The organism is Microbacterium sp. NPDC089695 (assembly GCF_044749085.1).
GTDB lineage: Bacteria > Actinomycetota > Actinomycetes > Actinomycetales > Microbacteriaceae > Microbacterium.
Window position 1 is genome coordinate 1,171,003 of the sequence record NZ_JBIVHG010000001.1, and the last position, 111,589, is coordinate 1,282,591.

109 protein-coding genes (2 of these 109 running past the window's edge) are annotated in these 111,589 nt (G+C 69.7%); 58 read left to right on the forward strand and 51 right to left on the reverse strand.

The window, feature by feature from the left end; translation table 11 throughout:
- Positions 1–97: the 3' portion of an ArsR/SmtB family transcription factor gene (locus tag ACIPYT_RS05780; protein ID WP_401071527.1), read on the forward strand. 209 nt of this gene lie to the left of the window's left edge; only the last 97 of its 306 coding nucleotides appear in the window; its start codon lies off the left edge, out of view; it ends in the stop codon at positions 95–97.
- A 164-nt stretch (positions 98–261) separates the two neighbouring features.
- On the forward strand, positions 262–1,620 hold the full coding sequence (locus tag ACIPYT_RS05785; protein ID WP_401071528.1) for a DUF222 domain-containing protein: 1,359 nt from the start codon (positions 262–264) through the stop codon (positions 1,618–1,620).
- 82 nt (positions 1,621–1,702) lie between these two features.
- Here the strand turns inward: ACIPYT_RS05785 and ACIPYT_RS05790 are convergent, their stop codons facing one another.
- Together ACIPYT_RS05790 and ACIPYT_RS05795 are read right to left on the reverse strand one after the other, a co-directional pair.
- A complete protein-coding gene (locus ACIPYT_RS05790) occupies positions 1,703–2,485 on the reverse strand; it encodes an SDR family NAD(P)-dependent oxidoreductase (protein ID WP_401071529.1) in 783 nt (260 codons plus the stop codon).
- A 1-nt stretch (position 2,486) separates the two neighbouring features.
- The gene (locus tag ACIPYT_RS05795; RefSeq protein ID WP_401074748.1) at positions 2,487–2,759 is read right to left on the reverse strand and encodes a helix-turn-helix domain-containing protein; all 273 of its coding nucleotides are present in this window, start codon (positions 2,757–2,759) and stop codon (positions 2,487–2,489) included.
- A gap of 61 nt (positions 2,760–2,820) precedes the next feature.
- Between ACIPYT_RS05795 and map the strand changes: the two genes are divergently transcribed.
- Positions 2,821–3,591: a type I methionyl aminopeptidase gene (gene map / locus ACIPYT_RS05800; RefSeq protein WP_401071530.1), complete on the forward strand. Its 771-nt coding sequence runs from the start codon at positions 2,821–2,823 to the stop codon at positions 3,589–3,591.
- Between the two features lie 185 nt (positions 3,592–3,776).
- On the opposite strand, the gene ACIPYT_RS05805 is transcribed toward map, so the two are convergent.
- From ACIPYT_RS05805 to ACIPYT_RS05815, 3 genes are all read right to left on the reverse strand, one after another.
- A complete protein-coding gene (locus ACIPYT_RS05805; protein WP_401071531.1) occupies positions 3,777–5,345 on the reverse strand; it encodes a glycosyltransferase family 2 protein in 1,569 nt (522 codons plus the stop codon).
- 246 nt (positions 5,346–5,591) lie between these two features.
- Positions 5,592–6,776, reverse strand: coding sequence for an RNA polymerase sigma factor (locus ACIPYT_RS05810; protein WP_401071532.1), 1,185 nt, complete (start codon positions 6,774–6,776; stop codon positions 5,592–5,594).
- Positions 6,773–7,150 (reverse strand): YciI family protein, encoded by a 378-nt coding sequence (locus ACIPYT_RS05815; RefSeq protein WP_401071533.1) that lies wholly within the window; start codon positions 7,148–7,150, stop codon positions 6,773–6,775. Before ACIPYT_RS05815 ends, ACIPYT_RS05810 begins: the two co-directional genes overlap by 4 nt.
- Before the next feature lie 179 nt (positions 7,151–7,329).
- Between ACIPYT_RS05815 and ACIPYT_RS05820 the strand changes: the two genes are divergently transcribed.
- The 3 genes from ACIPYT_RS05820 to ACIPYT_RS05830 are packed head-to-tail and all read left to right on the forward strand — an operon-like array spanning position 7,330 to position 11,699.
- Complete coding sequence (locus tag ACIPYT_RS05820; protein WP_401071534.1) at positions 7,330–7,959, forward strand: PadR family transcriptional regulator; 630 nt, start codon at positions 7,330–7,332, stop codon at positions 7,957–7,959.
- 23 nt (positions 7,960–7,982) lie between these two features.
- Positions 7,983–9,668 (forward strand): ABC1 kinase family protein, encoded by a 1,686-nt coding sequence (locus ACIPYT_RS05825; protein ID WP_401071535.1) that lies wholly within the window; start codon positions 7,983–7,985, stop codon positions 9,666–9,668.
- A 45-nt stretch (positions 9,669–9,713) separates the two neighbouring features.
- Positions 9,714–11,699, forward strand: coding sequence for a BCCT family transporter (locus ACIPYT_RS05830; protein WP_401071536.1), 1,986 nt, complete (start codon positions 9,714–9,716; stop codon positions 11,697–11,699).
- Positions 11,700–11,776: 77 nt separating this feature from the next.
- Here the strand turns inward: ACIPYT_RS05830 and ACIPYT_RS05835 are convergent, their stop codons facing one another.
- The gene (locus tag ACIPYT_RS05835; RefSeq protein WP_401071537.1) at positions 11,777–13,342 is read right to left on the reverse strand and encodes an SDR family oxidoreductase; all 1,566 of its coding nucleotides are present in this window, start codon (positions 13,340–13,342) and stop codon (positions 11,777–11,779) included.
- Between the two features lie 300 nt (positions 13,343–13,642).
- Here ACIPYT_RS05835 and ACIPYT_RS05840 point away from each other — a divergent pair, with 300 nt between their 5' ends.
- Positions 13,643–15,205, forward strand: a complete 1,563-nt coding sequence (locus ACIPYT_RS05840; RefSeq protein ID WP_401071538.1) for an MFS transporter — start codon at positions 13,643–13,645, stop codon at positions 15,203–15,205.
- Between the two features lie 13 nt (positions 15,206–15,218).
- Here the strand turns inward: ACIPYT_RS05840 and ACIPYT_RS05845 are convergent, their stop codons facing one another.
- Positions 15,219–15,773, reverse strand: a complete 555-nt coding sequence (locus ACIPYT_RS05845) for a MarR family winged helix-turn-helix transcriptional regulator (RefSeq protein ID WP_401074751.1) — start codon at positions 15,771–15,773, stop codon at positions 15,219–15,221.
- On the reverse strand, positions 15,773–16,015 hold the full coding sequence (locus ACIPYT_RS05850) for a hypothetical protein (RefSeq protein ID WP_401071539.1): 243 nt from the start codon (positions 16,013–16,015) through the stop codon (positions 15,773–15,775). Before ACIPYT_RS05850 ends, ACIPYT_RS05845 begins: the two co-directional genes overlap by 1 nt.
- Before the next feature lie 123 nt (positions 16,016–16,138).
- Between ACIPYT_RS05850 and ACIPYT_RS05855 the strand changes: the two genes are divergently transcribed.
- The 9 genes from ACIPYT_RS05855 to ACIPYT_RS05895 all read left to right on the forward strand — a co-directional run bounded on the left by ACIPYT_RS05855 (position 16,139) and on the right by ACIPYT_RS05895 (position 23,266).
- Complete coding sequence (locus ACIPYT_RS05855; RefSeq protein ID WP_401071540.1) at positions 16,139–16,582, forward strand: MarR family winged helix-turn-helix transcriptional regulator; 444 nt, start codon at positions 16,139–16,141, stop codon at positions 16,580–16,582.
- Between the two features lie 96 nt (positions 16,583–16,678).
- Positions 16,679–17,005: a hypothetical protein gene (locus ACIPYT_RS05860; protein WP_401071541.1), complete on the forward strand. Its 327-nt coding sequence runs from the start codon at positions 16,679–16,681 to the stop codon at positions 17,003–17,005.
- Between the two features lie 114 nt (positions 17,006–17,119).
- The gene (locus tag ACIPYT_RS05865) at positions 17,120–18,343 is read left to right on the forward strand and encodes an MFS transporter (protein WP_401071542.1); all 1,224 of its coding nucleotides are present in this window, start codon (positions 17,120–17,122) and stop codon (positions 18,341–18,343) included.
- A 92-nt stretch (positions 18,344–18,435) separates the two neighbouring features.
- A complete protein-coding gene (locus tag ACIPYT_RS05870) occupies positions 18,436–18,915 on the forward strand; it encodes an SRPBCC domain-containing protein (RefSeq protein ID WP_401071544.1) in 480 nt (159 codons plus the stop codon).
- On the forward strand, positions 18,912–19,226 hold the full coding sequence (locus tag ACIPYT_RS05875) for an ArsR/SmtB family transcription factor (RefSeq protein WP_401071546.1): 315 nt from the start codon (positions 18,912–18,914) through the stop codon (positions 19,224–19,226). Before ACIPYT_RS05870 ends, ACIPYT_RS05875 begins: the two co-directional genes overlap by 4 nt.
- A gap of 177 nt (positions 19,227–19,403) precedes the next feature.
- Positions 19,404–20,711 (forward strand): ABC transporter substrate-binding protein, encoded by a 1,308-nt coding sequence (locus ACIPYT_RS05880; RefSeq protein WP_401071548.1) that lies wholly within the window; start codon positions 19,404–19,406, stop codon positions 20,709–20,711.
- 71 nt (positions 20,712–20,782) lie between these two features.
- Positions 20,783–21,655 (forward strand): carbohydrate ABC transporter permease, encoded by an 873-nt coding sequence (locus ACIPYT_RS05885; protein WP_401071550.1) that lies wholly within the window; start codon positions 20,783–20,785, stop codon positions 21,653–21,655.
- Positions 21,652–22,545, forward strand: coding sequence for a carbohydrate ABC transporter permease (locus tag ACIPYT_RS05890; RefSeq protein ID WP_401071552.1), 894 nt, complete (start codon positions 21,652–21,654; stop codon positions 22,543–22,545). Before ACIPYT_RS05885 ends, ACIPYT_RS05890 begins: the two co-directional genes overlap by 4 nt.
- A 1-nt stretch (position 22,546) precedes the next feature.
- Positions 22,547–23,266 carry an alpha/beta fold hydrolase gene (locus ACIPYT_RS05895; RefSeq protein ID WP_401071554.1) on the forward strand — a complete coding sequence of 240 codons (720 nt, stop codon included), beginning with the start codon at positions 22,547–22,549 and terminating at the stop codon, positions 23,264–23,266.
- A gap of 139 nt (positions 23,267–23,405) precedes the next feature.
- On the opposite strand, the gene ACIPYT_RS05900 is transcribed toward ACIPYT_RS05895, so the two are convergent.
- Genes ACIPYT_RS05900 through hisD (ACIPYT_RS05910) form a run of 3 tightly spaced genes read right to left on the reverse strand, consistent with a single transcriptional unit; the run spans position 23,406 to position 26,229 of the window.
- Complete coding sequence (locus ACIPYT_RS05900) at positions 23,406–24,146, reverse strand: HpcH/HpaI aldolase/citrate lyase family protein (RefSeq protein WP_401071556.1); 741 nt, start codon at positions 24,144–24,146, stop codon at positions 23,406–23,408.
- Positions 24,143–24,901: an SDR family NAD(P)-dependent oxidoreductase gene (locus tag ACIPYT_RS05905; protein ID WP_401071558.1), complete on the reverse strand. Its 759-nt coding sequence runs from the start codon at positions 24,899–24,901 to the stop codon at positions 24,143–24,145. Before ACIPYT_RS05905 ends, ACIPYT_RS05900 begins: the two co-directional genes overlap by 4 nt.
- Complete coding sequence (gene hisD / locus ACIPYT_RS05910) at positions 24,898–26,229, reverse strand: histidinol dehydrogenase (RefSeq protein WP_401071560.1); 1,332 nt, start codon at positions 26,227–26,229, stop codon at positions 24,898–24,900. Before hisD (ACIPYT_RS05910) ends, ACIPYT_RS05905 begins: the two co-directional genes overlap by 4 nt.
- Positions 26,230–26,328: 99 nt before the next feature.
- On the opposite strand from hisD (ACIPYT_RS05910), the gene ACIPYT_RS05915 reads away from it, so the two are divergent.
- The 3 genes from ACIPYT_RS05915 to ACIPYT_RS05925 all read left to right on the forward strand — a co-directional run bounded on the left by ACIPYT_RS05915 (position 26,329) and on the right by ACIPYT_RS05925 (position 29,714).
- Positions 26,329–27,330, forward strand: coding sequence for a LacI family DNA-binding transcriptional regulator (locus tag ACIPYT_RS05915; protein WP_401071562.1), 1,002 nt, complete (start codon positions 26,329–26,331; stop codon positions 27,328–27,330).
- A 202-nt stretch (positions 27,331–27,532) separates the two neighbouring features.
- Entirely contained in the window at positions 27,533–28,513 is a 981-nt protein-coding gene (locus ACIPYT_RS05920) for an ester cyclase (protein WP_401071564.1), read from the forward strand.
- A gap of 31 nt (positions 28,514–28,544) precedes the next feature.
- On the forward strand, positions 28,545–29,714 hold the full coding sequence (locus ACIPYT_RS05925) for a cupin domain-containing protein (RefSeq protein ID WP_401071566.1): 1,170 nt from the start codon (positions 28,545–28,547) through the stop codon (positions 29,712–29,714).
- Between the two features lie 187 nt (positions 29,715–29,901).
- Here ACIPYT_RS05925 and ACIPYT_RS05930 read toward each other — a convergent pair whose 3' ends face one another.
- On the reverse strand, positions 29,902–30,828 hold the full coding sequence (locus ACIPYT_RS05930) for a LysR family transcriptional regulator (protein WP_401071568.1): 927 nt from the start codon (positions 30,826–30,828) through the stop codon (positions 29,902–29,904).
- Positions 30,829–30,905: 77 nt separating this feature from the next.
- On the opposite strand from ACIPYT_RS05930, the gene hisD (ACIPYT_RS05935) reads away from it, so the two are divergent.
- The 4 genes from hisD (ACIPYT_RS05935) (at position 30,906) to ACIPYT_RS05950 (ending at position 35,206) form a co-directional block, all read left to right on the forward strand.
- The gene (gene hisD / locus ACIPYT_RS05935; protein WP_401071570.1) at positions 30,906–32,222 is read left to right on the forward strand and encodes a histidinol dehydrogenase; all 1,317 of its coding nucleotides are present in this window, start codon (positions 30,906–30,908) and stop codon (positions 32,220–32,222) included.
- 633 nt (positions 32,223–32,855) lie between these two features.
- On the forward strand, positions 32,856–33,566 hold the full coding sequence (locus ACIPYT_RS05940; RefSeq protein WP_401071572.1) for a flavodoxin family protein: 711 nt from the start codon (positions 32,856–32,858) through the stop codon (positions 33,564–33,566).
- Between the two features lie 16 nt (positions 33,567–33,582).
- A complete protein-coding gene (locus tag ACIPYT_RS05945) occupies positions 33,583–34,524 on the forward strand; it encodes a DUF5996 family protein (RefSeq protein WP_401071574.1) in 942 nt (313 codons plus the stop codon).
- A 31-nt stretch (positions 34,525–34,555) separates the two neighbouring features.
- Entirely contained in the window at positions 34,556–35,206 is a 651-nt protein-coding gene (locus ACIPYT_RS05950; RefSeq protein WP_401071576.1) for an RraA family protein, read from the forward strand.
- Between the two features lie 29 nt (positions 35,207–35,235).
- Here the strand turns inward: ACIPYT_RS05950 and ACIPYT_RS05955 are convergent, their stop codons facing one another.
- The gene (locus tag ACIPYT_RS05955) at positions 35,236–35,883 is read right to left on the reverse strand and encodes a hypothetical protein (RefSeq protein WP_401071578.1); all 648 of its coding nucleotides are present in this window, start codon (positions 35,881–35,883) and stop codon (positions 35,236–35,238) included.
- A 101-nt stretch (positions 35,884–35,984) separates the two neighbouring features.
- The gene (locus ACIPYT_RS05960; RefSeq protein ID WP_401071580.1) at positions 35,985–36,737 is read right to left on the reverse strand and encodes a MerR family transcriptional regulator; all 753 of its coding nucleotides are present in this window, start codon (positions 36,735–36,737) and stop codon (positions 35,985–35,987) included.
- A gap of 217 nt (positions 36,738–36,954) precedes the next feature.
- Here ACIPYT_RS05960 and ACIPYT_RS05965 point away from each other — a divergent pair, with 217 nt between their 5' ends.
- Positions 36,955–37,191 carry a hypothetical protein gene (locus ACIPYT_RS05965; RefSeq protein WP_401071582.1) on the forward strand — a complete coding sequence of 79 codons (237 nt, stop codon included), beginning with the start codon at positions 36,955–36,957 and terminating at the stop codon, positions 37,189–37,191.
- 95 nt (positions 37,192–37,286) lie between these two features.
- On the opposite strand, the gene ACIPYT_RS05970 is transcribed toward ACIPYT_RS05965, so the two are convergent.
- Positions 37,287–37,928, reverse strand: coding sequence for a PIN domain-containing protein (locus ACIPYT_RS05970; RefSeq protein WP_401071584.1), 642 nt, complete (start codon positions 37,926–37,928; stop codon positions 37,287–37,289).
- 36 nt (positions 37,929–37,964) lie between these two features.
- A complete protein-coding gene (locus ACIPYT_RS05975) occupies positions 37,965–38,474 on the reverse strand; it encodes an excisionase family DNA-binding protein (protein ID WP_401071586.1) in 510 nt (169 codons plus the stop codon).
- 338 nt (positions 38,475–38,812) lie between these two features.
- Here ACIPYT_RS05975 and ACIPYT_RS05980 point away from each other — a divergent pair, with 338 nt between their 5' ends.
- Positions 38,813–41,602: an ATP-binding protein gene (locus ACIPYT_RS05980; RefSeq protein WP_401071588.1), complete on the forward strand. Its 2,790-nt coding sequence runs from the start codon at positions 38,813–38,815 to the stop codon at positions 41,600–41,602.
- 27 nt (positions 41,603–41,629) lie between these two features.
- On the opposite strand, the gene ACIPYT_RS05985 is transcribed toward ACIPYT_RS05980, so the two are convergent.
- Positions 41,630–42,376 (reverse strand): MerR family transcriptional regulator, encoded by a 747-nt coding sequence (locus tag ACIPYT_RS05985; protein WP_401071590.1) that lies wholly within the window; start codon positions 42,374–42,376, stop codon positions 41,630–41,632.
- A 172-nt stretch (positions 42,377–42,548) separates the two neighbouring features.
- Here ACIPYT_RS05985 and ACIPYT_RS05990 point away from each other — a divergent pair, with 172 nt between their 5' ends.
- Entirely contained in the window at positions 42,549–44,144 is a 1,596-nt protein-coding gene (locus tag ACIPYT_RS05990; protein ID WP_401071592.1) for an alpha/beta fold hydrolase, read from the forward strand.
- A gap of 48 nt (positions 44,145–44,192) precedes the next feature.
- Here ACIPYT_RS05990 and ACIPYT_RS05995 read toward each other — a convergent pair whose 3' ends face one another.
- From ACIPYT_RS05995 to ACIPYT_RS06015, 5 genes are read right to left on the reverse strand one after another with little or no spacing between them, the layout of a single operon-like run.
- On the reverse strand, positions 44,193–44,810 hold the full coding sequence (locus ACIPYT_RS05995) for a DNA-binding response regulator (RefSeq protein ID WP_401071594.1): 618 nt from the start codon (positions 44,808–44,810) through the stop codon (positions 44,193–44,195).
- Positions 44,807–45,958 carry a sensor histidine kinase gene (locus ACIPYT_RS06000; protein ID WP_401071596.1) on the reverse strand — a complete coding sequence of 384 codons (1,152 nt, stop codon included), beginning with the start codon at positions 45,956–45,958 and terminating at the stop codon, positions 44,807–44,809. Before ACIPYT_RS06000 ends, ACIPYT_RS05995 begins: the two co-directional genes overlap by 4 nt.
- On the reverse strand, positions 45,955–46,197 hold the full coding sequence (locus tag ACIPYT_RS06005; protein WP_401071598.1) for a hypothetical protein: 243 nt from the start codon (positions 46,195–46,197) through the stop codon (positions 45,955–45,957). Before ACIPYT_RS06005 ends, ACIPYT_RS06000 begins: the two co-directional genes overlap by 4 nt.
- 47 nt (positions 46,198–46,244) lie before the next feature.
- A complete protein-coding gene (bla, locus tag ACIPYT_RS06010; protein WP_401071600.1) occupies positions 46,245–47,183 on the reverse strand; it encodes a class A beta-lactamase in 939 nt (312 codons plus the stop codon).
- A complete protein-coding gene (locus ACIPYT_RS06015; protein WP_401071602.1) occupies positions 47,180–48,964 on the reverse strand; it encodes an alpha/beta fold hydrolase in 1,785 nt (594 codons plus the stop codon). Before ACIPYT_RS06015 ends, bla begins: the two co-directional genes overlap by 4 nt.
- 267 nt (positions 48,965–49,231) lie before the next feature.
- Here ACIPYT_RS06015 and ACIPYT_RS06020 point away from each other — a divergent pair, with 267 nt between their 5' ends.
- Genes ACIPYT_RS06020 through ACIPYT_RS06030 form a run of 3 tightly spaced genes read left to right on the forward strand, consistent with a single transcriptional unit; the run spans position 49,232 to position 51,392 of the window.
- Positions 49,232–49,975, forward strand: coding sequence for a MerR family transcriptional regulator (locus tag ACIPYT_RS06020; RefSeq protein WP_401071604.1), 744 nt, complete (start codon positions 49,232–49,234; stop codon positions 49,973–49,975).
- A gap of 45 nt (positions 49,976–50,020) precedes the next feature.
- Entirely contained in the window at positions 50,021–50,413 is a 393-nt protein-coding gene (locus ACIPYT_RS06025) for an ArsR/SmtB family transcription factor (RefSeq protein ID WP_401071606.1), read from the forward strand.
- Between the two features lies 1 nt (position 50,414).
- Positions 50,415–51,392: an SRPBCC domain-containing protein gene (locus ACIPYT_RS06030; RefSeq protein ID WP_401071608.1), complete on the forward strand. Its 978-nt coding sequence runs from the start codon at positions 50,415–50,417 to the stop codon at positions 51,390–51,392.
- 79 nt (positions 51,393–51,471) lie between these two features.
- On the opposite strand, the gene ACIPYT_RS06035 is transcribed toward ACIPYT_RS06030, so the two are convergent.
- From ACIPYT_RS06035 to ACIPYT_RS06060, 6 genes are all read right to left on the reverse strand, one after another.
- Positions 51,472–51,906, reverse strand: a complete 435-nt coding sequence (locus ACIPYT_RS06035) for a hypothetical protein (RefSeq protein ID WP_401071611.1) — start codon at positions 51,904–51,906, stop codon at positions 51,472–51,474.
- Positions 51,907–51,947: 41 nt separating this feature from the next.
- Complete coding sequence (locus ACIPYT_RS06040) at positions 51,948–52,799, reverse strand: ribonuclease H (RefSeq protein WP_401071613.1); 852 nt, start codon at positions 52,797–52,799, stop codon at positions 51,948–51,950.
- A 160-nt stretch (positions 52,800–52,959) separates the two neighbouring features.
- Complete coding sequence (locus ACIPYT_RS06045) at positions 52,960–53,193, reverse strand: hypothetical protein (RefSeq protein ID WP_401071614.1); 234 nt, start codon at positions 53,191–53,193, stop codon at positions 52,960–52,962.
- Positions 53,194–53,262: 69 nt separating this feature from the next.
- On the reverse strand, positions 53,263–53,598 hold the full coding sequence (locus ACIPYT_RS06050) for a hypothetical protein (protein ID WP_401071616.1): 336 nt from the start codon (positions 53,596–53,598) through the stop codon (positions 53,263–53,265).
- Positions 53,599–53,725: 127 nt separating this feature from the next.
- Positions 53,726–54,040 carry a protealysin inhibitor emfourin gene (locus ACIPYT_RS06055; protein ID WP_401071618.1) on the reverse strand — a complete coding sequence of 105 codons (315 nt, stop codon included), beginning with the start codon at positions 54,038–54,040 and terminating at the stop codon, positions 53,726–53,728.
- Positions 54,015–55,079 carry a M4 family metallopeptidase gene (locus ACIPYT_RS06060; RefSeq protein ID WP_401071620.1) on the reverse strand — a complete coding sequence of 355 codons (1,065 nt, stop codon included), beginning with the start codon at positions 55,077–55,079 and terminating at the stop codon, positions 54,015–54,017. The genes ACIPYT_RS06055 and ACIPYT_RS06060 overlap by 26 nt, the downstream gene beginning before the upstream one ends.
- A 237-nt stretch (positions 55,080–55,316) precedes the next feature.
- Here ACIPYT_RS06060 and ACIPYT_RS06065 point away from each other — a divergent pair, with 237 nt between their 5' ends.
- Entirely contained in the window at positions 55,317–56,522 is a 1,206-nt protein-coding gene (locus ACIPYT_RS06065) for a hypothetical protein (protein WP_401071622.1), read from the forward strand.
- A gap of 87 nt (positions 56,523–56,609) precedes the next feature.
- Positions 56,610–57,821 (forward strand): hypothetical protein, encoded by a 1,212-nt coding sequence (locus ACIPYT_RS06070; RefSeq protein ID WP_401071624.1) that lies wholly within the window; start codon positions 56,610–56,612, stop codon positions 57,819–57,821.
- A 95-nt stretch (positions 57,822–57,916) separates the two neighbouring features.
- Here ACIPYT_RS06070 and ACIPYT_RS06075 read toward each other — a convergent pair whose 3' ends face one another.
- Positions 57,917–58,360 (reverse strand): hypothetical protein, encoded by a 444-nt coding sequence (locus tag ACIPYT_RS06075; RefSeq protein ID WP_401071626.1) that lies wholly within the window; start codon positions 58,358–58,360, stop codon positions 57,917–57,919.
- Between the two features lie 34 nt (positions 58,361–58,394).
- Here ACIPYT_RS06075 and ACIPYT_RS06080 point away from each other — a divergent pair, with 34 nt between their 5' ends.
- Positions 58,395–59,954, forward strand: coding sequence for an SDR family NAD(P)-dependent oxidoreductase (locus ACIPYT_RS06080; RefSeq protein ID WP_401074754.1), 1,560 nt, complete (start codon positions 58,395–58,397; stop codon positions 59,952–59,954).
- 212 nt (positions 59,955–60,166) lie between these two features.
- Here ACIPYT_RS06080 and ACIPYT_RS06085 read toward each other — a convergent pair whose 3' ends face one another.
- Positions 60,167–60,505 carry a winged helix-turn-helix transcriptional regulator gene (locus tag ACIPYT_RS06085; protein ID WP_401071628.1) on the reverse strand — a complete coding sequence of 113 codons (339 nt, stop codon included), beginning with the start codon at positions 60,503–60,505 and terminating at the stop codon, positions 60,167–60,169.
- A gap of 78 nt (positions 60,506–60,583) precedes the next feature.
- Here ACIPYT_RS06085 and ACIPYT_RS06090 point away from each other — a divergent pair, with 78 nt between their 5' ends.
- Positions 60,584–61,237, forward strand: coding sequence for an FMN-dependent NADH-azoreductase (locus tag ACIPYT_RS06090; RefSeq protein WP_401071630.1), 654 nt, complete (start codon positions 60,584–60,586; stop codon positions 61,235–61,237).
- A 181-nt stretch (positions 61,238–61,418) separates the two neighbouring features.
- Here ACIPYT_RS06090 and ACIPYT_RS06095 read toward each other — a convergent pair whose 3' ends face one another.
- On the reverse strand, positions 61,419–62,501 hold the full coding sequence (locus tag ACIPYT_RS06095; RefSeq protein ID WP_401071632.1) for a sensor histidine kinase: 1,083 nt from the start codon (positions 62,499–62,501) through the stop codon (positions 61,419–61,421).
- Between the two features lie 10 nt (positions 62,502–62,511).
- Positions 62,512–63,201 (reverse strand): response regulator transcription factor, encoded by a 690-nt coding sequence (locus ACIPYT_RS06100; protein WP_401071634.1) that lies wholly within the window; start codon positions 63,199–63,201, stop codon positions 62,512–62,514.
- 103 nt (positions 63,202–63,304) lie between these two features.
- On the opposite strand from ACIPYT_RS06100, the gene ACIPYT_RS06105 reads away from it, so the two are divergent.
- Genes ACIPYT_RS06105 through ACIPYT_RS06120 form a run of 4 tightly spaced genes read left to right on the forward strand, consistent with a single transcriptional unit; the run spans position 63,305 to position 67,165 of the window.
- The gene (locus ACIPYT_RS06105) at positions 63,305–63,904 is read left to right on the forward strand and encodes a M15 family metallopeptidase (RefSeq protein ID WP_401071636.1); all 600 of its coding nucleotides are present in this window, start codon (positions 63,305–63,307) and stop codon (positions 63,902–63,904) included.
- A complete protein-coding gene (gene alr, locus ACIPYT_RS06110; RefSeq protein ID WP_401071638.1) occupies positions 63,901–65,142 on the forward strand; it encodes an alanine racemase in 1,242 nt (413 codons plus the stop codon). Before ACIPYT_RS06105 ends, alr begins: the two co-directional genes overlap by 4 nt.
- Complete coding sequence (locus ACIPYT_RS06115; RefSeq protein ID WP_401071640.1) at positions 65,139–66,113, forward strand: D-alanine--D-alanine ligase; 975 nt, start codon at positions 65,139–65,141, stop codon at positions 66,111–66,113. Before alr ends, ACIPYT_RS06115 begins: the two co-directional genes overlap by 4 nt.
- A complete protein-coding gene (locus ACIPYT_RS06120; protein ID WP_401071642.1) occupies positions 66,110–67,165 on the forward strand; it encodes an acyltransferase family protein in 1,056 nt (351 codons plus the stop codon). The genes ACIPYT_RS06115 and ACIPYT_RS06120 overlap by 4 nt, the downstream gene beginning before the upstream one ends.
- Here ACIPYT_RS06120 and ACIPYT_RS06125 read toward each other — a convergent pair.
- Together ACIPYT_RS06125 and deoD are read right to left on the reverse strand one after the other, a co-directional pair.
- Positions 67,137–69,641 (reverse strand): DEAD/DEAH box helicase, encoded by a 2,505-nt coding sequence (locus ACIPYT_RS06125; RefSeq protein WP_401071644.1) that lies wholly within the window; start codon positions 69,639–69,641, stop codon positions 67,137–67,139. The two genes, ACIPYT_RS06120 and ACIPYT_RS06125, sit on opposite strands and share 29 nt — an antisense overlap.
- Positions 69,642–69,765: 124 nt before the next feature.
- Positions 69,766–70,479, reverse strand: coding sequence for a purine-nucleoside phosphorylase (gene deoD / locus ACIPYT_RS06130; protein ID WP_401071646.1), 714 nt, complete (start codon positions 70,477–70,479; stop codon positions 69,766–69,768).
- Between the two features lie 375 nt (positions 70,480–70,854).
- On the opposite strand from deoD, the gene ACIPYT_RS06135 reads away from it, so the two are divergent.
- Entirely contained in the window at positions 70,855–74,157 is a 3,303-nt protein-coding gene (locus ACIPYT_RS06135; protein ID WP_401071648.1) for a hypothetical protein, read from the forward strand.
- Positions 74,158–74,219: 62 nt separating this feature from the next.
- Here ACIPYT_RS06135 and ACIPYT_RS06140 read toward each other — a convergent pair whose 3' ends face one another.
- Together ACIPYT_RS06140 and ACIPYT_RS06145 are read right to left on the reverse strand one after the other, a co-directional pair.
- Positions 74,220–74,888 (reverse strand): DNA alkylation repair protein, encoded by a 669-nt coding sequence (locus ACIPYT_RS06140; protein ID WP_401071650.1) that lies wholly within the window; start codon positions 74,886–74,888, stop codon positions 74,220–74,222.
- A gap of 21 nt (positions 74,889–74,909) precedes the next feature.
- Positions 74,910–75,944: an aromatic acid exporter family protein gene (locus tag ACIPYT_RS06145; protein WP_401071652.1), complete on the reverse strand. Its 1,035-nt coding sequence runs from the start codon at positions 75,942–75,944 to the stop codon at positions 74,910–74,912.
- A 117-nt stretch (positions 75,945–76,061) separates the two neighbouring features.
- Here ACIPYT_RS06145 and ACIPYT_RS06150 point away from each other — a divergent pair, with 117 nt between their 5' ends.
- The 8 genes from ACIPYT_RS06150 (at position 76,062) to ACIPYT_RS06185 (ending at position 84,613) form a co-directional block, all read left to right on the forward strand.
- Positions 76,062–76,295, forward strand: a complete 234-nt coding sequence (locus tag ACIPYT_RS06150) for a hypothetical protein (RefSeq protein ID WP_401071654.1) — start codon at positions 76,062–76,064, stop codon at positions 76,293–76,295.
- A gap of 68 nt (positions 76,296–76,363) precedes the next feature.
- Positions 76,364–79,249, forward strand: a complete 2,886-nt coding sequence (locus ACIPYT_RS06155) for an AAA family ATPase (protein ID WP_401071656.1) — start codon at positions 76,364–76,366, stop codon at positions 79,247–79,249.
- 75 nt (positions 79,250–79,324) lie between these two features.
- Entirely contained in the window at positions 79,325–79,528 is a 204-nt protein-coding gene (locus ACIPYT_RS06160; protein WP_050723174.1) for a cold-shock protein, read from the forward strand.
- A 168-nt stretch (positions 79,529–79,696) separates the two neighbouring features.
- Positions 79,697–80,725, forward strand: a complete 1,029-nt coding sequence (locus ACIPYT_RS06165) for an iron-siderophore ABC transporter substrate-binding protein (RefSeq protein WP_401071658.1) — start codon at positions 79,697–79,699, stop codon at positions 80,723–80,725.
- A gap of 31 nt (positions 80,726–80,756) precedes the next feature.
- Complete coding sequence (locus ACIPYT_RS06170) at positions 80,757–81,800, forward strand: FecCD family ABC transporter permease (RefSeq protein WP_401071660.1); 1,044 nt, start codon at positions 80,757–80,759, stop codon at positions 81,798–81,800.
- A gap of 5 nt (positions 81,801–81,805) precedes the next feature.
- Positions 81,806–82,867 (forward strand): FecCD family ABC transporter permease, encoded by a 1,062-nt coding sequence (locus tag ACIPYT_RS06175; protein WP_401071662.1) that lies wholly within the window; start codon positions 81,806–81,808, stop codon positions 82,865–82,867.
- Positions 82,864–83,664: an ABC transporter ATP-binding protein gene (locus tag ACIPYT_RS06180; protein WP_401071664.1), complete on the forward strand. Its 801-nt coding sequence runs from the start codon at positions 82,864–82,866 to the stop codon at positions 83,662–83,664. Before ACIPYT_RS06175 ends, ACIPYT_RS06180 begins: the two co-directional genes overlap by 4 nt.
- A complete protein-coding gene (locus tag ACIPYT_RS06185) occupies positions 83,654–84,613 on the forward strand; it encodes a siderophore-interacting protein (RefSeq protein ID WP_401071666.1) in 960 nt (319 codons plus the stop codon). The genes ACIPYT_RS06180 and ACIPYT_RS06185 overlap by 11 nt, the downstream gene beginning before the upstream one ends.
- Before the next feature lie 151 nt (positions 84,614–84,764).
- Here the strand turns inward: ACIPYT_RS06185 and ACIPYT_RS06190 are convergent, their stop codons facing one another.
- Entirely contained in the window at positions 84,765–85,607 is an 843-nt protein-coding gene (locus ACIPYT_RS06190; RefSeq protein ID WP_401071668.1) for an alpha/beta fold hydrolase, read from the reverse strand.
- Between the two features lie 95 nt (positions 85,608–85,702).
- Here ACIPYT_RS06190 and ACIPYT_RS06195 point away from each other — a divergent pair, with 95 nt between their 5' ends.
- Entirely contained in the window at positions 85,703–86,275 is a 573-nt protein-coding gene (locus ACIPYT_RS06195; RefSeq protein ID WP_401071670.1) for a TetR/AcrR family transcriptional regulator, read from the forward strand.
- A 163-nt stretch (positions 86,276–86,438) separates the two neighbouring features.
- Positions 86,439–87,236, forward strand: a complete 798-nt coding sequence (locus ACIPYT_RS06200; protein ID WP_401071672.1) for a tryptophan-rich sensory protein — start codon at positions 86,439–86,441, stop codon at positions 87,234–87,236.
- Between the two features lie 157 nt (positions 87,237–87,393).
- Here ACIPYT_RS06200 and ACIPYT_RS06205 read toward each other — a convergent pair whose 3' ends face one another.
- The 6 genes from ACIPYT_RS06205 to ACIPYT_RS06230 form a co-directional block, all read right to left on the reverse strand.
- On the reverse strand, positions 87,394–88,065 hold the full coding sequence (locus ACIPYT_RS06205; protein WP_401071674.1) for a response regulator: 672 nt from the start codon (positions 88,063–88,065) through the stop codon (positions 87,394–87,396).
- Positions 88,062–90,578 (reverse strand): ATP-binding protein, encoded by a 2,517-nt coding sequence (locus ACIPYT_RS06210; RefSeq protein ID WP_401071676.1) that lies wholly within the window; start codon positions 90,576–90,578, stop codon positions 88,062–88,064. Before ACIPYT_RS06210 ends, ACIPYT_RS06205 begins: the two co-directional genes overlap by 4 nt.
- Positions 90,575–91,174, reverse strand: coding sequence for a potassium-transporting ATPase subunit KdpC (gene kdpC / locus ACIPYT_RS06215; RefSeq protein ID WP_401071678.1), 600 nt, complete (start codon positions 91,172–91,174; stop codon positions 90,575–90,577). The genes ACIPYT_RS06210 and kdpC overlap by 4 nt, the downstream gene beginning before the upstream one ends.
- Positions 91,175–91,445: 271 nt before the next feature.
- A complete protein-coding gene (gene kdpB / locus ACIPYT_RS06220; RefSeq protein WP_401071680.1) occupies positions 91,446–93,716 on the reverse strand; it encodes a potassium-transporting ATPase subunit KdpB in 2,271 nt (756 codons plus the stop codon).
- A gap of 2 nt (positions 93,717–93,718) precedes the next feature.
- On the reverse strand, positions 93,719–95,395 hold the full coding sequence (kdpA, locus tag ACIPYT_RS06225; RefSeq protein ID WP_401071682.1) for a potassium-transporting ATPase subunit KdpA: 1,677 nt from the start codon (positions 95,393–95,395) through the stop codon (positions 93,719–93,721).
- Positions 95,395–95,484 (reverse strand): potassium-transporting ATPase subunit F, encoded by a 90-nt coding sequence (locus tag ACIPYT_RS06230; protein WP_401071684.1) that lies wholly within the window; start codon positions 95,482–95,484, stop codon positions 95,395–95,397. The genes kdpA and ACIPYT_RS06230 overlap by 1 nt, the downstream gene beginning before the upstream one ends.
- 446 nt (positions 95,485–95,930) lie before the next feature.
- Between ACIPYT_RS06230 and ACIPYT_RS06235 the strand changes: the two genes are divergently transcribed.
- Together ACIPYT_RS06235 and ACIPYT_RS06240 are read left to right on the forward strand one after the other, a co-directional pair.
- Positions 95,931–96,209 (forward strand): hypothetical protein, encoded by a 279-nt coding sequence (locus ACIPYT_RS06235; protein WP_401071686.1) that lies wholly within the window; start codon positions 95,931–95,933, stop codon positions 96,207–96,209.
- Between the two features lie 45 nt (positions 96,210–96,254).
- Complete coding sequence (locus ACIPYT_RS06240) at positions 96,255–96,704, forward strand: hypothetical protein (protein ID WP_401071688.1); 450 nt, start codon at positions 96,255–96,257, stop codon at positions 96,702–96,704.
- 151 nt (positions 96,705–96,855) lie between these two features.
- Here the strand turns inward: ACIPYT_RS06240 and ACIPYT_RS06245 are convergent, their stop codons facing one another.
- From ACIPYT_RS06245 to ACIPYT_RS06255, 3 genes are read right to left on the reverse strand one after another with little or no spacing between them, the layout of a single operon-like run.
- The gene (locus ACIPYT_RS06245; RefSeq protein WP_401071690.1) at positions 96,856–97,452 is read right to left on the reverse strand and encodes a hypothetical protein; all 597 of its coding nucleotides are present in this window, start codon (positions 97,450–97,452) and stop codon (positions 96,856–96,858) included.
- Between the two features lie 14 nt (positions 97,453–97,466).
- Complete coding sequence (locus ACIPYT_RS06250; RefSeq protein ID WP_401071692.1) at positions 97,467–98,033, reverse strand: hypothetical protein; 567 nt, start codon at positions 98,031–98,033, stop codon at positions 97,467–97,469.
- Positions 98,033–98,545 (reverse strand): hypothetical protein, encoded by a 513-nt coding sequence (locus tag ACIPYT_RS06255; protein ID WP_401071694.1) that lies wholly within the window; start codon positions 98,543–98,545, stop codon positions 98,033–98,035. The genes ACIPYT_RS06250 and ACIPYT_RS06255 overlap by 1 nt, the downstream gene beginning before the upstream one ends.
- Before the next feature lie 2,105 nt (positions 98,546–100,650).
- Here ACIPYT_RS06255 and ACIPYT_RS06260 point away from each other — a divergent pair.
- The 3 genes from ACIPYT_RS06260 (at position 100,651) to ACIPYT_RS06270 (ending at position 103,447) form a co-directional block, all read left to right on the forward strand.
- Positions 100,651–101,829 carry an SLC13 family permease gene (locus ACIPYT_RS06260; RefSeq protein ID WP_401071696.1) on the forward strand — a complete coding sequence of 393 codons (1,179 nt, stop codon included), beginning with the start codon at positions 100,651–100,653 and terminating at the stop codon, positions 101,827–101,829.
- A gap of 210 nt (positions 101,830–102,039) precedes the next feature.
- A complete protein-coding gene (locus ACIPYT_RS06265) occupies positions 102,040–102,738 on the forward strand; it encodes a GntR family transcriptional regulator (protein ID WP_401071698.1) in 699 nt (232 codons plus the stop codon).
- Between the two features lies 1 nt (position 102,739).
- The gene (locus tag ACIPYT_RS06270; RefSeq protein ID WP_401071700.1) at positions 102,740–103,447 is read left to right on the forward strand and encodes a GntR family transcriptional regulator; all 708 of its coding nucleotides are present in this window, start codon (positions 102,740–102,742) and stop codon (positions 103,445–103,447) included.
- Here the strand turns inward: ACIPYT_RS06270 and ACIPYT_RS06275 are convergent.
- The gene (locus ACIPYT_RS06275) at positions 103,434–104,027 is read right to left on the reverse strand and encodes a GNAT family N-acetyltransferase (RefSeq protein ID WP_401071702.1); all 594 of its coding nucleotides are present in this window, start codon (positions 104,025–104,027) and stop codon (positions 103,434–103,436) included. The genes ACIPYT_RS06270 and ACIPYT_RS06275 overlap by 14 nt on opposite strands.
- 15 nt (positions 104,028–104,042) lie before the next feature.
- Positions 104,043–106,172, reverse strand: coding sequence for an APC family permease (locus ACIPYT_RS06280; RefSeq protein WP_401071704.1), 2,130 nt, complete (start codon positions 106,170–106,172; stop codon positions 104,043–104,045).
- 147 nt (positions 106,173–106,319) lie between these two features.
- On the opposite strand from ACIPYT_RS06280, the gene ACIPYT_RS06285 reads away from it, so the two are divergent.
- From ACIPYT_RS06285 to ACIPYT_RS06305, 5 genes are all read left to right on the forward strand, one after another.
- Positions 106,320–107,018 carry a GTP pyrophosphokinase family protein gene (locus ACIPYT_RS06285; RefSeq protein ID WP_401071706.1) on the forward strand — a complete coding sequence of 233 codons (699 nt, stop codon included), beginning with the start codon at positions 106,320–106,322 and terminating at the stop codon, positions 107,016–107,018.
- Positions 107,019–107,061: 43 nt separating this feature from the next.
- Positions 107,062–107,343, forward strand: a complete 282-nt coding sequence (locus tag ACIPYT_RS06290; RefSeq protein WP_401071708.1) for a hypothetical protein — start codon at positions 107,062–107,064, stop codon at positions 107,341–107,343.
- 98 nt (positions 107,344–107,441) lie between these two features.
- Positions 107,442–109,007, forward strand: coding sequence for a molybdopterin-dependent oxidoreductase (locus ACIPYT_RS06295; RefSeq protein ID WP_401071710.1), 1,566 nt, complete (start codon positions 107,442–107,444; stop codon positions 109,005–109,007).
- A gap of 38 nt (positions 109,008–109,045) precedes the next feature.
- Complete coding sequence (locus tag ACIPYT_RS06300; RefSeq protein ID WP_401071712.1) at positions 109,046–109,531, forward strand: molybdenum cofactor biosynthesis protein B; 486 nt, start codon at positions 109,046–109,048, stop codon at positions 109,529–109,531.
- Positions 109,531–109,971, forward strand: coding sequence for a molybdenum cofactor biosynthesis protein MoaE (locus ACIPYT_RS06305; protein ID WP_401071714.1), 441 nt, complete (start codon positions 109,531–109,533; stop codon positions 109,969–109,971). The genes ACIPYT_RS06300 and ACIPYT_RS06305 overlap by 1 nt, the downstream gene beginning before the upstream one ends.
- A 6-nt stretch (positions 109,972–109,977) precedes the next feature.
- On the opposite strand, the gene ACIPYT_RS06310 is transcribed toward ACIPYT_RS06305, so the two are convergent.
- The 3 genes in view from ACIPYT_RS06310 to glp are tightly spaced (each overlapping or abutting the next) and all read right to left on the reverse strand, a layout consistent with a single transcriptional unit that may run on beyond the window.
- Complete coding sequence (locus ACIPYT_RS06310) at positions 109,978–110,211, reverse strand: MoaD/ThiS family protein (RefSeq protein ID WP_401071716.1); 234 nt, start codon at positions 110,209–110,211, stop codon at positions 109,978–109,980.
- Complete coding sequence (moaC, locus tag ACIPYT_RS06315) at positions 110,208–110,687, reverse strand: cyclic pyranopterin monophosphate synthase MoaC (protein WP_401071718.1); 480 nt, start codon at positions 110,685–110,687, stop codon at positions 110,208–110,210. The genes ACIPYT_RS06310 and moaC overlap by 4 nt, the downstream gene beginning before the upstream one ends.
- A protein-coding gene (gene glp / locus ACIPYT_RS06320; RefSeq protein WP_401071720.1) for a gephyrin-like molybdotransferase Glp crosses the window boundary here: on the reverse strand, positions 110,684–111,589 show its 3' portion. The gene runs 327 nt beyond the window's last position; 906 of the gene's 1,233 nt are visible here — the last part of the coding sequence; the start codon falls outside the window, past its right edge; it ends in the stop codon at positions 110,684–110,686. Before glp ends, moaC begins: the two co-directional genes overlap by 4 nt.

Below are 111,589 nucleotides of genomic sequence, written 5' to 3' on the forward strand. Positions count from 1 at the left end.
CAACGAGCCGAACGGCAGACGGCGGATGCTGACGCTGCGCCGCGACGACCTGGATCAGCGTTTTCCGGGGCTGCTGGACTCGGTGCTGCGGGGCTGAGGGGTGGGAGCGGTCCGGCTTGCGTTCGTCGGGTCGCGGTCTCGTGGTCTCGTGGTCTCGTGGTCTCTGGGCTGCGCTCGTCGCCCTGAGCCGATATCTTGAAGTGCCGGTACTATTCGTACATATCTTCGAAACTCACGCCTCTCGCAACCTAAAATAGAGGCATGGCAACTCTGACCGCGCTGCACGAGGCGATGACCCGCCTCGACGAGGTGTGGGCGGAATGCGACGACATCCGTTCGCTCTCGCGCGCGCAGCTTCTGGCGGTCAACGGCGCCGTGGATGCGCTCAAGAGACGGCTCGATGCCGTGCACGTCGACGTCGCTGCGCGGATCGCTGAGGAGTCGCGCAGCGAGCTCGGTGCCGACAGTCTCGCGAAGCAGCAGGGGTACAGGTCATCGGCGAAGCTCATCGCCGCGAGTACGGGCATGTCGACGGGCGATGCCTCACGACTGATCAAGGTCGGCGAGGCGACGGCGCCGCGGGCCGACCTGCTCGGCGCCCCGCTGCCGGCGAAATACCCTCTCGTGCGCGCGGCGCTCGGGGCCGGGGAGGTGAGCGTGCCGAGTGCGGCGCTCATCGTGGCGCTGCTCGAGCGTTGCCGCATCGCCGTCGGGCGCGACCGCACGTCGGAGGCTGAGCAGGTGCTCGTCGAGGGCGCCCGCGGACTCAGTCTCGACGATGTTCGGCGGCTGGTGACGCGAGCCGAGGCGTGGCTCGTGCCCGACGGCGTCGAGCCACGGGCCGGCGAACAGCGCGCCCAGCGCTCGCTGACGATCTTCGAACGAGACGGGATGGTGCATCTCGATGCTCGGCTCGATGCAGAATCGGCGGCTCCGGTGGTCACGGCGATCCGCGGTTACGTCTCTGCGGCGTTCGCGGCGCGCAAGGATGCCGCTGTCCCGGATGCACCCGATGCCGACCGTCGCACGGTTCCGATGCTGCAGGCGGATGCGCTCTCCCTGTTCTGCGCGCACGTCCTCGGATGCGAAGAGCGACTGCCGCTCGGCGGAGCGACCGTCGTGGTGCGCGTCGCTCTCTCCGACCTCGAATCCGGCGGTGGAACGGCGGAGATCGACGGACTGGATCACCCCGTCGGCGTCGGGGCGGCGCGGCGGATGGCGGCCGGTGGAGGAGTCATCCCCTGCGTGCTCGGCGGTGACAGCGAGATCCTCGATTGGGGTCGAGAAAAGCGCCTCTTCACCAAGGCCCAACGGTTGGCGCTCGTCGAACGTGATGGGGGATGCGCGATGTGTGCGCTCCCGCCGCAGATGACCAAAGCCCATCACATCCGCTGGTGGAGTCGAGATCGAGGACCGACCGATCTGGGCAACGGGGTGCTGCTGTGCGAGACATGTCATCACCGGGTCCACGACAACGAATGGGAGATCTGCATCGATGGCCCCGGCGTCGACGGGCGGGTGTGGTTCGTGCCGCCGCGGTGGGTCGATCCCGACCGGACACCCAGGCTCGGAGGGCGCGCGCGATTCGATGCGGGAAGGGTGCTCGCGCGTGTCGCGTGAGTGCGCTGAGCCACTGGCTCATCGATGCTCGAGTGCCGAGTCTGTTGCACGACCGCGAATCGACGTTCGTCGGCGACCCCGCTCAGCGGAAGTAGGACGCGCCGTTCAGGTCGAGCACGGTGCCGGAGGCCCATACGGCGCCGGGACTGGTGAGGTAGGCGACGGCGTCGGCGACCTCCTCGGGCGTGCCGACGCGTGCGAACGGGCTCTGGCCGCGGATGCCGTCGCCCGCCACGCCGTCGAGCTTCGACGCCTGCCGTTCGGTCGCGATCATGCCCGGAGCCACCGACGTGACGGAGATGCCGTGCGGCGCGAGCACGAGTGCCATCGACTGACCGAACGCGTGAAGCGCCGCCTTCGTGGCTGCATACGCGGGGTGATCGGGCTCGCCTCGGAACGCACCCCTCGATCCGACGTTGACGATCGCACCACCGCTGCCCCGAGCGATCATGTGCTGCGCCACCAGCATGGTCACGTTCGATGCCCCGAGCAGATTCACCGCGACCATGTCCGACCACGCGCGTTGCCACGCGGCGAACGACACGTCATCGACCCTGTGGGCGTTCCCGGCGCTCGGCGCGACGGCCGCGTTGTTCACCAGGACGCTGATCGATCCGAGGCCCTCGATCGCCGCATCCACCACGGTCTGCGCGCCCGCCGGGTCGCCGAGGTCGCCACCGACGACGACGTGCCCCGAGCCGTCCAGCGATGCGAGCGTCCGCTCTGCGGCACCCCGGTCGCGCCCGTAGTGCACCGCCACCCGATCACCGCGACGTGCGAACGCCTGCGCGACCGCACGACCGATTCCGCGGGATGCTCCGGTGACGAGAGCGGTGCCCGGATCAGGGCGCGATTCGGCGGCCATGTCAGGAGGCGACCCGGCCGTGCGTCAGGCGCTCCGGCTCGATCTCCGACCACACCGCGTCGAGTGACAGGTGCAGCACCCCGGCGATCGCGGCGATGGTCGAGAACGCGGGGGTCGCGACGCGACCCGACTCGATCTTGCGCAGCGTCTCGGGCGAGACCCCGGCATCGAGCGCGACGCTCAGCATCGACCGATCCCCGCGTGCGCGACGCAGCAACGCGCCGAGGCGTTCCCCGCGCTCGATCTCGGCAGGGCTCAGCGGTAGACGCACCATCATGCGCCCATAGTAATACCGGGATAGTCTTACCGGGATAGTTATACCGAACGGAGCGAGCATGATCGAGATCCTCACCCCTGCCCAGATCGACCGGGCGCGCGACACCGGCGCGCTGGTCGGCGGCATCCTTCAGACGCTCGAGAAGCGCGCGGCGGTCGGCGTCAACCTGCTCGACCTCGACCGCTGGGCGAAGGAGCTGATCGCAGGTGCCGGGGCCGAGTCCTGCTACGTCGATTACGCCCCGTCGTTCGGCCGCGGACCGTTCGGGCACTACGTCTGCACCGCGGTGAACGACGCCGTGCTGCACGGGATGCCCCACGACTACCGCCTCGCCGACGGCGACCTCCTCACGCTCGACCTGGCCGTGACCCTGCGAGGCGTCGCGGCGGACGCTGCGATCAGCTTCACGGTCGGCGAGTCCGCGGCATCCGACGATGTCGCGATGATCGACGCGACCGAACGCGCCCTCGCGGCCGGCATCGCCGCGGCCCGTCCCGGTGCCCGGATCGGTGATCTCTCGCACGCGATCGGCACAGTGCTGCACGATGCCGGCTACGCGATCAACGGCGAGTTCGGCGGCCACGGCATCGGCTCGACCATGCACCAGGATCCGCACGTCGCGAACGACGGACGTCCGGGTCGCGGCTACGTGCTGCGCCCCGGGTTGCTCCTGGCGCTCGAGCCCTGGGTGATGCACGACACCGATCGGCTGGTGACCGATGCCGACGGCTGGACGCTCCGCAGTGCGACCGGATGCCGCACAGCGCACACCGAGCACACGATCGCGATCCTCGACGACGGCGCCGAGGTGCTCACACTCCCGCGGTGAGGTGAGGTGAGGTGAGGTGAGGTGAGGTGGGAGGGATGTCGACCGCGGGCGCATCTGCAGGAGTCGGGCACGGATGCAGGATCGTACGGCCGGAACAGTCCTGCAACCGTGCGTCGGTCCTGCATCCGTGCTTCAGTTCTGCAGGTGTACGCCCCGGTCGGCCACCCCCGGGTCAGCCGCCCCGGTCAGCCGCGTCGTGTGCGGCGGCGCACTCTCCGCGCCGCACGCCCGGCGAGGTCCTTGAGTCGACCGCGGGGGAACACCCTGCGCAGCTCCACGGCCCCGCCGCGCGTCGCGACCGGCGCGCACGTGCGACCCGCGAGGAACGGCGAGTGCCCGGCGCCCGCGAGCGTCGCGGTATCCGAGGTGAGGGGTACATCGAACGTCCATCCGGCGCGGCGCACCTTCGCGACGATGCGCACGCCGCGCGAGTCGTCGCCGCGGCCGAACACCCGCAGGGGGTCGAGCGCGAGCGTGGCGGTGCGGCCGTCGCGCAGTCGGGCGCTCGCGAGGACGCGCTGGTCGCCGGCGTCTCCCGTGACCAGCTCCACGCGGTCGTTGCGCAACTCGCGACCCGTTTCGAGGAGACCGGTCGGCAGGCCGTCCATCGGCACGGGAAGCGACGTCAGCCGTCCGCTCTCCCCGTCGATCACGAGCGCATCCTGCCCGTCACGGCTGATGTCGACGCGCACGCCCAGATGAAGCCCACCCCCGCGAGACCAGGAGGCCGATGTCACCGCGACCCGGCACTCGAGCTCGTGCTCGAACCGCGCGAACGCAAGCAGATCGGCACGTCGATCCGCGCGCAGCAGCGCGGCGCGGATGCGATGCGGAAACGCGAGACCGCCGTCGACGCCCGGCCCGAACCGACGGCGCGCGAGCGGCGCCACGACGTCGAGCAGGCGTTCCCGGTACGAAGCCGGATACTTCACGAACCGCTTCCCCGCGAGACGCTTCAGGATCTTCCCGCGGAACCAGTGCCGCAGCAGGCGGTCGCGCAGCGGACCCGGCTGCGTGTACTCGTCGACGAGGTCGAGCACGGCTTCGAGGTGCGGATAGTACGACTCGGGATCGATGCGCGCCGAGCTCGCGCTGCCGGGCTGCTTGACCCACGCGTAGCAGGGCGTGCTCGCGAGGATCGAGATGCGCGAAGCCTCGAAGTACGCGCGCATCACGAACAGGTGATCCTCCAGGCGCACCTTGCCGTCGGGGAACCGCACCCTCTTCTCGCGCAGGAACGCCGTGCGGAACATCTTGTGCGGCGTCAGCATCTCGAGCAGGGGGTCGCGCCCGAGCCGGGCATCCGGCACATCCCGGCGGTAGATGCGGGTGGGGAGCGCCCGGCCGATGCCGACCTCCTTGCCGACGAGCACATCCGCGCCGTGCTGGTCCGCGAAGTCGCACATGCGCTCCAGCGCTTCGTCGAACAGCCAGTCGTCCTGGTCGACGAACTGCACGTAGTCGCCTCGCGCCGCGGCGACTCCCTCATTGCGCGGCGTGCCCGGCCACCCGGAGTGGGGCAGGTAGAGCACGCGTGCGTACGAGCGGGTGCGCTCGACCTCCGCCAACCGCGCGCGCGTCGCGTCGTCGGAGCCGTCGTCGCACAGCAGCAGCTCGAACCGCGCGTGATCGAGCGTCTGCCGGTCGAGCGACGCGATCAGGTCGTCGAACGAGTCGCCGGGGTTGAACACCGGGACGACCACGCTCACGCGGATGTGAGCGGGCGAGTGCGTGGGGGAGGCAGGAGTCGACATCGCAGGCAGTCAAACACCGGCGGCTATGTGCCCGCACGGGGGTTGCCATGAGTGGGCTGACGTGCAGGCGGTTCTTCGCCGCGATGCGAAGGGACATCTGCAGGACTCGGGCACGTGTGCAGGATCGAGGCACGGTTGTCGGACGGAAACGCCGGAATCGTCCTGCATCCGTGTCGAAGTCCTGCATATGGGCGGGGATGTCGGGACGGCGGGTGCCGGGGCGGATGCCGGGGCGGGTGCCGGGCGCTACGACCGGGCCCGACCCCGGAGGAACGCCGAGACCTCGGCGTCCTCCGTGAGCTCGGCGGCGCGCAGATACGCGTCCGCCGCGTTGCGCCCGGCCGCGGCGAGCAGGTCGGCCCTCGCGGCCCAGTACGGCTGGAACGCCTCAGCCTGGGCATCAGCGGGCAGAGCGGAGAGCCCCGCATCCGGTCCGTCGATGCGCCCGGTCACGACCGCCGACGCGACCCGGGCGCCCATGGTCGGTGCGACCTCCAGCAGCGCGGCGTACAGCATCCGCAATGCCGTCCAATCGGTCGCCCCGGTACGCCGACGGTCGATGTGCACCGCCTGGATCGCCGCCTCGAGCTGAAACCGTCCCGGTGCGCCGTCGGGTCGCGCTCGCCGCAGGTACGCCTCGCCCTCGGCGATCAGCTCGGCATCCCACTCTGAAGGATCCTGTTCATCGAGCGGCACGAAGCCGCCGGGGCGTCGGCGTGCGAGCGTCAGGGTCGTGAGCGCGGCGAGCCCCCACGCCTCGGCCTCGGTGTCGAGAAGGCCGGCGAGGGTGACGGCGAGGTACTGCGCCTCACCCGCGAGCGACGACCCGTCGCCCCGCCACGACAGTGCTGCGCACCCGTACACGGCCTCGAGTACGGCGGGCAGGCGCTCGGGCATCGCCGAACGATCGGGCACGGCGAACGGGATGCGTGCGTCCTTGACGCGTCGCTTCGCCCGCACGAGCCGCTGCGCCATGGCGGCAGGCGGCACCGCGAACGCGCGAGCGATCTCGGACGCCTCGAACCCGAGCACGGCCTGGAGCATGAGCGGCGTGCGTGCCGCCGGATCGATCGCCGGATGCGCGCACACGAACAGGAGTTCGAGCCGCTTGTCGCCGATCGCGAGAGGATCGTGATCGGCGAGCGGATCGGTCGCGGCGCGCACGGCGTCGTCGAGCGGTGCGGATGCTCGCACGGCCGACGACTTCCACACGTCGCGCAGACGGTTCCTGGCCACGGTCAGCAGCCATCCTTCCGGGTTGTCGGGAACGCCGACCTCGGGCCAGCGCCGAAGCGCCTCCTCGAAGGCGCCCGACAGCGAATCCTCGGCGAGGCCGATGTCGCCGCTCCGCGCGGCGAGCAGGGCGACGAGGCGCCCGTAGGAGGACCGCGCCGCGCGCTCGGCGGCGACGCGGGCCTCCTCGGCGCTCATCGGTTCGGCGTCCAGGTGCCGTCGACCGTGTGCACGGCGCCGGGGCGCACCTCGACCGCGCCCCACTGCACCGACGGCGCCTGGCGGGCGTAGCCGATCGCGGCATCCAGGTCGGGCACGTCGATCACGAACGTGCCGCCCAGTTGCTCCTTCGTGTCGGCGAACGGTCCGTCCTGCACCTGCAGGGCGCCGTCGCGCATGCGCACCGTCGTCGTCACGGTCGACGGCTGCAGGACCTCTCCGCCGACGAGCACTCCGGCGGCCTGCAGCGTCGCGGCATAACTGGCGAACGCGGCCTGGCCCTCGGCCAGCGCCTCCTCGCCCAGCTCGGCCTCGCTCATCTCGGGGTAGTGCAACAGCAGTGTGTAGCGCATCGCTCTCATCTCCTCTGTCAGCGGTCAGCGTACAGAGGGATGACGAGCGGGTGGCGGGCCGATCGACAGCATCCGCGAGACTTCTCCGAGGTTCTCCCGATTCTCACCCCGCGCCCAGGGTTAACGATATATCGTTGACTATCGCTCACCGGCTCCATCCTCAGCACTGGGAGGTCATCATGAACAACGCATTCCCCTTCGGCACCAGCGGGCAGAACGGCGACAACCCGCTCGGCGGACTCTTCGGATCGAGTGGCCTCGGCGGCCCCAACGGACCCGCGGGCGCGATCTTCGACGCCCTCGACCAACTGCGCAAGTCGTTCGACCAGCAGCGACCGAGCGGCGGCTCGCGCATGGCCCGCGGCGACGTCCGCACCGCGGTGCTCTCGTTGCTCGCCGAGCAGCCCATGCACGGCTACCAGATCATCAACGAGATCGCCGAGCGCAGCGGTGGGACGTGGAAGCCCAGCGCCGGCTCCGTCTACCCGACCCTGCAGCTGCTCGCGGACGAGGGCCTGATCGAGGCCGAGGAGCAGAACGGCCGCAAGACCTACTCGCTCACCGAGGCCGGTCGTGCCGTTGCGTCCGAGTCGACCGAGACACCCGCCCCGTGGGAGTCGAGCTCCGCCAAAGACAAGGACGGTCACCGCAACGACCCGCGATTCACCGCTCTGCCCAAGTCGGGTGTCGACCTCGCCGCTGCCGCCGCGCAGGTCGGCCGCACGGGCAGCCCCGAGCAGGTGCAGCAGGCCATCGACGTGCTCGACGAGGCCCGCCGTAGGCTGTACACGATCCTCGCTCAGGACTGAACCCCGACGAACAGAGGCCTTCGATGACGGATGCTGCGGCGCAGGGCGCCCATCGCGCCAGGTACCGCCGCATCCTGTCGTTCGCCGCGCGGGAGTTCACCATCGTCTGGTGGTTCGAGCTCGTCCTTCCGCGCCTCGGCCTCTCGCGCGTCTCCGAGCGCACGCGCACACCGCGCCTACAGCGGTTCGCGCAGCGCTTCCATGCTCTCGCCGTCGAGCTCGGCGGGCTCATGATCAAGGTCGGCCAGTTCATGTCGTCGCGCCTCGACGTGCTGCCGCCCGAGATCACCAAGGAGCTCGAGGGTCTGCAGGACGAAGTGCCTGCGGTGCCCTTCGCCGACATCCGCCGGGCGGCCGAGGCCGAACTCGGCATCCCGCTCGCCCGTGCCTACGCCTGGTTCGACGAGACGCCCGTGGCGGCGGCATCCCTCGGGCAGGCGCACCGCGCCCGTCTCTCCGAGCTCGATGCGGCCGACACCGGACTCGACGAGGTCGTGGTGAAGGTGCAGCGACCCGGCATCGACGGGATCGTCGAGACCGACCTCGCCGCCCTTCGCCGGGTGGCCCGCTGGGCGATGCGCGTGCGCCTCGTGTCCGACCGCGTCGACGCCCCTGCGCTGGTCGAGGAATTCGCGCAGACGAGCCTCGAGGAGATCGACTACCTGCACGAGGCCGCGAGCGCCGAGAGGTTCCGCGAGAACTTCGCCGACGACCCGCGGGTCGCCGCTCCGGAGATCGTGTGGGAGCGATCGACCCGCCGCGTGCTGACGCTGTCGGACGTCACGGCGATCAAGATCAACGACAAGGATGCGCTCCGCGCCGCCGGCATCGACCCCTCGGCCGTCGCCGACGCGTTCGCCGAGGTCATGTTCGACCAGGTGTTCACGCACAGCTTCGTGCACGCCGACCCGCATCCCGGGAACATCTTCGTGACGCCCGTGCCGTCGACGCCGGGCGGATTCCGCCTCACGTTCATCGACTTCGGGATGATGGCCGAGGTGCCCGACAACCTCCGCGACGGCTTGCGCACGCTGCTCATCGCGGTCGCCGGGCGCGACAGCCGCGGGCTCGTCGCCGCGGCGCAGGAGATCGGCGTACTGCTGCCCTCCGCCGACACGGCAGAGCTCGAACGCGCGCTCACCGCCCTGTTCGCCCGCTTCGGCGGCATGGGGTTCGCGGAACTCGCGCAGGTCGATCCGCGCGAGTTCATGGCCTTCGCAGACGAGTTCGGCGACATGGTGCGCTCGCTCCCGCTGCAGCTGCCCGAGAACATGCTGCTGCTGATCCGTGCGGTGTCGCTCACCTCGGGCATGTGCTCGAGCCTCGACCCCTCCTTCAACGTGTGGGATGCCGCGGAGCCGTACGCCGGACGCCTGCTGCGCGACCAGACCGGCGGGTTCATGCGCGACATGGGCACGCAGGCGATGGAGAACGCCGCCGTCACCTGGCGGCTGCCGAAGAAGATCGACGCGATCATCTCGCGAGTGGATGCCGGCACCGTGACGTTCGACACCTCGCGCCTGGAGCGTCGCCTCGACCGCCTCGAAGGCCTCGCGCGACGGATCGGCTCGGGCGTGCTGTTCGCCGCGATGCTGGTGGGCGGCGCGCTGCTCGTGCCATCGATCCCGCCGCTCGGCGTCACCCTGATCTGCGTGTCGGCGCTCCCGCTGCTGCACGCCGTGTTCGCGGGCGTCGGCCGCCGCCGCTGAGCCCGGATCCCGCCGCGGAATACCGGCATGGGAGAATCGGGAGTCATGGACACTCCTGACGAGACGCCCAGACCACGCACAGACTCCTCCAAGACGACGACCGAGACCCTGCGACAGGCCGGCAAGCAAGCCGGACGGATCGTGCGCGACATCGCGACGGTCCCGCCGCGCAGCGTGCATCCGGCTCTCGTGCCCGGCCTCTCGGTCGAGGAGACCGGACGCACGTACCGCACCGACCCGCTGGTGTTCGGCGTCGCCGCCTCGCTCACGATCGCGTTCATCGCGTGGGGCGTGTTCGCGGGCGACAACCTCGCCGGCACGACGTCCACCGTGCTCGCCTGGGTCGTCGAGTACTTCGGATTCTTCTTCACGACGATCGCCACCGTCATCCTCGTGTTCATGCTGTTCGTCGGCTTCACGCGCTACGGGCGCATCCCGCTCGGTCGCGACGACGAGGAACCCGAGTACTCGATGTTCTCGTGGATCTCGATGCTGTTCGCCGCCGGCATGGGCATCGGTCTCGTGTTCTGGGGAGCGGCCGAGCCGCTCACGTTCTTCGAGAGCCCGCCACCAGGCACGGTCGAGGCGAACACGCTCGAGGCCATGCACACCGCGCAGGCCCAGGTGCTGTACCACTGGGGGCCGCAGGCGTGGGCGTTCTACGCATTGGTCGGCGGCGCGATCGCCTACGGCGCGTTCCGCCGAGGCCGTACCCCGCTGATCTCGTCGATCTTCGCGCCGCTGCTCGGAGAGGGGCGCACGGCCGGACCCCTCGGTCGCACGATCGACATCTTCTCGATCATCGTGACGCTGTTCGGCACAGCCGCCTCGCTCGGCCTCGGCGCCCTGCAGATCGGACACGGCGTCGAGATCGTCAGCGGCATCGGCGAACTCGGCAACGGCGTGCTCATCGCGGCGATCGCCGTGCTCACCGCGTGCTTCATCGCCTCGGCCGTCTCGGGTGTGAGCAAGGGCATCCGCGCGCTGTCGAACATCAACGCGGTCGCGGCGCTGCTGCTCGCGTTCTTCGTGTTCTTCGTCGGGCCGACGCTGCTGATCCTCAACGTCATCCCCTCGGTGGCGGTGCAGTTCGTCGGCGATCTGCCCGAGATGATCGCCCGTTCGGCCTCGCAGGGCGACGAGGCGCAGATGTTCCTGTCGAGCTGGACGATCTTCTACTGGGCGTGGTGGATCTCGTGGTCGCCGTTCGTCGGCATGTTCATCGCCAAGATCTCGCGCGGTCGCACGATCCGCCAGTTCGTGTCGGTCGTGATCCTCGTCCCGGCCGCCATCTCGCTCGTGTGGTTCGCGATCTTCGGCACCACCGCGATCCAGCAGCAGATGGAGGGCGCCGGCCTCACGGTCGACCCGCCCGAGGAGGTGCTGTTCGGGGTGCTCGACAACCTCCCGTTCCCGCTGATCACCAGCATCCTGCTCATCCTGCTGATCTCGATCTTCTTCATCACCGGTGCGGATTCCGCGTCGCTCGTGATGGGCACGCTGTCGCAGCAGGGACGCCCCGATCCTTCGCGCTGGGTCGCGGTCGTCTGGGGTGTGCTGGTCGGCGTGATCGCGGCGGTGCTGCTCGTCACGGGTGAGGAGGGGAGCGGTCTGCGCTCTCTGCAGAACGTCACGATCATCGCCGCGCTGCCGTTCGCGGTGATCATGGCGTTCATGATGGTCGCGTTCATGAAGGACCTCCGGCGCGACCCCATGATCCTGCGCGAGCGCTATGCGCGCGCGGCCGTGCGGCACAGCGTCATGGCCGGTCTCGAGGAGTACGGCGACGACTTCGCCCTCGTGCCCGTCGAGTACGACCACTCCGAAGACGACCTGGCCTGGATCGACGAGGCCTCCGTCGACGACAGCCTCGCCGAGGTCTACGCGACCGCGACCGAGGCGATCGACATCGTCCCTGCGGCGGGTGCGGATGCGGATGCCGCGCCCCACGCCGACCCGACCGCCGCCCTGGCCGAGGACACGGCCGAGTCCGTCGACGAGGCCGGCGGCACCGCCCCGACCGAGCGCTGACCGCCGCCGGCGCGGGCGAAAGATCAGAAACGCCGCGGAAGGATGCTTCTCCGCGGCGTTTCTGATCTTTCGTGGAGTCAGGTGACCGGCTCCTCGGCGGCGGCGGTGATGCGCGCCGCCATGCCGGCGAAGATGAAGCCGTGGAACGGCAGCACGGCGAACCAGTACAGGCGTCCGGCGAGGCCCATCGGGAAAAACACGGCTCGCTGCTCGTAGCGCGCGCCCCCGGCATCCGGCAGGGCTCGCAGCTCGAGCCATGCCTCTCCCGGCACCTTCATCTCGGCCCGAAGACGCAGCAGCCCACCGCTCGCCTGCGACGCCTCGGTCGCCGTGCCGGGCTCCTCGACGGCCTCGACGCGCCAGAAGTCGATCGCGTCGCCGACCCGCGCGGCGTCCTTGCTGCGTCGTCCGCGCCGGAGCCCGACCCCGCCGACGACGCGGTCCATCCAGCCCCGCACAGCCCACAGGAACGGCGACGAGTACCACCCGTTCGCTCCGCCGATGCCGATGATGACGCGCCAGAGTCCCTCGACGGATGCCGTGGTCGTGAGCGAGCGTGCGTCGGTGAACACCGTGCGTCCGGCCCATTCGGGGTCGCTGGGCAGGGGGTCGCTGGGTGCTCCGGACACCTCGGAGTCCTGCCAGCTCGTCTCGATCGCATCGGCGTTCACGCGACCGAGCGCGAGGTGCACGGCCTGCCGGTACGGCGTGAGCCCGCCCTCGGGCGGCGGGATGAGGTCGTCGATCGCGCGGTCCTTGACGATGCACTCGTTCTGCAGCGAGGCCACGAGCGGACGGGCGATCGACCGCGGCACGGGCGTCACGAGGTTCACCCAGTGCGAGGCGAGCCCCGGCGTCAGCACGGGAAGCGCCGCGATCGCGCGCTGCCGCAGCCCTGCCTCGACTGCGTAGCCGTTCATCATCTGTCCGTAGCGGAGCACATCCGGTCCGCCGATGTCGACCGCCCTGTTCACGTCGTCTCCGACGCGGGCCGCTCCGAGCAGGTAGTGCAGCACGTCACGCACGGCGATCGGCTGGATGCGGTTGCGCACCCACTTCGGCGCGGGCATGTAGGGCAGCACCTCGGTCAGGTGGCGGATCATCTCGAACGACGCCGACCCCGACCCGATCACGACACCGGCCTGCAGCACGAGGGTCGGCACGCCCGACCGCAGGAAGATCTCGCCGACGTGCACGCGGGAGCGCAGGTGCGGTGAGAGTGTCACGTCGTCGGGATGCAGCCCGCCGAGATAGACGATCCGACGCACGTGCGCGCTCGCCGCGGCATCCGCCACGGTCCGCGCGGCGCGCTCGTCGCTCTCCTCGAAGCCGGCCCCGGCCGACATCGAGTGGATGAGGTAGTACACGACGTCGACGTCGCGCATGGCCTCGGCCACGGCATCCCGGTCGTCGGCGGATCCCTCGACGATCTCGCACTCGCCTCCCCACGGGAAGGATGCCGCGCGGGCGGCGTCCCGGGCGAGCACGCGCACCCGGTACCCGGCTCCGAGCAGCCGTGGTGTGAGTCGGCCCCCGATGTAGCCCGTGGCTCCGAGCACCAGCACCCGCGGTGGCGTGCCGTCGTCGCGGGGGATCGCGCGCAGGGCGTCTTCTCGTCCGGTGGGCTGGGTGAGCTCCGTCATGCCATCGAGCGTAGGCCTGACACCGGACCTTTTCACTAGGTTGGCAGATCACTAGCTCATCTAGTAACCTTCCGCTGAAGGAAGGCAAGGAAAATGTCCGGAGCAGCGAATTCCCCCGTGCGCGTCGAGAACGCTCTGCGTGCCGCGCCGTCGTTGACCTCGGATGCGGCCAGCCTCGCGCCGCTCCCCGCCAGCGAGGCCGTGGGACGTACGGTCGGTGTCGGCCGTACGTCCCTGGCCTCTGCCTTCGCTCGTGCGTGACCCGCGTCGTCGGGCCGTGAGAGAGAAGAGAGTTCCGTCATGTCCGCACCCGTGAACCACGACTCGCTCTGGCGCCGCATCGGCCGCCGTCTGGGTCTCATCAAACCCGAGGAACCGCGTCGCCTCACGGTCGACGACGTGACGATCGTCGACCGTCCCATGCTCCGACGCGCCGTCGCCGGCACCGTGGTCGGCAACCTCATGGAGTGGTACGACATCGGCGTGTACGGCTATCTGGCCGTCATCATCGGCCGCGCGTTCCTCCCCGATGCCTCGGCCGGGGCGCAGTCGCTGTTCTCGCTCGGAGTGTTCGCCGTGACCTTCGTGGCCCGCCCGCTCGGCGGCATCGTGCTCGGACAGCTCGGCGACCGCATGGGACGCCAGCGTGTGCTCGCGTTCACGCTCATCATGATGGCCGCCGCGACCTTCCTCATCGGCGTGCTCCCCGACTTCTCGGTGTGGGGCGTGTGGGCGCCGATCCTGCTCATCGTGCTCAAGCTCGCGCAGGGCTTCTCGACCGGTGGTGAGTACGCGGGGGCGACGACGTTCATCACCGAGTACGCGCCCGACAAGCGCCGCGGCTTCTACGCCTCACTGCTCGACCTCGGCTCGTACATGGGATTCGCGATCGGCGCGGCCTTCGTGTCGATCCTGCAGCTCACGCTCACGGCCGACTTCATGCAGGACTTCGCGTGGCGCATCCCGTTCCTCGTGGCGCTGCCGCTGGGCCTCATCGCGATCTACTTCCGCCTCAAGATCGAAGACACTCCGGCCTTCCAGGAGGCGCAGGATGCCGCGAAGGCGGCCGCCGACGAGGCCAAGGCATCGGTGGATGCCCCGAAGGGCGTCATCGCGCTGATCCGCGCATACTGGCGTGAGCTGCTCACCGCGTTCGTGCTCGTCGCCGCGGCCAACACGGTCGGCTACGCGCTGACGTCGTACATGCCCACCTACCTCACCGGCACGCTCGGATACGACGAGGTGCACGGCACGCTGCTCACGCTCCCGGTGCTGGTGGCGATGGCGCTCTGCATCCCGCTGACCGGCCACCTGTCCGACCGCATCGGCCGCCGCAAGGTGCTGTTCATCGGGTCGATCTCGGCGATCGTGCTCGCGATCCCCGCGTTCCTGTTCATGATGCACGGCGAGATCTGGTCGACGCTGCTCGGTCTCGTGCTGCTCGCGTTCCCCGTGACGTTCTACGTCGCGAACCTCGCCTCGTCGCTCCCTGCACTGTTCCCGACCTCGTCGCGGTACGGCGGCATGGGCATCTCGTACAACCTCGCCGTCGCGCTGTTCGCCGGTACGGCGCCGGTCGTGATGGAGGCGCTCGTGCAGATGACGGGGTCGTCGCTCGCGCCGGCGTTCTACGTGATCGGCACCTCGATCGCGGGCTTCATCGCCGTGGTGGTGCTCAAGGAGTCGGCGCGCAGACCGCTTCCGGGCGCGATGCCGAGCGTGCAGACGCCCGAGGAGGCGGTCGAGCTCGTCGAGACGCAGGACGACAACCCCGATCTCGACCTCGACGAGCTGTTCCCCGAGCGGCTCGAGAACTCCGAGGGGGACGAGCCCGCGGAGGGGGAGCAGGCCGAGAAGGTCTGAGCCGGGTGCGCGGCTACGCGCCTGCCGACCCCTCCTCGTGCGAACGGATGACGTCGCGGAGCTCCTGGTCGAGGTCGGAGGCCTCTTCGATCGCCGACGTCATGCCCGCGAGGAACCGCGTGATCACGGCGCGCTCGCGGTCGTCGAGTTCGTCGACGAGCGACAGCATCCTCCGATGCATGGCTCCGAGAGTGGCGCGCACCTCGTCGTCGCTGCTCACGGTCGGCACGACGACGCCGGCGCGGCGGTCGGTGGGATGCGGCTCGCGGCGCGCATGCCCGCCCTTCTCGAGCCTGTCGATCAGCGTGGTGGTCGACGCGGTCGAGATGTCGAGCGTGCGCGCGATGTCGATCGGTCGCACGATCCGTCCGGCCTTCTGCTCCCGAAGGAGGAACCGCAGTGCCATGAGGTCGGTCTCGTTCATCTTCATCGATGCCCGGGTGCGGGCGCGCATCGCGGTCTCGGCCGAGCGGTACCGGCGCAGCAGGTTCAGCACATCGACCGTGCTCGCGCTGTCGGTGTCCGGGTACCAATAGCCGGAGCGAGTGTAGTCGTCGGAGCGCTCCATCATGCCACCTCGTCGTCGTCGCTCATGCGGTTCTGCTGCTCGCGTTCGAGCATCTCTATCGCGCCCGATTCGACCTCCGCGGGGACGATGCGAAGGAGTCCGCCGGTGATCGCCTCGTTCTCAGCCGTGATGATCTGATCGAGCCGCCAGGTCGGCACGGCCGGGAAGCTCTCGCGCAGGCGCTCGAGAATGTCGGAATACCGGACGTATCCCGCTTCCTCGGGGGTGAATCGCTCGACCATGGGGTCCTTTCGGCAGGGTTCCATCTTCGCACCCATGACCCATGGCCGACCGCATTGAGTTTTGCTAGTCTGACTGCTTACCTGGTTGTCGAGTAGCATGGATGCAGTCAGGGGGTGACGAGAATGGCGAACGACACGCAGACCGCGACGAGGGAGATCCTCGAGGGCGTCGAGCAGTTGCGACGCTCGGAATCGCAGCTCGCCCGCCGGATGTCATCGCGGCGTGCTCCGAACGAGACGGATCGCGATGCCATGCGCTTCATCACCGAAGCTCCCGGTGATGCACCCGTGACGCCCGGCGACCTCGCCTCGCACCTGCGCATCAGCACCGCCGCGGTCACGAGTGTGCTGCGTCGCCTCCTGGAGCGAGGGCAGGTGCTCGTCGCCGCGCATCCCGATGACGCGAGGTCGAAGGTCGTGCGACCGACCCTGCGCGACATCAACGCCCCGGTCGATGACATGACGAAGCGCGTCGAAGCCCTCGCGAGCGAGTTCACTCCGGAGCAGACGGAGATCGTCGCCCGCTTCCTCCGGCGACTCGCCGAAGAGATCGACGACATCTCCTGATTCCTGGTCTGTGGGCAGGAATTCCCTTTCGTCTAGAATTTAACTAGATAATCTAGTAATCTAAATCCCAAGCGAATCTTCGGGAGGGAAGAGAACATGGGACATCTGACCTACGGGAATGCAGGGGCGCCGATCGACGTCGACGACGTGGTTCTGGCGCACGTCCGCGCGGTGACGCTCACGAAGCTGCGGCGCAACGAGTCGTTCGCACTCACGATCCCGACATCGGGCGGCGCCATCGAGACGCTCTGGATCCAGGCGGCGATCCCCCTGCGGTTCGTGCTCGACGCCGCCACGCCGGTCGATCGCGCGCTGCTGGTGAAGATGATGAACGCGGCCAGCTCCTCCGGCGGTCTCGACCTCACGCACGACGAGTTCGCCACGCTGGACGATGCCCCCGTGCTGCACGCCATGAGCGCCTGAGGCGACGCCGGAGCGAAGTGGGCTCCCGCTGATCGGGGCGCCCAGCGCACTGTCGCACGCGCAGAATGACGAGGGGCGTGCGAGTCGTCGAGCGCGACGTGTACGATCGTACGCATGACGTCCGCCGAAACGATTCGACGTGCTGCCCCCGAGCGGACCGTGCGACGCGCGCGCCTCGCTGTCTCTGCACTGTTCCTCACGAATGGGGCGCTGTTCGCGAACATCCTGCCGCGCTATCCCGAGATCAAGGCCCAGCTCGGCCTCGACAACGTCGGATACGGCGTCGCGATCGCGGCCTTCCCCGCCGGCGCCATCGCCGCCGGGCTCCTGGCGGCCGTGCTGATCCGCCGATTCGGGTCGGCGCGCATCGCCGTGATCGGCACGGTCGCCACCGGCCTCGGACTGCTGGCCGCGGCGCTCGCGCCGTCCGGCATCCTGTTCGCGGTCGCTCTGCTGCTCGGTGGTGCGTCCGATGCGATCACCGATGTCGCGCAGAACGCGCACGGCCTGAGGGTGCAGCGGCGCTACGGCCGGTCGATCATCAACTCCTTCCACGCGATCTGGTCGATCGGCGCCGTTCTCGGCGGGGGCATGGCGGCGGCCGCGATCGCCCTGCGCCTCCCGATCGGCGTGCACCTCGGCATCTCGACCGCCGTGTTCGCGGCCGTCGCGCTCACGGCGCTCGCGTTCTGCCTGCCCGGACGCGACGAAGAGGCGGATGCCGAAGCCACGGCCGAACCGGCCGAGATCGAGAAGGCCGTGCGCCGAGGCGTGGGTCCGCGCGTCGTCTTCGCCGTGATCGCGCTGACGCTCATCGCGATGGCCGGCGCGGTCGCCGAGGACGCCGGCAACTCCTGGGCGACGCTGTACCTCGGCGAGTCGCTGGGTGCGGCCGCCGCGGTCGCCCCGCTCGGTTTCATCGCGCTCGTCGGAGCGCAGTTCATCGGGCGGATGCTGGGAGACGGCATGACCGACCGCTTCGGCCAGCGCGCGGTCGCACGTGCGGGCGGACTGATCGCCGCTGCTGGCATGACGCTCGCGCTGCTGTTCCCCAGTGTGCCGGGAACCATCGCCGGGTTCGCCGCGGTCGGATTCGGCATCGCGACGCTGATCCCGGCGGCGATGCACGCGGCCGACGAACTGCCGGGACTGCGTGCGGGTGTCGGGCTCACGATCGTGTCGTGGCTGCTGCGACTCGGATTCCTCCTCTCGCCGCCCTTCGTGGGCTTCATCGCCGAGAACGAGAGTCTGCGCGCCGGCCTGATCGTCGCTCCGGCGGCTGCGCTCGTCGCCGTGCTGTTGGCCGGCGTGCTCGAGGGACGCAAGCCCCGCGGCTGATGGCCGCCGAGGAGAAGTGCAACTCAAGGGTTGCAGTCTTGGGTTCGATGTGCAATTCTGAAGTTGCACATCGAACCGAAAGGAGCACGATCATGGTCGACATCCGAGAAGACGCATCCGTCATCGATGCGGAGGCGTTCATCGTCCGCCGCAGCATCCGCATCTCCGCCTCTGTCGAGAAGGTCTGGCGCGCGGTCACCGAACCCGCGCACGTCTCGCGGTGGTTCGGCCGCCTCGAGCTCGACGGCATGGGGGTCGGCGCATCGGGCGTCATGGACTTCGGGCCCGACGACGTCGTCCCGATCCGGGTCGAGAGCGTCGACGAACCCCGACGCATCGTCTACCGTTGGAGCAACGACGACGCCCTCGGCCGCCGCCCGGCCGCGCTCGACGAGCAGACGTCCACACTCGTCGAGTTCACTCTCGCGCCCGTCGACGACGGCACGCTCCTGACCGTGGTCGAGAGCGGCTTCGACCGCACGAGCGACCCGGTCGCGAACATGGAGTACCACCGCACCGGCTGGGACGCCGAGCTCGACAAGCTCGTCGCGCTCGTGGAGTCCGAGGCGTGAGCGACACGCTGCTGCCGATGTTCGCGGCGCTGGCGGACGAGACCCGGTGGGGCATCCTCGCCGAGCTCGGCCGCGACGACGCCTCGGCCTCCGCTCTCGCCGCACGGATGCCGGTGAGCCGCCAGGCCATCGCCAAACACCTGTCCGTCCTGCAGGAGGTCGGACTCGTCGAGCCCGTGCGCGTGGGCCGTGAGGTGCGGTTCCGCGCGATCGGCGCCGAGCTCTCGGCGACGGCACGGCGTCTCGACGAGATCGGCCGGGCCTGGGACCGCCGCCTCGCCGCGATCAAGGACATCGCGGAGGGGCTGTAGCGACTGTTTCGCCGTCCCGGAACTCCGCGAGCGGGCAGGCGCGAGCCTCGTAAAATGAGAGTCGACGCCGCGCCGGCCCCGGAGTTCCGGGCCTCGACCACGTATACGTATTCAATCCGAATCAATTCCGCGAATATAGGCTTCCCTAAGTCGACTGCATACGTATACCATCGCGACATGGGACATTCACAGCACCGAGCACTGCCGGTACTCGCTCTCGCAGCCGTGGGCATCGTCGCCCTCACCAGCTGCGGCGCGGGTTCCCGCACCGACAACGCGAACTCGACGACGGTGACGTGCGACTACACGGCACCCGAAGGCAAGACGACCGTCAACGTCCTCGCCTACAACTCCTCCGCGATCGACCCGTTCACCGACACCATGGTGTCGAGCTGTTCGAACGACGACGTGACCCTGAAGCATGACCCGATCGACTTCGGCGGCCAGGTGACCAAGACCACCGCGACCCTCGCGGGAGACACCGGCACCTACGACATCATCGAGACCTACGGCTTCGTCATCCCCGGCTTCGGCGAGGAGGGCAAGCTCGTCCCCCTCAACGACCTCTGGGACAAGTACGCCGACGACTACGGTCTGGGTGACATCAGCCAGTCGATGGTCGAGGGCATGTCGTACGACGGCGACATCTACGCGGTACCGATGCAGGCGCAGATGTTCGTCATGGCATACCGCACCGACATCTTCGACGACCTCGGCCTCGAAGCCCCCACCACGTTCGACGAGATGGTCGACGCGGCAGAGGCGATCAAGGGCGCCGGCCTCATGGACTACCCGATCGCGCTGCCGTGGCTCGCCACCGCCGACGTGACCACGGGCTTCCAGGGAGCCATGAACTCGCTCGGCGCCGACTTCGTGTCCGCCGACGGCGAGGTCACGCTCGACAGCCCCGAGGGCAAGGCCGCCCTCGAGGGGATGCTGTCGCTCAAGCCGTACATGGACCCGCAGGTCACGACGTTCGACCAGCCCAAGGTGCAGCAGCAGATGTTCAACGGCACCGCGGCCATGTCGATCATGTTCTCGGGCCGCATGTTCGACCTGACGCTCGACTCCAACTCGCAGTACGCCGACTCGTTCGGCTTCGCCGGGGCGCCCAAGGTCACGGCCGACGCGGAGTACTCGTACAACCGTCTGTCGATCGACGGCTGGTCGATCCCCTTCAACACCAAGCTCGACCACGACATGCTCTTCCAGATGATGGCCTCGGCCGTCAGCGAGGACGCATCCACGGCGTCGGTGCCCGCGGCCTACCCGGCTCGCGAGGGCATGGTCACCGAGGAGAACTCCCCGTACGGCGCCGCGGCCAACGACTCGATCGCCAGTGCCATGCCGCCGATCGTGTCGCCCGTGATCGCCGACATCACCAACGAGATCCGGCCCATCCTGGTCTCGGTCCTGAACGGCCAGATCTCGGTCGACGAAGGACTCGCCCAGATGCAGGCCGCCGGCGAGAAGATCGCCGGCTGACCGACGCACCGACGTCATGACTGTGGCCTGAGCGCGAGTTCAGGCCACAGTCCGTCCAAGGGAGGACGCATATGAAGACACGCGAGTTCTGGCTGCTCTTCTTCCCGAGCCTGCTGGTGATGGGGGCGCTCCTCGTGCTCCCACTGGTGCGCACGGTGCAGTGGAGCTTCGAGCAGGTGCGCTACGGGACGCCGGGCACCTTCATCGGGCTGACCAACTTCACCGACGCCCTGACCGACCCGCGATTCCACAAGGCGGTGGCCTTCACCGTCATCGTGACGGTGGTCACCACCGTCATCCTCCTGGTGGCGGGGTACATCATCGCCACCGGCATCAACCGCATCACGACCTCGCGGCCGCTCGTGCTCGGCATCATGCTGGTGTCGTACGTGCTGCCCAACCTCGTCGGCGCCGTGGCGTTCTCCTGGCTCTTCGACGACAACTTCGGCGGTGTCGTCAACCGCCTGATCGGCTTCTTCGGGGGCACCCAGGTGCTGTGGTTCACCGATCAGGTGCCCAACGGCATCCTCGTGATCGCGAACACGGTCTGGCACATGCTCCCGTTCGCGATGCTGATCATCCTCGCCGGGCTCCAGGGCGTGCCGAACGAGCTCAAGGAAGCCGCCGTGATCGACGGCGCCAACGGCTTCCAGACGCACATCAACGTGATCATCCCGACGATCCGCGGCGTGCTGGGCTTCGTGACGCTGATCACGATCATGGATGTGCTGCGCATGTTCGACAACCTCATCCCGCTGTCGCCCCAGGCGCAGAACATCGGCAACGAGTCGATCATGCTCTACGTCTACTCGGTCGCGTTCGCCGACGGGGCGGAGAACCTCGGACTCGGCAGCGCGATCAACGTGCTCACCATCATCCTGATCCTCATCATGCTGATCCCGTTCATCCGGGGCATCTTCAAGGAAGCGAAGGCCGAACGATGAGTCTCACCTCCACCGAGCTCTCGACGAGGGCCATCGTCACGAGCGGCGCACCGAAGCGCCGCCGCCGCGGACCGCAGCGTCCGCCCGTCATCACCGGGCTCCTGCTCGCCGTGCTCTGCATCGTGATGCTGAGCCCGTTCATCTGGATGACCCTCTCGGTCACGAAGCCGACCAACGTCGCGTTCGCGAACCCGCCCGTGCTCTGGGACTACCAGCCGACGCTGCAGGCCTTCGTCGACCTGTGGCAGACCACGTACTTCGCCGACTACCTCGTCAACACGATCGTCGTGGCGGTGGTCTCGACCGTGATCGCCCTCGCGATCGGCATCCCTGCGGCGTACGCGCTGTCGAGGTTCCCGAGCTACGTGTCGGCGCTGCTGCTGGTGCTCGCGCTGATCTTCCGCGCACTGCCGCGCTTCTCGGTCGTGCTGCCGATGTACGACATCAGTCGGGCGCTCGGCATCTACGACACGACGTTCGCGCTCGCGATCGCGCTAGTCGCGATCAACCAGCCGTTCACGATCTGGCTGCTGCGCAACTTCTTCGCCGAGATCCCGCGCGAGCTCGACGAGGCCGCGATGATCGACGGCTGCACGCGCATCGGCATGCTGCGCCGCGTCATGATCCCGCTCATGGGCCCCGGCATCCTCACCGCCGGCATCTTCGTGTTCCTGTTCGCGTTCCAGGAGTACCTGACGGCCCTCGTGCTGACCGACACGTCGTCGAAGACCGTGCCGGTGTTCATCGCGACGCAACTCGGACAGACGCTGCCGATGCTGCAACAGGCCGGAGCCGCGTCGATGCTGTTGACGATCCCGGTGTTCATCATCGCGTTCATCGCACAGAAGTATCTCGTCGCGGGTCTCAGCGACGGCGCCGTCAAGGGCTGACGTGACGGCGCCGCTCGTGCTGCTGCCCGGCATGAACTGCACGGGCGACCTGTGGCGCGGCACGGGACTCGACACGGAGGACGGCGGGGCGATCCGGCCGGTGCTGGACCGCCCCGCACTCCGCGACCAGGTCGACGCGCTGCTGCGCGACCTGCCGCCGCGCGTGGTGCTCGTGGGGCACTCTCTCGGCGGGATCGTCGCGATGGCGCTCGCGATCGCCGCGCCGGAGCGGGTCGACGGGCTGTGCCTGGTCTCGACCAACGCGAAGGCCCCGACCGCGGCGCAGCGCGACGGGTGGCGGGCGTGGATCGAGCGACTGGATGACGGGGTGTCGCCGCGCGCACTGCAGGGGGAGATCCTCGAGCCGCTGCTCGGGGCCGAGGTCGCGGCCACGCGCTCCGATCTGGTCGAACGGACGCTCGGCATGGGCGACGCGACGGGGGCGGCGGTGCTGCGCGCTCAGCTGGAGCTGCAGCTCACCCGCGTCGACCTGCTGTCCCGGCTCTCGTCGCTGCGCATCCCGACGCTCGCCGTATCGGGCATCGACGACGTGATCTGCCCGCCCCGGTTCCACACCGAGATCGTGGCCGAGATCGAGGGCGCAAGGCTGGTGTCGCTCGACGCCGGTCATCTGCTGCCGGTCGAGCGCCCCCGAGAGTTCGGCGACCTCGTGCGGTCGTGGCGATCGCAGCAGCTGCGTCCGGCGGCGGTCGGCGCGTAGCCGACTGGCCACGTGCTGCTCCCGCCGCCCGCACGAAATGAAGGAGATCGCACGTTCTGCAGGGTCGGATGCCGAGAGGCATCCTTCCTATCGTGCGATCTCCTGCAGACCGTGAGGGCTGGGGCGGCCGTCGCGCGGCTCAGCGGGCGTAGGCCAGCCCCTGCAGGTGTGCCATGAGCGACGACGCGAGGTTGTAGACCACGAGGTCGGCGCCGCCGGCGAAGGCCGCGGCCGCGGCATCCTTCGTGCCGACGATGTCCATGCGCAGCGATCCCGCCCCGGCGAGTGCGGCGTGCACGGTCGCGATGGCCTCCGGCACGGGCAGGTCGTCGGGTCCGGATGCCGCGGCGAGGTCGGCCGGACCGATCATGATGCCGTCCAGGCGCGGCGTCGCGACGATCGCGTCGACCTCGGCGACCCCGCGGGGGGATTCGACCATGCCGAGCACGAGGGTGTTCTCGAGCCAGTGGTCGCGGTGCTCCGCGGGGGGCACCAGGCCGAAGCGTCCGGCTCGGCTGTAGGTCGCGAAACCGCGGGATCCGACCGGGGGATACATCGCGGCGTCGACGAGCGCCGCCGCGTCGTCTGCCGTGTCGAGGTGCGGAGCCAGGATGCCCTCGGCACCCTGGTCGAGCACGCGCAGGATCTGGCCGCGATCACCCTCGCCCACGCGCACGATCACCGGGAGCCCGTGCACCTGGGCCAGAGCGATGTGGTGGCGCAGGGCGACGAGGTCGGCGGGGCCGTGCTCGCAGTCGATCAGCACGAAGTCGAAGTCGGCGACCGCGAGCATCTCGACCAGCTCCTCCGACGGCATGCGCAGGAGCGCGCCGATGAGCTTCTCACCGGCGCGCGCCCGCAGTCGCAGCGAGCCGGTCATGCGACCATCCCCGCAGACAGGTCGATGTCCGCCCCGCACATGCCCGGCATCCCGAGCATCGCGATCACTGCGGCGCCGACCTCGGCCTCGGTGACCATGCGGCCGAGCGCCGCGCGCGACACGAACGCCTGCTCGGCCTCGTCGACACTGGATCCCGAGCGCTCGGCCTCGAGCCGGAAGTTGCGCGTCATGCGCGGACCGTCGACCGGGCCGGGGGAGAGGGAGTTGACGCGCACGCCCGCGGGCCCCACCTCGAACGCGAGCGTCGAGGTGAGCCCGATGACCGCCATCTTCGACGCGCAGTACGGCGTGCGATGAGCGAGGGGACGCTTGCCCGACACGGATGCCACGTTGATGACGTCGCCGTCGCCGCGCGCGACCATGCCCGGCAGCAGGGCCTTGCACAGCAGGAACGTGCCGCGCACGTTCACCGCGAACACCTCGTCCCAGTCATCCGCGTCGATGTCGGTCAGCGCCGCGACGGGGCCCGGGATGCCGGCGTTGTTCACGAGGATCGACACCACGGTGTCGGCCAGCGCGTCGCGGAGCGCGTCGACGGATGCCGGATCGGCGACGTCGCACGCGAGCGCCCGTGCCCGCGAGCCGAGGTCGGCGACCACGGCGTCGAGCTTGGCGGTGTCGCGGCCCACCACGACGACCTCGGCACCGGCGGCGTGCAGCGCGCGGGCGATCGCCGCGCCGAGCCCGCTGCCGCCGCCGGTCACCACGGCCGTGCGACCGGAGAGGTCGGTCATCGTGCGTCCGCGGTGGCCGCTGCGCGGCTCTCGTCGATCCAGTCGAACTGCGTGCCGGCATGACGCCAGGCGCGGGCGTCGCCCGAACGGGCGTGGCCCTCGAACAGCTCGACGCGGGCGGCGCGGCCGCACACGGCGCCGAGCTCGGCCGACGACTCGGCGTTCTGGATCTCCTGGTACGTGACGGTGCGCAGGTACTTGCCGACCCAGAGGCCGCCGGTGTACCGCGCGGCGCCGAGCGTCGGCAGCACGTGGTTGGTGCCGATGACCTTGTCGCCGTACGAGACGCAGGTGTTCTCGCCGAGGAAGAGCGCGCCGTAGTCGTGCATCTTCGTGAGCGCTTCGCGCGGCTCCTGCGTGAAGATCTGCACGTGCTCGAACGCGAAGTCGTCGGCGATCCGGTACGCCTCGTCGAGGTCGTCGGCCACGATGACCTGGCCCCAGTCGCGCCAGGCGGGGCCGGCGTAGTCGCGGGTCGGCATGCCAGGGAGGATCTTGTCGATCCAGTCGATGACCTCTTCGGCGAGCGACTGCGAGGTCGTGACGAGCACGGCGGGGGAGTCGGGGCCGTGCTCGGCCTGCGACAGGAGGTCGACCGCCGTGAAGAAGGGGTCGGCGTGCTCGTCGGCGACGATGAGGATCTCGGTGGGCCCCGCGAACAGGTCGATGCCGACCTCGCCGAACAGCTGGCGCTTGGCTTCGGCGACGTAGGCGTTGCCGGGTCCGGCGATCATGTTGACGGGCTCGATCGTGTCGGTGCCGACCGCCATGGCGGCCACGGCCTGGACGCCGCCGAGGATGTAGATCTCGTCGGCGCCGGCGAGCTTCATCGCGGCGACGGTGGCCGCGGGGATCTCGCCGCGGATCGGCGGGGTGCACGCGACGACGCGCGGGACGCCGGCGACCTTCGCGGTGATGATGGTCATGTGCGCCGATGCGGTGAGCGGGTACTTGCCGCCCGGGATGTAGGCGCCGGCCGCCTGCACCGGCACGTGCTTCTGACCGAGGAACACGCCGGGGAGCGTCTCGACCTCGATGTCGACGAGGGAGTCGCGCTGCGCCTGGGCGAACCGGCGCACCTGCGCCTGCACGAACTCGATGTCGGTGATGACCTGGGGGTCGAGCGTCGCCATGATCTTGTCGATCTCCTCGTCGGAGAGGCGATACGACTCGGGGCTCCAGTTGTCGAACTGCTCGGCGTAACGGCGGACGGCGGCGTCGCCGTTCTCGCGGATGTCTCCGATGATCGCCCTGACGCGCTCGGCGACGTCCTGCTGAGCGGTGTCCGCGAACGTCTTCGTCGGCGCGGTCTTCAGATGCAGGGGCATGGCCCTTCCTTCCTTTGCATACGTATGTGCCGATTATGACCGCGTATGCATTCCGACGCAAGGGCAGTAGTATTCCCGGGATAGAGGGGGAGGCCTGACATGGTCGTCACGAGTCGCGATGTCGCCCGGTTGGCAGGGGTGTCCCAGCCGACCGTGTCGCGTGCCCTCCGCGACGACGCACGCGTCTCGGAGGCCACCAAGCTCCGTGTGCGCGAGGCCGCCCAGTTGCTGGGCTACGTGCCGAGCGAGGCGGGCCGTGCGCTGTCGTCGGGCCGCACGCGCCGCATCGGCCTGCTGCTCACCGACCTCGACAACCAGTTCTACTCGCACATCATCGCCCCGGTGCACCGCGAGCTCGAGGCCCTGGGGTACCAGCTGATGCTGCACACCGAGACCGCCGACAACGACACGATCGTCGAGCGGCTGCTCGCCAACGGGCTCGACGGCGTGATCCTGGCGACGACGACGATCGACTCCGTGGCGCCCGTGCGCCTGCGCGATCGCGGTCTTCCGTTCGTGTACTTCAACCGCACGGGGTCGTTCGTGGGGGCGGACGCCGCGGTCGTCAACTCCGTGCCCGGCTATCGGGAGGCCGTCCGCGCGGCCGTCGCTCTCGGGCACCGACGCGTGGGCGCGGTGCTGGGGCCGAGCAACACCAGCACGGCGCAGGGGCGGGAGAACTCGCTGCGCGACGCCCTGACCGCCGAGGGGCTCACGCTCGACGAGCGAGACGTGCGCCGCACCCCCTACGGAGCGCAGGAGGGCGAGGTCGCCGCGGCCGAGCTTCTCGCCGCCTCCGACCGCCCCACCGTGCTCTTCTGCGGCAACGACGTCGTCGCCTACGGGGCGCTCAACGCCGCGCATCGGGCGGGTCTGCGGGTGCCGGAAGACCTGTCGATCATCGGCTTCGACGACCTGCCGGAGGCGGCCTGGCCGATCATCGACCTCGCCACGGTCGGCTACGACATCTCCGGCATGGCGCAGGCCGCTGCCGACCTCATCGTGCGGCGCATCGAGAACCCGGATGCTCCGCTGGAGACGGCCGGCTTCGACTCGTTCTTCGTTTCGCGCCGCACGCTGGCATCCGCGCCGACGCGCTGAGTCGTCCCGCCCGTCGCGGCATCCCGCTCCGTCCGCCCTCCCGGCGTGCGCTCCGACGTGCGCTCCGGGCCTGGGTCGTCGATGTCCACCGTGTGCGCTGGAACGTCTCTTGCGCTGGCCTGTGCATACGCATACACTGACGACAACGCGACGTGCGATCACCGATGAACCGCAGCCGCGAATCTCGAAGGAGTGGAAAAGCGTGTCTCTCGATCCGGTCGCCTACCTGCCGTACAAGGACCCCGACGACTTCATCCGTGAAGTCACAGACCTGATCTGGGTCGATCGGTCCATCAGCTTCATCGTCGACAACTACGAGCCCGACTCGATCGTGCACGGCGGTCTCGGCACCTCCACGACGCGCCAGGAGGTCATCGAGGGATCGCTCATGCGCATCTCCGCGACGCCCGACCGCGTCGGCCAGGCCGAGGACGTCATCTGGGAGGCGCGCGGCGACGACGCGTTCCTCAGCTCGCACCTCGTGCTCTCGGGCGACCTGCATTCCACCGGGGTCAGCCGCACGATCGCCAACTGCCTGTACCGCCGCGGCCGCATGGTCGAGGAGTGGGTCGTGCGCGACACGCTCGCCAGCGCGCTGCACCGCGGCCACGACGTCGACGAGCTCGCCCGCAACCAGGCCTTCCGCGGCTTCACGGGGTCGTGGCTCGAGGCGCCGCCCGCCGACCCGATCGCGAAGGGCGACTCGGGCGTCCGCCCCGACGAGTACCGCTCCGAGGTCGAGACGGTCATCGACATGATCCAGACCGTCTGGAACAGCCGCGACCTGCAGAAGGTCGAGAAGTACTTCGACCGCGACCTCGTGCTGCTCACGGTCGGCGACCGCACGATCACCCGCCCCGAGGGCTACCGTCGCGCGCTGCTGCGTCTGCTCGAGTCGTTCCCGGGCGGCCAGTTCGAGATCCGCGACATCCAGACCAACTACGACGTGCGCTACGCGGGACTCCGCGTCGCGGTGCTGTGGAAGTTCACGGGCGAGTACAACGGCGTCCCGAACTACGGTCCCCTCACGGGTGCGCCCGTCGACCTGATCGGCGTCTCGCAGTTCACGTTCCACAACGGCGCGATCGTCAAGGAGGTCCGCCTCTGGGACGACATCGCCCTGCGCGCCCAGATCGCGGGCCAGCGCGGCGACGAGCCGGTGCATTTCGCCAACATCTACTGATCATCGTCTGATCGAGAAGGAGAAGAAGATCATGAGCACTGTCATCGAGGGCCCGCACGACGTCATCGTCGACGCGTCCGAGATCGAGCGCCGGACGATCCGGCGCACCGACTGGGTGCCGTGCAACTCGGCGTTCATCGACTGCCGTACGCCGGGATCCGACCGCAAGGAGAACTACTCCTTCATCGGCGCCGGCGTCTCGCAGAACGCGAGCCAGTACGTGAACCTCGAGGTCAACCACGGGTTCAACACGGGCGCCGCCGGAATGCCGAACGGCATCTCCAACAACCTGCACCTGCACTTCACGGCCGAGGTCTTCATCAACCTCGGCGGCGAGTTCCGCCTGCGGTGGGGCGTCGACGGCAAGCAGGGCGAGTACATCAGCCACGACGGCGACATCGTCACGATCCCCACGTGGATCTTCCGCGGTTTCACGAACGAGGGGCCGGACGACGGCATCCTCTACACGGTGCTCGGTCGTGACGACAACGGCGGCATCATCTGGGGCCCGTCGGTGCTGCGCGAGGCGGAGTCGTACGGGCTGCACCTCACCGCCGACAACAAGCTGATCGACACGGTCGCGGGCGACGTGCTGCCCGACGACGTGCCGCTCATCACGCCGATGAAGCAGCACTACATCGACGAGCTCACGACGTACACGGTCGAGGACATGCGCTCGCGCGTCATCCAGCCCGGGGACCGCAAGTACTCGGCCGCGGCGCTCCTGTGCGCAGCGGTCGACGGCGGACGCGTCGAGCTCGCCACGGCGATCGGCTACGGCATGAGCGAGAACCGCCGCCAGGTGCCGAACGTCACCGAGCCGCACTCGTTCAACCTCGCCTGGGTCAAGGCCGAGGCGGGCCAGGGCGTGCTGCGTCACCGGCACGACAAGACGCAGGCGCTGCTCTTCAAGACCGGTCGCTGGGAGGTCACCCTCAACGGCGACCCGTCGACGACCGTGAACCTCGGCGCCGGCGACACGTTCTCGGTGCCCGAGGGCGCATGGCGTGAGTACCGCTGCGTCGAGGGCGATGAGACCGGTGCAGGAACTGTTCTCGTGATCAACGGCGGCGACGACCGGGTCTACCTCGAGTGGGCTCCGGAGGTTGTCGAGGCCGCAGCCGCCGCCGATTGGACCATCGACCCGAACGGCTACCTCGCGCCGCTCGGAGTGATGGTCACCGCGACCGAAGACGACTGACACACACTCCGGTCGTCGACGGTCGCGAAGCGCGAGGGGCCTCCGGGCTCCTCGCGCTTCTGCGTGTCCGGCGGACCTGTCCGCCGTGGCCCATCCGCAGGACCCGGGCACGGATGCAGGAACGTTCGGCCGATCTGGTCCTGCATCCGTGCCGTCGTCCTGCAGATGGGCACCCGGAGGGGGCACCTCAGTCGAGCGCGGTGCGACCCGCGTGCTCCGGGATGCGTTCGCGCAGCATCCGCTCGGCCAGCTCGGCGATCCGTCTGGTCGCAGGGGAGAGCAGGACGCCCTCGCGCTGCACGAGGGCGATCGTGTCGTGCATGGGCTCGGCGAACGGGAACGTGCGGATGCCGGCGGGGAACCCCTCGGACTCGGCGACCGAGCGCGAGACGATCGTGTCGGCCGTGCCCGCGACCACGAGGCTGAGCGCGGTCTCGACGTGCTCGACCTCGACCGCCGGCTCGATCGTGCGCCCCTGCAGACGCGCGCGTTCGGCGAGCTGGCGGCGCGTGGGGTCGTCCCACCCGGCGAACGCGTCGTAGAGCACGAGCTTCGCATCGGCGACCTCGTCGATCGTGACCGGTCCGCGCCTGGCCGGTCGGGTCGCCGACGCGTAGAGCACTTCGTCGCGGAAGAGCGGATGCACGTCGAGGCCGTCCTCGTCGATCGGCAGCACCAACAGCCCGGCTTCGAGCTCACCCGCCGCGATCGATCGTGCGACCAGAGCGGAGTTGATGCCGACCAGGCGCAGCCGCACGTTCGGATGCCGGTGGTGGAACGTCTCGGCGAGGTCGGCGAGGGCGTAGTAGGCGGCGTTGCGGAGCACTCCGAACGTGCAGGTGCCGCGGTCGAGGGAGGCGAGCGCCTGGATCGTGTCGATGCCGTTCTGCACCGCGCTGACCGCCTGGGCCGCGTGCGGGCGCAGCTCGAGAGCGGCCGCCGAGGGCACCAGGCGCCTGCTGCCGCGGGCGAACAGTGTGACGTCGAGTTCGCGTTCGAGGCGGGCGACGAGCTCCGACACCGACGCCTGCGTCATGTCGAGGGCGCGAGCGGCCGCGGTGAAGGATCCGTGTTCGAGAGCGGCGAGGAAGGCTGTGAGCTGGGTGATCGTCACAATGCAATGGTAAACCCGATGCATCCGTACGTATCGTCAGGCTTGTCGAATGGATGCGGCGGATCTAGCCTTCCTGCATGCGTTACTCCTCTGCAGTCCTCTCCCGCCTCGACGGCGCCTTCCACCACCTCAAGACCCCGCTGGTCGACGCCCCGGCCGCGCAGCGCGATCCGGCCGTGATCGAGACGGTCACGAACATGCTCGCCGACATCCGGGAGCGCGGCATGGACGCCGTGCTCGACTACGCGAAGAAGCTCGACAACTACCAGGGCGGCGACCTCGAGTTGACGCCCGAGCAGATCGCCTCGAGTGGCGAGCGTCTCGACCCCGACCTGCGCGCGGCGATCGAGCTCGGTGCCGCCCGCACCCAGGCGTTCGCCCGCGAGCAGCGCGCGCACCTGTCGGACTTCGAGACCGAGCTCGTGCCCGGCCTCGTGACCGGAGCCAAGTACGTGCCGGTGTCGCGCGTCGGCGCGTACCTCCCCGCCGGGCGCTTCCCCCTCACCGCGAGCGCGTTCATGACGGTCGGCGTCGCCAAGGCCGCAGGAGTCCCGACCGTGATCGCCTGCACCCCGCCGCAGCCGGACGGCGGCGCGAACGACGCCGTCGTGTACGCGGCGCACCTCTCGGGAGTCGACCGCGTGTTCGTGATCGGCGGCGTGCAGGCGCTCGCCGCCATGGCCTACGGCCTGCTCGGAGACCTCCCCGTCGACATGCTGGTCGGTGCGGGCAACGCCTTCGTGGCCGAGGCCAAGCGTCAGCTCTTCGGCACGGTCGCGATCGACCTGCTCGCGGGCCCCAGCGAGGTCGCGGTGATCTCCGACGAGACCGCCGACCCCGTGCTCGTCGCCGCCGACCTGCTCGGTCAGGCCGAGCACGGACCCAACTCCCCCGTCGCCCTCGTCACGACCTCGGAGGATCACGGCCGTGCCGTGGTCGCCGAGATCGAACGCCAGCTCTCGACGCTCGCGACAGCCGAGATCGCCGGGCCGGCGTGGCGCGACTACGGCGTGGTGACCGTCGCGAAGGATCGCGAGACGGCTGTCGCGCTCATGGACGACCTCGCTCCGGAGCACCTCGAGCTGCTCACGGCCGACGACGACTGGTACCACGCGGCACTGCGCAACTACGGCTCGATCTTCCTCGGCACGTGGAGCACGGTCGCTTACTCCGACAAGGGGATGGCCGGCACCAACCACGTGCTGCCCACGGCGGGTGGCGCCAAGCACAGCGCGGGGCTCTCGGTGTCGCGCTTCCTCAAGCCGCTGACGTACCAGCGCATCGCGCGCGAGGCCACTCCCGAGCTCGCGAACGCCGTGCAGGTCATCTCCGACTCCGAGGGCATGGCCGCGCACAGCGCCACGGCGACGCTGCGCCTGGAGCGGCTCGGCTGACCCCGGCATCCGACGTCCGACGTCCGGCATCCGGCATCCGGCGCGCCGTCGGTGCTCCACTTCGGGGGCCGACACGCCACATGACGGCCTCGACACCGATCGGGGGCCGACATCTGGCGTGTCGGCCCCCGTTCTGTCATGTCGCACGCCTACCCGTGAGATCGGTCTCGGTCGCATTTTGTTAGGACGCCTAGTAACGTGTTTTCCGTAACAAATCGGTTACGAGGAGATCATGAGCCACCCGGGGGAAAGTCAGCGCCTGTTTCCGCTGCGCGCCGCCGGGTCGCGGCGGGCGAACAGGGCTCGCCGCGGATGATGCGGCAGACGTGCGCGATCACCGTGATCCCGGGGGTGGGTCGCGGGCGTGGGCGACCGCGTGCGCGCACTCGGATGCCGCATCGGGCGGAACGAGAGAGGCCGGGGAAGCAGGGGGAGGCTCCGGCATCGCCCGCTCCGTTCATCTGAGAGGATCCGGTCGCGGCGCTGGGGTGTCGCGGCCGGGTTCTCCGGGATGTCGCCGTCTGCTGAAGCACGCAGACACCGCCGCGTGACCTGCCCTTGACCCTGTGGTCGGAACATGGGGTGCGGTAGTGCGATGACCCGGGACGCGACGAGCGGGAGTGGAGCAGCACGATGACCGACACGATGTTCGAGGGGCTGCGGGCGGTGTTCATCAACGCGACGCTGAAGCGCTCGCCGCAGCCGAGCAACACGGATGCGCTCATCCGCCTCAGCGGCGGAATCATGCGCGACCACGGCGTGCACGTCGACGAGATCAGGGCGATCGACCACGACATCGCGACCGGGGTCTGGCCCGACATGACCGAGCACGGGTGGGACGTCGACGAGTGGCCGGGGATCTTCCGCACCGTGCTCGACGCCGACATCGTCGTGCTCGCCGGGCCCATCTGGCTGGGTGACAACAGCTCGGTCATGAAGCGGGTGATCGAGCGGCTGTACGCCGGGTCGGCGCTGCTGAACGACTCCGGGCAGTACGCCTACTACGGCCGCGTCGCCGGCTGTCTCATCACCGGCAACGAAGACGGCGTCAAACACTGCGCCATGAACGTGCTCTACAGCCTGCAGCACATCGGCTTCAGCGTGCCGCCGCAGGCCGACGCGGGCTGGATCGGTGCGGCCGGCCCCGGGCCGAGCTACCTGGACCCCGGCTCGGGCGGACCGGAGAACGACTTCACGAACCGCAACACCACGTTCATGACGTACAACCTGATGCACCTCGCGGGGATGCTCAAGGCGGCCGGAGGGTTCCCCTCGTACGGCAATCGACGCAGCGAATGGGATGCCGGATGCTCGCCGCACCAGGAGAACCCCGAATACCGATGACGGCGACGGAGAGACGATGAGCACGGATGCCATGGCCACGGCCGACTGGCCGCGCCTGCGCGTGGACGACTGGACGCCCACCCGCGAGACCCTGCACATGTGGACGCAGATCGTCGGGAAGGTGCGGCTGGTCCACGCGCCGCTCGTCAACCACTGGTGGCAGGTGACGCTGTACGTCACGCCGCGCGGTCTGAGCACGGGCAGCATCCCGGTCGGGCGTCGGCTGTTCGACATCGAGTTCGACTTCGTCGACCATGTGCTCCGCGTGCGCACGAGCGACGGCGGTGCTCGCAGCATCCGTCTCGAAGCCAAGCCCGTGGCGCAGTTCCATGCCGAGGTGCTCACGGCTCTCGACGAGGTGGGAATCGTGGCGGAGATCTCGTCGGGGCCGAACGAGGTCGATCCGGCGATCCCGTTCGCCGAGGACACGACGCACTCGTCGTACGATCCGGCATCCGCGCGGCTGTTCTGGGAGCAGCTGCTGCAGGCGCATCGGGTGATCGAGGACTTCCGATGCCACTTCGTCGGCAAGGTGAGCCCGGTGCACTTCTTCTGGGGCGGGATGGATCTCGCGTGCACCCGTTTCTCGGGGCGGCCGGCCCCCGAGCATCCCGGCGGCGCGCCGAACGTGGGCGATTGGGTCATGGTCGAGGGGTATTCGCAGGAGCTCTTCAGCTGCGGATTCTGGCCGGGCGGTGGTGAGCAGGGGGCGTTCTACGCGTATGCCTACCCCGAGCCCGAGGGGTTCGCGGAGTATCCGATCGGCCCCGAGGCCGCCTACTACAGCCAGCAGAACGGGCAGTTCCTGCTGCCGTACGAAGCAGTCGCCGCGGCGGACGACCCGGATGCCGCGGTGCGGGAGTTCCTGCAGGGAGCCTACGAGGCCGCGGCCGTGCACGGCGGATGGGACCGGCAGGCGCTCGAAGACGACCCCGGCCGGTGGGATCACCGCCGGTAGCCCGGAGCACGATCGACGAGAGGATGCCACGATGACCGCACGAACCGACGACCGCGACCGCGCTGCGCTGGCGAGGGAGGTGGGGTGTGCGGCACTGGTGGACGCGATGGGGCGCATCCACGACCATCGGGCGCATCTGCTGCCGTTCACGAGTCCCGATCCGACGCGTGCGCTCTTCGGACCCGCGGCCACGATCGCGTACCTGCCGTACCGCGCCGATCTCCCGCAGACCGACTTCGCTCACCTCTTCTACCGGGCGCTCGGCACGGATCCCGAGGGGCGCGTGCTGGTGCTCTCCAGCGGCGGCTATCCCGAGGCGTCCCACGGCGGCGGCATCAAGCTCTCCCGCGGCGAGCACCAGCGGATCGCGGGGGTGCTCGCCGACGGGCGGCTTCGGGACTTCGACGAGCTGGCCGGCTACGGATTCGCGACCTGGTGCCGCGGCGAGGCGACGCGGTGGGGCGGCGGTACGGCGATGCCGTTCGCGGCTGATGTCGCGGTCGAGATCGGCGGCGTCACGGTCGTGCCCGGCGACTACATCTATGCGGACGCGTCGGGTGCGGTGGTGATCCCGGCTGCGAGCATCGACCAGGTGCTCGCCGAGGCGCGGGTCGTCGCCGACGAAGACGCGCGGGCGATCGAGCAGGTGCGCGAGGAGCGGCCGGAGCGGTTCCGCGGCTGAGGTCGGCGCGACCCGTTCCGGCCGCGCGATCACAGCGAGAGCATGAAAGCGAGCGAGTACGCCTCCCAGAGGGCTCCGATCACGAGCAGGGCCAGGGCCGGGAGCGCGAGCAGCCCGAGTTTCCGGAGCCCGCGCACATAGCCCTGGCGCCGGTTGCGGGCGTCGATCGTGCGTGGGAAGAGCCAGTACTTGCCGAGCAGGAACGCTCCGAGCAGGAACAGCACGTACGCCTGGAGCTCGATGATCACCGTGAGCGCGTGCGGGATCAGGATGATCCATCCGCCCGGCGAGGTCGGCACCAGGACGATACCGGTGTCGACGGCCCAGTACGCGAAGAACGCGAGCCCGGCGAACGGCACGACGAGCGACGGCAGCACGATCGTCAGAGCGCTGAGACGGAAGAGGTTGATGCCGAGGATGCCGAGGGCGAAGAGCGCCGGGGTCTGGACGAGCTGTCGCACGAGGTCGCCGGTGCCGTCGGCCTCGAGCCCGGCAGCCCCCGCCTCGGTGAGACCGGGGAACAGGAGGCCGAGGGCGAACCCGATGAGGACGAGCCCGTAGGCGCCCGCGTTGAGGAGCAGGTACACGCGTCTGTTCTCGCGTATGACCCGGAAGGGTCGCCGCCAGAAGGGCGTGCGCTCGGGGCGATCGGTGGATGCCTGGGTCGTTTCTGTCATGCATCCATCGCATCGGATCGCGCGTCCGGGCGGCAGTGCGCCCGCGTCACGGGATGATGTGACATCGTGTCACCTCGCGGGTGCTGATCAGGGGGCTCGCGCTAGACGCCGGCCGCGGACATGCGCCCCGCGAGTGCCGAGGAGTCGGCTTCGGGCGCCGCCGCCGAGCGCGCGATCACATCGCGCTGCGCGGGGGAGTACAGCTCGACGAGGGCCTCCGCGATCACGGCGCGCGTGACGGTCGACCTCCGTCGACGGTCGTCGTCGGCGAGCCAGGGCCGCTCGGGCGAGCGCCAGTTCGGGCGTCCGTCCGCATGCATCCGTGCGGCGAGGTCGCGGCGGGCGTCCTCTGCGGCATCCGCGGGCAGAGCCGCGAAGGCGGCCCGCAGCGGCTCGGGCTCGCTCAGGATCATGTCGCGAAGCGCTGCTCCCGCGGCGTCGTCGTGGAGGCGGGTGAGGATGTGCAGGTACGCGCGATCGGACGACGAGAGCGCCGCCGCGATCGCCTCGAAGCCGCGGGGGGTGTCGACCGGGGCGCCGACGGTGAGCAGGGTCTCGATGTCGGTGCGCGCACGGCGCAGACGGTCGATCTCGGCGGACACCTGGGCGTCGAGCTCTTCGAGCTCACCCCGGAGCACGTCCTCGTCGCCGTCGACGTCGACCCGTGCGAGAGGGACGCCGAGCTCGGCCATGCGACGCACCTGGATCAGGCGCACGAGGTGACACACGCGGTACTGCTTGTACCCGTTGCCGCGCCGCTCGGGGGCGTCGAGCAGACCCAGTGCGTGGTAGTGCCTGATGGTGTTGACGGTCGTGCCGGCCAGCTCGGCCAGCTCTCGGGTGCTCCACGTCACGTCATCATCTCCCGGCGTCGGTACTCAGGCCGGCCCCTGCCGTGCCTGCCGTGACGACAGGCTCCCATCGGCGGCGGGGTGTTCGCGTCGGTGTGTTCTACCTACATCCGGTCGAAGGACGCATAGGCCGAGCTGACGTCCACGTGCGCAGTCACCGCCAGCATCCCCTCGACGAGCCCGAGCGGGCCTGGGCAACGGCGACGCGCATAGGGGCCGTATGACTCGTCATGATGATCCACGGTCCAGCCCCCGCCGCGCGTACCGGGAGACGCTCGCCCCGCCCGCACGCGATGCCTCGCGTCGCGCCCGCCGCCGCAAGCGACAGGTCTTCGCCAGCATGTGCGCGGCGTTCACGCTCGCTGAGGTGGTGCAGCGCATTCAAGAGGCGTGGTCGCAAATCCTGCTCGTCGTCGAGGGAATCTGCGACCTGCTTGAGAAGATGCCGTGGGGGTGAGTCATAGCAGGTGGTGCAAGCTCCTGAAGCTCTGGGTGCTCTCGTGCGCTGACGCAATGGTCCCGTTGTCTAAACGCGCCTGACCACGTGGGTCGTCACTTCGTGTCGCGGATCCTCGTTGAGCTCTGCTCGAACTGGAGCCCGTGTACGTGGCTCAGAGCAATGGGCGGAGGATCTCGTCGACGTCGGTCATGCTGTAGCGGTCGCGGAGGCCGTCGAGGATCGCTGCGGGTGTCGCGTCGTGCCGTGACGCAATCGCCTGGAGCGCCTTCATGCCTGTCTGGGGGGGGGGGGGGGGGGGCGGCAACGGTATTCGCTGCGAACTCGACGGGGCTGACGGTTTCAACGTTCGCATCCTGCAGTGTGTGAGAGGTTGGGAACCCAGCGCGCCTGTCGTCGGTGACGATCGCGTCAGCTTTCCCGATGATCGCGGCGTGTGCGACATGGCCGTCGTCCGGGTCGTCGAGATCGTACGCGTACTCGCGGTCCTTCGGTGCGTTGACCGTTGAGCCGGGAAACGCCTTGCCCATCTGATCGAAAAGATGCTTGCGGTAACGATCGCTTTCTTCTCCGTCGATTCCGCGCTTCTTGTCCAGCCGTTCGAGAACGTAATCGAGCTCGAACAAGATGCCGGATCCCCACACCGGTGCGTAGGCGCGCTCAGCGGCGAGCTGCAGCAGGAAATCGCGCTGGAGACTCGGGACGAGGGCGCAGGTATCGAGGACAGCCTTGTACACCCGATGAGTGTGACACACGCATCGGGTGTACTCAGGTCATCGGGCCTTGCGCGCCTCGGTGAGGAGCGTGTCGACGTCCTCGAGGTCCACGTCGCCATAGCGGGCGGAGCTCTCTGCGATGAAGGCGTTGCGGCGACCCTGAATCTCGTCCCGGTAGGCCAGCACGTCGGAGAGGTACAGCTTGCGGCGCACGGCGCCGGGCACGTGAGCGGGGATCTCGCCTGACTCGATCAGCTGCACAACTGTGGGCCGGCTGATCCCGAGAATCTCGCCGGCCTGTTGTGTGGTGATCTCCCGATCTCTGGCGGACAGGCTCACGGACTGACCGCGGTTGAGGGCTTCGACGGCTTGCTTCAGCACGTCGTACAGCTGCTCATTGAGTTCGACGCGGTCGTGCTCACCAGCTCCGCTGAGAAAAAAACCGGCGGCCGGCGCCACCCCACGCCTCGCTTCGTGAGCCTCCATGAAGCTCAGGACTGTTGCGATGCTCGCCGCCTGCTCAGGCGCAGGAGAGACGGTTACGTCTCGTGCTCGTGCGGCGTTCATGTCTTCATCCGTTCCTCGGTTTGTCTATCGCGTTGCGATGAACTGATCTGTACAGCATATATGAGAAACGAAAGAAACGAAAGAAACGAACGAAATGAAGATGACGTAAAACCTGACCTTGATCCCGACGATGATCTCCACGTAGAACCTGACGTAGATCCCGACGTAGGCCGGCGGGTGGTTGCAGGGCTTGAGTTGGTTGCCAGTGGACTTTGCGTCGCGCTAAACCGTGCGGTTCACCAAGTCATGCGTTGATCGCTCCGCGGGAACCCGCGCTTCTCCCCGCCCTCGACCGCTACCGACCCCGCGCCCTGACTGCGAATCCTCGGTACCCTGTGGTGGGGACAGGCATCATCCCGACGGCGGGAGCGCAGACGATGAACCTGCTGGGGCGCCGCGCGGAACGCGGTGCGGTCGAGAACCTGCTCGTCGCGGCGAAAGCGGGACGCAGCGGGGTGATCGTCGTGCGCGGCGAGGCCGGTATCGGCAAGACCGCGCTGCTCGCCCACACCCGTGACCGGGCGACGGCCGAGGGGTTCCGCGTCGAGGAGTGCGTGGGCGTCGAGGCCGAGACCCCGTTCGCGTTCGCCGGACTGCATCAGCTCTGTGCCGCGCAGCTCGACCGGATCGACGCGCTACCCGCCCCGCAGCAGTCGGCGCTCGGCGTGGCGCTCGGCCTGCGCGACGGACCTCCGCCCGATCGCTTCCTCGTCGCGCTGGCGATGTTGAGCCTGCTCACGGAAGCCGCCGAGGAGCAGCCCCTGCTGGTGCTCGTCGACGACGCGCAGTGGCTCGACCAGGCATCCGTGCAGGTGCTCGCCTTCGTGGCGCGCAGGCTCACCGCCGAACGCGTCGCCGTGGTCTTCGCCGCCCGCGACGTCGAGGGCGTGCACGTCGACATGCTCGCCGGACTCGACCCCGTGCTGCACCTGACGGGCCTCGACGACGCCGATTCGCGAACGCTCCTGGCCGACGGCGTGCACACGACCCTCGACGACTCGGTGCGCACCCGCATCCTCGCCGAGGCCCGCGGCAACCCTCTCGCGCTCCTGGAGCTGCCCCGGAGCGCCCTCGCCACGGGATGGGCGGGAGGATTCGAGCTGCCCGACGCGCTCAGCGTGCCCCGCCGCGTCGAGGAGACCTTCCGTCGACGCTCGGCCGGCCTCAGCGACGGCGCCCAGATGATCCTCCTGCTCGCGGCGGCGGATCCGACCGGTGATGCGCTCCTGCTCTGGCGAGCCGTCGAGCACCTGGGGATGGACCGAGCGGATGCCGTGCCGGCCGAGGCGTCCGGTCTGCTCGAGATCAGGGGCCGCGTGCAGTTCCGGCATTCGCTCGTGCGGTCGGCGGTGTACCGCGCTGCGGCATCCGACGACCGACGCCGCGCCCACGCGGCGCTCGCCGCCGCGACCGATCCGCACCTCGACCCCGATCGACGGGCCTGGCATCGGGCGCAGTCGGTGCTCGGCACCGACGAGGACGCGGCGCAAGACCTGGAGCGCTCCGCTGCGCGCACGCTCGCCCGCGGGGGAGCGGCCGCGGCGGCCGCCTTCCTGCAGCACGCCGCAGAGCTGACGCCCTCACCGCTGCGGCGGGCGACCCGCGCGCTGGAAGCCGCGCACGCCAAGCACGACGCGGGCGAGTTCGCGGCCGCCCTCGATCTCGCGACCATCGCCGCGTCGGGGCCGCTCGACGACCTGCAGCGCGCCAGGGTGCAGCTGCTCCGGGCCCGCCTCGCCTTCCATCGCACGGAGGGAGTCGACGCGCCCGGTCTGCTCTTGGCCGCCGCCGCGACCCTCGCCCCACTCGATCCTTCCCTGTCACGCGAGACCTATCTGCACGCTCTGGATGCCGCGATGATCATCGGCGCGAGCGGGGAGACGCGCGGCGTGGCGGAGGTCGCACGCGCCGCACTCGCTGCGCCGCCCACTCCGACATCGCCCCTCCCCGCCGACCAGCTGCTCGACGCGCTCGTCGTCACGTTCACGCAGGGGTATGCCGCGGGTGCACCCCTGATGCTCGGAGCGCTCGAGGCGTTCAGAGACCACGGGTTCGACGGCGAAGCGGTCGGCGAGATGGGCAGCCGGCGCTGGATGTGGCTCGCCACCCGCAGTGCGGCCGGCTTCTACGACGCCGAGCGCGGGCGCGAACTGGCGCTGCGCAACGTGCGCCTCGCCCGGGAGCTCGGAGCGCTGACGACGCTGCCCGGAGCCTTGGCCGCGCTCGCCGGAACCTTCGTGCTGACGGGCGAGCTCGCCCTGGCGTCGGAGGCGGCGGAGGAGGGCGCGGCCATCACGGAGGCGACGGGGGCGCTGCCGCAGCCGTTCGGCGAGCTGATGGTGGCCGCGTGGTGCGGTCGGGAGGCCGAGACCCTCCGTCTGTTCACGACCCGCACCCAGACCGCGCGGGCGGAGAGCGCCGCGGTCGCGACCGCGCACTACGCCCTGGCCGTGCTGCATAACGGGCGCGGCGACTACGAGGCGGCGGCCGCGGCCGCCGAACGCGCCTGCCGCACGGACGAGACGTCGAACAGCAGCATCTCCCTGCCCGAACTGGTCGAAGCGGCCGCCCGCGCCGGCGACCGGGAACTCGCCGAGAGCGCGCTCGCCGAGCTGTGCCTGCGGGCCGAGGCGAGCGGCACCGACTGGGCACTCGGGCTCGCTGCGCGCTCGCGCGCACTCGTGCACGCCGACGACACCGCCGAGGCGCACTACCGCGATGCGCTCGAGCACCTGCGCGCCTCCGGGATCACCGGACACCTGGCACGCACCCACCTCGTGTTCGGCGAGTGGCTGCGGCGGGAGGGGCGACGTCAGGAGGCGCGCGAGCAGCTCCGCATCGCCCACGACGCGCTCGCCGCGATGGGTGCTGAGGCGTTCGCCGACCGCGCGGCCCGCGAGCTGCGCGCCACCGGCGAGACCCCGCGCAAGCGGGCCACGCAGCCGGCCACCTCGCTCACCGCGCACGAGCTCCAGATCGCACGGCTCGTGGCCACGGGGGCGACGTCGCGCGAGGTCGGCGCGCAGCTCTTCCTCAGCCCTCGCACCATCGAGGCGCACCTGCGCAGCATCTTCCGCAAGCTCGGCATCTCCTCCCGCCGTCAGTTGCGAGACCTCCCGCTGCCCTGACGGACACGCGGATGCCGGATGCGGCCGCTACGGCCGCGGGGCGTCGCCCGCGGCATCCGTCTGCGTCCCCGCGATCACCCCGGCACGGGTCAGCACGTCGAGCTGCGCGGGGTTGAAGAGCGCCGAGACGGAGTCGGCGAACGTCTCCTTGGCGATACCGGGAGTGGTGGCGAGATGCGCGACCGGATCCCTCAGCCACGGGTAGTTGCGCAGATGCCGCGTGAGCGACTCGCCGTACGACGCGGCCACCCGGGCCCGCGTCGCCTCGTCGGCATCCGCGGGCAGAGCGTCGAACTCCACTCTCGCGTCCTCCGGCTCGGTCGCGAGCAGCTCGCGCACATCAGCCATCGCATCCTGGTCGTGCAGTTGGGCGTAGATGAGGATGAGCGCGCGCTCCGACGTCGACAGCCTGCCCGCCAGGCGCTCGAACCCGGCGGGCACGTCGGCGAGCGACGCCCCTTCGAGGATCGCCCTGATCTCGGCCCTGGCGCGCTGCAGCCGCTCGATGCTCCTGCCGAGGTCGGAGTCGACCGCGTGCAGGGCGTCGCTCGAGGCGCCGCCCGCATCGCCCACGACGTCGATGCGGTCGAGGGGCACCCCGAGGTCGCGCAGCCTCCGGATCTGCAGCAGCCGCACGAGATGAGCGACCGTGTAGCGCTTGTATCCGTTGGAGCCGCGATCGGGGACCGCGAGGAGCCCTGCCCGGTGATAGTGCCGCACCGTGTTGACGGTTGTACCGGCGATGTCGGCCAGCTCTCGTGTGCTCCAGGTCATGCGGGCACCTTCTCCCCCTGGTGCGCGAGGCGACGAGGTGGGGACCGGGCCGCGGACGCGCGCGATGACCCGATCCCACACCGTGTCGTCGCCACACGGTCAATCCCTGGAGAGGCGCTCGAACCGCCGTCGAATTGACCCTGTCCCGGGCACAGGGTGTGCCCTACTGACCATGAGTCCATCGAACGAAGGCCCCGCCCGCTCCCTGAGACTGACGGCCGTCGCGGCGCTCGCGACGATCATGATGGCCGTGCTCGCCGCGTGCTCCCCCTCGGGAGGCATCCCGGCCGACGACCCGCGGAACCAGGAGATCGTCGCGCTCGACGAGTACCGCGAGCAGGAGCTCCGCTGGGAGGCGTGCGACGACTACGCCGTCAGCGCCCTGGACGAGCAGTACTTCCCCGCCGTGCCGCAGGCCGAGTGCGCGCGCCTGCGCGTGCCGCTCGACTACGCCGACCCCACCGGCGCGACCGCGTCGGTCGCGGTGGTGCGCATCCCGGCGCGCGGCGACTCCCTCGGATCGCTGTTCTACAACCCGGGCGGCCCCGGTGGCCCCGGCATCCTCGGTGCGATGGCGGCCTCGACGCTCATGCCGCAGAGCGCGGTGACCGAGAGCTTCGACCTGATCGGATTCGACCCCCGCGGCGTGGGGGCGACCACGCCGACCGCCCAGTGCGGGCTCGCCGACGGGTCGGAGGAGGGCGCCGAGCTGCTGGCGAAGGCGAGCGGTGCGTTCGTGCCGCTCACCGAGGACGACACGAAGGCGCTCGTCGACCGCTGCGCGAAGGGATCCGGCGGCGTCGCCGCGCTCGCCCAGATGGGCACCCGCACCACCGCGAAGGACATGGACATCCTGCGCGCCGCGCTCGGCGAGAAGCAGATGAACTACCTGGGACAGAGCTACGGCACCAGGCTCGGTGCGGTCTACGCCGAGGAGTTCCCCGAGAACGTGCGGGCCATGATCCTCGACGGCGCATTCGACCCGAACCTCTCGTCGCAGGATCGGCTGCTCGCCTCGTACGCCGGGTTCCAGGATGCGTTCGACGCGCTCGCGGCCGCCTGTGCCGTGCAGGCGGACTGCCCGCTCGGCACCGACCCCGCCCGCGCATCCGACGATCTGCAGGGGATCCTCCAGCCGCTCGCCGAGACGCCGTTGCAGGTCGGCGACGCCGAGCTCGACTTCCACACCGCGCTCGGCGGTGTGATCGGCGGCCTGTACTCCCCCGACGCGTGGCCCGACGTGATCGAGGGACTGCGCGAGGTGCAGCAGGGGCGCGGCGACACGCTGCTCGCACTCGCCCTGGGCATCAGCGGCCTCTCGTCGGAAGGGGCGAGCACGAACCAGATCGATGCCTCGCTCGTGATCAACTGCGTCGACGAGACGCTGCTGCGCGCCGACGACCTCGCATCGCTGCGCGACGACACCTACGAGCGGGCTCCGATCATGGACCCGGGCACGACCACCGACGACGGTCTGCGCGACAAGTGCGCCGACTTCCCGCGCACCGGCGAGCTCGACGTGCCGTACGCGCAGGACATCGAGGGCCTCGCCCCGACGCTGGTGGTGTCGCTCACGCGCGACCCGACCACTCCGCTCAGCGGCGCGGTCGCCCTGGCCGACACTCTCGGCGGCACGCTGCTGACGGTAGACGGCGACGGGCACACCGTGATCGCCCGCAGCGCGAACGCCTGCGCCGATGCGATCGCCGCCTCGTACCTGATCGACCTCGAGCTCCCCGAGGAGGGCACCACCTGCCCGGCGGAGTGACGGGAGCCGGATGCCGGCATCCTCGGGCGGTCGGGGTGCATCGGCTGGTCAGAGCCAGCCGCGCGCCCTGGCCGCCCGGGCGGCATCCTGACGTGACGTCGTGTGCGTCTTCTGCATCGCGCTCGACAGGTAGTTGCGCACCGTGCCGGGAGCCAGATGCAGCCGTGCCGCGATCTGCTTGACCGCGTAGCCCTCCTGTGTCTCGCGCAGGGCGTCGAGCTCGCGGTCGGTGAGCGGCGAGTCGTCGATCATCGAGGCTTCGAGGATCTCGTGGTCGATCCACCGGCCGCCCTCGTGCAGGCGGTGGATGACATCGCCGATGAGTTCGGGGTCGGCGGACTTGCTCATGAAGCCGCGCACGCCCGCCTTCAGCGCGCGACGCAGGACGCCGGGTCGCGCGTGTCTGGTCAGCATGAGGATCCGCTGTTCGGGCAGGTCGCGCAGGATCGCCTCGACCGCGTGCATGCCGTCGGTTTCGGGCATCTCGAGGTCGATCACGAGCACGTCCGGGCGCTCGCGGGCCACGACGGTCGCGGCCTCCGCGCCGTCGGCAGCCTCGCCGACCACCGAGATCGTGCCGTCGAGCGTCAGGAGGGCGCCCAACGTGTACCGCAGGAGCTGGTCGTCGTCGGCGAGCACCACCCGGGTGCGGTCGTCGTTCGTCATCGTCCCTCCTCGTCTGCGGAGTGCGAGGCCACCGCGTCCGCGGGCGCGAGTCGGGCGCGCACGGTGAACACGTCGCCGTCGCGGTCGATGTGCAGCTCGCCCCCGGCATCCTCGATCCGGCGTCGGAGCCGCGTGAGGCCACGCGGATGGAACTCCCCGTGCGCGTGCACGCCGTCGTTCGACACCTCGACCGCGTCGGTGCGGGCGGTGATCGTCACGACCGCCGGCTCGGCATGGCGGAGCAGGTTCGTCGTGGCTTCGCGGAGCGTGTGGGCGAGGAGCGGATGCGGTCGGGTCGCGCGGTCGAGCTCCTGCCTGACAACGACGCGGATGCCGGAGGCCTCACCGAGTGCGCGGGTGTTCTCGAGCTCGGCCGCGAGGTCGATCTCGTAGCGGGCCGCGGCGAGATCGCGGGTCGTCGTGACGGTGTCGTCGACCAGGCGGCGGATCTCGGCGAGCTCCGCGGAGGCGCGGGACGGATCGTCGTGCAGCAGGCGCTGTGCGAGGGCGGCCTTGAGCTTGATGACGTGCAGCGACTGCCCCTGGATGTCGTGCAGGTCGCCGGCGAAGCGCGCGCGCTCCTCGGAGACCGCGAGGGCCGACTCGACGTCCGTCGCGCGTTCGGCGGCACGGACGAGTTTCCACGCCAGCTCGCCGACGAAGACCACCGCGACGATGTACAGGGTCCCGACCGCGGGGATCACGATGAACCGGATCACGAGCGTGGCCGTGATCGGGTTGGCCGCGAGCGACACCGTGCCGAGCGCCGCCACCCCGAGCGCGAACAGCAGCGCGGCCGCGACGCGATGTGTGCGCACCCTCATCACGAGCAGTGCGCCGACGAGGGCGAACGGCATGAAGCTGATCGGGCTGTGCGCCATGAACGCGCCGTAGACGAACGTCGCGCCGGTGAAGAGCATGAGGAAGACGGCCTTCGGCGCGTAGCCGTCGAGGCTCCACTCCTTCAGCAGCGTGGTCGTGAAGGCGAGGGTGAGGGCGATGAACAGCGCCTCCCACCACGAGGTGGTCGTGAGGAACACGCCGATCACCGACAGCGGGGCGATCGCGAGGATCGCCGAGCCCATCACGATGCGGTGCATGCGCGGGATCGATCGTCCCGTCGCCGTGATTCCCCTGTCGATGGTCATCCCTCCTCAGCCGGATGCTGCTGTCGCAGCGCCCTGCGAACGGGCGCCTTCGCGATCATGGCGCCCACCACGAGCGCGAGGGCCACGTGCTGCAACACCGGACGATCCAGGAAGAATCCCGTTATTCCGGCAGGCAGCGTGGTGAACAGTCCGAAGTCGTAGAGCAGCCCGAGGTAGGCGAGGAAGACCGTCGCCGACAGGACGATGGTCGCGTTGAGGATCAGGTCGAGTGCCTTCATGCTCTCGATCCTTCGCGACCGACGCCTGACCCGGTAGTGACACCGTGTCACTCCGTCGGGAAGGCCTCGAACACGAGGGCTGCGGCCTCGGCGATCAGCTCGTCGACCGTTTCGGCTTCGGCGTCGTCGCTCGTCGACAGGATGGCGATCAGGATCGGCGCCCCGCCGTCCGGCGGCCACGCGATCGCGATGTCATTGCGGGTGCCGAACGCCGCGGAGCCGGTCTTGTCGCCGATCGTCCAGCCGTCAGGAGCGCCCGCGCGCACGAGCGCATCGCCGGTGGTGTTCCGCGTCAGCAGATCGACCAGGATCGCCGCCCGGTCAGGGGTCAGTGCGTCGCCGAGCGCGAGGTCTGCCAGCGACGTGGCCAGAGCCCGCGGCGTGCTCGTGTCGCGGTCGTCGCCCGGGGAGACGTCGTTCAGCTCGGGTTCGATGCGATCGACCTGCGTGGTCGTGTCGCCGATGTCGCGCAGCAGCGCTTCGAGCGCCTCCGGCCCGCCGAGGTGGCGCACGAGCAGGTTCGACGCCGCGTTGTCGCTGATGCGCACGGCCGCGTCGGCGAGCTCGAGAAGCGTCATCGATCCGCCGATGTGCTGCTCGACCACGGGCGAGTAGTCGACCACGTCGTCGGCGGTGATCTCGACGGGCGCGCTGAGCTCGGCATCCGTGGTGTTCGCGAGAACGAAGCCCGACGACAGCGCCTTCATGGTCGACGCGAACCCGAAGCGCTCGTCGGCGCGGAACTCGATCGTGGCGCCTGATCCGGTGTCGATCGCGTAGACGCCGAGCGTGCGGTCGAACTGCTCCTGCAGGGCGACGAAGCGGGCCTCGAACGCGGCGGACAGCGACGGCGCGGGGGTCGCGGACGCGGTCTCGGATGCCGGTGTCGGCGACGCGGCCGGTGCCGCGGGAGCGCACGCGGTGAGCGCGAGGAGTGCGGTGGCGGCGACCGCGGCGGTGAGCGATCGGCGGATGTCGAGGGTCATGGCGTCTCCTCCGTGGAGGTCAGCACCGCTGTCGGTGCGGGGCGGAACGGGTCGGTGAACCCGGGGTCGGTGCGGTCGCCGTCGAGCGGCGCCCACGACGAGAAGGTCTGCTGTTCGAGCGGGAGCGGCTTGGCGGCCGCGTACACCGTCTCGCCCGGGCGGTCGGCACGCCCCAGGAGGAGGTCGAGGATCGGCCGGTCGACCTCGTCGGTGCCGTAGGGGAAGACGCCGTGCACGCCCTCGTCGTCGACCGCGATCAGACTCGTGTTCGGCAGTGCGGCGCCCATGCGCTCGCCCTGCTCCCAGGGCGTCAGCGGGTCGAGCTCGCTGTGCACGACGATCGTCTCGGGGAAGCGGTCGTGCGCGTCGGGCATCCGCACGTCCGTCGGCCAGAAGACGCAGACGGGAGCCTCGTCGAACCGCTGCAGCTGCGCGCTGAAGGGTGCGGTGTCGGCCATCCGGGCACTGTACTCGTTCCAGGCATCCTCCCCCTGGGTCCACTGGCCGTCGACGCAGCGGAGCACGTCGTCGGTGCTCGAGAAGGTCGCCTCGACGATCCCGTCGGCGTTCGAGGTCGGCGCCGGGGGAGCGAACACGGCGAACTGCGCGATCATGGGCTCGGTCGCCTCCGCCGGCAGCCCGAGGGAGCGGATGACGCGCGTCGCCCGGGTGGCCGCGTCGCCGGCGGCGTCGGACTCGCCTTCGGCGATGAGCGCGACGATCACGTCGGCCACGAACGGGGAGTGCACGGGCTTGGCCTGCAGCGTCGCCGCACCCGTGGCGGCCCAGACGAGGTAGGCGGCGTCGTCCATCTCGGGCGACGAGCCGGTCGCGTCGAAGTAGCGATCCCAGATCGCCTCCGGGTCGTCGCCGAGCGCGTACACGGCGTCGTTGCGGGCGAGCCAGTTCATCATCTGCAGGCGCAGCTGACGGTCGATCGACACGTCCTGCCCCTTCCAGTTCTTCTCGTACGTCGGGCTGGTGCCGTCGATCACGGAGTCGAGCACCATCGCCTCGATGTTGTCGGCGAACAGCGTGCCGAACCACGTGCCCAGCCACGTGCCGTACGAGTAGCCGAGGAACGAGACCTTCTCGACGCCGAGCAGGTGCCGGATGAAGTCCATGTCGTACGCGACCTGCTCGGTGGTCATGGTCGCGAGGTCCGCATCCTCCGCGCAGGTCGAGCCGATCGCCCGCGCCTCGGCGGTGGGTCCGTCGTCGGGGTCGTACTCGTAGGCGCACGTGACCGTGCTCGACGTGCCGATGCCGCGCTGGTCGAAGCTGATGTAGTTTGTCGTCGGCTGCATCTCGGGAGTCCACTGCTGCATCGTCGCGCTGAACGACAGACCCGGGAACGGGCCACCGGGGTGCAGCAGCAGGGTCGTGGCGTCGGGGTCGGCCGTGTCGATGTTCTGCGTGCGGGAGATGCGCAGGTCCCAGGTCTCGCCCGCCACGGGGTCGAGCCAGTCACGCGGCACCCGGATGCTCGCGCACTCGACGTTCGAGACGTCGACGCCGGGCTGGGGATCGCCGGCTGCGAACTCGCAGGCGGCCCAGTCGACGTCCTGCATGGCGAGGTCGCCGGCGAGGGCCGCGACGTCGGGCGTGGTCGGTGCGGCGTTCGGTGCGGCGGCCGGGCTGTCGATGTTCGCGACGATCACGCCCGCGGTCGCGGCGACCGCGACGGCGGCTGCAGCGGCGACCGCCGCGATCATCCGCCGGCGGGGGCGTCGGGCGTCGGGCCCGGGGAACGGAGCCTGCGGGTCGGGATGGTCTGTCATCGGTCGTGTCCTCTCGGATGCGGATGCTCGCTGCGGGGATGCTGTGCTGCTGCGGCCCTGTGGTGCGGGAACAGTCCATCGCGTGTGGTGACGACAGGGTCAACCCGCGGAATTCCGCGGCTGTGGGCGGGGGAACGGCCGCCGTTTTGACCGTGTGCCCACAACACGGTCTTCACTGGGGGCGAGGTGCGCGTCGACCCGAGACCGCGCATCCGCGCCAGAAGGGGACATCATGCGCGCCCGAGAGATCCGCGAGCTCTGACCGTCATGGGCTGGAGCACCAGGGAGGTCGCGGAGATCGCATCCACGACGGTCAACACCGTGCGTCACTACCATCAGATCGGTCTGCTCGAGCAGCCGCGGCGGGCGATGAACGGGTACAAGAGCTACGAGGTGCGTCACCTCGTGACGCTGCTGCGCATCCGTCGGCTGCGAGAGCTCGGCGTGCCGCTCGACCAGGTCGACCACGTATCGGCCGGCGACGACGGCGCGCGCTCGACGCTCTCGGCCATCGACGCCGAGCTCGCGCTGACCATCGAGCGGCTGGAACAGGCGCAGCGGCAGATCCGCGCGATCGTCGTCGGCGACACCCGCACCGACCTGCCGCTCGGGTTCGAGGGCATCGAGGCTCGGCTCACCGCGACCGAGCGTTCGCTGCTGCTCATCTACGCGCAGGTGTACGACGACGAGGCCCTGCGCGATTTCCGCGACATGCTCGAGCACGAGCCGGAAGACGTGCGCCACGACTTCGACGCCCTCCGCGCGGATGCCGGTGAGCGCACCCGGCGCGACCTGGCGGTGCGGTACGCGGTCGCCATCGAACACGACCTGACCACCTACCCGTGGCTCCGCGATCCGCTCGCCCACCACCGCCGCAACCCGCGCATGACCTGGCGCGCCGTGGCCGAGGCGGTCGCCGCGCTCTACAACCCCGCACAGCTCGACGTGCTCGGTCGCGCCCACGCCCTCGCCCTGGCCTCGCTGGGGGAGGGTGATACGCGGGAGGCGTGAGATCCCTCTTGACACCCGCCCCACCCGGGTCTAACGTACAACCAAATGGTTGCACAACAAGAACTGAGCGAAGCGGAGGTCGACCGTGTGTTCCACGCATTGGCGACGTCGACCCGGCGCGACATCCTGCGCCGGACGATCGAGCGGGAGCAGTCCGTCTCGACCCTCGCCTCCGAATACGAGATGTCGTTCGCCGCGGTGCAGAAGCACGTGGCCGTGCTCGAAGCAGCGGACCTCATCGTCAAGCGCGCCGAGGGACGCGAGCGGCTCGTCCGCGCGAACCCCGAGATGATCGCCCGCGCCAGGGCGCTCCTCGCCCGATACGAAGAGCTGTGGCGATCGCGCATCGCCCGCCTCGACGACATCCTGGCCGAGCCCGTGCGCTCGACCGACTCCGACGACACCAGCAGCACCTCACGAACCGAAGAAGGAGACTGACATGCCTGTCACCGACATCACCACCGATGCCGACACCCTCACCATGACCGTCGTCGCGGACTTCGCGGCGCCGATCGAACGGGTCTGGAGCGCGTACAGCGACCCGCGTCAACTCGAGCGCTTCTGGGGTCCTCCCGGGTGGCCCGCCACGTTCACCGCCTGGGACCACTCCGTCGGCGGGCGCGCGAACTACACCATGAACGGCCCACGCGGCGAAGCCTCATCCGGGTCGTGGGAGTTCCTCTCGATCGAGGAGCCGACCGGCTTCACGGTGCTCGACTCGTTCTCCGACGCCGACGGCAACCCGCTCGAGGGCTTCCCCGCGCAGCGCATGACGTTCGCGTTCGAGTCGACCGTCGACGGCACCCGCATGGTGACCACGAGCCACTTCGACTCGGTCGAGGCGCTCGAACAGGTCGTCGAGATGGGGCAGAGCGAGGGCATCCGCATGGCCATGGCTCAGCTCGACGTCGTGCTGCAGGACCTCCGCGACTATGCGCAGGGCAAGGGCACCCGCGTCGACATCCTCGACGACACCCACGTGCGCATCACACGCCTCGTCGACGGACCTCGCGAGCTGGTGTGGCGCGCCCACAACGAGCCCGAGCTCATGAAGAAGTGGCTGCTCGGACCCGACGGGTGGGAGATGACCGAGTGCGTCATCGCGACGGAGGTCGGCCAGGCGTACCGCACCTCCTGGGCGCCGGTCGGCGACACCGAAGGCCAGCCCTTCGGCTTCGAGGGTGAGGCGCTCGTGATCGACGCCCCTCGTCGCTCGGTGCAGACCGAGCGCATGATCGGGATGCCCGTCGAGACGCTCAACGACCTCAACCTGTACGAGGAGGACGGCGCGACGCTCATCACGCTCTACGTCGAGTACCCCGACAAGGAGACGCGCGACATGATCCTCGCCACCGGCATGGCCGACGGCATGGAGGCGTCGTACGACCGACTCGAGCGGGAACTGCTCAGCGTCTGAATCTCACAACTCCGGAGAACCGGTCGGTTCCGTCGCGGAACCGGCCGGTTCTTCTGCGTTCCCGGTCGATTCTCCGGAGTTATGACGCCGCACCTGGTTCCTCGCGAGCCGGGCGGCAGCCGCGGCGCGGGATCCACGTCGACCACAGCGCCAGGGCGATGAGCACCGGCTGGAAGAACAGGCGCACGAACCGCGCCGTGTCGGTGTCGAGGCCGAAGGCGTCGCGGTGCTCGAGCCACTGGGCGATGTTGCCGGGGAACACCGCGACGAAGAACAGTGCCGTGGCGATGCCGACCAGGCGACGGTGTCGGCGGGCGACGAGCAGCGCGACGCCCAGCGCGACCTCGACCACGCCCGACACGACCACGACCACGTCGATGTCGAGCGGCACCCACGGTGGCACCTGTGCCCGGAACTCGGCGCGCGCGAACGTCAGATGCGCGACCCCGGTGAACACGAGGAAGGCGCCGAGGATGACGCGGCCGACCGTGCGGGCGACGTTCGTCTTCGACATGGGGCGAGTGTACGCGGGCTCTGCGTCGTCGGGTCGGCGGGTCAGATCAGGCGGCGCAGCGCCTCGTCGAGTGTGATGCCCTGCGCGCTCGCTCGGTCGGTCAGGCGCGCATGCTCCTCGGCGGTGAGTGTCAGCCGGACATCGACGGGATCGGATGCCGGGTCGTCGCCGAACCCGTCGAAGAGGTCTGCGGTCTCCGCCCACAGCGGCTCGATGTGGGGGGTGGCGGGGGACGCCGGGGCGGATGCCGGTGCGGCATCGGTCTCGACGGCATCCGCCCACGCGGACTCGTCGGGCGCGATCCATCCGTCGTCGGCGGCCTCGGATACCAGGGTCGAACCGGTATCGACGTCGGCGGACGAGCCTGCGGCCGTCGTCGACCCTGCGGCGATCGGAGCCGATCCCGCGGCGGCAGCTCCGGCATCCGTCGCGAGCGTGAAGCCCGGGCCGCGTCGCGGTTCCTGCTTCTGCTGATACGCCTTCGCGGCGGCGTTCGCGCGTTCATCGGCGGCCTCGTTCAGCGGATGTCCGGCGTGGCCCTTGACCCAGGAGAACTCGACATCGCGCCCGCGGATCGCCTCGTCGATGCCCTCGAGGAGGTCGCGGTTCAGCACGGGTCCGCCGTCGGACTTGCGCCAGCCCTTGCGCTTCCATCCCGGCATCCATTTGGTCACCGAATCGATCACGTAGCGGCTGTCGCACTCGATCAACAGCTTCTCGTCGATGCCGGCCGTCGCCCGCAGCAGTTCGAGCACAGCGCGCAACTCGCCCTGGTTGTTCGTGCCGTGCGGAGACCCGCCGGCGGCCCAGTTCGCCTCGTCGATGTACCAGGCCCACCCGTTGGGACCGGGGTTGCCCAGCGCGGAGCCGTCTGCGGCGGCGGTGATCGTCATCCCTCCACCGTAGCCGCGACGGCCGACAGACCCCGGCCGCGCACGGCGTCGGCCACGCCCTCGGGCACCGCCCCTCGGCTTTTCGCTCCTGCCTCGGCCACATTCGCGTGATCGGGCCGAGGGAAGGGCAAAAGGCCGAGCGCAGCGGCGGTGCGCGGGTTCAGTCCTCCGGCTCGGGCTCGCGGTTCTCGGTCGAGACGGCCGAGGGCGCGGGCGGGGCCACCGGGAAGACGATCGAGCTCACATCCCCGGTCGTCTCGGCGCCGAGGCCGATCGACAGCGGGTCGACGGACGGCGCGGTGCCGAGCACCTCGGACTCGCCGTGCTCGAGAGGCTCGGAGGGCAGCGCCCACTGCTTCTCTTCTTCTTCGGGTCGTTGCTGGAACAGTCCCATGCGTCCCATTGTCACCCCGCGCGCGCGGGTCGAGCGCGGATTCACACGGGATTGATCGGATGCTGTGGCTCAGTCCGATGCCGCCCGGCGGAAGGTGAAGTAACCCGAGACGGCACCGTGGTTCACCACGCCCGTTCCGGTGCTCAGCATCCGCTGCGAGGTCGTGGCGCCGGACTCGACGAACGTGTAGCCGGTGTGCTCGAGTCGCCAGCCGAGGCGCTCGACCTCGCTGAGGAAGTAGCCGACGCTCTCGTTCTGCACGTAGTCATTCGACGCCGATCCCCATGATGAAGGCTCGCCGGTCAGGCGGCTCACCTCGAGGTGCAGGTGCAGCAGCAGATCGCCGCGGGCGTGAGCGTCGCGGGCGAGGCCCAGCAGCCGCGTGGCCTCCTCGGATGTCAGCATGGTGTCCTCCGTACCGGCTCGGTTCGACTGTCTCGGCATCCAGGGTATGCCGCCGCGATGCCGGATGCCGGATGCCGGATGCCGGATGCCGCACGCCGCGTCGACGACGTTTCGAGCCTGTGCCCTGTCAGTCGGACGCCGCGCGCACGGCGTCGACGAGCGCCCGCCAGGGGCCGTCGAGGGCCGAGTCGGGCATCTCGCGTTCGCGGTGCTCGTCAGGAGTGCGCACGCGGATCACCCAGACGAACCGGTCGGCGCCGCGCCCGGCATCCGCGTCGTCGTCCCACGGGCACTCGTCGACCATGCTGATCCACTCGGGCGCATCGGCGGGGTCGGGTTCGACCTGCCACTGACGGCGGATGCCGGCGATGCCGCCCGTGCGCACGACCACGATGACGACTCTCGCGTCGCTCGCGTCAGTCGGTGCCTCGGGCTGGCTCATCTCCATAGACTCCCACGGTCGTCCACGCGCGTCGAGCGGCTGTCGCCGTGGCCTCGTCGACGGCGCCGGCGGCCGCGACCGTGGCGTCGGCGAACTCGGTGAACGTCGCGGTGCTCGACAGGCCGCCCGTGAGGGCCCGGTACCAGACGGTGCCCGCGGTCTCCCATGCCTTGCCGCCGAGATCGATCGCGAAGAGTGCGAACGCCCGGTTCGGGATGCCGGAATTGATGTGCACGCCGCCGTTGTCCTCCGTCGTGCGCACGAAGCCGCTCATGTGGTCGGGCTGCGGGTCCTTGCCGAGCTCGTCGTCGTCATAGGCCGTGCCGGGGGCGATCATCGACCGCAGCGCGTCGCCCTCGACGGCATCCGTGAAGATCTCCGCGCCGATGAGCCAGGTCGCGTCGGCCGCGCTCTGGTCGTTCAGGTACTGCTCGGTGAGAGCGCCGAACACGTCGGCGATCGACTCGTTGAGCGCGCCCGGCTGCCCCTGGTACTCGAGGTTCGCCGTGTGCTGCACGACGCCGTGCGCGAGCTCGTGCCCGATCACGGTGGTCGATGCGGTGAACCCCGTGAAGACCTCGCCGTCGCCGTCGCCGAAGACCATGCGCTGGCCGTCCCAGAACGCGTTGTCGTAGTCGACCCCGTAGTGAACGGACGCGTCGAGCGGCGCCCCGGCATCGTCGAGCGAGTTGCGGGCGAACGCCGACAGCAGCAGCTCGAACGTCGCTCCGAGCCCGTCGAAGGCCTGGTTGACCGAGGCGTCGTCGACGGGCGGGTCGTCTTCGGAGCGGACCACGGCGCCGGGCAGCGTCTGCGTGTTCGCGGCGTCGCTGATCGTGCGGTTCGGTGCGTCGGAGAGCTGCGCGACGAGGTCGCCGTTCTCGTCGATCGACAGGTCTATGCGGGCGCGGAAGGGCGGTCGCCCGGCAGTCAGCGTCTGCCGCGCGGCGGCGGCCGCACGCGGGTAACGGCCGGACTCGGCCAGGCGCGCGAGCAGGTAGGACGGGACGACTCCGGGGGATGCGACGTGGCTGCTCATGTTCCGACCCTACGCCGGGGGTCCGACGTCGCGGCGGCTCCCGAGCATCCTCTCGCCGCCATGTCGTCCCGTCTTGCGTCGAGACCCGCACCCTGTCGGGAGGAGTTCTCGCGCTCGGGAGGAGGAATCCGGAGCATTCCTCCTTCCAAGCGCGAGATCTCCTTCGCAACCCGCGCGTCCCCGCGCCACACCCCGCACCAACTTGAGATTGAGAATCGTTCTCAATAGGGTGAGGACGTGCCCCGATCCCTCACCGCGACCGCCGCGACCGCCGCCACCGCCGCCACCCTGCTCGCCGCCGCCATGCTCACCTCCTGCTCCGCACCGGCGGAGTCGACGGCGTCGCCGACCCCGAGCATCCCCGCGGCTGACGGCGTCGACGGCGGCGGCGCGGAAGAGGTCGCGGCCCCGGCATCCGCTCTCCTCGTCGCCGACGAGCGGGGAGCGATCACGATCCTCGACCTCGATGCCGACGACCGCGAGAGCATCGACGGCGACGGCGACGTGCTCGGCGAGGGGCGTTTCGCCTACCGCACGCACGAGTCCGATGGCGAGGCCCGCGTGGAGATCATCGACTCCGGCCGCTGGACCGTGCCGCACGGCGACCACTCGCACTCCTTCCTCGGTGCGGCGGGTCCGGTCGAGACGGTCGAGGGCGCGGGCAGCCCTCGCGTCACGATCGGCGACCACGCCACCGCCGTGCTGTTCTCCGACGGCCTCGCGCTCGTCGATCACGAGACCGTCGGCGACGAGGAGCCCGCGCGGATCCCGCTGGCGACCACGGCGGAGTTCGTCGTGCCCTTCGCGGGGCACCTGCTCGCCGCCACCGGATCGACGGTCGACGTGCTCGACGCCACCGGCTCCCCGACCGGAGCGGGCAGCGCATGCGTCGACCCCTTCGACGTCGACATCACCCGCGTCGGCGCGGTGATCGCGTGCGCCGACGGCGCCGTGCTCGTCACCCGCGAGGTCGGCGGGATGCTGGTCGCCGAGGCCATCCCGTACACCGAGGGCGCGCCCGCCCCCAGCGCCCTGAGAGGACGCGCCGACCGCCCTGATCTCGCCGGTGTCGCCGGCGACGGGGGAGCCTGGCTGCTCGACTCCCGAGCGCGCACCTGGACCCTGCTGCCCACGGATGCGCCCCTCGTCGCGGCGGCAGCGCTCGGCGACGACGACGGCCGCACCGTCGTGGTCGCCGACGACGGCACGATCCGCGTCCTCGGCGCTGACGGTTCCGAACTCGCCCGCACCGCACCGCTCGTATCCGCCTCGCTCGCCGACCCCGACGCCCGCGCCCGGATCACGCTGCTCGTCGACGCCGAGCACGCCTACGTCTCGGATCCGGCCTCCGGCACGATCCACGAGATCGACCACCGCGACGACGCCGTCGTCACCCGCGCGTTCACCGGCCTCGACCCCTGGCACGTCCAGCTCGTCGGCTGACGATCGACCGCGCACCCCTCACGTCGAGAGACACCCCGACGGCGCAGCCGTCACCCCGAGAGATCCACCAGAAGAAGGAGAACACCCATGTCCCGACCTGCCCACAGCCGCCTCGCCGCCGGCGCACTGGCCGCGGTCGTCGCGGTCGCGCTCGCCGGATGCGCCGGCGCCGCCCCCACGGCATCCGGAGGGTCCGCGGCCCCCGACGAACACGCGCACGAGAGCGACACCCGCATCGCGGTCACCTACGACGGCGGCGTCGCGGTGCTCGACGGCGAGACGCTCGAGACCGTCGACACGGTCGATCTCGGCGGCTTCCTGCGCGTGAACGGCGCCGGAGATCACGACGGTCACGTCTTCGTCACCGCGGCCGACGGCTTCCACGTGCTCGACACCGGGCTCGCCTCGGATGCCGTGGAGCTGACCGGCGAGGTCTTCGAGGCCGAAGCCGCGGGTCACGCGACCCCGCACGCGGGACGCACCGCGCTGTTCGACGACGGTACCGGAGAGGTGCGCGTGTTCGACACCGACGCGATCGGCACCGGAACGCTCCCCGCGTTCGACACGATCGCGTCGGAGCAGGCACATCACGGCGTCGCGATCGAGCTCTCCGACGGCACGCTGCTCTCGACGCTGGGCACTGCGGAGTCGCGCAGCGGCGTGCGGCACCTGGATGCCGGGGGCGCGGAGCTCGCGCGCAACGAGGAGTGCCCCGGCGTGCACGGCGAGGGTGCGCTGAAGGGCGAGGTCGTCGTGTTCGGATGCGAGAACGGGGCGCTCGTGTTCGACGACGGCGCGTTCACGAAGGTCGCCGCCCCCGACGCCTTCGGCCGTTCGGGCAACGCCTACGTGACCGACACGAGTGCGATCGCGGCGATGGACTACAAGACCGATCCCGACCAGGAGGGCTACCTGCTGTCGGCGCTCGCGCTCGTCGACACGGCCGCGAAGAGCATGTCGATCGTCGACCTGCCCGAGGGCATCGAGTACACCTGGCGGGGCGTCGGCCGCAGCGCGCACGACGACATCGTCGTCCTCTCCGCAGACGGCTCGCTGAACGTGCTCGACGAGTCGGGCGAGATCGTCGATTCGTGGGATGTCATCGAGCCCTGGGAGAGCCCGGCCGAGTGGCAGGAGCCGCACCCGGGGCTCCGGGTGGTCGGCGACATCGCCTACGTCACGGAGCCGGCGTCCGACCGCATCCTCGCCGTCGATCTGCACACCGGCGAGGTGACGGCCGACGTGACTCTCGACGTCACCCCGAACGAGTTCGTGGTGGTGGGGGCTGCCGGGCACTGACCCTCGCGTCGCCCACGTGACGCCTCCCGTCCGGCACCTCCCGTCGGGATCCAGCGCGGATTCCGACGGGAGGTGCCGTGTGAGTGGCCCCGGGGTCAGTCGCGCGCGATCTCGATCACGGTCGTTCGCGCGCCCCCGGATTCGTACCGCACCGGCATCCCCGGGTGCTCGAGGGAGAACCAGAAGACGCCGTCGGTCGTGTCGTAGCGCAGGCAGACGAGGTCTCCGAGTTCGGTCGTGATCGTCTCGGATGACACCCTGGTCGTCGTGGCGTCGAAGGCCGCGTGACCCTGCAGTTCGGTCCACGTCACGCGGTTCGCCGCGACGTCGCCCGGCGCCGACTCGTCCCATCGTTCGAGCGTCGCGCCCTCGGCATCCGCGTCACGGAAGAGGTTCACGCGCAGGGCATGGGTGCCGTCGGGTCGGTCGACGCGGATGCGGATGGTCTTTCCCGTTCCGGTCGCGTCGCGGATCTCGTCGGCGGTGAACGGGGTCGGCAGGAGCCCCGGGCCGAGGAGGTGCGGATCGGATGCGGTCATGCAGACATTCTGCGCCTCCGCGGGGTTCGGCGGAATGACGACCACCCGCGGCCGGCGCCCAGGTCTCTCGCGTAAAATCGGGACAGTGACCGACGCGAACCCCGAACTCGGCGCCGGCCTCGACCCGGACGACCTCGCCACGACGCTGCGCGTGCTCCGTGAGCTGCACACGATCGACAACGAGCATCCCGACTTCATCGCCGTGCGTCAGGCGACCGCCGCGATGTTTAAGGACGTCAAGCGCGTGCGCCGCAAGCAGATCCGCGACGCGATCGCCGAAGCCGACAAGGCCGTGGTCGCGCGCACCGCGACCGGCGCACCCGACCGCATCGACGACGAGACGCGCGGCAACGACCTCGCCTCGAGCGTCGCCGACTCGGCGATCGCGGGCGAGCTGCTCAAGCCCCGCAACTGCTACATCTGCAAGCAGCCCTACACGATCGTCGACGCGTTCTACCACCAGCTCTGCCCCGACTGCGCGCGCTTCAGCCACGGCAAGCGCAACGCCCGCACCGACCTCACCGGCAAGCGCGCCCTGCTCACCGGCGGACGCGCGAAGATCGGCATGCACATCGCGCTGCGGCTGCTGCGCGACGGTGCGCACACCACGATCACCACGCGCTTCCCGCGGGATGCCGTCCGTCGCTTCTCGGCGCTGCCCGATTCTGCCGACTGGCTGCACCGTCTGCGCGTCGTCGGCATCGACCTGCGCGACCCGGCCCAGGTCATCGGCCTCGCCGACTCGGTCGCGGCGCAGGGTCCTCTCGACATCCTCATCAACAACGCCGCGCAGACCGTGCGCCGCTCGCCCGGTGCGTACTCGCTGCTCGCGGATGCCGAGCTGCAGCCTCTTCCCGACGGACCGCTGCCCGAGATGGAGACGTTCGGGCACACCGCCGACCCGCATCCTCAGGCGCTGCAGGCGTCGGTCGATGCGCATCCGCTGTTGTCGGTCGCCGCGCTCGGCGGCACGGTGGCCGAGCAGGGAGGTCAGGCGCTCACCGCCGAAGACCTCGCGCGTCTCGCGATGGCCCCCGGGTCGTCGTCTCTCGAGAAGCACGCCGACGGCACCGCGATCGACGCGGGTGGCCTCGTGCCCGACGTCAACCGCGTGAACAGCTGGGTGCAGTCGGTCGACCAGGTCGATCCGCTCGAGATGCTCGAGGTGCAGCTCGCGAACACCACAGCGCCGTTCCTGCTCATCAGCCGCCTGCGCGCCTCGATGGCGGCGTCGTCGTCGCACCGGAAGTACGTGGTCAACGTGTCGGCGATGGAGGGGCAGTTCTCGCGCCGGTACAAGGGCCCGGGGCATCCGCACACCAACATGGCGAAGGCCGCGCTCAACATGCTCACGCGCACGAGTGCGGGGGAGATGCTCGAGACGGACGGGATCCTCATGACCGCGGTCGACACGGGATGGATCACCGACGAGCGCCCGCACTACACGAAGGTGCGCCTCGCGGAGGAGGGGTTCCACGCCCCGCTCGACCTCGTCGACGGAGCCGCCCGCGTGTACGACCCGATCGTGCGCGGTGAGGCCGGCGAAGACGTCTTCGGCGTCTTCCTCAAGGACTACGAGCCCAGCCCCTGGTGACCTGACACCGGCGCCGTCGGGGGCGTCGGGGGCGTTCGCGTCCGTGACGTTCTGGGGCGTGACGTTCAGGCCCGTGACGTTCTGGGGGCCGACACGCCAGATGTCGGACGTTTCTGCCGGATGCGGGCGGCATCTGGCGTGTCGGCCCCCGAATCGTACGAGCGTTTCTGCAGGGGCTGGGCGACGAATGCCCCGGGATCGGATGCCGGGGCCTACCGCGCCGGCGCCTCCAGTGTCGCGGAGGCCCAGGCGCCGAGCTGGTCGAGGATCGGCAGCAGGCCGCGGCCGCCGTCGGTGAGCGCATACGAGACGGTGACGGGCGGACCCGCGTCGACGGAGCGTTCGACGAGGCCGGCGTCGGTCAGTTCGCCGAGCCGATCCGACAGCACGGTGTCGCTGATGCCGGTGACCGCGCGCCGCAGGGCCACGAACGTCGATGGGCCGCCCCCGAGCGACGCCAGGATCATGCCGTTCCATCGCTTTCCGAGCACGCTAAAGGCCAGGGTGACGGCGGCGTCGCACCTGTTCAGATCGTGACCGGGCTCGGACATGACTTCATTCTACCTGTGCTACGTTAACCCGAGTCGCTAAGAAAAACAGAGCGACTACGAAAAACGAAAGGCACCGTCATGTCCCTGTTCCGCCTGGATGCCAGCATCCTGCCCGCGTCGTCCGCCAGCCGATCGCTCGCCGACCTCGTCGAGGCCGAGTGGACGGCATCCCACCCCGACTCCACCGTGACCCGCCGCGATCTCGCCGCCGACCCCGTGCCGGCGACCGCGTGGGCCGACGCCGTGACCGGCGGTTTCGTCGACGAGGCACAGCGCACGCCCGCGCAGGTCGAGGCCCGCGCGCTCGCGACCACGTTCGCCGACGAGCTGATCGGCGCCGACGCCCTGCTCTTCGCGGTGCCGCTCTACAACTACGGCGTCTCGCAGCACTTCAAGACCTGGTTCGACCTCTCCTACACAGACCCGCGCATCGACCCGCAGGGCACGGCGCTGCGCGGCAAGCCCGCGACGCTCGTGACCGTGCTCGGCGGTAACTACGCCCCCGGCACACCCAAGGAGGGCTGGGACCACTCGACCGCATGGCTGCGCCGCGTGCTGGAGGATGTCTGGGGCCTCGACCTGCGCGTCGTGCAGCGGCCGTTCACGCTGGTGGGCGTGAACCCTGCGCTCGACGCCTTCGCCGACACGGCGCGCGAGCTCAAGGAGAACGCGGAGTCCGACGCGCGGACCTTCGGCCGCGAGCTCGCCTCGCGCCGCGGCGAGGTGGCCTGACCCCGGCATCCGCCCTCCGGCCTTGACGTTCCGGGGGCCGACACGCCACACGGCGGACGTTTCCGGGGAAAACGTCCGACATCTGGCGTGTCGCCCCCCGGACTGTAACGGGTCAGGCCCCCCGGAGTGTGCGCACGGAACGGGACGCCGGCGGGCGGATCTCCGGGCGCACCCGCAGGAGTCAGGCGCCCGGCCCGGCGTACGGATGCGGGAGCCACACCGTCACGTTCAGGCCGCCGCCCTGGCGCGGGGTGAGCACGAGCGATCCGTCGTGGGCCTGGGCGATGCGCTGGACGATCGCGAGGCCGAGGCCGACGCCGGCGTGATCCTCGTCGCGGGCGCGCTCGGCTCCGCGCTGGAAGGGCTCGGCGAGGGTCGCGACCCGGTGCGGCGCGAGCAGCGCTCCGGTGTTCTCGACCACGAGCGCGACGGCCTCGGGCAGCACGTGCGTGCGCACCACGACCGTGCCCTCCGCCGGCAGGTTGTGCACGACCGCGTTGTGCACGAGGTTCGTGATGAGCTGCTGCAGCAGTGCGGGGTTGCCGAGAACGTGTGCAGTGTCGCCCCCGACGTCGATCGCCACAGCCCGACGGTCGGCGAGGGGCAGCAGGGTCTCGACAGCCTCTTCGGCCAGCAGCGACACGTCGAGCGGTTCGCGCGTGAACACGCGGCGTTCGGCGCGGCTCAGCAGCAGCAGCGCCTCGGTGAGCTCGATCGCCCTCGCATTGACCTCGTGCAGGCGGGCGATCAGCGCGTCGACGTCGCGGTCGGGGTCGTCGCGGGCGACCTCGAGCATGGTCTGCGAGATCGCGAGCGGGGTGCGCAGCTCGTGCGAGGCGTTCGCGGCGAACCGCTGCTGCTCGGCGACGTGCGCCTCGAGCTGCTCGAGCATGGTGTCGAACACGTCGGCCAGGTCGCGGAACTCGTCGCGCGGTCCTTCCAGGTCGACCCGGTGCGACAGCGATCCCTGGGCGGCGAGCTGCGCCGCGCGTCCGATGCGGCCGAGCGGTGCCAGCATCCGTCCGGCGAGCAGCCATCCTCCGCCGAGCCCGATCGCGAGCAGCACCATCATGACGATGATCGCGGCCGGGATGAACGCGCGGATGAGGTCGGAGCGATTCGGCACGAACAGGTCGATCGTCGTGACGATGTTCACATCCGGCACGTACCGCAGTAGCCACAGCGCGACCGCCGCGAGCAGCAGCACCCCCGAGACCACGACGACGCCCGCGTAGCTGAGCGTGAGCTTCCACCGGGCGCTCATGCCCCGGCGTCTACGCGTCGGCGACGGCATCCGTCTGTCCTTCCGTGCCGATCCGGTAGCCGACGCCCGGCACCGTGACGATGAGTCCCGGCTCGCCCAGGCGCTTGCGCAGCGACGACACCGTGATGCGCACGGCGTTCGTGAACGGGTCGGCGTTCTCGTCCCACGCGCGCTCCAGCAGCTCCTCGGCGCTCACGACACCGCCGGCGGCGTCGACGAGCACCTCGAGCACCGCGAACTGCTTGCGGGTGAGGGCGACGTAGCGTCCCTCGCGGAACACCTCGCGGCGGAACGGGTCGAGACGCAGACCGGCGATCTCGAGCACGGGCGGACGCACGCGCTGGCGGCGCCGGTCGAGGGCACGCAGCCGGAGCACGAGCTCACGCAGCTCGAACGGCTTGGTGAGGTAGTCGTCGGCACCGATCTCGAAACCCGAGGCCTTGTCGTCGAGACGGTCGGCCGCCGTGAGCATGAGGATAGGGATGCCGCTGCCCGAGGCCACGATCCAGCGGGCGACGTCGTCGCCGGACGGGCCGGGGATGTCGCGGTCGAGCACCGCGAGATCGTAGGCGTTGACGCTCAGGAGTTCGAGCGCGGTGTCGCCGTCGCCCGCGATGTCGGCGGCGATCGCCTCGAGGCGCAGTCCGTCGCGCACGGCCTCGGCGAGGTACGGCTCGTCCTCGACGATCAGCACGCGCACGACAGGGCTCCCATGTGCTCAGAGCTTACGCACCCCGACATATCGGGAACGTATGCAAAACCGCATACGACCTCGCAACATGCTCCCTTCTTGACTGGGCACCATGAACACCTCTTCCGTCCTCCGGCGTCGCCGCCTCGTCACGACCGTCGGCGTCGTGCTGCTCGCCTCGGCCGTCGCCGGCTCGATCGCCGTGATCGGCCAGCAGTCGCTCGCCTCCGCATCCACCGTGTCGTCGGGTACGGTCACCGAGGCCGACGGTCTGATCCGCCACGAGGGCGCTGTGACGGTGTTCGACGACGTGCCCGCGGTCACGAACCTCGACTCCGATCTGCTCGCCGCGGTGCGTGCCGCGGCGACCGCTGCCGACGACGACGGCGTGCGCATGCACGTCAACAGCGGATGGCGCTCGGCGGCGTATCAGGAGCAGCTCCGCAGGGATGCGGTCGCGACCTACGGCTCGGAGGAGGAGGCGGCGCGCTGGGTCGCGACGCCCGAGAACTCCGAGCACGTCTCGGGTGGCGCGGTCGACCTCGGGCCCGTCGCCGCGCAGGACTGGCTGGCGCGCCACGGCGCCGAGTTCGGCCTGTGCCAGATCTACGCCAACGAGCGCTGGCACTTCGAGCTGCGTCCCGCCGCGATCGCGAACGGCTGCCCGCTCATGTACGACGACCCCACGACCGACCCGAGGACGCAGCGATGACCACGACGATCCCCGCCCCACCGACCTCGTCGCAGCGGCTCAGCCTGTCTCGCATGCACGCGCCGACACTGCACACGATCCCCGCCGCGGTCGCCGCCAACACGGCCCGCGTCCGCGCGGTGACGAGTGCGCGCATCATGGCGGTCGTGAAGGCTGACGGCTACGGGCACGGGTCGGTCGCCGTCGCACGGGCGGCGGTCGCGGCGGGTGCGGAATGGCTGGGAGTGACGGATGCCGTCGACGGCGTCGCCCTGCGCGAGGCCGGGCTCGACGTGCCGATCCTCGCCTGGCTCAACCCCTCGGGTGTCGACGCCGCCCAGGTCTCGGCGGCGGGCATCGACATCGCGGTCGGGTCGCTCGACGAGATGCGACAGCTGATCGCGGATGCCGCCGGCGTCGCCGATCCCGTGCGCGTGCACCTGCACATGGACACCGGGATGACGCGCGGCGGTGTGCCGCTCGAGGACTGGGCCGAGCTGCTGCACATCGCGCGAGCCGGTCGGGGTCGCATCGAGGTCGTCGGCGTGATGGGGCATCTGCCGCGTGCGGACGAGGCCGATCCCGCGGCGAACGCCCCTGCGGTGCTGCGCCTGCGTCACGCGCGCGACGCCGTGCTGCGGGCGGGCTTCGGGCCGCTGATCGTGCATCTCGCCGCGACCTCGGCCGCCCTCACCGATCCCTCGACGCACTTCGACCTGGTGCGCGTCGGCGCGGGGCTCGTGGGCATCGACCCCTCGGAGTCGGTGGAGCTGTGCGGAGCGGGGCGGCTCACGGCATCCGTGGTGCACAGTCGGGTCGCGTCCGCGGGCACTCCCGTGGGCTACGGCGGTGCGTTCGTGACGTCGAACGAGACGCATCTCGCCGTGGTCGGCGTGGGCTATGCCGACGGCATCCCTCGCGAGCTCGCCCCGGGCGCATCCGTCGCGATCGACGGCGTGCGCTGTCCGATCGTCGGCCGCGTCTCGATGGACCAGATCGTCGTCGACACGGGCGACAGGGTCGTGCCGCGCGGCGCCACGGCCGTCGTGTTCGGGCCGGAGGGCGGGGCCGTGCCGAGCATCCGGGAGTGGGCGCGGTGGGCCGACAGCATCCCGCACACGATCGTGACGGGCATCGGGGCACGCGTGCAGCGCGGGATCGAAGGAGATCTCACGAACCGAAGGACGGATGCGGCGATCTCATCCTTCGCAGCGGGAGATCTCCTGCGCGGTGCGCGCGGGCAGGAGGGAGTCGCGTGAGGGTGCTCGTGATCGGAGGGGGCCAGAACGCCGAGCACGAGGTGTCGCTCGCCTCGGCCGCCGCGGTGGCCGAGTCGCTGCGCGGCGGTCATGAGGTGATCGAGGTCACGATCTCGCGAGAGGGCGTGTGGACGATGTCGGGACGAGCGGATGCCGGTACGCCGGCGCTCTCGCTCGCCGGGATCCTGCCCGTGCTCGCCGAGATCGATGTCGTGTTCCCGGCGGTGCACGGCGCCCTCGGCGAGGACGGCGCTCTCGCGGCGCTGTGCGCGCTCGCGGGGGTGCGGGTCGTCGGGTCCGGTCCGCGCGCGGGAGCGATCGGCATGGACAAGTGGGCCACGAAGCTCGTGGCGCAGGCGGCGGGTCTCCGTGTGGCGCGGGGACGGGTCGTGGATGCGTCGCAGATCGGCGATGTCGAGTTCTCCGGTGCCTGGCGCGACGTCGACGGCCCGGTCGTCGTGAAGCCCGTGTCGGCGGGGTCGAGCTACGGGGTCGGCCTAGTGCGCGAGCCCGAGGAGCTCGCAATCGCGCTGCACGAGGCCGCGCGGTTCGACCGCCGGATCCTCGTCGAGGAGGTCGTGCGGGGGCGGGAGATCGACGTGGCGGTGATTCGCGAGGCCGGGGGAGTGCGGTGGGCGGCGCCGCCGTTGGAGATCGAGGCTGAGGGCCTGTTCGACACCGCGACGAAGTACGACGGCACCGCGCGTTTCACGGTGCCCGCGGCGCTCACCGCTGACGAGCACGCGGCGCTCACCCGTGCCGCGCTGACGATGTTCGACGCGCTGGGGTGCGCCGGCGTCGCCCGCATGGACTTCTTCCTCACCGACGAGGGCCCGATCCTGAACGAGGTCAACACGATGCCGGGACTCACCGCCGCATCGCAGGTTCCGCGCATGTTCGCGGCCGCTGGGGTGTCGTACGTCGACCTCGTCGACCGCCTCGTGCGGGCAGCCGAGGTGCCGGGGCGGTGAGGGCCCGCGTCGGATGGCCCGATGTCGCGAAGGGGCTGTGCATCATCCTCGTGGTGCTGTGGCACGTCGTCACGAAGCATGCGATCGATGCGCCGGGCGCAGGGTCGGTGACGGATGCCTGGGCGACCCTCAACGCGCAGCTGCTCCCCCTGCGGATGCCGCTGTTCTTCCTGATCTCGGGGATGTTCGCCGGGCGTGCGATCCTCGCCGTCGACGGCGCGTCGTGGCGACGGCGCGCCGTGCGGCTGCTGTCGGTGTACGTGATCTGGGTGCTGATCCAGACCGTCGTGCTCGCGCTCACCCCCGACTTCGACACCGCGCGGGCGACGGACGGATGGGAGCTGCTGGCTCAGCTCACGATCAGTCCCACGAACCTCTGGTATCTGCTCGCGCTCGCCGTGTACCTCGTGATCGCCCGTCTGACCCGGGACCTCCCGACGGCGTTCGTGCTGCCGGTCGCCTTCGTGGTGGCGGCGTTCGCGGCGGCCGGGCTGATGCCCGACCTCGGAAACCTGTGGCAGGTCGTGCAGAACCTGTTCTTCTTCCTCGCCGGGCTGCGGCTGCGCGACGCGGTCGAACGGTTCGCCGCGTCCACCGGCATCCTGCGCGCTCTCGCGCTCGCCGCGGGGTTCGCCGGCGCGACCGCGGTGGTGGGGGTGCTCGGGATGCGGGGCTGGCCCGGTGTCTGGCCGCTGCTCGCGGTGCTCGCGGTCGCGTGCGGGGTGGCGCTGTGCGCGCTCGTCGATCGGCACGCGTCGGCGGTCGCGCGGCCGTTGCGATGGATCGGGCAGCGCACTCTCCCGATCTACGTGCTGCACATGATCCCGCTCGCGCTGATCGACGAGGTGCTGCGGGCGACGGGATGGCGGACGACCCCGGTGGTCGAGGCGGTCGAGCCGATCGTCCTCACCGCAGTGGTGATCGCGCTGTGCCTGGCACTGCACGCGATTCTCGTGCGGCTGCAACTCGGGGTGCTGTTCGACCCGTTGCCGCTGTGGGACCGCCTGCGCGGGTATCGAGCCGCTACAGCCGGTCGACGCCCGTCACCGTGACGACCGCGACGCCCTCCTCATCGGAGGCGGCGAGGTCGACCGTCGCGGAGATGCCCCAGTCGTGGTCGCCGGCCGGGTCATCGATGATCTGACGCACGGTCCATTCGGTCGCGCCCTCGGTGAGGAGCAGCAGCTGCGAACTGCGGGCGTTCGGCCCGGTGAGGATCTCGTCGTGGTCGGCGAAGTAGCCGTCGAGCGCATCCGACCAGGCGTCGGCGCCGAACGCGGGGTCGAGCTCGGCGAGCGCGGAGACGTCGTCGCGCGCGGCGAGCTGTACCCGACGGAACAGCTCGTTGCGCACGAGGATGCGGAAGGCGCGGACGTTCGCGGTGAGGCGCTTCGGGGCCGGCGGCACGATCGGCTCGTCGTCGTGATCCTGCGGCACGCCCGCGACGAGCTCCTCCCATTCGTCGAGCAGGCTCGAGTCGACCTGGCGCACGAGTTCGCCCAGCCACTCGATGAGGTCGCGCAGGTCTTCGTCCTTGAGCTCCTCGGGGATCGTCTGCGAGGCCGCGCGATAGGCATCGGAGAGGTAGCGGAGCACCACGCCCTCGGAGCGCGCGATCTTGTAGTAGGCGACATATTCCCCGAACGACATGGCGCGCTCGTACATGTCGCGGACGACGGACTTCGGATGCAGTTCGAAGTCGCGGATCCAGGGCTGCGCCGCGCTGTAGGTCTCGAAGGCCGCGGTCAGCAGTTCGTCCAGCGGCTTCGGATACGTGACCTCCTCGAGCAGCTCCATGCGCTCGTCGTACTCGATGCCCTCGCGCTTCATGGCCGCGACAGCCTCGCCGCGGGCCAGGAACTCCTGCTGTCCCAGCACGGCGCGGGGGTCGTCGAGGGTGGATTCGACGATCGAGATCATGTCGAGCGCGTACGAGCCGGTGCCGGTGCCGGCCGCCGGATCGGGGTCGAGCAGTTCGAACGCCGCGAGGGCGAACGGCGACAGCGGCTGGTTGAGTGCGAAGTTCGGCTGCAGATCGACCGTGAGGCGGATGTCGCCGTCATCGGTGCGCTCGACGACACCGGATTCGAGCAGCGTTCGGTAGATGCCGATGGCGCGTCGGGCGAGGTCGCGCTGCCGTGCGCGCGGCTCGTGGTTGTCGTATACCAGTGCGCGCATATTCGCGAACACGTCGCCACCGCGGGCGATCACGTTCAGCATCATGGCGCTCGTGATCTGCATGTGCGAGGTCAGCGTCTCGGGATCGGCATCGATCAGTTTGCGGAACGACGGCTCGCCCCACGACACGAATCCGTCGGGCGCCTTCTTGCGGATGATCTTGCGCTTCTTCTTCGGGTCGTCGCCGGCCTTCTTGATCGCCGCGATGTTCTCGCTCTCGTGCTCCGGAGCCTGAGCGACCACGGTTCCGGCCGTGTCGTACCCGGCGCGGCCCGCGCGCCCGGCGATCTGGTGGAACTCGCGGGCGTTGAGCTGCCGCATCCGGGTGCCGTCGAACTTCGTGAGCGCCGTGAGCAGCACGGTGCGGATCGGCACGTTGATGCCGACGCCGAGCGTGTCGGTGCCGCAGATCACGCGCAGCAGTCCGCGCTGCGCGAGCTGTTCGACGAGCCGGCGGTACTTCGGCAGCATCCCGGCATGGTGCACGCCGATGCCTGCGCGCAGGAAGCGCGAGAGCGTCTTGCCGAACGCCGTCGTGAAGCGGAACCCGCCGATCAGCGCCGCGATCTCGTCGCGCTGCTCGCGCGTCGCGACCTTGGTGCTCGACAGCGCCTGCGCCCGCTCCATCGCCGCCGCCTGCGAGAAGTGCACGACGTAGATCGGCGCCTGTCCCGTGCCGAGCAGATCGTCGATCGTCTCGTGGATCGGCGTGGTCTCGTAGAAGTAGTGCAGAGGCACAGGCCGTTCGACGCCCGTGACGGATGCCGTGTCGCGGCCGGTGCGGCGGGTGAGGTCGGATGCGAGCTGCGTCACGTCGCCGAGAGTGGCCGACATCAGCACGAACTGCGCCTGGGGGAGTTCGAGCAGCGGCACCTGCCAGGCCCACCCGCGGTCGGGGTCGGCGTAGAAGTGGAACTCGTCCATGACGACCTGGTGCACCGCGGCATCCGACCCCTGGCGCAGCGAGAGGTTCGCGAGGATCTCGGCCGTGCAGCAGATGATCGGCGCGTCGGCATTGACCGAGGAGTCGCCCGTGATCATGCCGACGTTCGCGGCCCCGAACACGTCGACCAGGGCGAAGAACTTCTCGCTCACGAGGGCCTTGATCGGAGCGGTGTAGTACGAGCGGCGCCCCTCGACGAGCGCGGCGTAGTGGGCGCCGACCGCGACGAGCGACTTCCCCGTGCCGGTGGGCGTCGAGAGTATGAGGTTGTTGCCCGAGACGATCTCGATCAGAGCCTCGTCCTGCGCGGGGTAGAGGCTGATACCGGTGGACTCGACCCATTCCACGAACGCCGTGTAGACGGCATCCGCGTCGGAGCCGTCGGGCAGGGTCGTCGGGTCGAGCATCCTCCGATCCTTTCATCCCGTCACAACTCCGGAGAAACGGCTCGCTTCGAGCAGGCAGGCGGCCTGTCCGAGCGGGATCGGCGGATTTTCCGGAGTTATGACAGCGGACAGCCCAGCCCAGCCCTCAGACCGAGGTCGCGGCGCGCAGCGCGATGCGGATCATGTCGCCGAACGTCTGCTCGCGCTCCTGCGCCGTGGTCTCCTCGCCCGTGACGATGTGGTCGGAGACCGTGCAGATCGCGAGGGCGCGGCGCTCGTAGTACGCGGCGAGCGTGTAGAGGCCCGCGGCCTCCATCTCGACCCCGAGCACACCGTGCTTCACGAACGGCTCCGTGAGCTCGGGGCGGGTGCTGTAGAACTGGTCGCTCGAGAACAGCAACCCCACGTGCACGGCCGACTCGATCGGCTCCGACTCGCTCGCCTCGACCGCCGCGCGCAGCAGGCCGAAGTCGGCGACGGGGGCGTAGTCGAGACCGTGGAACCGCACACGGTTGATGCCCGAGTCGGTGCAGGCACCGTTCGCGATGACGATGTCGCGCACCGCGAGCTTCTCGGTCAGGGCGCCGCACGAACCGACCCGCACGATCGTCTGCACGTCGTAGTCGGAGAACAGCTCGTTGGCGTAGATCGCCATCGAGGGCTGGCCCATCCCCGAGCCCTGCACCGAGACGCGGTGGCCCTCCCACGTGCCGGTGAATCCCAGCATCCCGCGGGCCTCGGAGTACAGCTCCGCATCGTCGAGGAACGTCTCGGCGATCCACTTCGCCCGCAGCGGGTCGCCGGGGAACAGGACGACGGGGGCGATCTGGCCGGGCTCTGCGGCGATGTGCGTGCTCATGGTCTCAGCGTACGGCGACCGTCGGCGCGACTCAGCGGTATGCGCTGTCGGAGCGACGGCGGACGGCAGTCGGCGAAGTGGATCCACATGAATGCGTTCTGTGCTGTTCCGGCATATTGGACTAGGTGAAAAATGGCACCTGAACAGGGATATATCTGATCGATCCATGGCGCGCAGATTGACGGCTTCTTCGAGATTCAACGAACATCGTTCCTGCCCAGCCCACGGCCGAACACGTCGAACAGCGTCCCGATCGCTGTCTCCGAGGCAGACCGACGAGTCGCCCTGCCACAAGGCGGCACCGTGGAGCCGAACGATCCCGCCACCGAACAGAGAGCGAGCGCGATGAGCATCGCGACGAACACCCTGAACCGCATGCCGCGAGTCATCGCAGGGATGATCGCGGTCATCCTCATCGCCGCGCTCGTCGTCGTCGCGGTGCCGCTGGCTGCGTCGGCGGCGCCTCGACCGCTTACGCCCACGTACTCCGCCACTGTCGTCGGAGGCTTCGTGCAGGCGGGCAATGCCCTCGCGCAGTGCAACCCGGCCTGTGGGCACACGATCGCCTCCGGCCAGTCCAACGGGAACAGCCCCATGCAGCCTCTGGACGCCGACGCCGTGGCGAGCACGAACAACTCATCGGCGTCGGTCGTTGCGATTCCCCAGGGGGCGCGGGTCGTGCGGGCACAGCTGTCGTGGGGCGGCTACGCCGATTCCGGGTCGGGCACCCCCGTGAACGGCTGGAACCCCGGGAGCGAGAACCTTCCCGTGGTGGTGTCGGTGGGAACAGCCGCGCCGACGTACACGTCGGTGTCCCCCGACCCGGGCAGGGCGTCGCTCTCGGACAACGGGGCCGGGCAGCCCAACCGGTGGCTCGCGTCTTCGGCCGACATCACGTCGCAGTTCGCAGGCAAGACGGGGAGCCAGGTCGTCTGGGTCGGCAACGCTCCGATCTGGCGTGTGAACCCCAACAGGAACAGCACCCTGGGGTGGGGTCTCACGGTCGTGTACGAGTGGCCGGACGGAGTCGACATCCCGGCCGGGCACGTCGCCCACGCGGTGACCGTGCTCGAGGGCCAGTACGTGCAGGTCGCCAATGCCGCTCCGACCACGCAGACCGTGAGCACCCCGCCGATTCTCGACGGGAACGACGTCGTCGCGGGCATCATCGCCACAGAGGGTGACGTCGACGTGCAGAACGACACGTTCTCGATCAACGGCGGCGCGGCCGCGAACCGTGTTCCCGAGCCGAATACCGGCTCGACGACGAACTTCTTCATCTCGGCTGCCGACGGCACGAACCTCCCGGGCGCCGATCCGAGCTGGCCCAGCAACCAGAACATCGACGTCAAGTCCTTCACGGTGCCGCCGGGGCTCGTCGCGAACGGGTCGCAGCAGTTGACCCTGCGAACGCAGACCACGGGAGACGGCTTCGGGATCATGCAGATGGTGCTCAGTGTGCCGGTCGCGGCGATGAGCCTGACCAAGACGCCGGATCCGGCGACGTATGACCACGTCGGGCAGCAGATCACCTACACGTTCGACGTGCAGAACACCGGGACCGCTCAGATCGACGGTGTCGCCATCGACGATCCGTTCCCGGGGCTCGGTCCGATCACCTGCGATGCCGGCACACCAGGGGCGTTCTCCCTCGCCCCGGGCGCGACGACGCAGTGCCGCGCGCCCTACACGATCACGGCGGCCGACCTCGGGACGTCGCGTGTGCTGTCGAACACCGCCGAAGCGGTGGGGCAGAGTCCGGATGGCGCCGAGGTGCGCAGCACGGCGGCCACGACGGAGATCCGCTGCGATCCCTGTTCGCCCTCGCTCTCGATCGAGAAGTCCGCACCGGACACCGCCGTGACGCTCGGCGACACGGTGACGTACTCGTACACGGTGACCAACACCGGGGATGTGCCCCTTGCCGACGTGCACATCGCGGATCCGCAGCCCGGTCTCCCGCCGCTGACCTGTAATCCTCCCCTGGGGTCGACGTTGGCTCCGGGAGAGATCATGACGTGCACGGCGACGGTCGAGGTCACCGCGGAGGATGCGGCGCGCGGGTCGATGCCGAACACGGCGGCCGTCGCGACGGGAACGCCGACGTCGGGTGCGCCGCCGGTGAGTGCGAGCGATGACGAGGCGGTGCCGACCGTCGCGGCCGCTCCGTCGCTCACGATCGACAAGTCGACCCCGACGGCGTCGTACAAGGCCGTCGGCGACGTGGTCGAGTACTCCTTCGTCGTCGTGAACACCGGCAACGTGCGGATCGACGATCTCGCGATCGACGACGATCAGCTGGATACCGCCGCGACCTGCCCGGTGACGACGCTGGCTCCCGGAGCGACGACGACCTGTTCGGGCTCGCACACGATCACGCAGCAGGATCTCGATGCCGCTGACGACCTCGTGAACGTCGCTACCGCGACGGGGGTGCTCCCCGGTGGAGCCCCGATCGCCTCGCCGCAGGATTCCGTCACGGTGATCGAGTCGCTGCCGGAGTTGGTGTTGGAGAAGTCGGCGGGTGTGCCGGTGGATGTGAACGGGTCGGGGCTCACGGATGCGGGTGACACGATCGCGTTCTCGTTCACGGTGACGAATGCGGGCAACGTGCCGGTGACGGGTGTCGTGGTGGATGATCCGTTGGCGGGTGCGGTGACGTGTGACGTGACTGCTCTCGCGGTGGGTGCGGTGGCGTCGTGCACGGCGGATGCGGTGTATGTGGTCACGGCCGCGGATGAGGCGGCGGGGGCGGTGTCGAACACGGCGACGGCGTCGGGTGTGGATCCCGATGGTGACGCGGTGGTGTCGAACGAGGATTCGACCTCGACTCCGGTCACCGCGCCGGCGCCGCGGATCACGCTCGACAAGCGCGCGGGCGAGGTGGTCGACGCCGACGGCGACGGCCAGGTGACGCCGGGCGACACGATCGCGTTCTCCTTCACGGTGACGAACGCGGGCACCGTGCCGCTGGCGGATGTCGTGCTGACCGATCCGCTTCTCGGCGGCGGTGTCGACTGCCCGCAGACCGCGTTGCCCGTCGGCGGATCGATGGACTGCGGCCCGATCCTGTACCTGCTCAGCCAGGCCGACGTCGATGCCGGCGCGGTGCGCAACACGGCGGCGGTGACGGCGACCCCGCCCAGCGGGCCCGCCGTCGGCGACGACGACTCGACGGAGACGACGACGGCCGGTGCGGCACGCCTGTCGATCGAGAAGACCTTCACGCTCGCTGACCGTGACGGCGACGCGTCGGCCGACGCCGGTGAGCGCATCGTCTTCGGCTTCCTCGTCACGAACACCGGGACGATCACTCTGCGCGACGTGGGAGTCGACGACCCCATGCTGGTCTCGGCGGGGGTCGATGTGACCTGTCAGGTCACTCTGCTCGCTCCGGGGGAGTCGACGCAGTGCGAAGGCGACTACACCGCCACGGCCGCGGACACGCGGGCCGGCGATATCCGCAACGTCGCGACGGCGTTCGGCACGGTGATCGGTTGCGTCGGAGCGTGCGAGCCGATCTCCTCGGCCCCGGACGACGTCCTCGTGCCGACGAACCCTCCGGTCGGGCTCGCCGTCACCGGCGGCGTCGTGGCCTGGGCGATCGTCGGCATCGCCGTCGGGCTCCTCGCCCTCGGCATCCTGCTCCTGGTGGTGCGACGCCGACGGAGCGAGTGACGGCTCCCTGAGGGAACGACCGGATCGGAGCGTGCGCATCGATCCGGTCGCTCCCTCAGCGCTCAGCCCTCGCGCCTCCGCACGATCTCGTCGATCCAGATCGGCGCGAACGGCGACGTGCATCCGGGCGCGGTCGGGTAGTCGGCCAGCACCTGCAGACGCTCTCCGATGTCCCGCGCCCGCGCGCGGAGCTCGGGGTGGAAGATCCCGATCGTCGCCAGCGTCTCGTTCATCGACCACTGCAGACGCCCCGGAGCCGTCTGCAGGTCGCGCTGAATCCGATCGAGCAGGTCCGGCAGGTCGAGGCCGTCGGGGTCCTTCGCGACCCGCACGCTCGTCAGCGCCCACGCTGCGGCCGCCACCGTCGGATCTGCGTCGTCGAACCACCGCTGCCGCATCTCCTCGGCCCGGGGCGTCTTCTTCGCGACATAGTTGACGAACCAGTCGTTCACCTTCGGCGGCCGGGTCTCGCGCAGCATGGCGTCGAGCTCGTCGGCCGTGAACGCCTTGGGCGTGCAGATCAGCAGCGCCAGCAGCCGGGCCGCCGTGTCGCCGGTGGCCCACAGCTCCTGCGCGAGCGGCTGGTCGGTCTTGATGCGCTTCGCGAGTGCGCGCATGCGGCTGAGGTTGATGCCGTGGTCGTCGCCGCGCTTCTCGTTCGCGGCGCGCATCTTCGGGTCTTCGAGCGCGGCGAGCTCGGCGCGGGCGGTGTCGACGGTCATCCCTGGCATCTCTCCAGGGTAGGCGCGGGATCAGTCCTCGTCGACGAGCTGCTCGCGGATGCGGCGGAGATCCTCCATGAGCGATCCGATGAGGATCCAGTGCGCGGACGACGGCGGGCGGATGACGAGGGGAGCCGTGAGAGCCGGGATCGCGGAGGTCAGCGCCTCGGGTTCGCGTGCGACGTCGGCGATCTGCACCGCGAGGCGCACGTCGTGGCCGGCGCGCCGCAGCTGGTCGGCGATCGCCGCGACCGCAGGCTCCTGACCGATCGAGTCGTCGTAGTGGTCGAAGTACGCCCTGGTCATGCCGATGGTCTGCGTGACGATCGGCGTGAGCCGTTCGAGCAGCGCACGCATCTCGACCAGGTCGCTGCGGTGCGTCGACCGACGCGGGTTGAGGGTGAGCGACTCCTCTCCGGCCGCGATGGATGCGGCAGCGGCATCCCTCATCGGCCGCAGCAGGCGCACCTCGAGCATGAGCTCCTGCAGCTGCGCCGGCGTCTGCGGTTCGGGAAGAGCGTCGGCGAGACGGTCGAGGCTCGCTGCGAGCTCTCCACCCAGCAGCCCGAGGTCGCGGCGAGCGGGGGCGACGAGCACGGGCGGCACGATGACGGCGTTGACGACGATGCCGATCGCGACGCCGATCAGGGTCTCGAAGATCCGCGCGAGAGCGTAGTCGGGGGTGGAGCCGAGGGCGAGCACGAGCATCGCCGAGATGGCGACCTGGTTGCCGGTGCCGGGCGTCGCGCGGAACACCCAGGCGACGAGCATCGCGACGACGATCGCGAGCAGCACGATCCAGCTCGGGGATCCGAGCAGGAGGCCGAGCGCCACGGCGATCACGACTCCGACGATCACGCCGATGCTGCGTTCGAGCGCCTTCGACAGCGACTGGTTGATGCTGGGCTGCACCACGAGCAGGGCGGCGATCGCCGCGAACACGGGCAGCTGGCCGGGCACGACCCAGCCCGCGAGCAGCCAGGCCGCGATGGTCGCCGCCGCCGACTTCACGACCTGCAGCAGCGGGGAGCGCTTGGGGGCGCGGATCGCGGCGGGGATGCGCATGGGATCCACGCTACTCGCGTCGGTCTGAGGCGCCGGTATCGGGAAGATAGGGCATCCTCCCGATGTCGAGGGGGTGCCTCAGAGCGGAGTCTAAGGACATCCGACAGAGGAGATGTCATGTACGAGCACCCGTACCTCGCTTACAAGGTCACCGAGTTCGACCAGGAACAGCTGCGGCAGGCGGTCGAACGCCGTCGCTTCGTGAAGGAGCACGCCGAGCAGATCGTCCCGCGTCCCGCCGGCGCCCTGCGCCGGATGTGGGAGCGGATGCTGCACGGCTCCGCCGCTCCGCGTGGCGAGGCTGCGCGAAGCCGTCGCTCCACGGGGTGCGCGACCGCGTCCGCGCGGTGAACCCGGACGTCGCTCCGCCGAGGGCGGAGACCCGCCCGGATGTCGGAGGGGAGTGGCACGATGAGTCCATGTCCCCCTCCCCTCCCGGCACCGCGATGGTCGGCCGTCAGGCCGAGTCCGCGGCGGTGCGCGCAGCGTTCGACCGTGCGGTCGAGGGGGTCCCCACGGCACTGCTCGTCGAAGGCGAGGCGGGCATCGGCAAGTCCCGGCTGCTGCGCGAGTTCGGCGTCGAGATCGCGAACCGCGCCGACGTCCACGTCGGCTGGTGCCTCGACCTCGGTGCCTCTCGCACGCCCTTCGGGCCGGTCACCGGCATCCTGCGCTCGATCGTCACGCGACTCGGCGCCGATCTCGTGCGCGACGAGCTGGCAGGGGGTGTCGAGGCGCTCGGGGTGCTGCTCCCCGAGCTGCACCCCACAGATCGCGCGCAGACGAGCCCCGATCGGGTGCGTGACGCGATCGTGGCGCTCATCGAGCTCGCGGCCGCCTCCGCGCCGCAGGTGCTGATCGTCGAAGACCTGCACTGGGCCGACGACTCGACCCTCGCGATCCTCTCCTTCGTGCTGCGCACGCTCGCGCGGGGCCGCGTGCTCCTGCTGCTCTCCTGCCGGTCCGACGACGTGCGCCGCGGTGATGCGGTGAGCTCGTTCATCGGCGAGTCCACGAGGGCACGCCTGATCGAGCGGTTGCCGGTCGAGCGACTCTCGTCGCACGCGGTGCGCGAGCTCGCCGAGGCGATCACGGGCCATCCGCTGACCGACACGGCCGTCGACCGCATCCAGAAGCGCGCCGAGGGAGTGCCGTTCTTCGTCGAGGAGATCGCGGGGTGCTCGACGGGGCCGCTGCCGGGCACGCTGCGCGATCTGCTGCTCGCGCGTTTCGACCGGCTGGGCGACGATGCGCGTCGCGTCGTGCAGGTCGTCTCCGGCGCCGATCGGCCGCTGAGCCACCCGACCGTGGCGTCCCTGGTCGAGATGCCCGAGGGGCGCCTCGACGACGCGATGCGCGAGGCGACGCTGAGCGGCATCCTCGTGGTGGTCGACGACGCCTATCGCTTCCGCCACGCCCTGCTGCGCGAGGCCGTGCACGACGACCTCCTTCCGGGTGAGCGCGCACGGCTGCATCGCGCCTACGCCGAGCAGCTCGACGCGGCGGGGTCCGGCGCGGCGAGCGGTGACGCCGCCGCGCTCGCGTACCACTGGCAGCTCGCGCACGACGCCCCTCGTGCTCTCGCGGCCGCGGTGACGGCGATGGCCGACGCGAAATCGCGGTTCGCGTTCGCGAGCGCCGGGCGTTTCGGCGAGTCGGCGCTCGACCTCTGGACGCGGGTCGCCGACGCCGAGCGCGTGGTCGCCATGCCGCGTCTCGAGTTCCTGCGGTCGCTCGGGTCCGTGTTGCGCAACGGCGGCGACGGCGAACGCGCCCTCGCGGTCGTGTCACTCGCGCTCGACGAGGTCGACGCCGAGACGGTCGATCCGCGCATGCATGCGCGCCTGCTGCGCGACAAGGCGTACTACACGATGAACGTCGGGCGCACCGGAGCGATCCCGCTGCTCCAGCAGGCCCTCGCGGCTCTCGACGGTCGCGTCGACGACGACCGTCTGCGCGCGTCGATCCTGAATCAGCTCGCGAGCCGGTTCATGGTCGCGGCCCGGCTCGACGAGGCCGTGACGGTGGCGACGGAGGCGGGAGATCGCGCGGCGGCCGTGGGGGCGGGTGAGGAGGAGTCGATCTCGGCCAACGTGCGCGGCGGCTCGCTCGCGCACCTGGGAGACGTGGCCGCGGCTCACGAGGAGTACGCCACCGCGCTCGCGAAGGCCGCGACGACGAACGCCGAGCTGCGCTATCGGGTCAACTACTCCGATCTTCTCGGGCTGCTCGGCCGGTACCGCGACGCCGTGCGCATCGCGCAGGAGGGGGTGACGCGGGCACGCGAGTACGGCGTGGAGCGCACGACCGGTGCGATCATGACCCAGAACATGGCCGTGCCGCTGCTCGAGCTCGGTGAGGTGGAGCAGGTCGAGCGGATGCTGTCGCGCGAGCTGTCGCAGGAGACGCTGCGCATCTTCCAGACCTACGCGACCATGACGCGGGTGCGCGTGCTCTCCTGGCGCGGACGCCACGAGGAGGCTGCCGAGATCGCGCGCGAATGGCATCCGATGTTCGAAGAGGCGGGGCGCGACGAGCGGCAGATCTGGTACGACGAGGTCATGATGCGCGTGGCGGTCGCCGAGAGCCGCGGCGATCTGGCCGGTGCCCTCGACGAGATCCTGCTGATGCTGCGCGATCCGGGGCCGGCCCTGCTGCATGAGCGTCGACTGATGCTCGAGGCGGGATGGATCATCGCCGAACTGCGGGCGTCGGGTGCGGAGGTCGACCACGCGGCCGATGAGGTGCGCGCCGCCTGGCTCGCTCAGCCCGAGCAACTGCTCGGCGACCGGTGGTGGACGATCCTCGACGCTCTCCTCGCGACGTCGATTCCCGCGCTCCGTGCGGCGGTCGAGATCGCCGATGGCGAGGACGTACCGGTGACGTTCCGCGCCATGACCCGCCTCGAACTCGCGCGTGCGCTCGTCGACGCGGGGGAGCGGGGGGAGGCCGGAACAGTGGTCGCCGAGGCCGCGCGGGTCGCCGATGCGCTCGGTCATGATCAGTTGAGACGCACGACGGCTGCGTTCGCGCGGGACGCGGGCCTGCGGCACGACGACGTCGTCGTCTCGACCGAGACCGAGACCGAATCGCTCACGGCGCGCGAGCAGCAGGTGCTCGAACTCATCGCCGAGGGGCTGAGCAACCGCCAGATCGGCGAGCGTCTGTTCATCAGCGTGAAGACGGTGAGCGTGCACGTGTCGGCGGTGCTGCGCAAGCTCGGCGTCGGCAGTCGCACCGAGGCGGCGGTGCGGCATCGCGGCGGGGAATCCCCGGCTGCGCCGCAACCTGCCGTGATACGTTGACCGTGTGTGCGTGTCGGATCTTCCGTCGCGACACAGGTCGCGTGAGCGGCCGTATCAACAGAAAGTAGAAAACACATGGCCACGGGCACTGTGAAATGGTTCAACGCGGAGAAGGGCTTCGGCTTCATCGCTCCTGATGACGGTTCGGAAGACCTCTTCGCCCACTACTCGGCAATCGCCGGCTCCGGTTTCAAGGAGCTCCGCGAGAACCAGAAGGTCGAATTCGACGCTGAGCGTGGCCCCAAGGGCATGCAGGCGGCGAACATCCGCGCTCTCTGAGCACGCGCTGACTTCCTGAGCCGGTCGGATCCTCTCGGATCCGGCCGGCTTTCTGCGTCGTCATCGAGATGAGGCTCGCCTAACTTTCTGTTAGATTAGGCCAGGCTTACCAAAGCCCCGGGCGCGACTCAGCGCTCTACCCCTCACCTCGACCCGAAGGACACGCCTGTGCGTACCTCCCGTCTCATCGCCGCCGGCGTCGCCGCGGCCCTCGCCGTCGGTCTCACCGCCTGCGCAACTTCGTCCTCCGACGCCGGATCCGACGCGGGCGGCAACCCCGCCGACGACAGCGCGTTCCCCGTCACGATCGAGCACGTCTACGGCGAGACCACGATCGAGTCGAAGCCCGAGCGCGTGGCGACGATCGCCTGGGCCAACCACGAGGTGCCGCTGGCCCTCGGCATCGTGCCGGTCGGCATGAGCAAGGCCACGTGGGGCGACGACGACGACAACGGCATCCTGCCCTGGGTCGAGGAGAAGCTCGACGAGCTCGGCGGCGACGAGCCCGTGCTGTTCGACGAGTCCGACGGCATCGACTACGAGGCCGTCGCCGACACGCAGCCCGACGTCATCCTCGCCTCGTACTCCGGCCTGACGCAGGAGGAGTACGACACGCTCTCCAAGATCGCGCCGGTCGTCGCCTACCCCGACGTCGCCTGGGGCACCCCGGTCGACGAGATGATCGAGATGAACTCGAAGGCCCTCGGCCTCGAGGCAGAGGGCGACGCCCTGGTCGAGCAGCTGCAGTCCGACGCCGATGCGGCGCTCGAGGAGCACAGCATCCTCAAGGACAAGAAGGTCCTCTTCGCCTACGTCGACCCGACCGACCTCAGCCAGGTCGGCTACTACACCGCCGCCGACACGCGCCCCGGCTACCTGCACGACAACCTCGGCCTGCCGTTCCCCTCGATCGTCGAGGAGAACGCCGACAGCCAGGAGTTCTACCTGACCGTGAGCGCCGAGGAGGCCGACAAGTTCTCCGACGTCGACGTCTTCGTCACGTACGGCGACGACTCGCTCATCGCCACGCTGCAGGCCGACCCGCTGCTGTCGAAGATCCCGGCGATCGCCGAGGGACGCATCGCGATCCTCCCCGACGCGACGCCGATCGCGGCATCCGCCAACCCGTCGCCGCTGTCGATCCCGTGGGGCCTCAGCGACTACCTCGCGATCCTGGCGGCACCGCTCGAGAAGTGACGCACCCGCGTCACCTCCCCGTACTGACCCCGTGACCGCCGTCACCGTCCCCACGCCGGGCACCGCAGACCTGCGGCGCCCGGCGTGGGCGCGTACCCTCTGGCTGCTCGTCGGCCTCGGCGTGCTGCTCGTGCTGTGCGTCCTCTCGGTGAGCTTCGGCGTGCGCGAGGTCAGTCTCGACGACATCGTCGCCGCCCTCTCGGGGCAGGACGACACGCTCGCGCAGGCCGCCATCATCAAGCGGATCCCGCGCACGGTGCTGGCGATCCTCGTCGGTGCGGCCCTCGCGCTGTCCGGCGCCACGATGCAGGCGGTCACCCGCAACCCGGTCGCCGACCCCGGCATCCTGGGCGTCTCGAACGGCGCCTCGCTCGCGGTGGTCCTCGGCCTCGCGTTCCTGGGGCTCACGAACCCCTACGGGCAGATGGCCCTCGCGGTGGTCGGCGCCGCGGTCGCCGCGACGTTCGTCTACACGGTCGGCTCGCTCGGGCGCGGAGGCGCCACGCCCCTCAAACTCGCCCTCGCGGGGGCGGCGACCTCCGCCGCGTTCGCGTCACTCATCAGCGCCGTGATGCTGCCGCGGGTCGACCTGCTGCAGGCGTTCCAGTCGTGGCAGATCGGCGGTGTCGGCGGCGCCGAATGGCCGCGCATCGCGATCACGGCTCCCGTGCTCGCGCTGGGCGCGCTCATCTGCATCGCCAGCGCGCGCGGCATGAACTCGCTCGCGCTCGGAGACGACATGGCGAAGGGCCTCGGCGAGCACGTCTTCCGCACGCGTCTCGTCTCGGCGCTCGGCGCCGTGATCCTCGCGGGAGCCGCGACCGCGATCGCCGGTCCGATCGGATTCGTCGGACTCGTCATCCCCCACGTGTGCCGGATGCTGATCGGCACCGACCACCGCTGGCTGCTGCCGTTCTCGGCCATGGCCGGTGCCGGGCTGCTGCTCGCGAGCGACATCATCGGCCGCGTCGTCTCGCCGACGTCGGAGGAGATCCAGGTGGGCATCATCACCGCGATCATCGGCGCCCCGTTCTTCATCTGGATCGTGCGCCGCCAGAAGGTGCGTGAACTGTGAGCACCATGGACCGCACGACCCCCGCACCCGTGCCGACCGCCGCAGACATCGCCGCGATCATCGCCGGCCGCCGCGCGCGTCACCGCCGCCATGCGGTCGCGACGATCGTGCTCGGCATCCTTCTCGTCGCCCTGTTCACGGTCGCGCTGATGATCGGCAACACCTTCTACCCGCTCGACAAGGTCGTGCGCGTGATCCTCGGCGAGACGGTGCCCGGTGCGTCGTTCACGGTCGGCGAGCTGCGACTCCCGCGCGCGGTGCTCGCGGTGCTGTCGGGACTGTCGTTCGGTATCGCGGGCGTCTGCTTCCAGACGCTGCTGCGCAACCCGCTCGCCTCTCCCGACATCATCGGCATCTCGAACGGCGCCGGCGCCGCTGCGGTGATCGGCATCGTCGTGCTGTCGCTGAACGGTCCGCTCGTCTCGCTGCTCGCGCTCGGCGGGGCGCTGCTCACGGCAGGGGTCATCTACCTGCTGTCGATCAAGGGCGGGTTCGCGGGTACACGGCTCATCCTGATCGGCATCGGCATCGCGGCGATGCTGCAGAGCGTGATCTCGTACCTGCTGTCGCGCGCGGCCGCGTGGGACATCCAGACCGCGATGCAGTGGCTCACCGGAAGCCTGAACAACGCCTCGTGGGAGCGCGTCGCCCCCCTGCTGATCGCTGCGATCGTGATCGTGCCGCTCATGCTGTCGCAGGGCCGTGCGCTCGGAGCGATCCAGCTCGGCGACGACTCGGCATCCGGTCTCGGCGTGCGCGTCAACACGACGCGACTGCTGTTCATCCTCGGTGCGGTCGCCCTGCTCGCCTTCGCGACCGCCGCCACCGGCCCCATCGCGTTCGTGGCCTTCATGGCCGGACCCATCGCGGCGCGCATCACCGGCCCCGGGGCGAACCTGCTGGTGCCCAGCGCCTTCGTCGGCGCGGTGCTCGTGCTCGGCAGCGATCTGATCGGGCAGTTCGCGTTCGGCGAGCGGTACCCGGTCGGTGTCATCACGGGCGTGCTGGGCGCGCCGTACCTGATCTATCTCCTCATCCGCACCAACCGCTCGGGAGGCTCCCTGTGACCGAGGCGCACACCCTGACCGCTGAGGCGGTCACCCTCGCCTACGGCGACCGCACGATCATCGACGGCCTCGACCTCGAGATCACCCCCGGCCGGATCACGACGATCGTCGGCGCGAACGGATGCGGCAAGTCGACGCTGCTGCGCTCGCTCGCGCGACTGCTCTCGCCGACCGCAGGGCAGGTCGTGCTCGACGGGAAGTCGGTGCACGCGCGTCCGACCAAGGAGGTCGCGCGCATCCTCGGACTGCTGCCGCAGTCGCCCGTCGCCCCCGAGGGCATCGCGGTGGCCGACCTCGTCGGCCGCGGCCGGCATCCGCATCAGAAGATGCTCTCGCGCTGGAGCACGCACGACTACGAGGTCGTGGCGGATGCTCTCGCCGCGACCGGCACGACCGAGCTCGCCGACCGCAGCGTCGACGAGCTGTCGGGCGGACAGCGCCAGCGCGTGTGGATCGCGATGGCGCTCGCGCAGGAGACCGACATCCTGCTGCTCGACGAACCCACGACGTTCCTCGACGTCGCCCACCAGGTCGAGGTGCTCGACCTGCTCACCGACCTGAGCGTCTCGCGCGGCACCACGATCGTCATGGTGCTGCACGACCTCAACCTCGCGGCCCGCTACTCCGACGAGCTCGTCGCCATGAAAGACGGCCGCGTGCACGTCACGGGCTCGCCGCAGGAGGTCGTGACCGCCGAGCACGTCGAAGAGGTCTTCGGCCTCGCCAACCAGATCACCGTCGACCCCGTCTCGGGGAAGCCGATGGTCACCCCGATCGGAAGGCATCATGTCCGCTGAGACGACAACCACAGACCGGCCCACCTATGTGCTCGCCCGCGCCGAGGTGCGCGGCGTCGAACGGGTCTCGCCGAACTTCGTGCGTGTGACGTTCGGCGGCGACGAGCTGTTCGAGTTCGGCACGCCGGGCGACGTGTTCGACGCGCGGATCAAGCTGATCTTCCCGCCGGCCTCCGGCATCCTTCCCGAGCTCGACCGCGACTCGGGAGACTGGTGGGGATCGTTCCTCGCGGTGCCCGAGGACGAGCGCGGATCGATGCGCACCTACTCCGTGCGGGATCTCCGAGTGACGGATGCCGGGACCGAGCTCGACGTCGACTTCGTGCTGCACCTCGCGCCCGGACTGACCGGTCCGGCGTCGCGCTGGGCGGATGCGGCGGCGGCCGGACAGGAGCTGTTCATGGTCGGGCCGCGTCGCGGCGTCGCCGCCGCCGACCACGGCGGTGCGGAGTACGAGCCCGGCTCCGCGGCATCCGTCGTGCTCGCCGGCGACGAGACCGCGGCTCCGGCCATCGCGCGCGTGCTGGAGGATGCGCCGCGCGACCTTCGCGGCGTCGCCTTCATCGAGGTGCCGTCACCGGCCGACATCCTGCGCATCGACGCTCCGTCGGGCGTCGAGGTGCGCTGGCTGCCCCGTGACATCGGCGAACCCCACGGCGTGCGGCTCATCCCCGCGGTGCTCGGCCACCTGGGCGACGCGGATGCCGGCGACGAGGTCGACGTGAAGGACATCGACACCGAGGCGCTGCTGTGGGAGACCCCGGACTACTCCGGGCTCGGCGAGGAGATCTCGGTGACGGATGCGCCGGCCGACCGGTACTTCTGGATCGCGGGCGAGAGCGGCGTCGTGACGACGCTGCGCCGGCACCTCGTGAAGGACCTCGGCATCGATCGCGGCCAGGTCGCCTTCATGGGGTACTGGCGCCGCGGTGTCGCCATGCGGGGCTGACGGGAACCCCGCTTCGGTCGTTGAGCGAGCGCCAGCGAGACGAAACGCGGTGACCGTCGTCTGACACTCACCGCGTTTCGTCTCGTCGCTGCGCTCCTCGCTCAACGACCGGGATCGCAGCGTTCCTCGCTCGACGACCGGGCGCTGCTCCTTACTTGGTGAGGAAGTCCTTGAGGGCGGTATTGACCTCGTCGGCGTGGGTCCACAGGAGCCCGTGCGGGGCGCCGTCGACCTCGATGTAGTCGGCCTCGGGGACGGCCTGGTGGAACCGGCGGGCGGTGGCGTCGATGGGCAGGATGTTGTCCTTCGTGCCGTGCAGGATGAGGGTGGGCTTGCCGGCGGCGCGCACGGCCTCGACGTCGCCGCGGAAGTCCTCGATCCAGCTCGACACGACCGCGTAGGCGGCGACCGGGGCGCTGGTGACGGCGAGGTTCCAGTTCGCGTCGACGACCTGCTGGCTGATCCGCGTGCCGAGGTTCTCGTCGAGGTTGTAGAAGTTCTGGTAGAAGTCCGTGAACCAGGCGTACCGGTCACCGTATGCGGCGGCGTGGATCCCGTCGAACACGTCCTGCGGCACCCCGTCGGGGTTGTCGTCGCGCTGCACGAGGAACGGCTCGAGCGAGGCGAGGAACGCGAGCTTCGCGACCCGCTCATGCCCATACGTCGCGACATACCGGGCCAGCTCGCCCGTGCCCATCGAGAACCCCACGAGCACGACGTCGCGCAGGTCGAGGGTCTCCAGCACCGTGTTCAGGTCGGCCGCGAACGTGTCGTAGTCGTACCCGGTGTTCACCTTCGACGATGCCCCGAACCCGCGGCGGTCGTACGTGATCACCCGGTACCCCTGCGCGAGCAGCTCCCGCGTCTGACGCTCCCAGCTGTGACCGTTCAACGGATACCCGTGGATCAGCACCACCGGCTGACCCGACCCCTGGTCTTCGTAGTAGAGCTCGATCGGAGTGCTGTTCTCATTCCCGACGGTGATGTAACCCATGATCCTGATCCTTTCGGTTCCGGTGAGAACGATCGTTCTCACCTCATGCGATCAATCTAGAGAACGATCGTTCTCATGTCAAGTACACTGGGATCATGACCCAGGACACAGCGCGCGAACAGATCCTTGCGGCGGCCGAGGAGCTGTATTACCGCAAGGGCTACGCGGCCGTCGGCATGGACGAGCTGCGGGCAGCGGCGGGCGTCTCGTTGCGCCGGCTCTATGCGCTGTTCCCCGCGAAGACCGACATCGTGAAGGCTGTTCTCGAGCGCAAGCACGCCGAGTGGGAAGAGGGGCTCTCGACGGCCGTGGCGGATGCCGGAACAGATGTGCGTGCGCGCCTCCTGGCCGTCTACGCGTACCTCGAGAACTGGTTCTGCACCGATGACTTCCGCGGCTGCGCCTTCATCAATGCGTTCGGCGAGCTCGGCGGCACCAACCCCGAGGTCGCCGAGATCGTGCGCGCGCACAAGGCGTCGTTCCAGGAGTACATGGCCGGACTCGTGACCGGCGCCGGCGCCCCGGCATCCCTCGCCGCCCAGCTGTCGATCCTCGCCGAAGGTGCGCAGAGCACGGCTGCGATCTCGGGCGACCCGGCCGTCGCGAAGCAGGCCAGGGATGCCGCAGACGTGCTGATCGACGCGGCGGTCGCGGCCTCCGCGCTGTGACGGAGAACGCACGATTCGCAGGACGGATGGTGCAGATCGGCCCTGCGTAACGCGAGAACTCCTGCGGATCGTGCGACACCGATTTCGCTAGCCTGGCTAGCGTTCTCGGCATCCGGTGTCAACCCTCGTGCACGCGACCCCGCTCGCGCGTACCGTGCGAGGCATGGAATCCCGGACGCAGGACATCGCCCGTCAGGCGACGACGATCGCCGCCGCCGTCTTCATGCTCATCGCCGCCGCTGTCGGCTCGGGTGCGTTCGGCGGCACCTCGGTCAGCGAACTGCAAGACGGAGCGCTCTCGGCATCCGGGTCGTACCTGGCGCCCGCCGGCCCCGCGTTCTCGATCTGGTCGCTCATCTACGTCGGCCTCGTCGCCTACACCGTGTGGCAGGCGCTCCCGGCGCAGCGCGCGAACGAGCGCCAGCGCGACGCCGGCTGGTGGATCGCCGCGACCATGGTGCTCAACGGGCTCTGGCTCGTGACGGCCCAGTTCCTCACGCTGCCGCTCACGGTGCTCATGATCGCCGTGCTGCTCGCCACCCTCTCCCGGGTGATCGTGCTGCTGAACCGGCGCCCGGCGCGCGGATGGGCCGAGCGGATCGTCGTCGACGGCACGAACGGCCTGCACTTCGGCTGGGTGACCATCGCGACGGTAGCCAACATCACGGCCTGGCTCACGCAGATCGCACCCGCATCCTGGGCCGACGCCGCCGAGGTCTGGGGCGTCGTCGTGCTCGTCGCGGTGCTCGTGATCGGCGCGGCCAGCGCGGTGATCACCATGCGCATCGCTCCGGCCCTCGCCACCGCATGGGGGCTCGTGTGGGTGACCGTCGGTCGCACCACCGGCGAGCCCGACAGCGCGGTCATCGCCGTGGTCGCCGCCATCGTCGCGGTGCTGATCGTCGTCGCGGGCGTGGTCGGGGTGCTGCGGCGCCGCCGTGCAGCATCCGCTCGGGCCTGACCGTCTTTCACAACTCCGGAGAACCGGAGCTGCGTGCCGCAGAATCTGCGCACGAGCGTCGATACCGCTCAGTTCTCCGGAGTTGTGGCGGGGAGCTCGGTGACACCACCGGCGCAGCGGAGTGACGCAGCCGTCCTGGCGCAGCAGTCAGCGCGCTTCAGAGCACGAGCCGGTAGCCCATCCCCGACTCGGTCAGTAGATGCTCCGGCGATCCGGGCGCGGCCTCGAGCTTCTTGCGCAACTGCGACATGTACAGCCGCAGGTAGCCCGAGTCGGACACCTGCTCGCTGCCCCAGATCTCCTTGAGCAGGTCCTGCCGCGTGACCAGAGCACCGGGATGCCGGGCGAGATGTTCGAGCATCCGCCACTCGGTCGGCGTCAGGTGCACGCGCGATCCGGCGCGGGTCACGGTCTTGGTCGCGAGGTCGACCACGACGTCGCCGAACCCGACGGTCGAGTCACCTCCCGCAGGAGTCGCCCGCCGCGACAGGGCGCGCAGCCGGGCGAGCAGCTCGTCGACCTGGAACGGCTTGGTGACGAAGTCGTCGGCCCCGGCATCCAGGGCCTCGACCTTGTCGGCAGACCCTGTGCGTCCGGAGACGACGATGATGGGCACGCTCGTCCATCCGCGCAGGGCCTGGATGACCTCGATGCCGTCGAGCCGGGGCATGCCGAGGTCGAGCATGATGAGGTCGGGGTGGGTCTGTGCGGCGACCGCGACGGCGGCGGCGCCGTCGGGTGCGACGACCACGTCGTATCCGTGCGCCGCGAGCGTGATGCGCAGCGCCCGCACCATCTGCGGGTCGTCGTCGGCGATGAGGAGCTTCACTCGGTGCCCTCCGTGTCGGCGCCGGCCAGCGGCAGCGAGATGACCATCGTGAGGCCCCCTCCCGGGGTGTCCTCGGGTGTCAGGCTACCGCCCATGCCCTCCGCGAATCCGCGCGACAGGGCGAGGCCGAGCCCGAGCCCTGTGGTGTTATCGGTGTCGCCGAGCCGCTGGAACGGCTGGAAGATCGCGTCGCGCTTCTCGGCCGGAACCCCGGCGCCCCGGTCGATCACGCGGATCTCGGCGCGGTCGCCGAGCGTGCTCGTCGACACGATCACACGGCTGTCGGCGGGGGAGTGACGGTGCGCGTTGGCGATCACGTTCACGAGCACGCGCTGCAGCAGCACGGGATCGGCGGCGACGGCGGGCAGCTCGGTGTCGAGGGCGAGTTCGACGTCGTCGGGCCCGAGGTCGAGCTCGTCGACCGCGGCGAGCACGGGTCCGGCCACGTCGAGGCGCAGCGTCGACACAGCCAGCACACCTGCCTGCACGCGGCTCACGTCGAGCAGATCGGTCACGAGCGCCGACAGGGTCGCGAGGCTCTCGTCGGCGGTGGCCAGCAGCTCGTCGCGATCCGATGCCGACAGCGCGTGCGCCCCGCGCAGCCCGCCGATCGCGGCGACGGCCGAGGCGAGCGGACGCCGCAGGTCGTGGCTCACCGCCGAGAGCAGGGCGCTGCGCACCTGGTCGGTCTCGGCGAGGGCGGCGACCTCGCGTGCGGTGGCGCGCAGGTCGGTGTGCTCGATCGCGGCGGCGAGCTGCGCCACGATCGCATCGAGCAGTCGGCGGGCCGGGCTGTCGAGCGGTTCGCCGTGCAGTTCGAGCACCGCGGGCGAGACGCCGTCGACCTCGACACGGGTGGCGCGACCGTTGGGCACGGGTTCGCCGTCGCTCGCGAGCACCTCGCCGTCGGGGGTCAGCAGGCGCACGCCGGTGAGTCCGAAGGCCTCGCGGGTGCGGCTCACGAGGGCGAGCACGGCGTTGTCGCCGCGCAGCACGTTGCCGGCCACTGCCGCGAGCAGCTCGGCTTCGGCGGCGGCGCGCTGCGCGGTGCGGGCGCGGCGGGCCGCCTGGTCGACGATGATGCTGACGAGCACGGCGATCACGACGTACAGCGCGAGCGCGAGGACGTGCAGCGGATGCGCGACCGTGATCGTGAACAGCGGCGCGACGAACAGGAAGTCGAGGGTGATGCCCGACAGCACAGCCGCGAACACGGCGGGCCGCACGCCGCCGACCAGCGCCACCACGACCACGAGCAGTTGGTAGGCGAGAACCTCGGCCGTGATGGATTCGGGGCTGCGGAACGTGAACATGATCCACGACAGCAGCGGGCCGAACACCAGGGCGACGGCGAAGCCGAGCACCTGCCGTCGCCAGCCCAGTGCCCCGCCGGTGATGCGCGGCAGACGCACGCGGTTGCCGGCCGCGGCATGCGTCACGATGTGCACGTCGATGTCGCCGGAGCGGCGGATGACCTCCGATCCGATACCGGGTCCGGTCAGCGCGGCGGCGAGGCGTCCGCGCCGGCTGACGCCGATCACGAGCTGCGTCGCGTCGGCCCCCTGCGCGAATTCGACGAGAGTCTCGGGGATGTCGTCGCCGATGATCTGGTGGAACGTGCCGCCGAGCGACTCGACCAGCGACCGCTGTGCCGCGAGGGCGCCGGGGGTCTCGTCGCGGAGTCCGTCCTGAGCGGCGACGTGCACGGCGAGCAGCTCGCCACCGGCCGATCGGGCGGCGATGCGGGCGCCGCGGCGCAGCAGCGTCTCGCCCTCGGGCCCGCCGGTGAGCGCGACGACCACGCGCTCGCGCGCCTGCCACGTGCCCTCGATGCCGTGGTCGGCGCGGTAGCTGCGCAGCGCGCTGTCGACCTCGTCGGCGAGCCACAGCAGCGCGAGTTCGCGCAGAGCCGTGAGGTTGCCGAGGCGGAAGTAGTTCGACAGCGCCGCGTCGATGCGCTCGGCGGGGTAGACGAGTCCGGCCGAGAGACGGTCGCGCAGCGACTGTGGCGCCAGGTCGACGACCTCGATCTCGTCGGCGGCGCGCACCACGGCATCCGGGATGGTCTCCTGCTGCGCGATACCGGTGATCTTCTCGACGACCGCGTTGAGCGACTCGATGTGCTGCACGTTGACGGTCGTGACGACGTCGATGCCGGCATCCCGCAGGATCTCGACGTCCTGCCAGCGTTTCAGGTTCGCCGACCCCGGGACGTTCGTGTGCGCGAGCTCGTCGACGAGGGCGATCTCGGGGGCGCGCGCGAGCACGGCGTCGAGGTCCATCTCGGTGAGCGGCACACCGCGGTGGTGCATCGAACGACGGGGGATCTCGGGGATGCCGGTGGTCAGCGCAGCGGTCGCGGCGCGGCCGTGCGTCTCGACGACCGCGATCACGACGTCGCGACCTTCGTCGAGCAGGCGCCGCCCCTCGGCGAGCATCTCGAACGTCTTGCCGACGCCGGGGGCGGCGCCGAGCAGCACCCGGAGCCGGCCGCGTGTGCCGGATGCGGTCATTCGCCCTCCCGCTCGTCGAGCGCGAGATTGAGCTCTGCGACGTTGATGCGCTCGTCGCCGAGGAATCCCAGATCCCGCCCTTGAATCCTAGACTCCACGAGGTCGCGCACCTGCTGTTCGGGCAGCCCGCGGGCCTCCGCGACGCGCGGCACCTGCAGCAGGGCGTACGCGACGCTGATGTGCGGATCGAGACCGGAAGCGGATGCCGTCACGGCGTCGGCCGGCACGGCATCCTCGCTCACGCCCTCGCGCTCGGCGATCGCCGTGCGGCGCTCCTGGATCGCGGCGACGAGGTCGGGGTTCTCGGGGCCGAGGTTGCTGCCGCTCGACGACGTGCCGTCGTAGCCGTCGCCCGCCGCCGACGGGCGGGATTGGAAGTACGCAGGGATCGCCTCGCCGTCGGCATCCGTGAACGACTGCCCGATCAGCGCGCTGCCCTTGTCGTCGGGGAGCGGCGACCCGTTCGCCTGAAAGGGCAGCGCGAGCTGCCCGATGCCCGTGACGACGAGCGTGTAGGCGACGCCGAGCACGAGCGTGAGGACGACCATCGCCCGGACGGCGACGCCGGTGGTGCGGAGGGTGGAGCGCGTGGACATGAGGGGCCTTTCAGGTCGGGCGGTGGCGGTGGCGGTGGCGGTGGCGGTGGCGTTGGCGGTGGCGTTGGCGGTGGCGGTGGCGTTGCGGGGTGTGACACTTCGGGGGCCGACACGCCACTTCTCGGACCGGAGGGGACGTGGGGGCCGATATCTGGCCTGTCGGCCCCCAAAGTGGGAGGGGAAGGGAGGGGAAGGAAAGGGACGGAAGGGGAAGGAGGGGAAGAAGGGGACGGAAGGGGACGGAAGGGGACGGAAGGAAACGCGCGCCGCGTCAGAACCCCGGGATGAGGCTCACGACGAGGTCGATGAGCTTGATGCCGACGAACGGTGCGATCACACCGCCGAGGCCGTAGACGAGCAGGTTCTTCTGCAGGATCCGCGACGCGCTCGCCGGCGTGTACTTCACGCCGCGGAGGGCGAGGGGGATGAGGAACACGATCACGATCGCGTTGAACACGATCGCGCTCGTCACCGCGGATGCCGGGGAGTGCAGCTGCATGATGTTGAGCACCGCGAGCCCGGGGAAGACGCCCATGAACATCGCCGGGATGATGGCGAAGTACTTGGCGATGTCGTTCGCGAGCGAGAACGTGGTGAGCGCTCCGCGGGTGATGAGCAGCTGCTTGCCGATGCGCACGATGTCGATCAGCTTGGTCGGGTCGGAGTCGAGGTCGACCATGTTGCCCGCCTCCTTCGCGGCCGACGTGCCCGTGTTCATCGCGACGCCGACGTCGGCCTGAGCCAGCGCGGGAGCGTCGTTCGTGCCGTCGCCGGTCATCGCGACGAGGCGTCCGCCTTCCTGCTCGCGCGTGATCAGCTCGAGCTTCTGCTCGGGCGTGGCTTCGGCGAGGTAGTCGTCGACGCCGGCCTCCTTCGCGATCGCGGCGGCCGTGAGCGGGTTGTCGCCGGTGATCATGACCGTGCGGATGCCCATGCTGCGCAGCTCATCGAACCGCTCGCGGAGACCGTCTTTGACGACGTCCTTGAGGTGCACGACGCCGAGGATGCAGGTGGTGGCGCGTTTCGTCTCGCTCCGCTCGCTCAACGAGCTCTCCCCGGTCGTTGAGCGAGGAGCGGAGCGACGAGACGAAACGTCGTCAGCGCCCCGCACGGCGACGACGAGCGGGGTGCCGCCGCTCGACGCCACGCCGTCGGTCAGCGCCTCGAGCTCGGCATCCGCTCCCCACCCGAGCCAGGCGGCGACGGCCGACCCGGCCCCCTTGCGGATCTGCGTGCCGTCGGCGAGGTCGAGTCCCGACATGCGGGTCTGCGCAGTGAAGGGCACGACGACCGCATCCGCGGGTGCCTCGACCCGGATGCCGTGCGCCGCCGCCAGATCGACGATCGACGCCCCCTCGGGGGTGGGGTCGGCGAGAGACGAGAGCGCCGCGATGCGCAGCAGCTCGTCGGCGTCGACTCCGGCCAGCGGCAGCACCTCGTGTGCGCGGCGGTTGCCGTAGGTGATGGTTCCGGTCTTGTCGAGCAGCAGGGTCGTGACGTCTCCGGCGGCCTCGACCGCACGGCCCGACATCGCGAGCACGTTGCGCTGCACCAGGCGGTCCATGCCGGCGATGCCGATGGCCGACAGCAGGGCGCCGATCGTCGTCGGGATCAGGCACACGAGCAGGGCGATGAGCACCGGGATGCTGACGGGCGACGCCGCGTACGACGCGATGGGGTTGAGGGCGAGCACGACCACGACGAACACGATCGACAGGCTCGCGAGCAGCACGTTCAGGGCGATCTCGTTGGGTGTGCGCTGCCGGCTCGCACCTTCGACGAGCGCGATCATGCGATCGACGAACGTCTCGCCGGGCTTCGAGGTGATGCGCACGACGATGCGGTCGGACAGCACGCGGGTGCCGCCCGTGACGGCGCTGCGGTCGCCGCCGGATTCGCGGATCACCGGTGCGCTCTCGCCCGTGATGGCCGATTCGTCGACGGTCGCGATGCCCGCCACGATGTCGCCGTCGCCCGGGATCAGGTCGCCGGCCGTGACGATCACGATGTCCTCGCGCTGCAGTTCGGCCGACGAGACCTCGACCGTCTCGGCGCGTTCGGCCGCGGCATCCGCGTCGGAGTCGTAGCGCACCACGCGACGCGCCATCGTGCTCGTGCGGGTGGCGCGCAACGTGGCGGCCTGCGCCTTGCCGCGGCCTTCGGCGACCGACTCGGCGAGGTTCGCGAACAGCACGGTCAGCCAGAGCCAGATCGCGATGCCCCACGTGAACGGCGCCGGCACCGGGGTGCCTCCCGAGGGCGCGGGTCCGCCGAGCAAGGGCTCGGCGATCGCGAGCACAGTGGTGAACGCGGCGCCGACCCACACCAGCAGCATGACGGGATTCCGGACGAGGGATGCCGGGTTCAGCCGCCGTACCGCACCGGGCAGCGCCTGCACGAGCTGAGCCCAGCCGAACGAACGGGGTACGGGAGTCGGGGCGGATGCCAAAGCATCCTGCTGTTCGACCTCCCCGGTCGCCCCGCGGGCGGCATCCTCCCCGGTCGTTGAGCGAGCGGAGCGAGACGAAACGTGCGAGTCCATGATCAGAGTCCTTCTGCGAGGGGTCCGAGTGCGAGCACGGGGAAGTAGGTGAGTGCCGTGATGATGACCGTGACGGCGGTGAGGAGTCCGACGAACTGCGGTCGGTGGGTGGGCAGTGTGCCGGTGGTCTCGGGCACGCGCTGCTGGGCGGCGAAGGAGCCGGCGAGGGCGAGCACGAGCACGATCGGGATGAACCGGCCGAGCAGCATCGCGACGCCCAGCGCGGTGTTGAACCACGGGGTGTTCGCGGTGAGGCCTGCGAACGCGGAGCCGTTGTTGTTCGCCGCCGAGGTGAAGGCGTAGAGCACCTCGCTCATGCCGTGCACGCCCGGGTTGAGGATGCTGGTGGCCTCGACGTCGGCGCGGATGCCGGGGATCGCGAAGCTCAGCGCGGTGCCGAGCAGCACGAGGGTCGGCGTCACGAGGATGTACAGGCTCGCGAGCGTGATCTCGCGCGGGCCGATGCGCTTGCCGAGGTACTCGGGTGTGCGGCCGACCAGCAGTCCGCCGACGAACACCGCGATGACGGCGAGCACGAGCATCCCGTACAAGCCCGATCCGACGCCACCGGGGGCGACCTCGCCGAGCATCATGTTGAGCATCGGCATCATGCCGCCGAGTGCCGTGTACGAGTCGTGCATCGAGTTCACCGCGCCGGTCGACGTGAGCGTGCTCGCACTGCCGAACAGCGTGGAGCCGAGGATGCCGAAGCGCACCTCCTTGCCCTCCATCGCGGCCCCGGCGAGCTCGGGAGCGGTGCCGCGTCCGGCGAGTTCGAGCGCCGACAGCGCGAACGTCGACACCAGGAAGATCGTGCTCATGACGGCGACGATCGCGTAGCCCTGGCGGTGGTCGCCCAGCATCCGTCCGAAGGTGCGGGGGAGCGCGAACGGGATCATGAGGATGAGCAGGATCTGCAGCAGGTTCGTGAAGCCGGTGGGGTTCTCGAACGGATGCGCGGAGTTGGCGTTGAAGAATCCGCCGCCGTTCGTGCCGAGCAGCTTGATGGCCTCCTGCGAGGCGACGGGTCCGCCGGGGATGGTCTGCGTGCCGCCCGAGACCGTGGTCACGTCGGTGAAGCCGGCGACGTTCTGGATCACGCCGCCCGCGATGAGCGCGACCGCGGCGATCAGCGAGATCGGCAGCAGGATGCGTCCGAGTCCGCGGATCAGGTCGACCCAGAAGTTGCCGAGAGTGGTCGATCCGCGGCGGGAGAGTCCGCGGATCAGGGCGACCGCGACAGCGAGTCCCACGGCCGCCGACACGAAGTTCTGCACCGTGAGTCCGGCGAGCTGCACCGTGTAACCCATGGTCTGTTCGGGTGAGTACGACTGCCAGTTCGTGTTGGTGACGAACGACGCCGCGGTGTTGAACGCGAGTCCCTCCGGCACGGCCGGGAGGCCGAGGGATGCGGGGAGGAACGCCTGCAGACGCTGCAGGCCGTAGACGAGCAGCAGGCCGACCACCGAGAACACGAGCACGCTGCGCACGTACGAGCGCCAGGTCTGCTCGGATGCCGGGTCGACTCCGATCACGCGGTACACGCCGCGTTCGGTGCGGGCGTCGCGGGGTGTCGTGAAGACGTGGGCCATGTAGTCGCCGAGCGGGCGGTAGAGCAGCACGATCGCGACGATCAGCACCGCGGCCTGGAGCACGCCGAACCAGATCTCGGCGCTCATCAGAAGCGCTCCGGGGCGACGAGGGCGACCACGAGGTAGACGATCGCGGCGACCGCGAGCACAGCGCCGACGATCTCGAAGAGAATCACAGGCGCTCCACCCCCGTGGCGACCAGGGTGACGAGGGCGAACAGCGCGAGAGTCAGCGCGAGGTAGATGATGTCGAGCACGAGAGTCGATACAACTCCGGTCCGAGCCACCCTGTGGCGATCCTCACGATTCCAATACGGCGGCATTCCGGAATACATGCAGGATGCTCACGGTGCGGCACCTCCGGTTCGGAAAGGATGCCTGGATCTCACTCCAGAGTTCGCGCCAGGACGACGTTCACGAAACGTCCGCGAGCTGACGTACGTCGACGCTGTTGTAGTGTCTCAGCGTGACAGCGCGACATTGACCGCGTTCAGCCCTACACCGAATGCGATCTATTGCTACTGACAAGAACTGCCGGGGCAGCAACCGCCGTCCTTCTGACACTCGGTCTCGCCGCCTGCACGACATCAGAGGCCTCAGCACAGACCTCTCCAGAGTCGATCGTGGGAAAGACCTTCGCGGAAGTAGATCAGCACCTTCCCGATGATGCGACGTACCTCGTGCAGGATGTATCCCCGATCTTCGATGTCGATCCGTCGTACAACGGCGACCAGTTCGGGTCGTCGCAATGGACAGTCGTCGCCGCATGCGCGGATGAGAAGTGGCTGGAGACCAGTACGACGATAGAGATCGCCGTCGCACCAACGGCGTCCGTGTCTGCTGCCGAACTCGCATCCGCACGGGCCGGTGACTACTCCGACTCCCTCGTCTGCGACTTCTGACGTCAGGCGGCCCTCGCTCAGCAACGGCGAGCGAGGGCGCGGGGCGTGATGGGCAGTTACACGGATGTGTGGGGCACGGTCACGACCCCCACGTACGACCCGGCATCCGGTCGGGTGACGCAGATATCCACGACGCCGGAGGGTGGTGCGGCGTCGGTGACGGCGTATTCGTACGACGCTGACGGGAAGGTGCTGACGGTCTCGGTCGACGGGAACCAGCTCGCGGGCGTGACGTATGACGCGGTGCAGGAGCGCGCGCAGTTGTGCCGCGATCTCACGGTGCAGGAGCAGTACACCAATCACTGGTACCTGAAGGCCACGTACACGCCCGCCGAGCTGCAGGTCATGTACACGCGGCGCAGCAAGGGCAAGAACGAGTTCACTGGCGCCTGGCTCACCCCCGACGAGCAGGCCGCCTACGACGCGATGAACGCCCTCGCGACCGTCGACGACCAGGCGCCCGTCGTGCACCTCGAGCAGCACCGCGCAGCCTGACCGTCGCGGCCGCGGGGGAGTAGCCGCGATCCTCGCCCTTGGCGGCTGCGCGCCCACCCGCCATCCTGGTGCCCGAGTGGATCTTCGCCTTACTGCATGGCGGGGCGGTATCGCGCGGATCGAAGCTCGCTGCTGGTAGATGTGGTGGTGCTCACCTGTCCTCGGGGGTCACCGGGTCGTCGAAGGCCACGGGGAAGGCCTCCAATGCGGGGCTGGACAAGACTCTCGCGATGGTCGCCACGTCGGCACTGAGGAAGACGCTACGTGCGTAGATGTCGTTCCCGAGTGCCCACTTCAGTTCTGGATCCCACCAGCGGACCGGGATGCGCACTGACTCGAGGATCGAATTGGGTGTTGCGGTCCATGTGCTGCAGACGCGATCCGGTGGGAAAGTCCAGGAGCCCCTGCCCGCCGGTCCCGTCATGTCTCCGTAGCCTTCCCAGAGCGAAACCTCAACCGAACTGTTCTGATCGACGAGGATGTTGAGAAGAGCGGAAGCGACGCCGCGATCGAGACCACCAGTCTGTGGTTCCGTGACCAAACTGGAACGACGATCAATGCCCAGCTCAGCCCACTGAAGGTCGCTGCGATATCGAATCGGTGTGTCACCGACGTTGCGCCACGCCACCGGCGTGCCGTCTTCCAGGAACGCAGGGTTCAGAACCCGCACCGCCGCGTCATGCTGGTTCAGCACGTACGACGCGACAGTGCGGCCGCTCGGCTCGAGGGAATCGATCATTTCCGCCACGACTGGAGAATCTCTCATGTTCCTACCCTCGCCCCCCACGCGCCGACTACGTGGTCGACTTGCTGCTCATCGCGAGCATCGGACACATACATCAGATGCACGACAACGATCGCGTCGGAGGAGCGGCGAGCATCGACCGTTGCCGAAACTGCTGCGTCAGCGGTGACCACTGTGCACCGATCCGCGTCGCGTAGACAATCGATGGTCTGCGCGGACGACTCGACGGGTTTGCCCGACGGATCGATCTCGTCGAATACCACCACGACGAAGTCGGCCGGAGTGACTGGTGAACCGACCTCGACGGTGATCGCGTTCGCGTCGTCTGAGAAGACGGTGGGCAAGACCACATCGTCTTGATCTTCGGCGGCCTTGAAAGTAACCGGCTCCCGATCGATGATCCACTCGTAGTAACTGGCGGTGACCGGTGTACCGTCGATCGCCACCGCTGGCGGCACCTCCGGGGCCTCGCCCAGTGGAGTGAACGTGGGCTGAGGTATCACCTCAGCGGGCGCGCCGCACGCGGTGAGCATCGCGATCATGATCACGACGCTCACCGCAGCGGAAAAGGCACTGCGCTTCATCAGCAGCTGAACCGCTTCTCCATCCCCACAGTGGTGGCGGAGTAGCGGCCCGAAGCTTCCTGAGACCAGTGGGTGGACACACCGCGATAGTTCTGCGACCCCCACCCGCCGCAGTACCAGTGCGGATGAGCGTCCTGCGAGTTCTTCGAGTTCGTGCGACTGCTGGAATCGTTCAGCTGACTCTCCCAGTACAACCATCCCTGCTTCTGCAAGATCGTCGTGACTCCGAGGCTGCCAACAGCAACGGTGCAGGTCGTGCGCCCATGCACGGACGCTTCGTTGAATGACTTATGTGCGTAGTCAGTCTGTCCGGCGCACCCGGCCGGGCTGAAGTTGGTTCCGCGGGCCGACACGGCTTCGCCTTCGGCGGGTTCGTACACGAGCCCCGTGTACGGATCGCCCTCGATGTCCGAGAACTCATCGGTTTCGCTCGCGGAAGCCGGCGCCGCGGTGGTTAGACCGAGAACCAGCGCAGCGGCCGCAGCCCACGTTAGTGCTGAGAGTCTCCTCATGTTGTTTCCCTCCATATCGCTCCCCGCCCGGCCTTGGGCGAGGCAACGACTTCAGTATCGGAGAGCGTCAGGAGGTTGTCTGTAGGGCAATTGGCCGACTAGAGGAGTCTGTGAATGTCTGATATCTGCCGCGCGTTGCGACCGATAACTCACCTGTGTCACCAAGGGCGTTCCGGCTGTCCTCGTCGAGAGGGGCATCACCACGGCGAACAACAACCCGACGGCGCCCACTTTGATCCGCGCGGGATGCTGTTTCGCACCCCCAAGCGAATCGACCTATCCTGGCGGCATGCTCGAAAGCTTCGGTGCTGCAGTGATCACGCTCGGCGCTCTCACGATCGTCCTATTTCTCGGGGTTCTCGTCTGGCAGCTCGCGAAACTTCGTTGGTCGCTACGACGTAGCGATCATCGATCATCGATCAGCGCCGGAGCGTCGGTAGAATGCGGTGGAGGACGATCGCTCGTCAATGTAAGTTGACATAATCTCTATTATCGGTTAATCGTCATTCACTAAGATTTGCCGATCTCGCTTGTTCGTAGTGTTGGATCGCGCTGCAATACGAAGAAGGCCCACGTGCGAACGTGGGCCTTCTTCGTCTGCAGGTCAGCGGCGACGTGTCGACGTTCAGCCGGGACGATCTTGCCTCGCTCGACTTCCACTGATGCGGACTCGAGCGTGTGGACGAGTGTCTTGTTCGAGAGCAGTCGTCGTTCGTGGTCCGAGATGACGGTGACGGGTTCGAGGGTGACGGGCCAGCTCACGGTTATGCGCAGCGATTGCTCACCGCGTCATGAGATCAGACAGTTCTTTAGCCACACTGGAGCTTGTAATCGCCGGAGCTGAGCTCAGCTTGTGCAGCGATGACATCCTTGGCCCCAGAGGCTTTGAAATACGAGACAACGCGGAACGTGTGCTGCCCGGTCCCATTGCATTTGCACTGGACACTTTTTTGCACCATGTTCCACGTGCCGAAACTCTCGAAGGCTTGAGTAACGGGAACCCAGAGCCACCCGTTATGCATGAAAACGATGGACCTGATGTACGTCTTGGTGACGGCTCCCCAACAACTAGAGATTGCTGGCTTCGCGCCCGCTGAACCGGAGGGGAACCCCTGTCCGGATGATCTCTTCTACATTTGTCCCACCAGCAGGAAGTGGTGTTCCATCCGGGCAGACGAGGTACTCGTCGGGAACGTCCGCCGAGCTCACCGCTGTGAGTGGCGGGAGGTCGGGCGCGTCGTTCCCTGAGGGGGCCGCGTAAGCCGGGCTGCCGCCGGCTGCTACGACCCCGAGGATCAATGATCCAGCGATAATAAAATCGAACTTGCGGTGGTGACGGTGGCTCATCTTCGACTACCTATTTCTAGTCAACTAAAACTTCCGCTAGACACTCGAGCCGCTTGACGCGCGCTAGGAGAGTCGTAGCGTCTACTGCGAATAATGAGCCCCATCTGTTCCTTCCGCCCGATAAGGCACAGAGACGGGGGTAAGCAGAACTGAGAGTCCGCTATCGGCCGCATACTTTTCCTGGAATTCGTACGCGTCGCTTTCGACGTCAAAAACGCCGATGAAGCCAGGAGTTTCCTCCAAGCACACGATCCACACCATCATAAATGAAATTTATCACTTTCGACCTGGTGGCTGTCATCGGGTATCAGCGCCTTCGCCCCGCGTAACGATGCTTTCCGACAAGCTGCCGAGCAGGTGTACCTGACGGGCATCGCTTCGGGCGATGCGCACAGTGCGCACAACCTCGCTGCCATGCTCCTCGACATGGGTCACCACGAGCGCGCGGAGGAGTTCCACCGCCTCGCCCGATCCATGGGCGACCTTTCCGCGCTCGAATAGGAAGCTCCGTCGACGACCCATGCCAGCGATCCGCTTACAGTTCGGGGGCCGACACGCCAGATGTCCGCGGGATGCCGCCGGAGCATCCGGCATTTGGCGTGCCGGCCCCCGAACTGGGTGACGCCTCCGGAAACGGGGCGACGTCCATCGAAGCTGGCGACGCCTCCAGAAGAGGGTGCGCCCCGGCATCCGCGACGGCCGGTGAGCGCGCCGCATCCCGGTAACGCACCCGCACACTCCGGTCGTACACTCACGAAGTGAGCGCGACGCGACGCCGGCTGGGGCCGGGCACCATCATCGTCCTGGTGCTCGTCGTGGCGGCCGCGGTCTGCCTGGTCACCGGCATCCTGCCCGCACCGGATGCCGGAGCCCTCGGTGCCCGCATCGCCCCCGTTCTGGGATTCGTCGTCGCCATCACGATCGTCGCCGAACTGGCCCGTGACGCCGCGGTGTTCGACGTGCTCGCGCAGCGCCTCGCCCGCTGGGGCCGCGGTCGGGTGATCGCGCTGTGGGCGTCGGTCGTGCTGCTCGCGGTCATGAGCACGGTGTTCCTGTCGCTCGACACGACCGCCGTGATCGTGACCCCGGTGGTCGTCGTGCTGGCGCAGAGCATCGGCGTCTCACCGCTGCCGTTCGCCCTCGCGACGGTGTGGCTGGCGAACACGGCATCCCTCGCCCTGCCCGTGTCGAACCTCACGAACCTGCTCGCCGCGCCCGCGATCGGCGAGAACCCGGCATCGTTCCTCGCGCTCAGCTGGGCGCCGACGATCGTCGGCATCCTCGTGCCTGTCGCGCTGCTCACGATCGTGCACCGCCGCACGCTGTTCGCCGCATATCGGATGCCGTCGGCCGGCGCCCCGGCCGACCGCCTGCTGTTCTGGGGAGCGGCCGGCATCCTGCTCGCCCTCCTGCCGCTGCTCGCCCTCACCCACGACGTGTGGGTCCCGGCGACTGTCGCCGCGGTGCTGCTGATCGTGCTGTTCGCGGTGCGCCGGCGACACGTGCTGCGCCTGTCGCTCGTGCCGTGGCAGGCGATCGGCCTCGCCACCGCGCTGTTCGTGCTCGTCGAGACGGCGCACGCGAACGGCATCCTCGATGTGCTCTCGGCTCTCGCGACCGACGGCCACGGCGTGGGCCAGCTGCTCGGTCTCGCCTCTGCGGGAGCGCTCGCCGCGAACGGCGTCAACAATCTGCCCGCCTACCTGATCCTCGAACCCGCGGCCTCCGACCCGGTCACGCTGATGGCGCTGCTGATCGGCGTGAACCTCGGGCCGCTCATCACCCCGTGGGCCTCGCTCGCGACGCTGCTGTGGCATCACCGGGTCGTGTCGCTCGGAGTGGAGATCCGCTGGGGGCGCCTCATGCTGTGGGGCGCGGCCGTGGCGGTGCCGACCGTGGTGCTCGCGACGCTGGCGCTCGCGCTCGTCGCCGGCTGAGGATCGGCCCTACCCGACCGCGGGCATGGAGAAGGGCAGCGACCCAGGATCGGGGGGATCTGGGGAATCCATGGCACGGATTGGGGAGTTGTGCCGGAAATGTGAGCCGCTGCCCTACGCCCTCGACGCTACTCATGCGGGTACAGCCCCGGTGAAACTTCAGTGTCTGATGTGTGGTGCGGCGATATACCGGCGACTTAGAGTGTGGCAGTGGACGACAACAACGAGCACCTCCCCATCCGGCCGCGGCAGCTGATCCGCGACCAGGTGTTCGCCACGCTCGCGGAGGAGATCGTGTCGGGCCGCATGGGTCCCCTCGAGGAGATCCGCGACCAAGACCTGCAGGCCGAATACGGCGTCTCCCGCACCCCGATCCGCGAGGCGCTCAACCGTCTCGCCGACCTCGGTCTCATCGAGGTGCGCACCAACCGCTTCACACGCGTGGCTCCGGTCGACCTCAACGCGCAGGCCGACCGCGCCGAGGCCGCGGTCGCCATGATCGGCTACTGCGCCGTCGTGTCGGTGCCCGACTACACCGACGAGCAGATCGCGTCGCTGCAGCGGCGGATCGACGGCATCCTCGCGACCGACCTCGTGTGGGCGGCCACGCGCGCGGGCCTGCAGCACTGGTACGCGCTGTGGGCCGAGGTCGTCATGAACGCGGGCAACCAGACGATGATCGACATCCTCGACGGGCAGCTCGCCCTGCACCTGACCCGCACGGTGCCCGAGGAGCGCGTGCCCGAGGAGTTCGCCGACCACATGCGTCGGGCTCTCGGTGAGCTGCGCGATGCCTTCGGCCGCCGCGACGGCGTCGGCATCCGCGACATCATCGAGCCGCTGTTCCGACACGTCACGATCGAACCGCTGCGCGCCGGCTCGCTCGCCGCGAAGAACCCGCGCGAGTGACATGGACGACGACGACGCGCGCGGCGACGGATTCCGCTACAGCCGTCTGATCGGCGGCGCCGAGCCGTCGCTCCCGCACGCGTCGTCACGCGCGGATGCCGTGGTCGACTCCCTCGCGCGCTCCATCGTCTCGGGCGAGATCGCACCCGGCGACCCGCTCTCGGTGTCAGCGCTCACCGAGCGCCTCTCGGTCGCACCCGCCACCGTGCGCGCCGCGCTCAGCGCGCTCGAGTCGATGCACCTGATCGAGCCGCGCTTCAACCGCGCCTCGGTCGTCACGACCCCGACGCCCGCCTGGTTCGTGGCCGTCGCTGCGGAATGTGTGGGGCTCTCGACCGCGGCCGCCGACCTCGGACTCGCGCGGGCCACGGATGCCGAGATCGCCGCTTTCACGGCCCGTGCCGCCGAGGTGTCGAGGCTCTGGGTCGACGCCGAGCAAGACCAGGTGGCCGGAGCCGAAGGGCTGTGGGATCTGCTCGACATGCTCGCCGGATTCTCGCGCAACCCGCATCTTCGCACCCTGCACGCCGCGAAGCGTCGAGCGCTGGTGTTCGGCATCCGCACCCTGAGCCGCCCGCGCAACCCGGCGATGCTGCGGTCGGTGGTCGACGCCCTCGTCGCGGCGGCCCGTACGCGCGACCGCGTCGAGGCCACCGACATCGTGCGCGACCTCTACACGTTCGTGGTCGACGGCGTCACCGCGACCTGAGCTCCGCCCACTCCTCCGCGAGGATGCCGTAGTTCATGCCGTCGAGCCATTCGCCCGAGCGGTGCAGCGCCGTCTTGCGGCTGAACTCCTCGCGGCGCATCCCGAGCCGTTCCATGAGCCGCCACGACGGCTCGTTGTCGGCGAAGCATCCGGCGTGCACGCGGCGCAGCCCGAGCGGCCCTACGCACACGTCGATCGCCGCACGCACCGCTTCTGTCGCATAACCGTGACCCGTGTACGCGGGGTCGAGCACCCAGCCGAGCTCGGCCTCGACGCCCCGCGCCTGCTCCGCGACCTCGAGCTGCGCCCACGCGTCGCCGACCTTGATCATGAGGTCGCCGATCGGGGTCGCCGTGCCGTCGTCGCTGTCGGGGAGCAGTTCGATCAGGTGCATCGCCGCGAGCCGCTCGGGGTCGAGGTACCGCTCGCGGAACGCCTCGAGCGTCTCTGGCGCGAGCCCCAGCCAGCGGTTGACGTCGGGCAGCCGACGCCACTCCCACATCACGTCGATGTCGGCCGGCTCGAGAGGTCGGATCCGCAGTCGCTCGGTGAGGAGGGGCCAGACGTCGTGCGTGCTCATGCCTCCAGCCTAGGATCAGCCCGCGGCAGGCCCCTTCGTGTCGTCCTCGGGCGGTCCCTCCGGCCGATGGGCACGCCGACCGGTCACCACGACCGGCCGCCCGGCGCGCTCCTGCCCGGGCAGCGGCCGCGACCGGCGCCCGTAGATCAGCTCCGACGAGTCGAGCAGCCACGGCACGAGCGTGATCGTCACACCGTGCACGAGCATGAGCTGGTTCGCCATGCGACGGGCGCGGCGGTTGTGCAGGAAGGTCTCCCACCAGTGGCCGACGATGTACTGCGGCAGGTACACGGTCACGACCGAGGCGCCGTGCTTCTCGCGATACTGCTTGATGAACTGCGCCACAGGCTGCGCGAACGACCGGTACGGCGACTCGGCGATCACGAGCGGGATGGGCACGTGGTGGTCGCGCCACTCCTTCTGCAGCGGCGCCACGTCGTCCGACGCCACCGCCACGTGCAGGCCGATGGTCTTGTCGTGCTTGGCGGCGACCGCGTAGTCGACGGCCTTCGCCACGGGCTTCTGCAGGCGGTTCACGAGCACGATCGCGAGATCGCCGGTCGCACCGAACCTCGTCGTGTCGTCGATCGCGATCTCGTGCTCGACGTCGCGGTAGTACCGCTTCACCCCGAGCATCAGGAACGCGAGGATCGGGATCGCGAAGAACACCAGGTAGGCCCCGTGCGTGAACTTCGTGATCGTCACGATCACGAGCACCAGCACCGTCAGGGTCGCGCCGGCGGAGTTGATGATGAGACCCACCTTGGCCGAGCGGCGATCGGATGCCGAGGCGCCGTCGATCCCGGCATCCTCCGAGCTCTCGACCGGCCCTCGCAGCACGCGCCGCCAGTGGCGCACCATGCCGATCTGCCCCAGTGAGAACGACACGAACACGCCGATGATGTACAGCTGGATGAGCGTCGTGAGCCGCGCCTGGAACACCACGAGCACCGCGATCGCGGCGATGCCGAGCACGATCATGCCGTTCGAGAACACGAGCCGGTCGCCGCGGGTGTTGAGCGACTTCGGGGCGTAGCCGTCGCGCGCCAGCACCGACCCCAGCAGCGGGAAGCCGTTGAACGCGGTGTTGGCCGCGAGCAGCAGCACGCACGCGGTCGCCGCCTGGATGATGAAGAACAGGATGCTGCCGCCACCGAACGTCGCCGAGGCGATCTGCGCCATGAGGCTCGGCTGCGGGTTCGAGCAGTCGAAGCCCACGAGGTCGCACGGGTTCTCGGCGTAGTGCACGCCGGCGATGAGCGCGAGCGCGGTGAGCCCCGCGAACAGGCACGCCGCGATCGACCCCATCAGCACGAGGGTCGTCTGGGCGTTGCGGATCTTCGGCGTGCGGAACGCGGGCACGCCGTTCGACACGGCCTCGACGCCCGTGAGGGCGGAGCATCCGCTCGAGAACGCACGCAGGATGAGGAGGATGACGGCGGCCTGGCCGAGGTCTTCGGAGTGCACCGCGAACTCGGCGCTCGACGCCACCGGGGCGTCGCCGAGGAAGGTGCGGATGAGGCCCGTCACGATCATGAAGCCGACCGAGCCGATGAACACGTAGGTGGGGATCGCGAACACGAGCGAGGCCTCGCGCACGCCGCGCAGGTTCACGATGATGATGAGGATCACGAAGCCGACGGCCAGCTCGACGCGGAACGGATCGAGTCCCGGTACCGCGGAGATGATGTTGTCGACGCCCGAGGCCACAGACACCGCGACCGTGAGGATGTAGTCGACGAGCAGCGCCGCGGCCACGATCACACCGGGGATCTCGCCCAGGTTCTTCGATGCGACCTCGTAATCGCCACCGCCCGAGGGGTACGCCTTGATGAGCTGGCGGTAACTGAGAACGACGACGATCAGCAGCACGACGACCGCGGTCGCGACGAGCGGCGTGAAGGAGAGGAACGTCAGGCCGCCGATGAGCAGGATCATCACGAGCTCCTGCGGCGCGTAGGCCACTGAGCTCAGCGCGTCGGACGCGAAGATCGGCAGCGCCATCTTCTTCGGCAGCAGCTGATCGTCGACCTGCTGACTCGTCAGCGGCTCGCCGATGAGGATGCGCTTGGCGAGCGGAGGCGCATCCGTGGTCTCGCGTGATTCATCTGACACGTCCGGCGACTTTACGCCCGTGCACGGCATCCTCACGACATCCTGACGGAATCCCTACGGCGCGTCGTCGCTCCCTAACGGAATCCTCACGCGCTCCGACGGCGCTCACGGAACCCATGCGGACGCTCATCGACGATCCACAGCCGTTTCCGATCACGGACGCGTAACGTCGAGTGCATGACGTCCCTCCAGGTCACCGACGACGCGATCCAGCAGACTCGGGAGCTTCGCGACGAGTTCCAGCGGTTCCTTCGCGAATACGAGTTCGGGATGCGCGAGGTCGAGACCAAGATCTCGATCCTGCGCGACGAGTTCACCCACCACCACGCGTACAACCCGATCGAGCACGTCAAGAGCCGCCTGAAGACGCCGGACAGCATCGTCGAGAAGATCGCGCGCAAGGGCATCGAGGAGCCCGACTTCGAGCGCATCCGCACCGAGATCACCGACATCGCCGGTGTGCGTGTGACCTGCAGCTTCGTCGCCGACGTGTACCGCCTGTTCGACCTGTTCACCGCGCAGGACGACGTGACCGTGCGCACCGTCAAGGACTACATCGCGCAGCCCAAGGACAACGGCTACAAGAGCCTGCACGCGATCATCGAGGTGCCCGTGTTCCTGTCGACCGGCACGATGTCGGTGCCCGTCGAGGTGCAGTTCCGCACGATCGCGATGGACTTCTGGGCCAGCCTCGAGCACAAGATCTACTACAAGTTCTCGAACCAGGTGCCCTCGCACCTCGTCGAGAGCCTCACGGATGCGGCCGAAGCCGCGGCCGAGCTCGACGCCCGCATGGAACGCCTGCATCGCGAGGCGCACGGAGTTCCTCAGCGACAGCTGCCGCCGCCCCCGCCGCCCCACGTCGTACAGGTCTGACCCCCGGCTTGCGACGACCGCCCGCTCCTGGCACCATCGGCAGGTGACCACGACGCAGCAGGATGCCGGAACGGCCGCCGATCTCGGTGCGCTGACCGGCCTCGACGAGCTCGCCGGTCTCGACCGCGGGCGTCAGCGGTGCGAATGCGACCACGGCGACGACGAGGCCTACGCCCCCTGCGGACGCAAGGCGAAATGGCGCGTCTCGATCGACTGCGCGTGCGGCGAGAACCACCCGCGCACGGTCGAGATCCTCTGCTCCCGCTGCCTGAACACGCTGCGCCGCAGTCAGGATCGCGACACCATCACCGCGCGTCCCCTCTGATCGACTGTCCGCTCTGACCGCGCGGCCCGACATCCGAACCGCCGTCGACTCCGAACAGAAGACGACCACGACGTCGTCGGCGAGCGAGGAGAGCGGATATGACACGCAACGCGACAGGCCGTAAACGGTTCTTCGTCTGGGCCGCCCTGGCCGGACTCGTCAGCGGGGCGGTGTTCCTGGCGGTCGCCGAGCTGCTCGCCCTGATCCTCGCTCGATCCGCGAGCCCCGTACTGGCGGTCGGCGGATTCGTGATCGACATCGTGCCGCAGCCGTTCAAAGAGTTCGCGATCGCGACCTTCGGCGAGTACGACAAGGTCGCCCTCCTCGCCGGGCTCGGTCTGGCGGTGGTGATCGCGTCGATGGTCGGCGGCATCCTCGAGTACGTCCGTCCGCCGCTCGGCGTCATCGTCATCGGCATCGCGGGCGCCCTCTCTACCGCCGCGGTCGTGACGCGCGCCGGCGCCAGCCCCCTCGGCTTCCTGCCTCCGCTGCTCGGCGCAGCCGCCGGCGCCGTCATCCTCGTGATGCTGTCGCGCCGCCTGCGCGCCTGGAAGGCCGCTGCCGCACCCGCCGACGGCGATGCCTCGCCGAAGGCCATAGGCCGGCGTCAGTTCTTCGTGCTCGCCGGCATCGCCGGAGCATCCGCCGTCATCGTCGGCGTCGCCTCGCGCGCCGTGAGCATGGCCGTGACCTCGGTCGAGGCGATCCGCGACAACCTGAAGCTGCCGAAGCCGAACTCGACCGTCACGATCCCGGAGGGCGCCGAGCTCGACATCGAAGGCCTCAGCCCGCTGTTCACCCCGAACAAGGACTTCTACCGCGTCGACACCGCGCTGACCGTGCCCACGGTCGACCCGAGCACCTGGCGGCTCGTGATCGACGGCATGGTCGACGAGCGCGTCGAGATGAGCTTCCAAGACCTGCTCGACATGGGACTCGACGAGTACGTCATCACCCTGACCTGCGTGTCGAACGAGGTCGGCGGCGAGCTCGTCGGCAACGCCAAGTGGCTCGGCGTCCCAGTGCGAGACGTGCTGAAGAAGGCCGGGGTGAAGGGCGACGCCGACATGGTGCTCTCGAAGAGCGTCGACGGCTACACCGCGAGCACCCCGCTGTCGGCCCTGACCGACGACAACCTCGACGCGATCTTCGCCGTCGCCATGAACGGGGAGCCGCTGCCGCCCGAGCACGGGTTCCCGGTGCGGATGGTCGTGCCCGGTCTGTACGGCTACGTGTCGGCGACGAAATGGGTGACCGAGCTGAAGGTCACGACGTTCGAGAAGGACGAGGCGTACTGGACGCCGCGCGGGTACAGCGCCGAGGCGCCGATCAAGTTCTCCTCGCGCATCGACACGCCCAAGCTCGGCGCCGCCGTCGATGCGGGCACGGTCGCGATCGCCGGCGTGGCCTGGGCGCAGTCGGTGGGCATCGAGCGCGTCGAGGTGAGCATCGACGACGGCGCGTGGCAGGCGGCGACCCTGTCGGCTCCGGTCAATGAGGACACGTGGGTGCAGTGGTTCGTCGAGTGGGACGCGACCCCCGGCACGCACTACGTCGCGGTGCGGGCCGTGAACAAGAACGGCGACCTGCAGATCGAGGAGCGTGCGCCCATCGCTCCCGACGGCTCATCGGGCTGGCAGCGCTCGCTCATCCGCGTCACCTGATCCGTGCGCGACCGATGACCTCCGCCTAGGGTGGACGCATGACGTCACTCCCCGCGTGCGTGATCACGGTCTCCGATCGCTCGTTCGCGGGGGAGCGCGAAGACCGCGGAGGCCCGATCGCCGTGGGGCTGCTGCGGGATGCCGGGTGGCACTGCCCCGACGCCGAGGTCGTCGCCGACGGGGTCGACTCCGTCGCCGAGGCTCTGCGCCGTGCGGTCGGACGCGGGGTGCGACTGATCCTGACCACGGGCGGCACCGGCGTGAGCCCGCGCGACCTGACCCCGGAGGGGACGCGCCAGGTCATCACCCGTGAGGTGCCCGGCATCGCCGAGGAACTGCGGCGCAGCGGGCTCGCCGACACCCCGCTGTCGGTGCTGTCGCGCGGAGTCGCCGGCATCGTCGACCCGGCGGGCGCGCTCGTCGTGAATCTTCCCGGATCGACGCGCGCCGTCGCATCCGGGGTGCCGATCGTGCTGGGCGTCGCCCGGCACATCGTCGATCAGACCGACGGAGGGGACCACTGATGAACACCATCCAGCTCGCAGCCATCTCGGAGCAGCCGCTCGACCTCGACGCGCACCTGCGCGCGGTGGAGCACCCGGCGCTCGGCGGTGTCACGACCTTCATCGGTCGTGTGCGCGACAACGACCCCGACGCGGAGACCCCCGTCGTCGGGCTCGAATACAGCGCGCATCCCGACGCCGAGGCCGTGCTGCGCTCGATCGCCGAGAAGGCGGGCGCGGATGCCGCGGGCTCGGCGCGTGTGGACGTCGCCGTGAGTCACCGGATCGGCAAGCTCGCGGTGGGCGACGCAGCCGTCATCATCGCCGTCGCGGCCGAGCACCGCGCCGAGGCGTTCGAGGTGTGCCGAGCGGTGATCGAGGACATCAAGCGCGACCTGCCGGTGTGGAAGCGTCAGCTCGAGGCCGACGGCTCGACGCTGTGGAAGGGCATCGGCGGCTGAGGGGCGTCAACCGCCGGCGAAGGGCGGCAGCACGTCGATGAGGGCGACGCCGTCGAGCGACCGGTCGTCGTCGCTGCGCACGCCGTCGACCATGACCGCGCATTTCGGCAGGATGTCGCCGAGAGCCGGATGCTCGGATACGACGGCCGCACGGAGCTCGGCGAGAGTCGTCTCCGGCCGCTCTTCGGCATCCGTTCCCGCGGCCTCCGCGGCAGCGGCGAAATAGCGTACGCGGGTCACGGCGTCTCGCCCTCGCGCACCCAGTCGCCCGAGCGCCCGCCCGACTTCGCGACGATGCGCACGTTCTCGATCACGACCGAGCGGTCGAGGCCCTTCACCATGTCGACGATCGCGAGCGCGGCGACCGACACCGCCGTGAGCGCCTCCATCTCGACGCCGGTGCGGTCGGCGGTGCCGACCGTGGCCTCGACGAGCACGCCGTCGTCGACGATCTCGAGCTCGACGCTCGCCCGGTGCACGCCGATCACATGCGCGAGGGGGAGCAGCGTCGGCGTCGACTTCGCAGCCTGGATGCCGGCGATGCGCGCCACGGCGAGCACGTCGCCCTTCGGTGCGGTGCCGTCGCGGAGTGCGGCGACGACCTCCGGAGCGCAGCGCACGAAACCGCGTGCGGTCGCGCTGCGCACGGTCGGCTGCTTGGCCGTCACGTCGACCATGTGCGCTCGGCCGGAGGTGTCGAGATGCGGGAAGCTCATCCGACCAGCATGACATCGATCACGTCGCCCACGGCCACCCGCTCGACATCGGCCGGGACGATCGCGAAGGCGTGTGCGCGGGCGAGGCCGCCGGCGAGGTGCGAGCCCGACCCGCCGGCCGTCGCAGGCCGCACCGTGTGCTCGTGCAGGTCGACCACGGCGGGCAGGTACTGACGACGCGCGGGAGGGGTCGTCCAGTCGGCGGCAGCGGTGAGGCGCGCGCGCGGACGATGGATCTCGGCGCGTCCCTGCAGCGCGAGCAGCGCGGGGCGCACGAAGACCTCGAACGACACGGCGACGCTCACCGGGTTGCCGGGCAGTCCGAACACGAGCGTTCCCGTGCCCAGGGCGCCGAACGCCTGCGGCTTGCCCGGCTGCATCGCGACGCTCACGAACTCCACCTCGCCGCGCCCGTCGAACGCGCCGCGGACGGGCTCGTAGGCGCCCGCGCTCACCCCGCCCGTGAAGACGATCACGTCGGCTTCACGGGAGATCGCGTCGGCCGTGACGGCGGCGACGGCATCCGGGTCGTCGGCCACCCGGGCGACGAGCACGACTTCGGCGTCGGCATCGGTCACGAGCTGCCGCAGCAGCGGACCGTTGGAATCGGGGATGCGCCCCCGCATCGTCGTCTCACCCGGCGCGAGCAGCTCGCTGCCCGTCGACACGACCGCGACGCGCGGTGCGCGGGTCACGGCGACGTTGTCGATGCCCGCGGCCACCGCGGCCGCGATCTGGAAGGCGCCGAGGCGCTCGCCCGCGTGGACCACGGCGTCGCCCGCGTGCAGGTCGGCTCCCCGGCGGCGCACGAAGGCACCTGCTGCCGGGGCTTTCACGATCTCGACCTCGCCGAGCGAATCGGCGAGTCCACCCGCCGTGTCTTCGAACGGCACGATCGCGTC

Bases quoted from the DNA above. Each gene is read 5' to 3' on its own strand.
- ACIPYT_RS05835 (WP_401071537.1), bottom strand. From the start codon at position 13,342: ATGACGGAGCTCACCCAGCCCACCGGACGAGAAGACGCCCTGCGCGCG.
- alr (WP_401071638.1), top strand. From the start codon at position 63,901: ATGACCACGACGATCCCCGCCCCACCGACCTCGTCGCAGCGGCTCAGC.
- ACIPYT_RS05785 (WP_401071528.1), top strand. From the start codon at position 262: ATGGCAACTCTGACCGCGCTGCACGAGGCGATGACCCGCCTCGACGAG.
- ACIPYT_RS05825 (WP_401071535.1), top strand. From the start codon at position 7,983: ATGACGGATGCTGCGGCGCAGGGCGCCCATCGCGCCAGGTACCGCCGC.
- ACIPYT_RS05805 (WP_401071531.1), bottom strand. From the start codon at position 5,345: ATGTCGACTCCTGCCTCCCCCACGCACTCGCCCGCTCACATCCGCGTG.
- hisD (WP_401071570.1), top strand. From the start codon at position 30,906: ATGCGTTACTCCTCTGCAGTCCTCTCCCGCCTCGACGGCGCCTTCCAC.
- ACIPYT_RS06040 (WP_401071613.1), bottom strand. From the start codon at position 52,799: ATGACGATCACCGCCGCCGCAGACGGCTCCGCGCTGGGCAACCCCGGT.
- ACIPYT_RS06095 (WP_401071632.1), bottom strand. From the start codon at position 62,501: ATGAGCGCCCGGTGGAAGCTCACGCTCAGCTACGCGGGCGTCGTCGTG.
- ACIPYT_RS05990 (WP_401071592.1), top strand. From the start codon at position 42,549: ATGAGTCCATCGAACGAAGGCCCCGCCCGCTCCCTGAGACTGACGGCC.
- ACIPYT_RS06160 (WP_050723174.1), top strand. From the start codon at position 79,325: ATGGCCACGGGCACTGTGAAATGGTTCAACGCGGAGAAGGGCTTCGGC.
- ACIPYT_RS05860 (WP_401071541.1), top strand. From the start codon at position 16,679: ATGGGACATCTGACCTACGGGAATGCAGGGGCGCCGATCGACGTCGAC.
- ACIPYT_RS05925 (WP_401071566.1), top strand. From the start codon at position 28,545: ATGAGCACTGTCATCGAGGGCCCGCACGACGTCATCGTCGACGCGTCC.
- deoD (WP_401071646.1), bottom strand. From the start codon at position 70,479: ATGAGCACGCACATCGCCGCAGAGCCCGGCCAGATCGCCCCCGTCGTC.
- ACIPYT_RS06270 (WP_401071700.1), top strand. From the start codon at position 102,740: ATGGACGACGACGACGCGCGCGGCGACGGATTCCGCTACAGCCGTCTG.
- ACIPYT_RS05885 (WP_401071550.1), top strand. From the start codon at position 20,783: ATGAAGACACGCGAGTTCTGGCTGCTCTTCTTCCCGAGCCTGCTGGTG.
- ACIPYT_RS06105 (WP_401071636.1), top strand. From the start codon at position 63,305: ATGAACACCTCTTCCGTCCTCCGGCGTCGCCGCCTCGTCACGACCGTC.
- ACIPYT_RS06080 (WP_401074754.1), top strand. From the start codon at position 58,395: ATGACGACCACCCGCGGCCGGCGCCCAGGTCTCTCGCGTAAAATCGGG.
- ACIPYT_RS06015 (WP_401071602.1), bottom strand. From the start codon at position 48,964: ATGACAGACCATCCCGACCCGCAGGCTCCGTTCCCCGGGCCCGACGCC.
- ACIPYT_RS06185 (WP_401071666.1), top strand. From the start codon at position 83,654: ATGTCCGCTGAGACGACAACCACAGACCGGCCCACCTATGTGCTCGCC.
- ACIPYT_RS06025 (WP_401071606.1), top strand. From the start codon at position 50,021: ATGGTTGCACAACAAGAACTGAGCGAAGCGGAGGTCGACCGTGTGTTC.
- ACIPYT_RS06155 (WP_401071656.1), top strand. From the start codon at position 76,364: ATGTCCCCCTCCCCTCCCGGCACCGCGATGGTCGGCCGTCAGGCCGAG.
- ACIPYT_RS06295 (WP_401071710.1), top strand. From the start codon at position 107,442: ATGACACGCAACGCGACAGGCCGTAAACGGTTCTTCGTCTGGGCCGCC.
- kdpB (WP_401071680.1), bottom strand. From the start codon at position 93,716: ATGGACTCGCACGTTTCGTCTCGCTCCGCTCGCTCAACGACCGGGGAG.
- ACIPYT_RS06060 (WP_401071620.1), bottom strand. From the start codon at position 55,079: ATGAGCAGCCACGTCGCATCCCCCGGAGTCGTCCCGTCCTACCTGCTC.
- ACIPYT_RS05975 (WP_401071586.1), bottom strand. From the start codon at position 38,474: ATGAACGCCGCACGAGCACGAGACGTAACCGTCTCTCCTGCGCCTGAG.
- ACIPYT_RS06210 (WP_401071676.1), bottom strand. From the start codon at position 90,578: ATGACCGCATCCGGCACACGCGGCCGGCTCCGGGTGCTGCTCGGCGCC.
- moaC (WP_401071718.1), bottom strand. From the start codon at position 110,687: ATGAGCTTCCCGCATCTCGACACCTCCGGCCGAGCGCACATGGTCGAC.
- ACIPYT_RS06305 (WP_401071714.1), top strand. From the start codon at position 109,531: ATGAACACCATCCAGCTCGCAGCCATCTCGGAGCAGCCGCTCGACCTC.
- ACIPYT_RS06280 (WP_401071704.1), bottom strand. From the start codon at position 106,172: ATGCCGTGCACGGGCGTAAAGTCGCCGGACGTGTCAGATGAATCACGC.
- ACIPYT_RS05965 (WP_401071582.1), top strand. From the start codon at position 36,955: ATGACTCGTCATGATGATCCACGGTCCAGCCCCCGCCGCGCGTACCGG.
- ACIPYT_RS06150 (WP_401071654.1), top strand. From the start codon at position 76,062: ATGTACGAGCACCCGTACCTCGCTTACAAGGTCACCGAGTTCGACCAG.
- ACIPYT_RS05955 (WP_401071578.1), bottom strand. From the start codon at position 35,883: ATGACAGAAACGACCCAGGCATCCACCGATCGCCCCGAGCGCACGCCC.
- ACIPYT_RS06255 (WP_401071694.1), bottom strand. From the start codon at position 98,545: ATGAGGAGACTCTCAGCACTAACGTGGGCTGCGGCCGCTGCGCTGGTT.
- ACIPYT_RS06050 (WP_401071616.1), bottom strand. From the start codon at position 53,598: ATGCTGACATCCGAGGAGGCCACGCGGCTGCTGGGCCTCGCCCGCGAC.
- ACIPYT_RS06145 (WP_401071652.1), bottom strand. From the start codon at position 75,944: ATGCGCATCCCCGCCGCGATCCGCGCCCCCAAGCGCTCCCCGCTGCTG.
- ACIPYT_RS05790 (WP_401071529.1), bottom strand. From the start codon at position 2,485: ATGGCCGCCGAATCGCGCCCTGATCCGGGCACCGCTCTCGTCACCGGA.
- ACIPYT_RS06285 (WP_401071706.1), top strand. From the start codon at position 106,320: ATGACGTCCCTCCAGGTCACCGACGACGCGATCCAGCAGACTCGGGAG.
- ACIPYT_RS05845 (WP_401074751.1), bottom strand. From the start codon at position 15,773: ATGGAGCGCTCCGACGACTACACTCGCTCCGGCTATTGGTACCCGGAC.
- ACIPYT_RS05810 (WP_401071532.1), bottom strand. From the start codon at position 6,776: ATGAGCGCCGAGGAGGCCCGCGTCGCCGCCGAGCGCGCGGCGCGGTCC.
- ACIPYT_RS06085 (WP_401071628.1), bottom strand. From the start codon at position 60,505: ATGTCCGAGCCCGGTCACGATCTGAACAGGTGCGACGCCGCCGTCACC.
- ACIPYT_RS05870 (WP_401071544.1), top strand. From the start codon at position 18,436: ATGGTCGACATCCGAGAAGACGCATCCGTCATCGATGCGGAGGCGTTC.
- ACIPYT_RS05815 (WP_401071533.1), bottom strand. From the start codon at position 7,150: ATGCGCTACACACTGCTGTTGCACTACCCCGAGATGAGCGAGGCCGAG.
- ACIPYT_RS06090 (WP_401071630.1), top strand. From the start codon at position 60,584: ATGTCCCTGTTCCGCCTGGATGCCAGCATCCTGCCCGCGTCGTCCGCC.
- ACIPYT_RS06250 (WP_401071692.1), bottom strand. From the start codon at position 98,033: ATGAAGCGCAGTGCCTTTTCCGCTGCGGTGAGCGTCGTGATCATGATC.
- kdpA (WP_401071682.1), bottom strand. From the start codon at position 95,395: ATGAGCGCCGAGATCTGGTTCGGCGTGCTCCAGGCCGCGGTGCTGATC.
- map (WP_401071530.1), top strand. From the start codon at position 2,821: ATGATCGAGATCCTCACCCCTGCCCAGATCGACCGGGCGCGCGACACC.
- ACIPYT_RS05880 (WP_401071548.1), top strand. From the start codon at position 19,404: ATGGGACATTCACAGCACCGAGCACTGCCGGTACTCGCTCTCGCAGCC.
- ACIPYT_RS05865 (WP_401071542.1), top strand. From the start codon at position 17,120: ATGACGTCCGCCGAAACGATTCGACGTGCTGCCCCCGAGCGGACCGTG.
- ACIPYT_RS05900 (WP_401071556.1), bottom strand. From the start codon at position 24,146: ATGACCGGCTCGCTGCGACTGCGGGCGCGCGCCGGTGAGAAGCTCATC.
- ACIPYT_RS06190 (WP_401071668.1), bottom strand. From the start codon at position 85,607: ATGGGTTACATCACCGTCGGGAATGAGAACAGCACTCCGATCGAGCTC.
- ACIPYT_RS05855 (WP_401071540.1), top strand. From the start codon at position 16,139: ATGGCGAACGACACGCAGACCGCGACGAGGGAGATCCTCGAGGGCGTC.
- ACIPYT_RS05995 (WP_401071594.1), bottom strand. From the start codon at position 44,810: ATGACGAACGACGACCGCACCCGGGTGGTGCTCGCCGACGACGACCAG.
- hisD (WP_401071560.1), bottom strand. From the start codon at position 26,229: ATGCCCCTGCATCTGAAGACCGCGCCGACGAAGACGTTCGCGGACACC.
- ACIPYT_RS06055 (WP_401071618.1), bottom strand. From the start codon at position 54,040: ATGAGCCAGCCCGAGGCACCGACTGACGCGAGCGACGCGAGAGTCGTC.
- ACIPYT_RS05905 (WP_401071558.1), bottom strand. From the start codon at position 24,901: ATGACCGACCTCTCCGGTCGCACGGCCGTGGTGACCGGCGGCGGCAGC.
- ACIPYT_RS05820 (WP_401071534.1), top strand. From the start codon at position 7,330: ATGAACAACGCATTCCCCTTCGGCACCAGCGGGCAGAACGGCGACAAC.
- ACIPYT_RS06000 (WP_401071596.1), bottom strand. From the start codon at position 45,958: ATGACCATCGACAGGGGAATCACGGCGACGGGACGATCGATCCCGCGC.
- ACIPYT_RS05940 (WP_401071572.1), top strand. From the start codon at position 32,856: ATGACCGACACGATGTTCGAGGGGCTGCGGGCGGTGTTCATCAACGCG.
- ACIPYT_RS06125 (WP_401071644.1), bottom strand. From the start codon at position 69,641: ATGCTCGACCCGACGACCCTGCCCGACGGCTCCGACGCGGATGCCGTC.
- ACIPYT_RS06275 (WP_401071702.1), bottom strand. From the start codon at position 104,027: ATGAGCACGCACGACGTCTGGCCCCTCCTCACCGAGCGACTGCGGATC.
- ACIPYT_RS06070 (WP_401071624.1), top strand. From the start codon at position 56,610: ATGTCCCGACCTGCCCACAGCCGCCTCGCCGCCGGCGCACTGGCCGCG.
- ACIPYT_RS05950 (WP_401071576.1), top strand. From the start codon at position 34,556: ATGACCGCACGAACCGACGACCGCGACCGCGCTGCGCTGGCGAGGGAG.
- ACIPYT_RS06030 (WP_401071608.1), top strand. From the start codon at position 50,415: ATGCCTGTCACCGACATCACCACCGATGCCGACACCCTCACCATGACC.
- ACIPYT_RS05985 (WP_401071590.1), bottom strand. From the start codon at position 42,376: ATGACCTGGAGCACACGAGAGCTGGCCGACATCGCCGGTACAACCGTC.
- ACIPYT_RS05840 (WP_401071538.1), top strand. From the start codon at position 13,643: ATGTCCGCACCCGTGAACCACGACTCGCTCTGGCGCCGCATCGGCCGC.
- ACIPYT_RS06300 (WP_401071712.1), top strand. From the start codon at position 109,046: ATGACGTCACTCCCCGCGTGCGTGATCACGGTCTCCGATCGCTCGTTC.
- ACIPYT_RS06140 (WP_401071650.1), bottom strand. From the start codon at position 74,888: ATGCCAGGGATGACCGTCGACACCGCCCGCGCCGAGCTCGCCGCGCTC.
- ACIPYT_RS05795 (WP_401074748.1), bottom strand. From the start codon at position 2,759: ATGGTGCGTCTACCGCTGAGCCCTGCCGAGATCGAGCGCGGGGAACGC.
- ACIPYT_RS05915 (WP_401071562.1), top strand. From the start codon at position 26,329: ATGGTCGTCACGAGTCGCGATGTCGCCCGGTTGGCAGGGGTGTCCCAG.
- ACIPYT_RS05850 (WP_401071539.1), bottom strand. From the start codon at position 16,015: ATGGTCGAGCGATTCACCCCCGAGGAAGCGGGATACGTCCGGTATTCC.
- bla (WP_401071600.1), bottom strand. From the start codon at position 47,183: ATGACCCTCGACATCCGCCGATCGCTCACCGCCGCGGTCGCCGCCACC.
- ACIPYT_RS06195 (WP_401071670.1), top strand. From the start codon at position 85,703: ATGACCCAGGACACAGCGCGCGAACAGATCCTTGCGGCGGCCGAGGAG.
- ACIPYT_RS06045 (WP_401071614.1), bottom strand. From the start codon at position 53,193: ATGGGACTGTTCCAGCAACGACCCGAAGAAGAAGAGAAGCAGTGGGCG.
- ACIPYT_RS05945 (WP_401071574.1), top strand. From the start codon at position 33,583: ATGAGCACGGATGCCATGGCCACGGCCGACTGGCCGCGCCTGCGCGTG.
- ACIPYT_RS05830 (WP_401071536.1), top strand. From the start codon at position 9,714: ATGGACACTCCTGACGAGACGCCCAGACCACGCACAGACTCCTCCAAG.
- ACIPYT_RS06200 (WP_401071672.1), top strand. From the start codon at position 86,439: ATGGAATCCCGGACGCAGGACATCGCCCGTCAGGCGACGACGATCGCC.
- ACIPYT_RS06075 (WP_401071626.1), bottom strand. From the start codon at position 58,360: ATGACCGCATCCGATCCGCACCTCCTCGGCCCGGGGCTCCTGCCGACC.
- kdpC (WP_401071678.1), bottom strand. From the start codon at position 91,174: ATGTCCACGCGCTCCACCCTCCGCACCACCGGCGTCGCCGTCCGGGCG.
- ACIPYT_RS06175 (WP_401071662.1), top strand. From the start codon at position 81,806: ATGGACCGCACGACCCCCGCACCCGTGCCGACCGCCGCAGACATCGCC.
- ACIPYT_RS06035 (WP_401071611.1), bottom strand. From the start codon at position 51,906: ATGTCGAAGACGAACGTCGCCCGCACGGTCGGCCGCGTCATCCTCGGC.
- ACIPYT_RS06005 (WP_401071598.1), bottom strand. From the start codon at position 46,197: ATGAAGGCACTCGACCTGATCCTCAACGCGACCATCGTCCTGTCGGCG.
- ACIPYT_RS06135 (WP_401071648.1), top strand. From the start codon at position 70,855: ATGCCGCGAGTCATCGCAGGGATGATCGCGGTCATCCTCATCGCCGCG.
- ACIPYT_RS05890 (WP_401071552.1), top strand. From the start codon at position 21,652: ATGAGTCTCACCTCCACCGAGCTCTCGACGAGGGCCATCGTCACGAGC.
- ACIPYT_RS06020 (WP_401071604.1), top strand. From the start codon at position 49,232: ATGGGCTGGAGCACCAGGGAGGTCGCGGAGATCGCATCCACGACGGTC.